This is a genomic window from Acholeplasma equirhinis (assembly GCF_017052655.1).
GTDB lineage: Bacteria > Bacillota_I > Bacilli_A > Acholeplasmatales > Acholeplasmataceae > Acholeplasma > Acholeplasma equirhinis.
The window spans coordinates 1-115343 of the sequence record NZ_JAFIDC010000001.1 but is presented as its reverse complement, the minus strand read 5'-3'; the positions used below and the strand labels follow the sequence as shown (position 1 = coordinate 115343).

Sequence of the window (115343 nt, the reverse complement as noted above, 5' to 3'; positions counted from 1 at the left end):
TCAAAACTTAATCCTAAATCAGATTTATATAAAGCAACTGCAGACTTTATAGCATCAAGATGTGTAGAACCAACATTTAAATTAATATTTAATCCATCTGGGTTATCTCCAATTTGATAACTCGTTTCTACATACTTTTCAATAATCTTTTTACCTATTTTATAAGTGGCACCATTTGCAGTGTCAAAACTGATTGATAGTTTTGTGTTAGGTATCATTAAATCTTCATAAACCTGAAGATATAAAGACTCTACTTCTTTTGTAATATTTATTGAACCGAATTTTTCAGCAATATAAACTTTTCCATCATCGATATAAGATTCTAAATCAATTTCTTCTTGATCTAACATTTTATATCCTGATTTAATGACTTTGATACCATTATCGGTATAAGGATTATGAGATGCTGTAATCATTACACCAATCATATCTTTCATCTTTGAATAATATGCAATCATAGGTGTAGAAACAACATCAGCCATAAAAACATTAACTCCACCAAGTGCAGCACCGTATGCAACACCATGAGCTAACATATTAGATGAAAGTCTTGTATCTTGTCCAATCACAATTGATTCAGGTTTGAATCGTTTTGCAATTGCTTGTCCAAGTTTAAAAGCTAAATTAGAATTTAGTTTTTCAAATGCTTTACCTCTTATACCGTCAGTACCAAAGTATTTCATTTTTCACCTCAAATTACGACTTATTTTTTTTCACAATATTAAAAATCCTTTTAAAACTGAATTTCATAAAATTTCTAAGTTCTTTAGAGAAGAGACTCATTACTAGGAAGACAGTAACTGTGACAAAAACCGAAGTAAACCCTTTTAGAATTAAATCTAGATAAACATTATTATTTGTTGGTAAAGGTAACAATTCAAAAACAAATACTGTAATAATATATATAAATATGACTGCATAATTTGAAACTATGTATTTGAATGGTTTTAAATTAAAACTATGTTTATATAGCACATATGGTTCAACAATATGGCAAATAAATATATTTGTAATTATTGTTGAGACAAGAACACCAATAGGTCCAAATAAAATTACAAGAACTATAGAAAGTATAATATTGATTATACCTTCAATAATTGGTTTAAATCTATCGTAATAAAAATTGCCAGTAGCATCCTTATAAACCAATACAGTTTGTCTTAAAAATTGAACAAAATAATTGATTGAAAAGGCAATAACTATAGTTTTATCCAAAATTAAAGAAGAATCAAAAATTATTGAAATTAAGTTGTCTGCTATTGCTAAAAAACCTAAATAGATTAAAAAACTAACAAAAACATTTAAAATGTAGATCATTTTAAATTGCTCATGTGATATTTTAATGCTTACGTTTATAAATGAATGTCCAATTATTGGTGTTAGTGAAACAAAAATCAATACAAGCAAACTATTTATTCCATTAATAATTGTTTGATAATTTGAAAAATATCCTAATGCTATCACACTTACAAACGCACTAATTACAATGTTATTCAAAGTAACAACTAGAATACCTCCTAGTTTGTGCATAAACATTGATTTAGTATTTCTTATAACTTCATTTTTTATTTCTATATCAAGATTTTTGTTTCCATTTATACTATTACTATAAAATCTCTTGAATATAATATTTGTTATTACCCATTGGAGAATATTAGAAATAACTGCCACTAAAAAGAATAGTTCAAATGATTTAAATAGTGTAAGTAAAATTATTTGTAATAGTGCTTCTAAAATCTGTGCAACTGATCGAATGGTGATAGTAATATATTTATCTTTATGTGCATCTATAAAGGACGTTTTAAATGCATAAAAATAGGTCAATATTGTTGATATAAAATATAAACCAAATGTGGTATATAAATTAAATGTATTAGTTTGATCTTTAGCAAGTGTTGGCAAAAATGGAATAATGATTAAACCTAATACTAAAACAATACCTGATATATAAGTATAAAGTTTTTTAAATAAATAGTATAATGCTGAAATTTGATCTTTATCATTCTGTACAATTGGTTTATATAAACTAAATGCGATTGCTGTTCCTATACCAAGTTCAGCAACTGCTAAGAAGCCTACAATACTCATATATAAAGAAAATAATCCGTTCGCTTCACTTCCAAGAGACATTATCAAAAATCGTCTTGTATATAAACCGACAATGATAAGTATTACCTTGAATATCGTTGATGTAATTATGTTTAATAATGCCCTCTTTTTATCCATGTTCTTTAATTTTACTTACTCCAAACTACTCTATTTATATAATCTGTATAACTTAAAATAATTCTTAAAACTTTCTCAGAAACATTAGGCATTGAATAATCTTCTACATATCTAATTGTTTCTTTATTTTGTGTTTCTAACACTTTTAGTCCTTGCATGATTCTCTCAGTCTTTAAACCTACCATCATAACAGCACCTTCTTCCATTGCTTCTGGACGCTCATGTGCTTGTCTAATATTTAATGCTCTAAATTTAAGAATTGAAGATTCTTCACTAATAGTTCCACTATCACTTAAAACAGCCTTAGATTCGATTTGTAATTTATTGTAATCAACAAATCCAAGTGGTTTTAATGTTTGAACTAACGGATGGAATTTTACATCCTTTGCTTCAATCATCTTTCTTGTTCTTGGATGTGTTGATACAATAATTGGCATTTGATAGGTTTCAGCAATTGCATTTAAAGTTTCTACTAAATCAAAGAAGTTATTTGAATTAATATTCTCTTCTCTATGTGCTGAAACAACAAAATATTGGCCTTGTTTTAAACCAAGTCTTTCAAGTACATTAGATTTTTGGATTTTGTCCATATGTTGATTTAATACTTCAAACATTGGAGATCCTGTTTTAATTACACGATCAGGTGCAATACCTTCTCTTAATAAATATTCTCTTGCAATATCACTATATGGGAGGTTAATATCTGAGATATGGTCAACAATTTTTCTATTTGTTTCTTCAGGTACACGTTGATCAAAACATCTATTACCAGCTTCCATATGGAAAATTGGAGTGTGTCTTCTTTTTGCAGCAATTGCAGCTAAACATGAATTCGTATCACCTAGAACTAAAAATGCATCCGGTTTAACAGAATCTAAAATTGGATCTATTTTGCTTAAAATGTTTCCAATTGTTTCAACTGCACCACCATTCGCAGCATCTAAGAAGTAATCTGGTTTCTTTAAATCTAAATCTTTAAAGAACACTTCATTTAGTTCATAATCATAGTTTTGACCAGTATGAACTAAAACATGTTCGATTGCTTCTGATGATTCAAGTTTTTTTATCACTGCGGAAAGTCGTATAATTTCAGGTCTAGTTCCTACAACAGTCATTACTTTCAGTTTTTTCATATTAAACCTCCACAAAATAAGTATCTGGTTTTTCTGGGTCAAATTTTTCATTTGCCCACATTACTGTAACCATATCAGTGTCACCTAAATTTTCAATATTATGTGTATATCCAGGTGGAATATCTACAACTTGTAATTTTTCACCACTAACAAAATATTCAATCACTTCAGTTTCATCAACTTTTCTAAATCGGATAACCCCTTTTCCACTGACTACTAAAAACTTCTCATTTTTAGTATGATGCCAGTGATTACCTTTAATAATTCCAGGTTTAGAAATGTTTATTGAAACTTGACCTCGGTCTGGAGACTTAATGAATTCAGTAAATGATCCGCGATGGTCAATATTCATTTTTAAATCATAACTAAATTGATCAGTTGGTAAATAGCTTAAATAGTTTGAATATAACTTCTTAATAAATGGATCTTCGGTATTTGGTATTTGTCTATTCATACGTGATTCTTTAAAAGAATACAGTAAATCAACAATCTTTCCGAGTGTTACTTTATGAACTGGTTCAACATAACAATAATCATCTTTTCTATTTTCTTCACCTTTTAAACTTCTAATGAGTTCAGAAACCAAATCATCAATATAAATTAAGTTTAATTCAACATCTCTGTTGTTAACTGTAATTGGTAAATCTCTTGCTATATTATAGGAGAATGTTGCAACTGCACTATTGTAGTTCGGTCTGCACCATTTACCAAATACATTTGCAAAACGATAAACCAATACTTTTGCACCAGTATCTTTTCCATAATTAAAGAGTAACTCTTCACCCATTTTCTTACTTATACCATATGGGTTTTCAAGTGCTGCTTGTATTGATGATGAAAGTACAATTGTGCTTTTATTTTTGAATTTTTTTAACTGTTCTAATAAGGTTGAAGTAAATCCATAGTTACCTTCAACAAATTCTTTTTCCTCTTTTGGACGATTAACACCTGCCAGATGAAAAACAAACTCACATTCTTTTGCATATGTTTCTAGTTCCTCTAGTGTTGAATCCATATCATATTCAAAAATATCTTTGTAACCATGATTTTTTAGTTCAACAATTAAGTTTTTTCCTATGAAACCCTTGGCTCCAGTTACTAAAATTTTCATAAATACCTACTTAAATAAATCTAATTTCTTAAGAAGTTTTTTCATACCCTCTACATCAAGTCTTGCTGTATTGTGTGAATGATATGATTCAACTTGTTGAAGTTTTTTAGAACCTTTGTCAACAAATTTATCGTAATTTAAATTTCTGTTATCAGCAGGAATTCTAAAGAAATCACCTAAATCTTCAGCTTTAACCATTTCTTCTTCTGTAACTAAAACTTCATACAGTTTTTCACCGTGACGAGTTCCAATATAAACTGGTTCTGTTTTTGAACCTTTTAAATCAAGAACTGCTTTAGCTAACACGTCGATTGTTGCTGCTGGTGCTTTTTGAACAAACAGGTCACCTTGGTTCCCATTTTCGTAAGCATATAAAACTAAATCTACTGCATCCTCTAATGTCATCATGAAACGTGTCATTTCAGGATTTGTAATTGTAATTGGTTTATTTGCAGCAATTTGATCTAAGAATAAAGGAATCACAGAACCACGAGAAGCCATAACATTACCATATCGTGTTAAGCATAGTACTGTATCACCATCAGTTAATTGACGAGATCTTGCAATAACATTCTTTTCCATCATTGCTTTACTCATACCCATAGCATTAATTGGATATGCTGCTTTATCGGTTGATAAGAAAATAGCTTTTTTAACTTTGTTCTTCACACAAGCTGTAATTACATTATCTGATCCAATAACATTTGTTTTAACAGCTTCCATCGGATAGAATTCACAAGATGGCACTTGTTTTAATGCTGCTGCATGGAAAACGTAGTCAACACCAATAAAAGCACCTTCAATAGAGTTGTATTCTCTGACATCACCAATATAAAATTTTAATTTATCATTTGTATAGAATTTTCTCATGTCTTCTTGTTTCTTTTCATCACGAGATAAAATTCTAATTTCCTTTACGTCTGTTGATAAAAATCGACTAACTACTGAGTTACCAAAAGATCCGGTACCACCAGTTACTAAAATGATTTTATTTTTAAACATTATTTTGATTCTCCAATCTATTATAGATTTTGTACAAAGCCTCTATCTGATAATTTAAGTCAAATTTTTCATTTGAGACAATATTACTATGATTAATTCGCTTAGTTTCAATTGCTTCATTGTATAGTACTTTACTTATAAGTTTACACCATTCATCAATTGATTGATTTAGTTTCAATGAAAATACGTTTTCATTTATTACAACTTCACTCGTGATATTTGTAGAAATAATACAATCTAATCCATTAATTTGTGCTTCAATTATAGAGATTGGAAATCCTTCAAATTTAGAAGGTAGTATAAATAAATCTGATGCTGATAAATATTCATTAATTTCATTAGTTTCTTTAATTAAGATTATATTATCCATTAATTTGTACTGTTTTATTTTAAATTGTATATCTATGAAATTTTCACCATCACCGATTAATATCATCTTAATCTTTGGATGCTCATCTAATAATTTTTTAAACACTTGAATTAAGAAATTATGATTTTTTTGATCATTATATCGACCAATGTGTATAATTACTTTTTCATTTTCTGAAATACTTAATTTATTGCGGATTTTACTTCTGGATTTTGAATCAAAGATAAATTTTTTTGTGTCAACAGCATTGTATAGAATCTCAAAATTCGTTTTGGTTCCAAACATAAACAACCCTGACTTGATACTACAGCTTATCAACATATCACTATATTTTACAATATATTTTTTATACCATTTGTAAATGAACATATGATATATTTTTGATGCAACACTATTAAATTTACTGTATGTATCTGTATGTGAATGAGAAATAACTTTTGTGTGTTTTGAATTAAAAAGTGTTTTAGCCACAACTCCATTATTTAAGTTGACATGTGAGTGGACAATATCAAATTGGTTATCTCTGAAAAATAAACTTAATTTTTCTCTAATAGATTTTCCTCTGGATTTTATATCTTCTAAAAAATACACTTTAAAATCTGAAAATTCATTATTGATACCTTTATTGAAACTTAAAATTTCAATTTCATGACCTTGTAACAGAAAAAATTTTGCCCAATTTATCACTAATTTTTCTATGCCACCATTTCCGGTTACAGGTATAACATATAAAATTTTCACATTAAGCACCTTCTTTGATAAGTTTTGTATTAATAATAGTATCAACCTTAAGATTTGAATAGCAAATATATAACAATACCCAATAAACAACTTGATTATTTGTCGAAATGGTTGAAGACCACATCAAAACACCCATTAATAAAACAAAAGTTTTATAAGACCTATTTTTTAAAGATTTGACAATTAAGTATATAACTAGAATCAGGTAATAAATTAACCCAATTAAACCAATTTCCCATAAATATTCAATTAATATATTATGTGCTGCAATTTCTAAGTAATATATTGATGAGTATTGACCATAACCAAAGAGTGCGTTAAAAATAGATGTATTTTTAAAGAATTCCTCAATTTGAGTTATCCATATTTCTGTACGCCCAGAACCACCGGTTTCAATAATAAATGATAAGTTAAATCTCAATAGCAAGTTAGAGTCTAATCCTAATGCTATCAAGATTAGAGCAATTGAAATAATTCCAGAAACAATGAAGAATTGTAATATCTTATTTCTTTTGTAATAAATGAAAAATAATGTACCAAATATTAATGCAAGAATTGTAAATAATCCTCCACGAGAACCACTTAAAATGGTATAGTAAATATTTAATAAAATTAGTGCATAAGTAGCAATTTTAAAAAACCAATTTTTCTTTTCAGACGCTATTGAAATCAAGTAAATAACCGGAAGAAAAAAAGTTGCTGCAGTCATATTTGGATCTAATGGAACTTCATTTAAAAATACGTATAATCTCACACCTCCTAAGTAGTATTCAGAACTAAGTATATATAGGAATACCATTATAATGGCTGAAATTACAGAAGCAATAAAATATAAATTTAATTCTTTTTGATTTGGTATAAATGTAAATAAAAGCAATCCTACCAATAGTGACTTTATTTCATCAAAATCAAAAAAAGTTACATCCGCTCCATAATAATATACTCTTGAGAAAATTAGGTAAAGGATAAAAATAAATATCAGAAATCTAAAGATATCTAGTTTGATTAATTTAGTACTTAATTTTTTAAATATTCCGATTAAATAGATCGGTATGACTAAAAATAAACTTAAAAAAATAATACCTCGATCAAAAATTACCAACCTCATGAATGGTGCGATAAATATTAAAATTGTAATCGCTATTGATTCTAGTGATATTTTTAGATTTTTATAATACATTAAGTACTCCATATTCTTTAATTGCATGTAAAGTTTGTTTGAATGATAATCTATTTATAAATTTCTTATTGTATCGAGTTCTCTTTATTTTAAGCATTTTGAATGTTTTAAAAATATTAAATTTTGAAAATCTTAGAATTCTTAATAAAAATAATATGTATGAAATTAATCTAAATGACCAATGAATGAAATATGATTTTATTACAAATGTATTAATATGACCATTCATTTTTGCATCTTTTCTTGAAATTCTTGTATTCATACTAGGATAATGCGTTACTTCATGATTTTCAAAATATCCAATGTAACCATTAAGTTTTAGTATTGTAAAACTCACATATAATTCTTCAGATCCATAAAATAAATTATCAGGATATAAGTAATCTTTCTTGTTGAATTTATTCCTAACAAAATGATTAAATCCTACATAATTTTGAATCTTTTTATACGGTTTATTTTGATTATTTGATAATTTAAATGGGAAAACACCACCAAATCTTTGATCTATAGATATTCCTGTTGCAGCAAAGAGGGATTTATCTTGGTTGAATTTCGATACTATGTCATCTAGAGAATGATTGTCTTTTGTAATTTTTGCATCATCATCTATAAAAAATAGTATTTCTCCTTCTGCTAATTTATATCCAATATTACGTGCATAACTTACACCAGTATTTTGGTCTAATTTATGATATTTAAATGGAATTCTATTTTCTTCACAGTATGATATAAAAGTATTCTCAGTTAAATCAGTTGAACCATTATCTACAAGAACTATTTCGAATAAAACTGAAGTATTTTTTGTTACTGAAATAATTGAAGTCATTAATTCATCAACACGATTACAAGTTATATATACAATTGATAATTTATAACTATATTCATTCATATACATAACCCCTTCACAAAATCAATGAATTTTTCTTCATACTTGCAAATGTCAAATGAGTCTTTTTTTTCAATTAAAATTGACTTCATTTTTTTACTGATCTCGATACCATTAGAATCAATTGTTTCAAATATTTTTATTAATTCCTTTTTTGAATAATTGGGAATTAAGTAACCAATATCATCTTCAAAATAATCCAATAAATCACTTGTATTATTTGTTATAACAGGAATTCCCATGGAAATTGATTCAACAAATTTTGTAGGAAATCCAGCTTTGCTAACTTTATTAACTTCTCTTATAAAAATTGAAAAATCAGAATACTTAAGTTTTACTAAACTTTCACTATGAGATAATCTACCATGAAATGTTACATTGTTTGGAATTGTTGATTTAATATCCTTCTTATTCAACCCAATTACAGACAATTCTAAGTTATTGAAACCTTCTATTGATTCAATAATTAATTTTATTTTATCTTTTCTTCCTGGTGATCCAGCATAAATTAAATGTATTTTGTTATCATTACTTTTTTTAATATGTCTTGATAATTCATTCCATTTTTGATCATTTTTATCTATTAATGGTGGAACTGTTATAATATTGGAAATATTTTTTTTATAGTGTTTCGTTAAATAAGTTGAAATACATATTAAACCATCCATTTTTTTGTTTAAATATCTCATTCTTAAAAATGAATCAAGTTTGACAAATGGATTTAATGGTTGATACCATTCAGTTATGTCTCCGATTAATTTAATATCTTTTTTCTTCGAATATCTTCTGACATTAAACAACCCAAATGATGGGTAATTATATAAAATAATTGCTGTTATATCATTATATTTTTTTACAGTTTCTAATAAATATTTATATTCAAAGTTTTTCCGTATAATGCCTAACTTTCCTTTTGCTTTTGGATATTCCCAAGCCTCGAATCCAAGAATTTCACTAAAAACCAGGTTTTTGTTATCAGTTATTTCATTTTTTGGAGAAACAAATACAACATTGTAACCAATTTTTTTTAAAATTTTCGCATTTGCTATAACTCTATGAGCGGCTGCATTTTTATCTGGCAGCTCAAATCCTCCTGCATAGATTATTGTTCCTCGCATAAATGTCCTTCCTTTTTTCTTATAAATTATTTAAATACCAATCAATCGATTCGGTAATACCTTTTAAAAAGTCATATTGTGGGTCATATTTCAAAAGTTGTTTAGCAGCAGAAATGTCAGCTAAACTATGCCTAATGTCTCCCCTTCTTTCTTGCGTAAAAAAAGGTTCAATTGTTTTATTAAGCTTCTGTGAAATAATATTATACATTTCAATTAAAGTGATTCTTGAGCCAAATGCTATGTTAAAAGCCTTTCCGAATGCATCTTGGTTAGCTAAACATGACTTTAAATTTGCTTCAATTACATTTTCAATATAAGTAAAATCTCTACTTTGTTGCCCGTCACCATAGATTATTGGTTTTTGTCCCTTCATTAATGTTTTAATAAATTTAGGTACCACAGCAGCATATTGTCCATCTGGATTTTGCTTTCTACCAAATACATTAAAATATCTTAGTCCAATTGTTGGTAATTGATATAGTTCCCAATATAATCGAGCATATTCTTCATTAACTCGTTTTGTTAGAGCATAAGGTGATAAGAGTTTTCCCTCTCTTCCTTCATATTTAGGTAAATTAGGTTCATCACCATATACTGAGGAACTTGAAGCATAAACAAATCTTTTAACTTTGTTCACTCTACTTGCTTCCAACATATTAAGTGTACCTTTAATATTAATCTCCTCATATAATTGAGGCATTTCTATACTTCGAGGAACACTTCCCCATGCAGCTTGGTGCAAAACATATGTAGCATCTTTTGTTATTTTTAAACATGTATCATAATTACGAATATCCCCTTTTATAAATTCAAATAAAGGGTTGTTAGCTATTGAGTGCAAATTATGAATATTTCCATTTGAAAGATCATCTAAAACGCGAACTCTATAACCCATATTGACTAATGCTTCACTTAAATTCGAACCAATGAATCCTGCACCACCAGTAATAACAAAAAGTGCATCTTTCTCAAAATTGTATTTTCTTGTTAACATAATATTTCCTTTATAATCTGAAGTAATTAAATCCTGCATCCAAATATGCTTTTTTATCAAGAATTGATTTGACATCGATAATTACTGAATTAATTGGACTTTTTGCAAAGAAATTTGTAAAGTCACTCATCATCAATTCTAAGAATTCCTTGTGTGATACCGCAAGAATAATTACATCCATATTTTTAATCTCTGACATCTCATTAAATTTCAATCCATATTCATGTAATGCTTCTTCTTTATCAGCTTGTGGATCAACAATTAATGGTTTAATATCATACTCTAACAATTCGTTGTAAATATCAATTACTCTAGTATTTCTTGTGTCTGGACAATTTTCTTTGAATGTAAAGCCTAAAATAGCAACTTTTGCACCTTTTATTGCAATGTTTGCTTTTATCATTTGTTTAATAGTATTTTCAACGACATATTTGCCCATATTATCGTTTAGTCTTCTACCTGCAAGTATGATTTCAGGATGATATCCAACTTGTTGTGCTCTGTATGTTAAATAATATGGATCAACACCAATACAATGGCCCCCCACTAAACCAGGGGAAAAGTTCAAGAAATTCCATTTGGTTTTAGCTGCATTTAACACGGCTTTTGTATCGATATTTAACTTATTGAATATAATGGATAATTCATTCATAAAAGCAATATTTATATCTCTTTGTGCATTTTCAATTACTTTTGCTGCTTCAGCAACTTTAATTGATTCAGCACGATAAACACCAGCTTTAACCACTAACTCATAAATTTTAGCAATGATTTCAGTAGATTCTTCATCCATACCAGAAGCTACTTTAACAATCGATTCTAGTGTATGCAATTTGTCTCCTGGATTGATTCGTTCTGGAGAATAACCCACTTTGAAATCAGTTCCAGCTTTTAGTCCAGACATTTGTTCTAAAATTGGAATACAAATTTCTTCAGTAACTCCAGGATAAACAGTAGATTCGAAAACAACGTATGATCCTTTTGTTAAATTTCTACCAACTGTTTTACTTGCTGAAATTACCGGTTTAAGGTCTGGGGTTTTATCATCATTAACTGGGGTAGGAACTGCAACAATATGAAATTTTGCTTTTTTTAAATCTTCTTCATTGGAAGTAAATAAGACAGTACTATTTTTTACTGCTTCGTAGCCAACTTCTTTAGTTGGATCAATACCATTTTTGTACATTTCGATTTTATCTTTGCTTATATCAAAGCCAATAACATCTATTTTCTTTGCAAATGCAATTGCGATTGGTAAACCTACGTATCCTAAACCTACTAATGACAGTTTTTCTTCTTTCTTTACTATTTTTTCGTATAAATTCATTTTAATCTCTCTTCAAATTTTTTTTATGTTTTTTAAATAACTCTCAGTAACTGTATTTCTATCGAATTTTTCTTCTACAATTAATCGACCTTTAATAGCAAAATCCTTCATTTTTTCTGAATCATTTAAAATCATTTTTTCTAATTTATAAATTAGATCATCCCGATTTTTGGGTTGTATTAAATATCCATTTGAACCATCCTCTATAATTTCTCTACATCCAGGGATATCACTTGCAATTAAAGGAATACCGGATGCTGCGCCTTCTAACAATACATTTGATAGTCCCTCATGATATGATGGCAGCACAATTATATCAATCTTTTTATACACTTCATTCATATCCATAACTAACCCATGATAATTAATAAAGTTTTTACTAATTAAATATTCAATTTTATTACTAATATCATCTTCCATCATTCCAAATATATGGAATTTTATGTTATCAAGCTTTTTCATTAAAGTTTCGACTGCATCTAAATACTCATTAATTCCTTTTTCCTTCATTAATCTTCCAACGAATGCAATTTGTCGTTCACCTTTAAAATCTTTTTGAATAAATTGAAACTCTTCTAAATTGACACCAGATCCAGGTAAAAGTATTGCATTATCCTGAATAATTTTATTCTTCTTAAAAAAATCTAGATTTTGCCTATTTTGGAAATATACATACTTTGATTTTTTTAGAGCATATTTATACAAAAATGTACTTATCATTTTGATTGGTCCTGGTTTTGAAAATCCTGAACCCAGACCTGTGATATTTGCAATATATGGAATTTTTAATGATTTTGCAGCAATTCCACCATAAATATTAGGTTTAATCGTATAAGTTAATATAACATCTGGCTTTATATCTTTCATGATTTTTTTATAATGTCTAATTAACTTAAAATCGTTTAGAGGATTTATACCTCTTCTATCGATACTAGTTTCAATGAATTTAGCCCCCATCTCAACAAGTTTATCAATTCTTGTTCCATATGGAGATGAAATATATACCTCATAGTTTTGTTTTAGTAATTCTTCTACCAATTCTTTTCTAGAATTATAAATTGCAATATCGTGATTCACCAATATAAGAACTTTTTTCATGATACCCTCGACATTCTAATGCTTTGTTCAGTCTTAACAACTCTATAGTTGAAATCGTAATTTGAAATTTCGAGATTATAAGTTTTATTACCAAAAACTTTATTAATAAACGGTATGAAGAAACCCTTACATTTGATCAACCAATTAAAAATTCTTGTTTTTCTAAGTTTTTTATTTTCTAATAATCTTGTTGTTTCAAGTATTGCTAATGTCGATAAATACTCGTCATTTTGTGGGTAGAAAATACCATTTAAATCTCGGTAAATTACTTGTTTAATCAATTCAGCTAAGTTATCGATATAAATCATACTTCTTTGATTTTTAATGTTTGGAAATAAAAATGCTTTTAATGCTAACTTTTGAAGTTTAGGAAAATTACCTTTACTACCTGGACCATATACGACAGGGGTACGAATGATGACAACTTTAAAGTTCTCATCTTGCATTTTTTGAATTGAAAGATCTGTTTCTAATTTACTTTGTCCATAAGCATTAATTGGTGCATACTTATTAATATCTACATGTCTAAAATCACCGATTTTATTATCTTTTCCATAAATAATCATGCTACTCATGAAAATAAACTGCTTTACGCCTGATACTTTAGCTTTGTTAGCTGTTTCAATCGCTAAATCACGATTAACTTTAAAATAGAGTGGTTCCATACTCTTTTTAGATGAAACATGTGCAATTCCAGCAACATGATATACAACATCATATCTAGAAAAGCCAAGATTAATCCAATTAGGATCTTTCATATCTAATGTTTTAACCAAATATTTATCCGGTTCTTTTAATAACCATTTTTCAACATTCGTTCCAACATATGAATTTGCACCCGTAATTAATATACGTTTCATACTTACTCTACTTTCTTCTCTTTCTTTTCTCTTTTTACTTTTGTACCAGTACCACCTTCAACGACACCATCTGATTTAAGTACGCTGAAGATTGTTCCAAAAAACACTTTGATATCTAACCATAACCCCATATGAGAAACATAATAACCATCTAGTTTTGCTTTATCTACTATTTCTAATTCATCTCTACCTTTAATTTGAGCGTATCCAGTTAAACCTGGATAAATATCGTTTGCACCATATTTGTCACGTTCTTCAATTAAATCAAATTGATTCCATAATGCAGGTCTTGGTCCAACAATACTCATATCACCTTTTAAGATATTAATAATTTGAGGTAATTCATCTAAACTTGTTTTTCTCATGAATTTACCTAATTTAGTAATCCATTGTTCTGGATTTTCTAACATATGTGTTGGTGTATCCTTCGGTGTATCTATTCTCATTGTTCTAAATTTAAGAATATTAAAATGCTTTTTATTTTTACCAACTCTTTTTTGTTTGAAAAGAATTGGACCTCTTGAATCTAACTTGATTAAGATAATTAAAACTAAAAAAACTGGAGATAAAACAATCAATCCAATCAGTGCTAATAAAGTATCCATTATGCGTTTAAATATCTTAAATATCATATGCTTTAGTCCTTAAAAAAGTGAATAATTTTAGATTGATCATAATTTAATGATTTTAGGTGTTCTAAAATCTTATCGTGGTGTAGATAACTTGAAACCAACACCCCGTCATGTTTAAGTTTTGTTAGTTCTGATGTTGGTAAGATTTCAATACCATACATTTTTGTATTTTGTTTAGATTTGTTGTCGTCAACAATTGCGACAATCTCTAAATTTAATGATTTATCGTAATTTAATGTTTGAAGCAAGATATCTGTAACGTCCCCTGCTCCATAAAGGATAATTTTCTTAAATCCTTCATTAATAACTCTATGAAGGAATTGAGAAACTTCTCCTCTTGCCGATGTATAAACATCTAACGCACTTTTTAAATATCTAATGTTAAGTAATTTAATTCTATCTTTCCCCTGGTTTGTGATGTGGTATTCAACATCTTTACTTGATTTATAGTTTTTACTAATATATCCGTTTTGTTCAGCTTTATCTAAATACTCATTAATCATCGAAAGAGCCACATTTAAATTGCGACTGAGTTCTCTTTGAGTTATATCGGAGTTTTTAGCAATTAAATCAAGTAATTGATATTCTTTTAAAAGGGGTGTTGGTTTTAAGAAATAATGATTGCTGTCCATAGTTACCTCTTTTGTTCGTTTGATTATCGAACAATTCCATTATGACATACCAAACAACATATTACAAGTAATATGGTTTGATATGCAAAATTTCTTATTCCACGGTAACACTTTTAGCTAAGTTTCTAGGTTTATCAATGTCGTATCCACGATCAAGTGCTGCAAAGTATGCAATCATTTGAGTTGGTACAATCATCAAAAGTGGTGCAAGTATTGGATATACGTCATCCAATATGATGTCATCACCTTTTTGTTTGAGTGAGTCCATTGTAATAATAATCGAAACTGCACCACGAGATTTAACTTCATGAAGGTTAGATCGTGTGTTCATATTCATTTCTTCTTCAGAAATAATTGCAACTACAGGAGTACCTTCTTCAATCAGTGCAATCGTACCATGTTTAAGTTCACCTGCTGCAAATCCTTCTGTATGAATATAAGAGATCTCTTTCAGCTTTAATGCACCTTCAAGTGCTAGGGCATAATCCATACCTCTACCAATATAAAATGCATGTTCTTTAATAAATACTTTTTCAACTAATGCTTTAATTGGCGTTGGATCGAATAAGAAATTTTCTATTGCTTGTGCAACCTTAGCAAGTTCCATTTTGATATCAAACAACTTTGCAGATAGTTCGTATGCAATAAGTGCTAAAACTGCCATTTGTGCAATATATGCTTTTGTTGATGCAACTGCAATTTCTGGTCCTGCAAAGATTTCCAATTTGAAATCTGCTTCTCTTGCAAGAGTTGATGTAATGACATTTGTTACAGTTAAAGTTTGATATTTGAATTGTTTTAGTTTTAAAAGACATGCTCTTAAATCAGCTGTCTCACCACTTTGAGAAATCAGAATAAAAAATGGTTTAGATACTAATAATGGCATATGATATGCGAACTCACTTGCAATATGTACCTCAACTGGTTTACCTGCTAATTTCTCAAAGAAATATTTACCAATTAATCCAGCATGCATCGATGTACCTGCTGCAAGTATATAAATTCTTTCAGATTCTTTGATTGTCTTTAACAATCTAGAATCAATATTAGATTTATAACCTGTAAAGTATTCTGAGATAATTCTTCTAATGACACCTGGTTGTTCATTGATTTCTTTTAACATAAAATGATCAAAGTTGCCTTTTTCTGTTTGTGTCACATCAACATTAACCTTTTGCCAATTCAGTTCAAGTGCTTCATGGTCATAATTATAGAGTTTGACTTCATCTTTCTTTGCTACTACAAAAGTTTTATCTTCCATCACATGATAATTCTTTGAAACACCTGCAAGTGCTAAGACATCCGATGTGATTGTTACGCCATCTTCTGATACACCGACCAAAAGTGGTGGTTTATTTTTAGCAGCATAAATTGTATCTGGATCTTGTTGGTCAACAATTAAAAGTGCATACGAACCATGTAATAATTTTAATGTCGTTAGAATTGCATTTTCTACTGTCATATAGGATGCAAATCCTTCAATTAAATGTGCAACAACTTCAGTATCAGTGTCACTCTTAAAACTTGCAAGTTTCAAATATTGATCTTTTAATTGTTGGAAGTTTTCAATGACACCATTATGAACAATAATAAAACGACCACTACTTGATGTATGTGGATGTGCATTCAGTGCAGTAACTTTACCATGAGTTGCCCATCTTGTATGGCCAATTCCAACTCTAGATAAAACTTGTTTTGTTGTTTCCTTCAAAATAGAAACACGTCCGATATCTTTAAAAATATCGAACGTATTTTTTTTATCATTAAAGACCGTTAAACCAGCAGAGTCATAACCACGATACTCAAGTCTTTCAAGACCTGTTACAATGATTTCTCTTGCGTTTGAACGTCCAATATAACCCACTATTCCACACATAATATGGATTCCCCTTTATAGTGTATTTAGTCTATAAACCTAAATACGTATAAATACGTTCCACCTTATCCATGTTTTTATCACTAGAAACAGATTCGATGCGTTTAATCGTATTTTTAGGTTTAAAGAGCTGTTTTAATATTCTGACAAACCAAGCCCAAGGTAATAACCAAGAGTGTTTTTTTAAATATGGATAACCTTCTTTTAAACGGTCTCTACTAGGAAATATTTCACCAAGTAGATATCTGATACGCCCTTTTTTCTGTTTTGTTTTTTGATAAGTGCGTTTTGTTAAATAACGGTCATGTTCAGTGCCATTACCATGAATACCTGCATGAATGATATAGTCAACAACTTCTTGATCAGATTCATTCATATGAATACTATGCATAAATATCTGATTTAAATGGTTAACTTTATCATTAAACTCAATTAAACTCGTTAAACTTAAAAGATTGAATAATTTTTCAGTTTCTAATGTCTGATATTTAGCAAAGACCTCCAAATCGAGAACGCTTCTAATACCAACCCCAGATGTTCTGATATGTCTAACTAAATGGATGAGTAAATGTAGATATTCAAATTCAGGTTCTAACTGTTTTGTAAAAGAATCACCTTGAATGATGAAATCCCATGCTTGTTGCAGTAAGGATTTGAATTCTGGTTCAAGGTAACTTGCAAGGCTTTGATGTAGTTCAATTGAATTTCCATCTAAAGTTTCATAAACATGGTGATGAGATTCTGCAGATTTAAAAATGTACCCTAATCTTTGCATCATATTTTTAGCATCTTCAAAATCTCTTTCCCTAACAAGTAAATCAATATCTCCCATTCCACGCATATAGCTCATTGGATACATGGATTTAAGGTGCGCACCTTTTAAAAAGATATGATCTATTTTTGCTTCATTGAAGGCATGCTTTATTTGGTTAATGATTTCAGTTTGTTGAATATCTTTTGCGATGAAAGATGCATGAATTTCACGCATTCTTTTGTAAAGGTTTTGATCTTTAAAACTCGCCTTATCTACTGAATTAAATACTAACCCAATTAATCCATTTTCAAACAGTAGTTTTAATAAGCCTTTTTCATCTTCTGATTCAAATTTAACTTTATCACCTTTAAAGGCTGCTTCAATTAGTTGGAAGGTAATTTGTTTATTATCCATAGTTCATCCATTCTAGTAAAGTATTTATCTTTATTATACCTAAATTAGGATAACAAATGGATTAAGAAGTTTGTTAATACTTCTTAAGATATTCTTTCAATTCCCAAGGTGAGACATAAATACGATAACTATCCCATTCCTTATTTTTAGCTGTAATCATTTTTTCAGCTAGATGAGAGCCAATGACATCTTTCATAAAGTCTGATGCTTGGAATGCATCAATTGCTTCTTTTAAGTTAGCAGGTAAATTAGAAACGCCAAGTGCACGTCTACCTTCTTCATCTAGTGCAAAAAGGTTCTTTTCTACTGGTTTAACAAATAAACCATTTTTAATACCATCTAAACCTGAAGCAAGAATTGCTGACATTGCAAGATATGGATTTGCAGTTGGGTCAACAGATCTTACTTCAACACGTGTAGATTTACCACGACTTGCAGGAATACGAATCATTGTTGAACGGTTTGCTTCACTCCAAGATACATAGCAAGGTGCTTCATAACCTGGTACTAAACGTTTGTATGAGTTAACAGTTGGATTGGTAATTAAACAAAATTCTCTTGCATGGGTTAAGATACCACCAATGAAATGTGTTGCAACTTCACTTAAACCATTTTTAGCATCTTTATCATAGAATGCATTGTTACCTTCTTTATCAGCAAGTGAGGTATTCGTATGCATACCTGAACCATTAATACCAGTAACTGGTTTAGCCATAAATGTTGCATGGTATCCATGACGACGAGTAACGTTTTTAACAACTAATTTAAATGTTTGAATATTATCACAAGCTTCTAATGCATTATCAAATTGGAAATTTATCTCATGTTGAGAATAAGCAACCTCATGGTGGCTTGCTTCAATAACAAATCCTAATTTTTGAAGTTCAAGTGCAATATCTCGACGGACGTCTTCACTTGCATCAACTGGTGCTAAATCAAAATAGCCACCTTCATCTGTAAAGTTAATTCCAATGGATCCATTTTCATCTAATTTAAATAAGAAGAATTCAGGTTCAACACCAACATTGAATTTAGAGAAACCTAATTTTTCCATTTCTTTTAACTGTTTCTTTAAAATTTGTCTTGGATCTCCAGGGAATGGTGTTTTATCAGGTCTGTAAACATCACAGATTAATCTTGCAACTGAACCTTCCTTAACTGGTTCCCAAGGAAGAATTAACCAAGTGTTTAAATCTGGATATAAATACATATCGGCTTCCTGAATTCTAACAAAGCCTTCGATAGATGAACCATCAAACATCTGCTGGTTATCTAAGACTTTTTCAATCTTTGAAGCAGGAACTTCAACATTCTTTATAATACCTAACATATCTGTAAACATTAAACGGATATATTTGACATTATGCTCTTCAATACTTTTAAAAATATCTTCTTTTGTGTACTTTGCCATATGTTTCCTCCACATTTATGTGCTTGATTTTATAAGAAAATTCATTCCATGTCAAATTATATGAATATTTTTTTCAATTTCTGAAAGTTTTGTCGTATGAACTGAATAAAGAGTGTAATTTAAGTGCTTAAATAGGCTGAAATCTATTCATTTGGTATTTTTTCATTATTTAATAAAAACACCCGCCAGATGGAAGGGGATTACCAACTGGCGGGACCTAATAGAGGGTTACTACACATAAGAGATAAATGCTTAATCAAAAGGTGTCTAATAAAGGTCATAAAGTGACCTTTACTTATGTTATGTAGTTACAAGTAAAACCGTTATGAATTTTTCTTTAAATCTGGCTGTAAATAAAAACAAAATAATTCCTAAATACCCTAAGTTTTCTTTCTATAAAGTTAGTTTAACAGCCTCATGAATATGATTATAGCAATTTTTTTTATTTAATGGAAGCGTTTTATGATAGATTATTAAAAAAATTATTATAATGAAAATTCTTGACATAGTTTGACTATTTTAAACGAACTTAAATTTATTATGTTATGATGAATTTGATGATGACTATTCAGACTTAAAAAGGAAGAACAATTATGTATAAATTAAATATCTATCAATTAGAAACTGAAAAAATGAAGGTTGAACTCACTGATTTAGGTGCATCCATGGTTCAAATCTATTTAAAAAAAGATGGTAAGTTAGTACCAGTTATGTCAAGACCAAGAACAGATGATGATTTCTTGATTAATACCTCTTATGGTAGAACGATTGGACGTACAGCTGGATTCTTACCAAATACTGAAGAAACTAGAAAATACGTTAAGTTTGAAGGAGATTCCATCAAACATGGCGGACCTAAAGGTATTTTATTCCAAATATTTGAAACCAACAAAATAAGTGATACTAAATTAGAATTCACGTATAAATCTTTAGACCTTATAAATGATTACTACGGCAATATGGATATTAAAGTCACATATGAGATTGTGAATGGTGCCACTTTAAAAGTTACTCATGAAGCATCAACAGATAAAGAGACCTTATGTAACTTAACTGTTCATCCATACTTTAATTTAAGTGGAGAAAAAACAATAGAAAATCATAAACTCTATATACATTCAACAAAAACTGCGATTCGTGCAGATGGTTCAAATGTATTCAATAAAATCATTGATGTAAAAGGTACATTCAAAGATTTTACAACACCAAGAAATATTGTTGTTGATGATCAAAATCATTTAGATGATATTTATTATAGTGAAAGTGAAAATGTTGATTTACTTCACCTTTCTGCAAATGATATCACTTTAAAGGTGAGATCTAATTATGAAACAATGGTTGTTTTTACTCAGAATGCACCAAGTAAAACAAACCTTTCAGTTGCTGATAAAGGTGCTAAATTTAGCAGTGTTGCGATTGAATGTCAAAAGAGTCAAAAAGGATTGCCTGTTTTAAAACCAGGAGAACCTTATAATTTTTACACAGATTATATCTTTGAATTTTAAGTAACTCGTTCTCGAGTTACTTTTTTTATGAAGAAAAAGCACACCGCAAGATGTGCCTTCATTTCATATATTAATGACCATTACCATTTATTTGATACGTATCAATAAACTCACTAATTTTCTTTTTAATTTCATTATTGTCTAGACATTCTAAATTTTCAATTAATGCCTCAAAATTATCAATGGATGGTAGTTTATTATCAACTGTTTCAGTAAAGATTTTCTTATTATCAGTTTGAGCTAAATTTTGAGTTTTATCATCTACAAGTAATTCTTCATAAAGTTTCTCACCAGGTCTTAAACCAACAACTTCAATCATAATATCAACATCTGGTTGGAATCCTGCAAGTTTAATCATTTTCTTAGCAAGTTCATAGATCTTAACAGGTTCACCCATATCAAGAACGAAGAGTTCACCACGTTTTGCATAGACACCACATTGTAAGATGAGACTTACCGCTTCTGGGATTGTCATAAAATATCTTGTTATATCTTTATGAGTTACCGTAACTGGACCACCATCTGCAATTTGTTTCTTAAATAATGGTATAACAGAGCCATTTGAACCTAAAACATTACCAAATCTTACAGCAGAGAATACTGTTTTTGAATTTTGTTGTTGATGTTGAATAATAAGTTCAGCAAAACGTTTGGTTGCTCCCATAACGTTAGTTGGTCTAACTGCTTTATCACTAGATACCAAGACAAACTTTTTAACATTGTATTTATCTGAAAGTAATGCAGCATTATACGTGCCAAGTACATTTGTACGAATCGCTTCAACTGCACTATCTTCCATTAAAGGTACATGTTTATAAGCTGCAGCATGGAACACGACTGTTGGTTTGAATTGTTTAAAGATTTCTTCTAAACGTGTCTTGTTGTAGACAGAACCAATTCTTACATCAAGTTCTGGATATTTAATGTTGTGATCTTTTTGACTCTTGCGTAATAACTCCATTTGAATATCGTACGCATTGTTTTCATAGATATCAAAGATGACTAACTTTTTAGGTTGCAGTGCAAATATTTGTCGACATAGTTCACTACCAATCGAGCCACCACCACCAGTAACTAAGACAACTTCATCTTTAATAAATGCTTCAATACCTTCATTATCTAAATGAATGACTTCACGATCTAAAAGGTCTTCAACTTTAATATCAACTAAAGCCGGTTTTTGATTTTCTGCATATTCTTCTAAGATATTTAATCTTTTAACTTTAATATGCATATTAACAAGTTCATTAATAATTTTAGTTTGTTTATCTTTTGGTAATTCTTTAATTGCAAGAATTGCTTCTTCAATGTGATACTTACGAACGACATCTGGAATATCATCTAATGTACCAACAATATCTACACCCATCAACTTCTTACCAATTTTATCTTTGTTGTCATCAACAAATGCTGTAGGAATGTTATTTAAGTCTTTATTCTTATATATTTCTTTAATAACAAGTTCACCAGCTGAACCTGCACCAATAATTAATGTTCTAGAACCAATTGATTTTAACCACTTAAATTGATAAGCAAGTACTCTTCTTAATCTTCTTAAAATTCTAGGGAAAATCATCAATGTGATTTCAATTAATGTAATAAATAGATATGCAGATTCACTCATAAATGATGAATTTGCTAAGAAAATAAATAAAATGATTACCAGGTTTGTAAATATGACAGCACCAACAATTCTAATAATATCTTCAAATCCAGTGTGTCTTGTTAAAATTCGATAAATACCAACTAAAGCATAAATAACAATTTTAGATGGCACAATGAAAGCAAGTGCTAAAAGTAAGCCATCATATGTGAAATTAATACCCATGATGTTAAACATCCACATCGTGAGTAAATAACTTAAGATAATTGAGATTGCATCAAAGAACATATATTTATATATTCCAATGAGTGATTTAAACTTAATAGGTTTCATGCTTCTTTCTCCCCAAACACTTCAACGAAAGCATTATTTTTCTAAAACTTCGAAAACCTCATATTGACAATTGTTTTTTCTTTCTAACTTTTTGCCTTTTTCTGAAAGAAGTTCTTCAAAAGTTAATTCTTTTGCACGGCCAAGCCCTGCATCTTTATTAAAGATAATTAAAATTGTATAGAATATGATTTTAATATCCATCCATAAACTACATTTACGAACATAAAGTAAATCCCAACGTAGACGTTCTTCAGGTGTTGTATCATATCGACCAAAGATATGTGATAGACCTGTGATACCCGGTTTAACATTACTTCTATAAATGAAATCAGGATTTGCTTCTGTTGCCTCATCAACAACACTCTTCATATAAGGACGAGGTCCTACAAGACTCATATCCCCTACAAAGACATTAATTAACTGTGGTAATTCATCTAATCTTGTTGCTCGAATAAACTTACCAAAAGGTGTAATGCGGGAGTCGTTTCTAGTTGCGAGTGTTTGTTCTTGTTCCTTGGTTTGTTTATGTGTCATCGATCTAAATTTTAAAATATAAAACGGTTGATTGTTACGTTTAAAACGTTCTTGTTTGTAAAATACAGGACCACCATCTTGTAGTTTTACAATTAATGCGACCAATATCATAAATGGTGCTGCAACCAATAAACCAATGGTTGAAACAATTAAATCAATTGTTCTTTTAACAAAACGCATTTCAATCGATAAATGCATATTTCGATTATGCAGAATGACCGTATCATCAATTGCTTCATATGTAGAATCAAGTAATAAAATGTCGTATTTTCTTGGGATAACGTAAACTTCTTTATAGTTTTTATATGCTGCATAATCCAAGATTTTTTCTTTAACTTTGATATTTAAATTTTCAGAAATATATACTGAATCAACTTCATCTATGAGTTCATATATTGATTCATCAACATCGTCCAATGTATTTGCATAAAGCAAATATTTAAGAATACGATTCGGTTGTTTAGCCATTAAGAATTTAGATGCTAATAAATCAATCTCTTCTTTAAGACCAATCATTAAAGAATATTGTTTGTCTTTTACAAGTAAGAGTTTATAGAATAAGAACTTATATATAAAGTATAAGAAAATCTCTATTGCAACAACTACAAGTAAATACCAAGGTGATTCAAATATAAAGTTATCAAATCGAATAAAGTTATAAAGTACAAGTGGTACATTCATAAATACAAGTGCAAGCATTGTATTTGCAAGTGCATTCTTAAATGAATTATTGATCAGTGTTGCATTATAGATCTTTAACATCATTAATGTAACAATGACATACATGAGTAAGAATGGCCAATAAATGTTCCAATACATTCCTATAATATGATCCCAACCAAAGTAATATCCATACTCAAAAAAGTGGTGGATTTGAATTGCTGAGAACAAACTAAATATCATGACGAAAATATCCAGGCCATACTCAATAAACCTAACGAATGACCCGTTCCACATTTGTTTAAATCTTTTCAAGATTACTTACCTCTATCTATCAGTAGTAATTATATTATATATGATTATACTCTATTTGGGTTACCTGACAAGTAAAAAGGCTACCTAAAGTTGGTAGCCTTAATTAAGTATTAATTATTTTACTTGTAATAAACGCGTTGAGTCTTTAGAAACTGATAAGACGAATTGTCCTTCTTCAATGCCCCAAGCTTCGATTAAGTCATTTGCAGCATCCATGTTTAATACTGGATATACACCGAAGTTAATTGCAAGACTTCTTGCTTCATCCGCATTTGCAACAATTGCAATTACAGGAACTTTAGTGTGGAACTTAGATAAAGCACGAGCAGCTTCAAGACCGTCTGCTAAAATTGCATCAACTTCATAGTCTAAAACTAATTTAGCAGCTGAATGAGCAAGTGCTTCAACATTTGATTCACCTTTATAGAATGCATCTAAGAATACTTCGTAATCAACAACTTCTTCAGCTTTAGCATCAATTCTAGCCATTGTTGAAACAGCTTCGAATGGATAATCACCAGCAGCTGATTCACCAGATAACATTGTTGCGTGTGTTCCTTCACGTACTGCATTGAATACGTCTGAAACTTCAGCACGAGTAGGTCTTGGATTTTTTTGCATTGATTCTAACATTTGAGTCGCAACGATAACAACTTTACCAGCAGCTAAACATTTGTCGATCATTTCTGTTTGATATAAAGGTACTAATTCGTTAGCAACTTCGATACCTAAGTCACCACGAGCAACCATGATACCATCTACGATGTCGATGATTTCATCTAAGTTGTCAACACCTTCTTGGTTTTCAATCTTAGCGATGATTTGAACACGTTGGCCACCAGCGTTATCTAAAATTTCACGGATTTGTCTAACATCATCAGCACGACGTACGAATGATGCTGCAACAAAGTCATAACCCATCTTAGCAGCGAATTCAATATCTGAACGATCTTTTTCAGAAATGAATGGCATATTTAATACAACGTTTGGAACGTTTACACCACGACGTGATTTAACTGTATGTGTGTTTTTAGCAACAGTTACTAATTCATGAGCTGCTTCATCTTTAGCAACAACTTCTAAAGTTAAGTAACCATCATCAACAGTAACAACTTCGCCAACTTTCATATCATCAAATAAACCCGGATATGAAACTGAGAATTTAGAAGCATTACCTAATACTGGAGTGAAAGTAATTCTAACTTCACTACCTTTAGCGATTTCAACTTTACCATCGAATTCATGTGTTCTGATTTCAGGACCTTTTGTATCTAGCATTGCTGCTACAAAAGTACCTAATTCAGCATTGATTTCTCTTAAAGTTTTTAAACGTCCACCATGTTCTTCATAATCACCATGTGAGAAGTTAAAACGCGCAACATTCATACCAGCTTTAATAAGCTTAGTCATCATTTCTTTATTTTCTGACACTGGACCTAGTGTACAAATAATTTTTGTCTTTTTCATTTATTGAATACCTTTCTATTCCTCTAAATAGTCTTATTTAATTTTTCTTACTAAATCGTACAATTCTGCACGTTCTTTTGGATGATTAATGATTTCTGATAATGGTGACGTAATTAATTCATCATTTCTTACACCAACACAGACACCACTTAATCCTTCCATAACTTTTTCCACTGCATAAGCTCCCATACGTGATGCTAGAATACGATCGGCTGGAACTGGTGAACCACCGCGTTGGATATAACCAAGCACAGTAGCTCTTGATGAGAATCCACTACGAATAGTGATTTCTGCAGCTAATTTGTGTACATCAAATTGTTGTTCTGTTACAACAATAATCGCGTGTCTTCTGCCTTCTTCATGGTGCTTTTTCAGAGTTTTAATAAGTTGTTCTTTGTTGAGTGGGTTTTCTGGTGTGATGATGAACTCGGCACCACCACAGATTCCTGCATAAAGTGCAAGATCCCCTGATGTTCTTCCCATCACCTCAATTATAGAACAACGGCGATGTGAACTGGATGTATCGCGCAATTTGTCGATTGCATCCACAATGGTATTTAATGCGGTATGAAATCCGATTGTATAATCCGTTCCATAAACGTCATTATCAATTGTACCTGGAATTCCAACGGTTTGGAAACCAAGTTCATGTAGTGCAAGTGCACCACGATATGAACCATCTCCACCTATAACAATTAAAGCATCTATCCCACGATTCTTTAAATTATCATAAGCAACCATTTGAACTGGTACTTCTTTAAATTCAGGTACTCTTGAAGTACCCAACATTGTTCCCCCTACTGATAGCATCCCCGAAACATCTTTAGATGTTAATTGAAAGAATCGGTCTTCGAGTAGTCCACGGTATCCATCCCAGATGCCAAAAACTTCATGTCCTTGCTCGATGCCGTTTCTTACTACCGCTCTTATGGCAGCATTCATCCCTGGAGCATCTCCTCCAGAGGTCAATACAGCTATCCTCATTAAACTCGTCACTTCCCTTCACGACTAACATATTATAACATGATTATTTATATAAATAAAATAAAATCAAAATTAAAATACAAGTGTTTGCAAATATGTAATTAGTGTGATAAATTAGTAGGTGCAAATAAGAAAGTTGAGGTACTTTAAAATGGCTAAAGCTAAATTAGTAGGTGCTGCTCTACTTGGTCAATCAGGCGGTCCAACTTCTGTAATCAATGCTTCAGCTGCAGGTGTCTTTTTAGAAGCCCTAAAGCATGAAGAAATCACAGAAATTTATGGAGCGAAACACGGTATTAAAGGGATTTTAGATGAAGATTTCTTTGATATTAGACAAGAAGATCCAGCTGAATTAGAAAGATTAAAATATACACCATCTTCTGCAATCGGTTCTGTACGTTATAAATTAAAAGACGTAAACAAAGATGCAACTGATTACAACAGATTACTTGAAGTTTTCAAGAAATATAACATTCGTTATTTCTTCTATAATGGTGGAAATGACTCAATGGATACATGCTTAAAGATTTCTAAATTCATGAAGAAATCTGGTTGGGAATGTCGTGTTGTTGGGGTTCCAAAAACAATTGACAATGACCTATTCGGTATCCACCACTCTCCAGGATATGGTTCTGCTGCTAAATATGTAGCAACATCAATCATGGAATTATATTTAGACGGTACTGTCTATAACACTCAACAATTCGTTATCGTTGAAGTTATGGGTAGAAATGCTGGTTGGTTAACAGCTGCAGCTCAACTTGCTTCAGTTGGTGGCGTACAACCTGACTTAATCTACTTACCAGAAGTTGCATTTGACATTGACAAGTTCTACGAACAAGTTGGTGCTTTATTAAAAACTGGTAAATCAGTAATGGTTGTTGTTTCAGAAGGTATCAAAACAAAAGAAGGTAAATATATCCCTGAATTAGAAGCTGAAATCAAGAAAGATGCTTTCGGTCATGCTAACTTAGGTGGTACTGCTTCTATCTTAGCTAAACATGTAGGTGAAAAATTCGGCGTTAAAACACGTGCAATCGAATTCTCATTATTACAACGTGCTGCTGCTCACGTAGCTTCACAAACAGACATCGATGAAGCATTCAAAGTCGGTTCTATCGCAGTTAAAAAAGCTGTTGCTGGTACAACTGATAAATTCGTTGGTATCGTTCGTGATGAGACTTCAGCTAAATATAAAGCTAAGTTCCCATTATTACCATTAAAGATTGTTGCGAATACAGAACGTAAAGTTCCACTTGAATGGATCTTACCTGATGGTAAAGGTTTAACTCAAGAATATATTGATTACGCATTACCTTTAATCCAAGGTGAAACTAAACTTCAAAAAGAAAACGGCTTACCAAGATTTGCTCGTTTAAAGAAAGTATTAGTTGCTAAAAAATAACTTTGAAATCAGATGCTAGCAATAGCATCTTTTTTTCACCTCTAGTTCTATTTCTAACCTTTTTTAATAATTGCTAGTATAATAAGTTTTGGATAATACTTTGAATTTCAAAATAAATATTAAAAAGGGGATCAAAATCTTGAATCAATATCTTTCAATGCTATATAGTGAACTTGAACAAAAATATCCAACACAACCTGAGTTCCTACAAGCAGTTTTAGAATTTTTAAACTCGATTTCTGATTATATCAATCAAAATCCAAATATTGTCGAAACAGATGTTGTTAGACGTATGTTAGAACCAGATACTTCTGCTTCATTTAAAGTTGTATGGGAAGATGATTTAGGTAATCTTCAAGTCAATCGTGGATATAAAGTACAATTTAATCAAGCACTGGGTCCTTATAAAGGAGGACTCAGATTTAATCCCAATGTAAATGAATCCATCTTTAAATTTCTAGCTTTTGAACAAACATTAAAAAATGCTTTAACCGGTATTCCGATGGGTGGTTCAAAAGGTGGTTCTGACTTTAACCCGAAGGGTAAGAGCGAAAGAGAAATCAAAAGATTCTGTGAAGCATTTATGATTGAACTGATGAAATATTCAGGACCAGATTTTGATGTACCTGCTGCTGACAGTGGTGTTGGTATAAAAGAAATCGGTTATATGTTCGGTATATACAAAAGAATTACGAATAGACATAATGGAGTCTTGACTTCTAAAGGGGTTAACTACGGCGGTAGTTATGTTAGACCTGAAGCAACTGGATTTGGCCTTATCTACATGACATTACACCTTTTAAAGAAGTTTTATCACACAGATCTTACAGGTAAAACAATCTTAATTTCAGGTTGTGGTAATGTTTCAGTACCTGCAGCTGAAAAAGCAACTTCACTTGGTGCAAAAGTTGTTGGTATGAGTAATATTGATGGTGTGATTCATGATGAGAATGGTTTAGATATTGAACTTGTAAAAAGAATTCGAGATGAGAAACTACCATTATCTTATTACTTAGAAAAATATCCTGATACAAACTACTTTATCAATTCAAAAGATTTGTGGAAGTTAAAAGCAGATATTGCACTACCATGTGCAACTCAAAATGAACTGGATTTAGAAGCTGCTAAAACTTTAAATAAAAATGGTGTATTAGCTGTCCTTGAAGGTGCAAATATGCCAACAACATTAGATGCAACCAACTTCTTCATTGAAAATAAAGTGCTCTTTGTACCAGGTAAAGCAGCAAATGCAGGTGGTGTTTCAGTATCCGGTCTTGAGATGACCCAAAATGCAACCCATACCCAATGGCCATTTGAAGTTGTTGATCAAAGATTAAAAGAAATCATGAAATCCATCTTTGATGGTATTTATGAAACTGCTGAAGCATTTGGAAATCCTTATGATTTAGTTAAAGGTGCAAACATTAAAGCATTTGAAAAATTATACTTAGCAATGCTTGAACAAGGATATTAATAGGAGATCAATTCTCCTATTTTTTTCACTTAATCATAAAAAGTATAGTTTTATTTACAAATTTATAAAATTTACTTGAATATAGTATATAATATTGATAGAATAATATAACAAATTTGTTATAATGTGTAGGTGATCATATGGTCGTTGGATACTTTCCTACAGAACAAGATTCCGATATTCAAAATTTATGGGAGTACTTATCTGGTAGTGGTAATCAGAAATTATATAACAAAGTTAATATATTTATAGATAAACTAAAAGAACACGGTTTACTTATGAATCAGGAATTTAAGTCGGAATCTTTTAAAAAACTAGATGAAGATTTGTATGAGTTAAGACCTGATAGTATTAGAATAACATTTACTGTTGATAAATATGGTCGTGCGTGGATACTCACTTGGTTTAAGAAAACATCGACAAAAACACCTCCATCGGAAATAGATAGAGCTAATGGTGTTAAAAATAGAGTAATTAGTTTAGTAAAGGAAGGAAAACTATGAAAAAGGATTACAAGATTGAAAATGTTATCAAACAAATTGAAGACAAAAATGAAACTCTTCAAATATGGAGAAAACAATATGAGTCTCAAAAGAAAATCATTGATAAGATTATCTCTGTAAGAAAATCCAAAGGTATTACACAAAAACAACTTGCAGAAATGACAGGATTAAAACAATCTGCAATTGCAAGAATTGAAAGTTTTTCTAACAGCCCACAACTTGATACATTAGTAAAGATTTCTTTTGCTTTAGATTTAAAAATAGAATTACTTGATCATACTCAAGAAATTTATAACGTGTTAAAATTTGACAATTTAAAAATCGATATCGAAGATCATTTCATCGAATATATTAGAAATATATTCATTAATAAATTATCAAATGAAATTAAACATACAAAGAATATTGAAATCTCTACAAAGGAGGTAAACAATGAAAATACGTACCACACTGATTCAAGCAGACAAACTTATCTTGCATGATAATCATATCTCAGGTGAAAACTTCAATTTTCAACCTATTTATGAAAAAGAAATTTATAAAGAATCAGATAATGCATATTTATTGAAAGTCAATGTTCGAATTGAAAGTACTAGAGAAAATCCATTTCCGATTAATGTGGATGTTTCCTTTAATGCAAAATTTGAATTTGAAGAGGTTGAGGATCAATCTCTAATTGCAAACTATTTAAACATTGGTGCTATTCAAATGATGTTTCCTTACATTAGATCTGCAATTACAAATTTAACTACTGCTGCTTTATTACCACCGCTTATCCTCCCTGTTGTCGATGTAAGAACTTTCATAGATGCTACAAAGACAAAATAAATCATCAAGATGATCAAACTAGGACCTCATGGTCCTTTTTTATTTATCTTTGTGTTACACTATATAAAAAGGGAGTTTCACGACAAGAGGTTTAATTTGAAGACAAAAATTGAAGCATTTTTAGGCGGGCACATTTATCCATTTTTAGTTGGATTAATTTCATTTACGATATGGTCATATCGTTTTTATATTCCTGAAACTGAATTAATACCTGTAACTTTATATAGTTTGTTATGCCTAATAGCAATTCCTTTTTTTATTGTTTTGTTTTTCTTTAAGAATACAGTTTATTCAATCCCAATACTATTTGGTGCATTATTTTCAATTGGTGTAACTCAAATTGATATAGATTCAATCCATGAAGGTTCATTAGTATTTCTCAGTTTATTGATCATTGTTGCTGGAATGATTACACATTTCATTAAATATAAAGTTCAAGTTAAACTAAAATCACTAGGTATCTCTATGATTTTAGTTGCAGCTTATTTCATCATTCCACAGTTCTATACACCAGTAAATGAAGTATCTTTATTACTTTCTTCACTTGGTTTAATGTATGGACTATTATACTTCTTCTATGCAAATACGGTTGGTAAAAATGAGACGAAGTATTTAATGCGAATTCTTAGTATGATGGGACTCTTATTAAGTTTTCAACTTGTTGCAGGATGGATAAACGGATTCACATATTACGAAGGTAATGATATCATTACTGATTTTATTTATATTTTCCCTGATAATTTTGATCCGGGTTGGGGAAATATTAATGATTTAACGATTTTAATGGTACTTGCCACTTCAGTTGTCATGTACTACCTTCATAAATATCCTAAAAACATTTTTCCTTGGCTATATTTAGGATGGAGTGCATTTTGGATCTTTGTAACAGGTGCTAGAGGGTCGGTTGTTACAATTTCCCTACTTTCAATTATTATTGCCTTATACACTGTTTTCAAACATGATAAACGTCAACTTAAAAATCTATCAATCGCAATCATTCTAGTCTTAATATTAATTTGGTTACTTGCACCAGTTGTTAAAGATGTTTGGAATGCATTCTTTAATTCACTTGATTTTGATAATCCAGATACGATGTTAACAGGAAGAATAACACTTTGGATAGATCATGAAAATTCAGCTTGGAATGAATTCTTACGATACCCATTTTTTGGTCGTGGTTGGCTTACAACAGAATTTTGGTTAATACCTACTGATAATCGTATTACGATGTATCATTCTACTTTCTTCCATGTACTCGCAACTGGTGGTATCTTTGGAATCTTAGTTTTAATTTATCATTTCTTTGAAATCGGTAAATTATTTAAAAAGAATTTTAAAAATATTGCAGTCTCTGCATTCTTCATTTCTTATCTATTAACTCAATTACATGGTTTAATTGATAATACACAATATATGTTTATGTATTCAATTATTACTTACTCTGTATTTGCAGTATTCAGTAATATTGAAGTTGAAACCAATAATTTAGTTGAGGCGTAATATGAAATTAAAATTAGAACAATTTCTACAAAGTAAATATTATTTAATTTCGGTATCTATATTTACCTTCTTATTTTGGTTCATTAATATAGATTCAATTGGTCCAAAGCCATATTTTGATGTACTAGAATTAATTGGAATTAGTATCTTTGTCTTAGTTATGGCAATGATCCTTATTTTATTTAAAGAAACCATATATACATTCCCATTACTTCCGCATGCAGTCATTATGTTATCTAACCAAGATATGGGTATGGAAAATTTAAATGAAATGTGGATCTTATATGTAGTAATTGCAATTCTCATTGGTGCCTTTATTTATCACTTCATTAAATTTAAGATTGAATTTAATTTTGGAAAATTAGGATTAGGTTTATCTATTCTTGCTGGTGCTTATCTTTTATCTATTATTGGATACTTAATGGATTCTAAACCATTTGATATGTCCATATTAATGATCTCTTCAATGGGTTTAATCTACTTAGCACTTTATCTATTCTACCGAATAACAAATGAAAAACCTTTCTTAGAATATATATTTAGAACAATGCTTTATTTATCCATTGTTGTTATCCTTCAAACATTTACAATGATGATCTTTTATTATATAGATCATCTCGATTATGGTTCTTTTATTGATATCTTGAAACTGGCAATTGATGAACGTTGGGGTTATGAAGTCGATGGCTTCTATGTCAGATTAAATGTTGGTTGGGGTGTAGGTAACAACATTGGTGGTGTACTTGCAATGTTACTGCCAATTAATATGTATTTCTTATTTAAAGATAAAAAAGTACTACATAAAGTATTACAATTTGGATTAATGTTGGTATCACTTGTTACTATCGTTTTAACCACATCTCGTGGTGCTTATTTAGGTGTTTTAGCGTTTGGACTCATCTTCTTATATGCAATCTTTAAATACGTTAAAATCGACTATAGGAAGTATAAAAAACAATTAATCATCGGTGGTTCAATACTTCTTTTAATCGCAATCCCACTCTTTATCTATATGTTAGATTTCTTCATTGGGTTTATGCAAACCAATTCATTCTTAAATGGACGTGAAGAAGATTGGACGGATGCGATTAAATATTTCTTAGAATCCCCGATCTTTGGTAAGAGCTGGTATAGTGATGTTTGGGAAAACAATAGTTTTAGAAGTTACCACAATACAATCTTACATACACTAGCAACAATGGGATTAGTTGGACTGCTAGCATTAATTTATCACCATTTTGAACTTGTTAAGTTATTTATTAAAAAATGGGGCTTTAAAACATTAGTTGTTGCTGGTGTTTTAATTGTTACACATGTACATGGTTTAGTGGATAATACATATTATGCACCGCTTCATATGTTTACACTCATTGTTTTATATGTCGGATTAGAACTAGAACCTAAAGAAACTTTAGACTTAGAAACAAAAGAGCAATCTTAAATGATTGCTCTTCTTTTTTAAATGTACTTTCTTAAAGTTTCAACTGTGTAATCAAAGTCAAGTTCAAATTCTAATACTTCAACCTCAAAATATCTCAGTCTTATGACCATCAGTTTTTCTACAATCTCACCATAGCTTTGCATCAGTCCTAATGCATACAAATTAAGTTGTAGTTTGACATACTTTGTATGTAGTTCACTGGTTCTTTTAAAGTCAATTAATGCAGGAATTCCTCCAATATCACCCAGTAAGTCAAATCGACCTGCACAAACAACTTTTCCGTCTAATTCAATCAGAACCATGCGTTCAGAAAGTTTCTGATTGATTTGGTATTTCTTTTTCATTTGAATATAGTTTTGAAGTTCGATACTACCTTTTTGAATAATTCCATTTTGTTCATAGTTTTCAATGATTTTATGTAAATTGACACCTTTTTGTGCAGCCATGTTTAAAACTTGTTTATCAATACCTTGATACATTGAAGGATTATCTAGTTTACATATTTGACTGACAGATGGTACTTCTTTGCCATCTACATAGTAGATATGATTAATTTCATCAAACTCTACTTGATGTCCATTGATTATTTCCATTGAAACTCCTTATTGATGATTAAAAGGTAACCATCGCTTTTTAAAACTTGTTTACCTTTTTTAGTTTTATAAAGTTGTATATTCTAAATCAAAAGCTTCTGCAACTTGTTTATAAGTAATCTTACCTTGATAGATATTTAAACCTGCTTTAAGTGCTTCCGATTCTTTGATTGCTTTTTCTGCACCTTTATTTGCAAGCTCTAATCCAAATTTAAGCGTTGCATGATTAAGTGCTATGGTTGATGTTTTTGGAACGATACCCGGCATATTGGCAACACAGTAATGAATAATACCATCCACAACAAAAACAGGTTCTGCATGTGTTGTTGGTTTAGAAACTTCTGTTGATCCACCTTGGTCAATAGCAACATCAACAATCACAGCACCTTTTTTCATTTGTTTATAATAACTTCTTTTAATAAGCTTAGGTGCTTTTGCACCAGGAAGTAAGACACCTGATACAACAATATCCGCATCTTTTAAAGATTCAATTAGATTTTCTTCATTAGATTTAAATGTTTTAATGTTCGGATATTGTGACTTAAGTTTTGTTAAAGTATCTTCATTGATATCAAGTAAAGTCACATCAGCACCAAGACCATAGGCATTAGATAACGCTGCGCGACCGACAACACCACCACCAATAATTGTCACTTTAGCAGGGTTAACGCCAGTAACACCACTGATCAGTAAGCCATTTCCACCATTATTCTTATATAAGAATCTAGCACCTTCTAAAATAGAAAGTTTACCTGCAACTTCACTCATCGGTTTTAGACAAGGTAATCCTGTTTCATCTTTAATGGTTTCATATGCGAATGCTGATACACCAGATTTTATAAGTGCTAAAACTAATGGTTTAACTGCTGCTAAATGTAAATATGTATAAAGAATTAAACCTTTTCTAAAGTATTTATATTCTACTTTAATCGGTTCTTTTACCTTAACGATCATCTCTGATTGTTTCCAAACATCTGCTGCTGTTTCTACTAACTTAGCACCCTGTTTTTTATAATCACTATCTTTAAAACCTGAACCAAGCCCTGCACCTTTTTCTATTAAAACTGTGTGACCCGCTTTAACATATGCTGAAACTGAATCTGGTGTTAAACCGACCCTATTTTCATTTGACTTGATCTCTTTTACACATCCTATGATCATTAACTTATCCCCGTAATTCTTTAGTATCCACTTTTTAGTTTAACAAAAAATAATTTTGATGTGTGGATTATTACAATAAAAAAAGATAGACCTTAAGTCTATCTCATTCTGCTTTTTTAAGTTGTTCAAGTCTGACATATTGTTTAGCAATTAAGCTTTTATCATAATCATATAGGAAGTATGGATCTCTTAATAACTTTCTTCCAAAATAAATCATATCAATATCATGTTCTTCTGCAAGTCCATTTGAAAACACTAGACTTTCAAGTTGACCACCAGCAATGACAGGTAGATTAGTTTCTTCTTTAATGATTCTTGCATAATCTAATTGATATCCTGGAAAGTCATTAACTTTAGCAGGGATATTACCACCAGATGAAACATTCACTAAATCTAGGTCATCTTTAAAGTTATTGATTAAAGATGCCCAATCATATGGTGTTAGGCCTTCTTCACTATATTCATATGCAGATATTCTAATTTGTAAGATCTTTTCTTTTGGCCAGTATTTTTTTACTTCTGCAATGATTTCTGTTAGAAAATTAAAGCCATCGCTGTATTGATTCGTTAATTTATTTGTTAAAGGTGATAAAAATTGATTAATAAGATAACCATGTGCACCATGAATTTCTAAAGCATCAAATCCTGCAAGATTCGCACGATTAGCAGCCATACCAAAAGCATTAATGATTTTTTTAGTTTCTGCTTCTGTTAAAATAACCGGTTCATCGTAAGTATCTAGAAACTTTTCATCAGTTGTTGATACGATTCTTTCATTGACTCTAGCTTTTCTACCGGCATGATTGATTTGAATACCAATTTTAGCACCATAGGGTTTTACTTCATCAACAATACGTTTTAATGCAGGTATTTGATCATCACTCCAAATGCCTAAATCATTCATTGATATACGTCCATTTGGTAAGACTGCAGTTGATTCTACAATAATATAACCAACACCACCAATTGCACGATTAACATAGTGTGCAAAATGAAATGGTGTTGCAATACCATCTTCTTTTTCAACACTATACATACACATTGGAGGCATAACCACTCTATTTTTAAATGTGTAGTTTTTAATTGTCATCGGTTGTAGTAATTTCATGATGAACCTCCTTATAAATTCATTATACTATGATAAGAAAATACACACCTATTATATGGTGTGTATTTACTTTAGTATGTATTAAATTAATTTCTTTCTTAATTCCGTAGAAATAAATTCAATTGTTAAAACCATAACCATAACAGCAATAACAATCACTGAAATACCTTCCCAGTTTCTTTCACTTGATGCATAAGATATTGGTGCACCAAGTCCACCTGCGAAGACAAACCCTAAGATAAAGCTTGAACGAATATTAATATCAAAACGATATAGAATAATTGAAAAGAAATCAGGCATGACATTTGGTAAAACTGCATATCTTAACTTTTGGAAAGTTGATGCACCAACAGCATCTAATGCTTCAATTGGACCACGGTCCATATTTTCAATTGCTTCACTATAAAGTTTACCAAGCATACCTATTGAGTGCACACCAATTGTTACTGCACCTGCAAAAGGTCCAGGACCTACAAGTCCAATTAAAATGATTGCTAAAACAATCTCTGGGAATGTACGAATTAAAATCAGACCAAAATCACTGATTTTAGATGTCACATTACCAGTAATATTCTTACTTGCAAGGACACCAATAGGAATGGCAAGTATCGCACCAATCACGGTTCCTACAAAAGCAATCGCTAAAGTCTCTATTGAAAAGAAAACAACACTTTGTGAGAATTTAAAGACTTCTAAACCAAACATCCAATCCCAGTCAGGATTTAAAAATCTTGAAACGGTTGTTGGAAAAGCTGTAATGAAATTCCCAACAGCAAACCAGTTAATCGATGAATCAGATATTGAATAAACTAAGAATAAACCAAGTATTAAAGTAATAATCCAATTGAAGATCCATGTCTTTGGCTTTTGTTTTAATGTTTCCTTTAAGGTTAAGTTTATATCGGTCATTGTAACTTCCTCCTAATCGCATTAGAAGAATAGTTAAGGATTAAAACAACAACCGTAATTAAAATAATGATTAAACCTGCTCTATCACGGTTATACCATACCAGTGGACCTAAGTTTTCTTTTAGAATTAAACCAATACCACCAGCACCAACATATGCAAGAATAATTGATGCTCTAATATTAATTTCAAAGACATAAATGAAATATGAAATAAATACTGGTTTAACTTGTGGTACAACCGATGTATGAATCTTTTGAAGTGTTCTAGCACCGGTTGCATCCAGTGCTTCAAGTGGTGTCATATCAATTGTTTCTAAAGATTCATAAAGCATTTTAGAAAGAATACCAAATGAGAATATAGATACAGCAATGGTACCTGCTGTATTACCGAAACCAATGAATGCTGCCACAAGTACCGCAATGATTGCAATCGGCATTGTTCTAACTAAACTTAAAAAGAATTTAGTGACTTCATTCACCCATCTTATCTTAATAAGATTATTTGCACATATCAGTGCAAATGGAATAGCAAACACAGCACCAATGAATGTACCTGCAAAAGAAGTTCTAACTGTTTCCATAAAAGGTTCCCATATTTCAAATACATACATGAAATAGTCTCCCCAATTTCTACCATTTTGTGGTGTAAAGAGTTGAGTCATCATGCGAACAAATCCATCAACATTCAGATGTGTAATTGAAATCGGTGTCCAAGTTAACGCATAGATAAAAAGACCTAAAACGACTAAAGCGTAGATCCATACATAGTTAAATGGTTTCTTAACAACTTTACCGTTTGATAGGACAAATTTTGTCATGATAAAACCACCTCAGCGGCATCTAAGACTTCATCCTTGGTGAGTTTTCTACCATATACCTGTTCTAACACTTGTTCTGTGACTTCTTCTGATTTACCATCAAAGACAATTCTACCTTCTTTAATACCAATCACTCTTGTTGCATATTTTAAAGCTAGGTCAACATGGTGCATATTGGTAATAATGGTAATGCCAAATTCTTTATTAATTCTTAAGAAGTCATCCATCACAGAAAGGGTTGTAATAGGGTCTAGTGATGCTACAGGTTCATCTGCTAAGATGAGCTTAGGTTCTTGAGCAAGTGCACGTGCAAGTGCAACTCTTTGCATTTGTCCACCAGAAAGGCGATCTGCTCTTTCAAACGCTTTATCAAGAATCCCCATTTTATCTAGTGCTTCTAATGCTAATAATTGATCTTTTTTAGGAAAGAGTCCAAACATTGTTTTAAAGGTAGAGTGATAAGCCACTCTACCTGATAAAACATTCTTAAATACACTCATTCGCTTTACTAAGTTAAACGATTGGAAAATCATCCCAATATTACGTCTAAAATAACGTAATTCTTTACCTTGAATGGTGGAGACGTCTACGTTATCGACGTAGAGCGTCCCACCAGTAATTGGATGTATTTTATTAATCGTTCTTAATAAAGTAGATTTTCCTGCACCAGATAGACCAATGATTGCCACGAATTCACCTTCATGGATCTCAAGGTTAATATCCTTTAAAGCTTGAAAACCATTAGGGTAAGTTTTTTCTACGTTGACAAATTTGATCATTTCTAGTTACCTCCGAAAATTTTAATTTATTTAATTAGCTTAAATTGTCGCGTTTAAAGATATAAACTTCTCTTTCACCTGCATAATCTTCATCTTTAGATTTTAGGTAACCAGTATGAGAATAAACAGATAGAATTGATAAGCCTTGTTCAGTTCCAATAATGTCTAAGAATGCTTCTTGAATCGCAGTCTTTAATTCAGCTTTAAGATTTGAAACAACTGAGATTGTATCGTTATATACACCTGGAGTTAAAGCAATAACTTTTGTTTCTGCAAAGATATCAGGATATTCAGCAACGACATTTGATCTTGCATCCATGAATGTGAATGCAGCGTCAACGTCTTTATTGAATACTGCGATTGCAGCACTTGGGTGACCATTAATTGTTTGGTATTTAACTTCACCCTTAGTTGAATCAGGATCACCTGAAACAAACTTCATACCATTTTGGTGTAATAAAACTGCAGGATATACGAAACCTGAACCTGAAGATGTCGCTTGTGTACCAACTGTTTTACCTTTTAAATCTTCTAATGTATTAATACCACTGTCTTTTCTAACGATTAAGATTGAGTGATAGAATGTTATATCACGATCAGATAATTGACCAGTGTAGTTTTCAGCTGCCATATTTTCTAAGAGTTGTTGTTGAGATACTAAATTACCATTTGCATCAAATTGTGCTGCAAATCCTTTACGAACTGAAGTTAAGACAACTTCAACTTTACCAGGATACTCAACAGATACACCAGCGTATTGTTGGCCGGTTAAGAAACCTACATGAATTGTTCCTGCAAGCATACCTTCTACGACTGCATCGTAGTCAGTACCAAGAATAACCTTAAAGCTTTTACCAGGAACACGTTCTTCTAGTAATTCTTCAAGTTCTGTTGCACGTGTGATAACTGCTGATGCTGAGTTTGATGGTACGAAAGCAACTACGATTTCATCTGGATCGACAGATGCTTCGCCACATGCAACAAGCAATACTGTAGCAAGTACAGCCACTAACAATAAAACGATTTTCTTCATTTTTCTCTCCTCTAAAGGTTTTTTTGTATCAAAAAATAAAGAAACCACGAGATTGCTCGTGGTTTAAAGTCAAAATACATTCATCTGAAAAAATTGGATATAAACGAATGTAGTCTAGGTATTACGGCACCCAGGTAGAGACTTAACCACCGAACATCTGGTTGATTATACATTACATTTGATACTACCCTTATTATAGATATGCAAACAATAGATATCAAGCAATATTATTTAAGAAAATGCTTTCATGAATTTTCTTGAATTTTACAATTTTTGCAGATACCATAGAAGTTTAAATCATGTCTTGCGACTACGAAGCCATATTTGGCTTCTATATCATGGATCATTTCATCAATATGACAGTCCATTTCAAACTTTTCCTTACATACTTCACAAATCATAAAATGATGATGTTCATGTTCGTTTATGAAGTAGTATGCGGTATTGTTTAAATAGTTTTTTGAAACAATACCTTGTTGATAAAACTTATCAAGTGCACGATAAACAGTTGATAGATTTAAATCACTACCAACTAGTGCTAGAATTTCTTCTGCACTTTTTGGTGCATCGACACTTTTTAAAATATTATAGATAAGTTCTCTTTTTTGGGTGAGCTTAGTCATAAATATGCCCCCTTGTTAATTTTTTAATTAAACTAATGATCATAAATAATATGACATATGAAATCACAATCATACTACCTGCAGGTACATTTAAGATATGTGCAAAAGTGATTCCAAATAAGACAACGACAACTGAAATTAAAATACCTAATAAAATTAAACTCTTAAAGTTCTTAGCTAAGATATTCGATGTAACAACTGGGAAGATTAATAAACTTGAAATCAGTAAGACACCAATACTTCTTACACCAACTACAACAAAGAGTGAGGTTAGCACTGCAAATGCATAAGAGAGTAAATTAGCTTTAATACCAGTTAATCTTGCAAAACCAAAGTCATAAGTTAAAGATACCATCTTACGGTAGAACACTAAAATAAAGATACCTACGAGTAAGAAGACTGTAAGTGATAAATAAACATCACTTGTAGTACGTAACCAAAGGTTACCAGAAATTAAACTTTCTAAATCAATATTTGAATTTGAATATCTAATCACAATTAAACCAATCGCAAACCCGAAACTTGAAACCATACCAAGTGCTGCATCACCTTGAATTTTAGTTTTGGTTGAAATCCACTTAACTAAGATACTCGCAACTGCTGCAATAGGTATTGCAAGATAATATGGATCTTCAAAAAAGAATAATCCTATTGCTAGTGCAGTAAATGATACATGTGACAGGCCATCTGCAATTAAACTTTGTTCATTTAATACAATAAATGGTGAAAGCATACTTGCAGTCAGTCCTAATAAGATACAGATGATTATACCGTTTTTAAGTACATCGAGTAACATTAAGAAATTATCCATGGTGATGTCCCTCATGTTCAAATTCATGGAAGTTTTCATAACTTCCATAGTATTTGATCTCTCTATCAATATACATGACTAAACTATCTTTTAAGATGACATCTGTTAAGTCATGCGTAATATGAATAATTGTTAACTGCTCTTCTTTTCTAATTTCTTTTAAGATGTCATAAAACTTCTCTCTAAAATTAGGATCAAGTGCAGATGCAGGTTCATCTAGAATTAATAAATCTGGCTTAGCAACTAAAGCTCTAATAAAGTGTACTCTTTGAAGCTCACCACCGGATAAGTGATTCATCTTTTTATGAATCAAATCTTTATCAAGATTCATTCTTTCTAACCAGTTTTTCATTAAGTCTTCATCTGCTTTAGAAATAATGAGTTTTTGACTCTCAAATCCGGTATATAAAAACTCTTTAACGGATAATGGAAAATGTCTTTTAATATCTTGTCTTTGTGGTACATAACCAATTCTTTGACATGCCATATGTTTTTTTCCATTATCAACTTTAATTTCATCGATTAAAGATTTAATTAAAGTTGTTTTACCTGCACCATTAGGTCCAACAATATTTAGAAAATCATTTCTTTTAACTGTAAATGAAATATCTTTTATGACTTCATGTGTGCCATAAAGAATAGATACATTTTCATATGTAATCACTGGATCATTCATATCGATAGACCTCTTTTATATTTTCTATATTTCTTTTCAGTAAATCTAAATATGTGATACCTTGATTAAAATCTTCAAGTGTGAGTTTATGGTAACCATGTAATTCTAAAAACTCAATATCTGATATTTCTTGTTTAATAAAGTTTAGATAGCTTTGATCAACAAATTCTTCCGTAAAAACAATTTTAATATTGTTTTCTTTAAGTTTTGAAATAAATAAAATGACATCTTCACTGGTTGGATCACTATGTGGATTCGTTTTATTTTCAAGTGGATTGATTTCTATTTCAAAATATTCTGAAAAGCCTTGAAGTGCATTATGACCAACAAAATAAATTGTAGGTTCTAAAAGATTAGAAAGATATGTTTTAAAGTTGTTGCTAACTTCTTCTAATTCACTTGTATATCCTAAACTATTTGTAAGAAATGATGATTCAAACTCTAAAAATATTTCACTTAATGCTTCATTTAAATGTTTGATGACTTCTACATAAAGCATTGGATTCGTCCAGAAGTGTTCACCTTCGTGATGGTCATGTGTGTCATCATCATGATGATCATGTTCTGTATCAACCATTTCACTTAAATTAAAATAAACTGCCTCGCTGTTTAAATAGGTTTGAATTGTCTCTTCATTACCTAGCCATGTTTCATATTCAAAACCTAATAAGACAAAGACGTTTGTTTGTTTAATTGTTAAAAGTTCTTTGGATGTTGGTTCATATTCGTGATAGTCTTGGTTTACATTTGTTAAGATACCTACCTTCAAACTATCACCAACAATTGAACGCACAGCATCATAGGTTATGAAATTCGTTGTTAGAATATCGTATCTTTCTACTTCACTACATGCGGTAAAAATAAAGATTGATAGTAAAATAAAAATAGATGATATAATTTTTTTCATAAGTAAAACCTCATTTGCGAATCATTTGCAAATAGATTATAGCATTAAAAGTAAGTTTTGCAAATCGTTTGCAAAAATTTTAGGGGGCTAAAAATGAAATATTACACATTCTACAAACATTTAGACTGGACCTTCATCTTAAAAGCAACAGACGAAGGTTTATCTTCTCTTCATTTATATGAAAATGATGATCTATCAAAGCTAGAACATAATGAAGAAAAGATGAAACCTTATGTTACTTATCTTGATAGTTTCTTTAAAGGTGAAATCACGAATGATATCCCACTGGATATTAAAGGTACTAAATTCCAAATGGCAGTTTGGTGTGCTTTAATGGATATACTTCCTGGTGAAACTGCAAGTTATCAAGATATTGCAGAAAGTATCAATAATCCTAAAGCAGTTCAAGCTGTTGGAAATGCAGTTGGCAGTAATCCTGTCATGTTATTTATTCCATGTCATAGAATCATTAAGAAAGATGGTTCTATTGGTGGATTCTCATCTGATCCTAAATTAAAAGCATATCTATTAAACTATGAAAGAGAGCAAGACAAACATGCACATAGATAAGTTCTATAGTTTTTATAAAGAAGCAATTAAAGATACTAGATACGTACTACAAAGTGAAGCAGATTTTGTACGTATGGTATCTAATCAAAAATATTTAATTGAAACAGAGAATGATTCAATTAAAGGTTTATTAATTTATAGTGATGATAATGAAAAAGGTATTTATATACAAATGATCTTAGGAAAGATTGAATACCAAAAGACATTATTAAAAAAACTGATTGAAAATACCAGTCAAACAATTTGGGTACACTTCTTCCATAAGTTTGGTGTACCTTGGTATGTAGATGATAAACATATTCATCCGAATTATCAAGGTGAACTGATAGGTTCACCACTACATAAAGCTTATTTAGATTTTGGATTCTCAGAACATTCGATTGAAGATACATACTTTATCAATCTTTATCAATTCGAATTAAAGTCTTCTCTCAAATCAAACCTAGATGCAATTAAATCAAGTGGATATGAAGTCACTATCTATGATGATAAAAAACATTATGGATTAAAAGAATTTGCAGAAGGTTTAGGGTCTCGTGGCTTTAGTGAAGCGATTTTAAACAATATAAAAAGAGAAACACCTTATCCAATTGTTACGGCACTTTACCAAGGAAAAGCAATTGGTTTTGCAGGACCAATGCATTTAGCAAGTGATAAGCGTGGTATCTTTTATGGTATTGAATTAAACCAAGAACATAGAGGGTTGGGATTAGGAAAAGCCTTATTCCAAATCCTATGTGATAGTTTAAAAAATATGGGTGCAGAATATATGACACTCTTTACAGGAAGAACAAATCCTGCAAGAAACATATATATGGATGCAGGATTTAAAATCATGCATTCATTCTCTACATTGAAACTTGTGAGGTAATTAATTAGATGTTTGATAAACTCAGTAATAAGAACCTACACCACGTTATTAATTACTAAGCTTTTATCATGTATTTTTTCTGTTTATAATTTGCTGAGTGTAGTTTGAACATTTTTCCATCTGTACCATTATATAATCCCGGATTTGAGTTATACTTTATTAATTCATAGATTGGAATTGCACTGGTAACAAAATAATTTTTACCACCTTTAAACTCAGTTAAAACGTTCATATTTGAAGATTTAGGTAAGATGATACTTGAATTTCCCCATGAAGCAGAATTAGATGTAATTACTATACATGATAAATCACGACTTAAAGATTGGATAATGTTATCAAAGTAACGAGTATCATGATTTAACATTGGTATAACAATTAAATCAGCTAAATTTTTAAACAATGATCTCATCCAAATATCAGTCACTTCAAAACAAACATAATCAGCAAACCATACTGACTTATTTTTAACTATAAAGTTAGTTGTTTTACTAGGATCTTTACAGATAATACCTTGAGACTTACACCACTCTTTTTCACGATAAGCATATGTGTTTTTTTGTCTTGCGGTAACAAATAAATTTCTATGTTTTTTACCATCTACATATGAATATGTTGAAATCAAAATGTTGAAGTATTGATTTGAAACTATAGTTGGTTGAAGTCCAAATGTAACATTGATTTGCAATAATCTAGATAATTGAATCAAAATATTTATCCAATTTCGATATACATACAATTCTGGAAATACAATAAGTTTTGCATCGTCATGTTTTGCCATAATAAACCACTCAATAAATTTAACAGTCTCATCAAAAGTAGGTTTAAAATCAAAATTTTTTAATATCTCTGATTCTTCATATGGAATTTTTATATGTGGTTGACCAACTACAAAATTTTGATTTTTTTCACTTACATTAGTTTTAATCTGAGTATACTGATAACCATTACTTTCACTTGTCTCTATAAGGATTTGTTCATCATCATATTTTTTATTTACTTTTTTGTAATCATTGATTGTATCTTTCAAAGGCTTTAATCTTCCAGTGAAGATATTAACTAATTGATCATAGAGCATAAGATCACTTAAATGGACAAAACTTAAATTATTTTTATAATAATCCGTTAGATTTTTATTCAAATCAAATTCGTTTAGATTATCAAAATTTTTAATTAAATCTTCAATGAGATTTTTTCGTCTAAATAATTTGCATTTAATTAAATTTTCCCTTACTTTACTTATAGTTGTGTTTCCATTTATTTTGAATTCTGAATATGCAATCGAAATTAATTTGATTTCTTGGTAGGACTTTGAAAGTTTCGACTTAACAAGACGAATTTTCTTGGTTCTTACATTTACAAGTGATAATGCATATCTTGATTTGATCAGTTGATCAATTAAATTACTTATTTCATTAAATTTTTCATTGTCCCCATAGATATGAAGCCATTGAAAAATCTCCTTCCATAAAGTACTTTTCGTTATACTTGTATCCATCAAATATGATTTTATCTTTAAATAGATTTGATTAATTGTAATGTTATCATAGACAACATCATTAAAGATATAATTCATATAAATCAAACTTGTTGATAAGGGTAAGTTTTTTAAATGAATCTCCTTTATTTTTGAGTATTCAGAATAATCATTTGATAATCTTTTTTTCTCAAATCTTATATACATTCTAAAGGATTGATCTTCTTCAGAGTCTTGTCCATAATAGCCATTGTTGTTTTTTTCTTCCAAAAACAACTTAAATTTTTTCATCTCAATTGCATAGTTACTTTGGTCATATATGAAAGATTTAGTTTTTTCTGTGTTTAATTCAATTATCATATTGTTTTCAGCGATAAATGATTTAACGGCCCTCATGTACTCACTTTCATTTACATTTCCATCAAAAATAACCATCACATCATCAACATACCTTCCGTAGAATAATACATTTGGTTGAGCTTTAATATGACGATCAAATGAATCTAAATATAGATTTGATAATATTTTTGATGATGATAACCCAATTGGTAGAATTTGATCACTGTGCACTATGTTATTGGTTATTAAATCTACTGATTTAGTATACGTGGTATACAACTTATTGAGAAAAGTTGTTATTGCTTTTATTTTTGAATCACTTTTTTTTATTATTTCATTTAAACAGTCAAACGGATTAATCACATTATAAAAATATCTCTTAAAATCAGCAGTTATTAACGTTATTTGGCTTTTCTTAGTTAATGAATCTTTAATTTCATTAACTGTATTATCTACCCATAGATTATATCCATTTGAATAAGGTTCAAACAAATAATTACTTTCCCAATCTATTTCTTTTGTTTTCTTAGATTTAAATAACCTATTCACATCTATTCTATTCGCATAGGTTAAGGATTTGTTTGAATGAAATGGTAATTTTTTTGAAATTAATATCGTCCAAATGGTATCTAATATATGAATTTCAATAGGAGCATTAATCATGTAATTTAGTTCTAAATTATTTTTTTCATCAATCTTTTTATAAAACGGGAAAAAGTTGATTCGATCCATTAAATACGTTTGATAATTGTCATCTTGCAAATCATTTTCATAAAATTTGGAAAGTTTTTCTAATTTACTGTTTAGATTTTTACTTTCAAATTCTATTAACTGTTTTTTATACAAGGTCAAGTTGTTATCATAGTAAACTCTAAATTTAAATTTATTGTATGCACTCATTACAATATTATTGATATTATTTTTCATCTTAAATCCCCTTTATATATTTAGGTGAAAATTCATTAATTAACATTATATGATTTACTTCATTCTTTTTTTATTCTTATTAAAAACATCTTCATTGAAAAATATGAAGATGCTTTTCCTTTAAATTATGCATATAACGAGTTGTCTTTTGATATCTTATTCATTCTAATGAATTATTTATTAAGTTTGTTATTCTTCTACAAATTGTTTATTAATGATTGGTAAAGCTACTGAACCATTTATTGTTAATAAGACTGTTAAAACAACTGTTCCACCTACTGTTAATGCATTATAGAATGAATAAAGAATTGGGATTAACATAAATAGAATAAATGCGTATGATATACCATATACTAACTGTCTTGCTAGTTTATTTGGAATATAGTTTGTAAATATTGCAACTAATCCAAACAGTGCAGTAAAAGCGAATAAGAATGATGCACCTTCTAGTGTAAATGTTGTCACTAATGTTAATAAGACATTAAACATAACACCAATATATAAAGCATCATCATTTGATGATTTAAATTTCTTAATCATAATGACTGCAAGTCCTATCATCAATAGTGCTGTTGGTATTTCAGTTAATGATACTCTAGTGTAAGTCACACTAAATGGCACTTTACCAAGGAATGCAACAACATATCCATAAATTAGACCAACGACAACCATCAATAAGAATAACAATAACCCTTTAAATAAGGTCTTTGTAAAGGTTGTTTTGGTTAATGTTTGATTTTTAACCTTTAAGAAGGTTACAAATCCAAATAATACAAGTAATAGGAACGCAAGAATGATTGCGAAAACTTGCGAGTAATTAATCATAATACCAGCAAAGATTGTAAAGAACACTTGATTGGAATCTGCAGTAAAGTAATTATCTTCTATATATTTACTATCACTGATGAATTCTCTAATAACTGGTTCGATTTGAGAACCCATATGTTGAATACTTGAGATATTTATAAATTCATATCGATCAAAAGGTGTATGGTAATTATCAAGTCCAGCAAGTACAGCAAAGTTTAAACCTGGTTTACCAGTTTCCATGAGTGGTGTAAAGTCTGTGAAGTTAGGCATTAACTCGTAGACTGCTGTTGCCATTGAATAGGTAACTGGATAATTTGCTTTACGGTATAAATCAATAACTTTTGCATTATTTGCAGATGTTTCAAACATATAAGCCGGTCCATGACTACCACGAGACTCTAAATTAATAATGAATTTAACATTATCCATTAATGTTTGTTCTGCTGCAGCCATGATTGCACCATAGAGTCCAACCTCTTCTGCATCCGTAAATAAGAAGTAAATAGAGTTCTTTGGATTGCTATCTTTTAAAAGATATGCAAGTTCTAACATGGTACCAACACCATAACCATCATCCATTGCACCGTATGAACGACCTTGTTCACCAGTTCTTCCAACATGACCTCTTGAGTCATAGTGAGATACTAACATAATACCTTCTGGGTTTTCACCTGGTAAAACACCTAGGACGTTTTCAACTGGATATAAAACTTCATCTGGATCAAATGATGGATAACTAGCTTCTAGCTCTGTTTTAACTTGATCGACTGTATAATTAAACTCAGTCACTCTAAAAGGACCTAAATAGTCACTTAAAGTTGAGATTAAATATTGTCTTACATCTTCGTGTGCATCACGATCATAGTAAGAATGTGGTTCTCTTGAAATTACTTCAATATGTTCTTGGGCACGTACAGCACTAAATTGAGTCGTGTCATTTTTAGCTGATGCACCTGGTGTGTATAAAACAAATAAAGACAATAATAAAGTAACCGCTAAAAAGATAATCGGTAACTTTTTAGTATTAAAAAATGCTAAGGTTTTCATAAAACCCTCCTTATACCCTGTACTACTTATTGTAGTACAAAATACTTTGAAGGTCAAAGGAATAACCTTAGCAGTTAATTGATAATTATTATTGATATGGATCCATCATTGGAACATTTGATTCTTTTTCTTTAAGTTCAATGACAGCTGCATCTGATGTGATTAATAAAGAAGCAATACTTGATGCATTTAGAATTGCGTTTCTTGTAACTCTTGTTGGGTCGATGATACCTTTTTCAATTAAGTTTACCCATGTACCTTCTTTTGCATCAAATCCAAAGTTCTTAGGTTGACGTTTTTGTTCTTCTACGATAGATTGTCCATCAAATCCAGCATTTTCAGCAATTTGATAGATAGGTACAAGTAAACTATCTAGAACTGCCTTCATACCTTTATAAACATCTTGATTATCATGTTTTAAAGTATCTTTTAGTTCTTCATGTACTTCAACTAGAATTGCACCACCACCGACAACAATACCTTCTGCAATCGCAGCTTTAGTTGCATTCAGTGCATCTTCAATTCTGAGTTTCTTTTCTTTTAATTCTGATTCAGTTGCAGCACCAACTTTGATGATTGCTACCCCACCAGTTAATTTAGCTAAACGTTCTTGAATTTGTTTCTTATCATATTCTGAAGTTGAATTTTCTATTTGATTCATTAATTCATCAATACGTTGATCAATTGCTGATTTAGAGCCTTTTCCACCGACAAGTGTTGTTGTATCCTTTTTAATGATTGCCTTACTTACTGAACCAAGGTCAGTTAATTTAGCATCTTTTAATTTCATTGAAAGGTCTTTTGTATAGAAAGTTGCATTGGTAACAATCGCTATATCACTTAACATTTCTTTTTGTTTGTCACCAAAGCCTGGAGCTTTGGTTGCAACTACATTAAATGTACCTCTTAATTTATTTAAGATTAATGTAGATAAGACTTCATTTTCATAGTCCTCAGCTATCATTAAGAGAGGTCTATTTGTCTTAATAACTTCTTCTAAAACTGGTAAGATTTCTTGTATTGTTGAAATCTTTTGGTCTGTCACTAAGATATATGGATCTTCAAACTCAACAGTCATAGTTTCTCTGTTTGAAACAAAGTATGGAGAAGCATAACCTTTATCATATTGAAGTCCTTCAACAACTTCAAGCTCTGTTTCAAAGCCTTTAGATTCATCAACGGTAATAATACCGTTTTTTGTTACCTTATCCATTGCATCTGCAATGATTGAACCAATTTCTCTATCATTTGCAGAAACTGATGCAACATTTTCTATATCTGCTTTTGTTTCAATATGTCTTGTTTTTTCTAGGATTTTTTTAGCAACTTCTTTACCAGCAGATAGAATACCTTCTCTAACAAGTACTGGGTTTGCACCATTATCAACTGCTCTAAATCCTTTTTGGATCATAGATTGTGCAAGGACAGTTGCAGTTGTTGTACCGTCACCTGCTTCATCGTTTGTTTTGTTTGCTACTTCATAAACTAGTTTTGCTCCCATATTTTCATATGGGTCTTTAAGTTCAATTTCTTTTGCTATAGATACACCATCGTTTGTAATGAGTGGTGAACCATATGATTTTTCTAAAATGACATTACGACCTTTAGGTCCTAATGTGATTTTTACTGTGTCAGCAAGCTTGTTGACACCAGTTAAAATTTTGTCTTTTGCAAATGAGCCATATCTAATTTCTTTTGCCATAAATATCACTCCTTTGTTAATATTTAATTTTATTCGTAGATGGCTAGTATGTGCTCTTGTTTGATGAGTAAGTATTCCTTACCATCAACTTTAGTCTTTGTACCTGAATAGGTTTGATATATGACTTTATCATTTGTCTTTAAATTATCCACTTTAGGACCAACAGCAACCACTACACCAAATGATTGGTTGTTCTTCTCTTCAGTGGATAAAATAATACCAGATTTGGTTTTTTCTTCTTCTTTTTCAAATGATAAAACCACATAGTCATTTAATGGTTTCAGCATTCTTTACACCTCCATTTCTGGCACTCTCTCACTTTGAGTGCTATTTCAATTATTATTATAATCAAGTTAGTTTTCTTGTCAACACCTTGCACAAAAAAATTTTACAAAATAAAAACCGAAGCAATCATTATGTTCCGGTTAAATCAATTTTATGCGAAAACTTGTTCTAGGAATTGCACTGTTAATTCTAAGTTTTGGAAAGCTTCAACTTCATTTTCAATAAAGTCAAATTGATATTCATGTACATAGTCCTTATCATAAATCATTGATGGGAAGTATGTTGTTACATCAACACCTAATTGATTTTGAAGTTTACTTGCAAGACTTATACCATCTTCCATAAATGAAACAGTATTCGCATCAGTAATATAAGATGCTGGGAAATCTGCAGTTACTAAGTTCACGATATTTGTGTAATCAATATATGGTGAATTTTTCCAATCTTTATACCCTAGATAGGACCAACCTACTTGATCAATGAAGAAATCTAGTATACCTGCAAGTGGATTTGATTCATTCTCACTACGTAAACGTCTTGTAATCATTTGATCAAATGCTTCTAAATCATATGGTCCACAATAAAGTAATAAACCAGCTAAATTTAAACGTTCATTTTTAGGAATGCCTAAGTTTTCTGATACAACTGGATTCGTTTGAATGAGTGCGTAGTTTGCAGCGATGTGTGCACCAGCTGAATCGCCTCCGATGACGATTTTAGAGTCATCTATATTTGTGTTTTTACCAATGACATCAAAGATGTGTTCTATCATTTCATTGACTTGAATTAAGGCACTTGGATAATTGTTTTCAGGTGATACTTCATAGTTCATTAAGACAACTGTATAACCTTCTGCTGCAAGTAATGCACCAAAGACTCTGATCGAATCTTTAGACCCTGACACAAATGCACCACCATGAACCCAAAGTACAATTGGATAAGTTCCTTCGGCTTTTGGTCTAATGATATCATATTGATTTTCGCCATATTTAGAAGGATAAGTAAGATCCAAATCAAATGCTAAATTCTCTTCAACATCATAGTATGCTTGTGGGTATCCTTCAGGTACATCTTTCCAAACTTGTCTTAATAAGAAAGATAAACCATTAGGTGTTGTAAAGATTGTTGCAAGTACTGCAACAACAAGACTAAAGAGAACGAATGTAATGCCAATGAAACTAATTAATACAAGTTTAATTGTTTTCATTTGAAGTTACCTCCTTCTTTCTATTGAGATACTCTAAAGTGATAAATGAAACTGCAATTAATACGCCTAAAAGTAATCTTAACCACCATAATCCACTAAACATAAATGTACTGACATTTATTAATGTAATACATAATAAACTTAATATAAATGCTAAATGATTGATCCATGGTTTGATTGCTTTTGGATTAATCTTTTCTATGTCTTTGTAGAATATAGGCATAAATGAAACAGCTGATGCTAACCATAAGGTTATTAGTAAGTTTGTGTTTTTAGCTTGATGCATAAAGAATGAGGCATAGATAGATGAGATTAAAAGTGTGACTGCTATCACAATAAAGACTAATTTCAAACTGTTAAAGAATTCAAATTCGCATCCATGTTTCAATAGTTTTCTCTGAGACACCGTATTTCTTACTGAGTTCACGATAACTTATCCCTTCTTGCTTCTCTTTTATGATTTTAAGCTTATAGTCTAAATCATATTTCTTAAATGTTTGACCTTTCTTTGCCATAAAAAAACACCTCCATAATTTGATTATAGAAGTGTTTGTTTAAGTTTTTTATTTTATTGATTTGAATACCCTTTTTTTATTGTCTACTAAATAGGGTTCACTTCATGAGTTCTAGTCTTTGAATTCTTATTTTGGAAGATATCTTGATACAATCTCTAATATTTCAGAGCCATATTTGTTCACTTGTATTGAGTTTAGTTTGCATTCAAAAATTAACTGTTGTGTAGTTCTCGGTAATGAACTTGAAACCTTATCAATTTGAGCATTTGTTAGGATGAAATATGCTGGTAATTCTTTGTTTCCTTCAATCCATTTACGTTTTCTATACTCTTTTAAAAGATCAGTTAACTCAGGTTTGTCAACCTCTTCAATTTCTTCTAAAGTTAATAATCTTGCGCAATTTTCATCAGACTTAGGCTCAAAATATTTGTTTAGTATTTCATAACCATATTTGGAATCTGCTCTATACTTCAATGTAACAAAAGGTAACACATGTTTATAATAATTCGTATCATTTTTAGTGAAATTAGAGTATGCAAAAGCAGGATTTTGTTGTTTAAATTTAATATACGTAGGCACAATAATATCATTAAAAATAAAATCAAACAATGGATAACTACTTGATCTACGTACAAATGAATTATAATCTTTTAGAAGTTTAATTTGCCCAATGTCGTTTTGAGATACAAATGGCATGAAATCATTTGTTCTCATAGGAAATAAAGTATCTTCCTTGTTAATTTGATATCTCAATTGATCATTGTAATACATTTTCGTTAAGAACCCTAAAACACCTAACATCCAAAAAAAACCATTTTTAGCCATACCTATCATTTCTGGTGGATTGTCATAATTTTTAGCAACTGCATTTTTCCATCTATGATACTCAACTTTTAAATATTGGAATGATTTTAAAAGATCGGAACTATATTTATTCTTATAAATTTTTTTATAGTAAGGTTCATGTGACAACATTTTATTCTTACTGTTTCTTGCTAACCCAGGATGTTGATATACAAAGGAAAAGATCATTTGTCCTAATTCATCATTGGTTGCATTTTGCCACGGTTCCTTATAAATTGATTTGTTTATCTTCTCACCACGTTTAATTTGAAGATATATCCCAATATCACTCATTTGTCTCTTTAATTTGTGTTGATCAATTCTATTCGCAATTAAATCCTTAGTTTTAATTGGTTTCTGTGTATTACTTGTTTCAGCAATTTTAGTTAAAAACATTAAATTGTCATCGTAATTTTGATATTTAGGTTTAATAATTTTGCACAATAATGGAAAATCTTCTTCAAATTGTGTATTTCCAATTAAATTAGTTGTTTGTCCACCATTTACAATTGAGAAGTTAATCAAATGAATAATATTCCGTTCAATCCAATAATCTTCACAAGTTATTGTTATACCATTATTAAAATACCAAAATTTATCCGGTTCTTCTTGAATGGTATATTTGATATTTTCATCTATCTTTGCAGATTTTACATAATATCTTAGATTACTTGCAAACAAACCATGATTGGCTGATTTTTGAAATACATTTTTTAATGATTTAGCTGATATACTTGTTACTAACGATTTTTCTTCACCATGAATTAATGATGTATCACTCATTAATTCAAGTTGTCCATCTTTTACATATAGTGTAGGTGCATCTATCTCATAAATAAACTCTTCAACATCTTCACCAAAAATGATATTATAACTTATCGTACTTAACTGACTCTTATAATTAGTTATGACATCTTTTAATTCACTTTTAAATTTGAAATCTAAAAATGCATCAGATAACAAAACTACTCTTAATTCATCATGATTAATTGCATTTAAAGTCAAAAGTCTTTCTCTAACTAATCTTGTATCATTATTGCTTAATGTTAATGCACTGATAATCAATTTATCAATTTTATCTAATTTCGAAATTATTTTGCTTGGTTCTAGATCTTCTTTTTCAATCGTTGCATAAACATCAAAAGTTTGTTCGTCAATTTCACTTGGTAAAATTGCTTGAATGTATGCATTATGAATCATAATCTCTTCTAATTCATCAATTTTTACCTGATCTGCATTAAAAATCTGATAATATAAAAACAATCTTGGTAATAAATCCTTCAATGGTGAATGATAACTGATAACTGTATAATCATTTTCAAAATATAAGTCCACCAACTCTTCATAGTACTTACTAAACATAATTATCCCTCTTTTTGTCTTATTAAGTCTATTAGATCATAATATTGAAAATAGAGCAAGTATTTAGTACGGTATATTTCTTGTTATTTTTATTTCAAAAAAAGTGCATGTCATCAACATGCACTCAAATAATTATTCTTTATGTTTAATTGGGAAAATACCCGATACTGGTAAAGTGAACATAAATCCTGCACCATTCTTGTGTGCTTCACCAATTAATGCTCTAATTTCTTCAACAACGACTTTTACTTTTTCTTCTTCTGGAATTACAGTAAAGATTGTTTTTGAACTACCTTGTGTAATTGAAGATTTTGCAAATGGTCCGCCAAGTAATGCACCAAATAAACCTTCGTTCTTCATAATTGCTTGAGCCATACCTTCTGAATCAAGGATTGTTGCACCACGAAGTTTTAATTCAACAAACTTTTCTAGAACTTTATCTAGATAAGATAAATCATTTAATACTAAGAATAATACTTGCATAATTTTATTCTCCTTCGATGCCTTCTAGGCCTGAGATTTCTTCTAAACGATCTAAACCATTAATTTCTCCAGCTTTTTCAATAGCAAACTTAGCAAATAATGGTCCTAATGTTTCATAAACTAAAATAGATAACATAATGATTGTTGAAATTTCTTTATACATATGAGGCATTTGTGTAAATACAATTGCGAGTAACCCAATTGAAACGCCACCTTGTGGTAATAAAGCAATACCTAAGTATTTCTTAACGGTTGGTTCTGCATTCACCATATTTGCTCCAACTGCAATTCCACTCCATTTACCAAATCCACGTGCAAGAATGAATGCACCAGCAAGTAATAGGATTAATGGGTCTGAACCTAGGATTGCAAGATCTAATGATGCACCCGCTAATGTAAAGAAGATAACATAGAATGGTGTAGCAAAGTCATTGATTGCACCAAATGTCTTTTCTGGTTTCTTAGCAAGGTTCGCAATTGTCGTACCAATCATAATATTTGCTAAAAGTGGTGAGAATGAGATACCCCATTCTTCTGTTATACCATTTAATAGAGTTAGTCCACCAACAGATAAGAACACTGCAACTAATGCAATTACTTGTAGATCATCTCTTAACTTATCAAATTTATTGACAATAATTGATAATACCCAACCTGCGATTAAACCAATGATAATTGAACCAAAAACTTCAATAAATGGTTTAGCAATTGATAACCAAACAGGTGGAATTTCACCAAGTGGTACTAAACTTTGAGCAATTGAGATAAAGAATCCAAATACGACAATACCATAGATATCATCAAGTGCTGTAATAGGGAGTACTGCTTTTGTAACTGGTCCATATGCTCTATATTGACGCATAACCATTAGTGTTGCAGCAGGTGCTGTTGCAGCTGCCATTGCACTTAAGATTAATCCAAATGCAATATTTTGATTAGTAAATGGATTATATCCATCTGGCATAATGTATTCTGGTTTTGGTAAGAAAAATAATACAGTTAAGACAACAAGTACTGCACCGATAACTTCGGTTGTTGTCATAACAAGTACTGCTTTACCAACTTTTTTGATTGCTTTAATAGAGAACTCAGCTCCAATTGAGAAAGCAATGAATGCTAAAGCAATTTGTGAAATAAAGTTTAAACCTTCATTTTCTTCAATCGTAATAATTCCTTTAAATCCTGGAAAGATTAATCCTAATGAAGGACCTAATAATAAGCCTAAAACTAAATAACCAGAAACATTAGGTAATTTAAGTTTTCTGGCTATAATTGCACCAATAAAACCGACAGCTAATACGATGCCGATTTTAAAGATTAAAAGATAAATTTGATCCATTCGTATCACCTCTTAGAAATATGTGTATTTTTATCCCTTAATGACTCCTATGAGGTTAGCTGACGGATTCAGAGCATTAAAGTGCCCTTACATATATTTCTATACGATTCACCCCAAAAAATTGGTTCCCCCACTCGAATGGATTCGGAGTACGACATATCTAGTATATATGAATATATATAAAAGTCAATTATGCGTGATGGATTTATATCAAGTTTAGAATCTGAAATTAAAGCATAAATCTATTTATGTTAATTTTTTTATTTTATCAACTAATTTAATAAATTTATCAATCTGCTCAACAGTTAGAAAAAGACTATCCTCTGAATTACTTATTCCAGCAATATCATTGAAATTTCCAAAAATCTTTTTAGCTAAATCAGCTTTAATAGCTTCTTTATCTTTTGCATTTTTAATAAAACTATCTATCGAATATAAATCAAGATGTGTAAGTCTTGTCCTTAATTCAAGTTAAAAGTTTTTATGTGCTAACCTTGCGCAATAAGCAGATGCTGAACCTAATGTTAATGTAATAAAAATACGAAGAATTAATTGTATCCAATCATTAGGAATGCCAATTAAATCATTATTAAAAATACTTAAAACACCAATGGTTGCTGTTGAAAGAATAAATACTATTGATAAAATCTGCCATATCCATTTACCTACCTGATATTTATCTGCTGTTTGTTTATACACTCCAGCTTGTGCACTTCCATTTATTAGACCAACTATTTCTTCAACCTTATTCTTATATTCATCTAGTTCTATCGAAATAGTTTTTATCAAACTTTCTTTCTCTGTTCTAAAATCTGTTTTGATATTATCTATTTGTAATAATGTATCATTAATAATTTTTTTATAATCTTTACTTTTTACCGAAATATCATTATCAATCTTTGAAATTCCATTTTTCCTTTTTTCTTCTAAAGATTCAATTGTAGTCTTTAGTTTATCTTCAAATTCATTGGCTAATGATGATATTTTGTCTATTTGTGTAATATTTTTGTTTAGTTTATCTTCAAGATATTTAAGTTGCTGATCACTAGATTTTTGTAATACTCTACTATTGGCAGGTCTTCCTAAAATCAAAATTTTTACCAGTTGAGTTTGCATCTCTCTATAATATCCAAAAAGTTGATCAAAATTTGAAATTGCTGTATGCACTGAAGATTTTTCTAAAAATGGGTTAATACTACCGCTCAAGTGCTTATATGTATTATCAAAAATTGTATCAATCGTTTTTCCTATCAAATCAATTCCAAAATTATTTGGTACTGAACTTAATCCATTTACTATACTGTCAGTTAAATTTAAACCAACTATTATTTCGTCTTTTTTTGTGTGATCAATCAATTCACTAAATTATTTCTTTTATTTTTGCTTGTATATCATCCTTTAGTTTACTAATTTTATCTGTGTTCATTTTTTCCCTCTTATTCTAATTTAGTATTTCCAATAAAACATCTTTAATATAAAGATATCTTCGAGAATAATCATTTTTAATTCTAATAATTTGAATATTATTATCCTTACATATATCTTCTTTCAACTTATCCCTACGTTTTACATCTATATTTGACTGATGTTCATCTCCATCTAATTCGATTACAAGTACTGGTATTTCAGATTTATTAAATATTTTAAAAATCACTAAATCAAACTCTGCTTTTAAACCATAATCATATTTAACAGGATTGGTAAATTTGTCGAGGATGGTTGCAACTCTTACTTTTTGTCTAACTATATATTTGGATCCTAGACTCATAATATGATTAATGGTTTCAAAAAATTCTTCTTCTTTTTTTGTATTATAGTTTTTAAAGTTTGCTCCATTAATAAACTGTGTTGTTTCTGATTCAGATAGTTTAACTTCTTTACCTTGCTTCTTAACATATTGTATTAATTCATATAAGTCATTAGAAATTGTAGAACGTTTTTGAATCTCATAAAAATCAGACACTAATATTAGCTTTTTCTTTGCTCTTGTAGTAGCAACATTTAATAACTCTTGATTATTCTTTACCCAGTCAAATGTTTTTTCATTTGTATTTTTGGTGACTGCAGTAGAAATATATATGACATCCTTTTCATCACCTTGGAATGTATGAATCGTACCTGAATGAACATCGCTAAGACCTTGGTCCTTTAAATATGCCTCTAAAAATTCTGCTTGATGCCTAAATGGTGTGATGATACCAATATTCTCATCCTTTGACTTCTTAATGTGATTGATAATTGCTTCAATCTCTTTCATCGAGACATTCTTTACTTTAGATTTATCATCACTCGTATCAACTGATATATATTCTAATGCATCTGGTAATTGATTATTTTCAGGAGTTTCAATTTTCAGTTGTCCTCTATAATATTTCCTATTACTAAATTCAATGATATCCTTTCTAGATCGATAATGATAACTTAATAAAATAAACTTAGATATTGTATCTTGCTTTTGCATGGTGAGTAAAATTGAATTTTCTAAATAATCGTATGCAGATGAGATTCCAAATTTATTGACTAAAACTCTATTTGTTTCTGGTGCTATTGTAACTACTGGTTTTAATTGATTTTGATCACCAACAAGCATTAGTCTTTGACCTCTAGAAATCGAAAATAAGGAAGGACCAATTGCACATTGCCCAGCTTCGTCTAGAATGACCAAATCAAAAGAAGGTGTTTGTTCACCTAATCTATGTGCAGATTGATTTGTAGTAAGTATGATAGGACAAATTCTTAATAAGTTCTTAAAGTTCTCTTGTTCAAGTAAATAACTATTAAATTCATTAATTCTACTTTCATCATCCGCTTCACTTTTAATGATATTTAATAATTGCTCATTCTTCGGTTCAAAGATTCTCTTTAAATATTTAATTGATGTAAAGAATAACCATGTATAGAAAGCATTATCTGCTTTTGTAATATAGTTTTTTACATCACTATCTTGTATGACCTTAAGCTTGCTCAACTGTGCTTCTTTTTCACTCAAAATTGATTGAATAGCTATACTTCTCATTGAATCTTTTAATCCTTTATACATGGATTTTAATGTGTCTATTTCTTCAATGAGTTCTAATCTTTCTTCGTAGATATCAATTAAACTATTCAATTCCTTCATATTGTCTTTTTTATTTTTGGCATGAATGTTTAATTTTTCTTCATCAATTTTATATTTTTCAATAAATGGTAGAAGTTCTCTTAAATGGTTCAAACTCTTCAAAACAGCTTCCCTGTTTCCTAAACGTAAAAAAGGTAGAGGTAGTTTTGTTTTTTTGTAAGAACTTTCTAAGCTTTGAAGTTTATCATAAATATCATTAATCGGTTTATTGTTGTTAGAGGCAATTAAAGCTTTTTGCCCATTAAAAAATGCCGATATTAATGTATTAATAATAGTTGCTGTTTTACCTGTACCAGGAGGTCCTTGTACATATGTTATTGGCTGTACTAAGGCATTATATATTACTCTTAACTGATCAATATTTGATCGATCATCTATTAAGACAACATCAAAATTCCTTTTTCTGCTTAACTTAGATTTATCCATATTGCCAAAGAACGCTTCTAGAGGTATTGTTAAAGCATCTTTTGATTTTGCAAGCTTTATTTGCGTTAATTCTCTTTCAATATGTGCATAGTGTGATCTTTTAAGTTCAAATATATATGGTCTTGTATCTAATGACTCAGTGGGTGATAGTTCTTCTTGTAAAAGATCTTTAGCTTCACCTGGGTTATCGATGAACATTTTGGTAAAATCATCTGTTTCAATATCTAAATAGTGTTTAAGATTATGCGGTGAATCTTCTACTTCACTTGCAAAATCATAATTGAATAGTGTCTCTGGGTTTAATATGAGTGATTTTTCTTTTGGATCAAATTGAAGTTCTTTATATGCAACAACAAATAACCCTTTTTTTGTTTTAATAGATAAAAGGTTTAATGCTAAAGTCACTATTTCATATTTTTTTTGACTATCCTTCTTAGCTAGTGTTTCCAAATTACTAACTAATTGGCTGATCTGTTCTAAATTTAATACGTATTTACTAAATGTTGGAATTTCTTCAAGTTTTGATTGGTCTATACCTTTAACCAGTGTCACTTCTTCTTGATATGCAATATTTTCAAGTTTCATACATTCATAGATATAGTCTAATATTTGATTATTGTATGAATCATAACCAAGCCACTCTAATTGATTAATATTTTTGTGGATTTTCTCTATAAGTTCTTCTGGTTGCTGATACGTTGTATTATCAATGACATGTGCACTTACGATTCTATCCATTAAAACACTAATCGATATAATTCCATTAGTATCATTATTTATTTTAGCAACATTAAAAGCATCAACAATAAAAGACTTACTTTTTATGTTGATGTCCTTAATCGCTATCCAATATTTAGTAATCTCATCATTAGAATTGCTATATTCAATAGCTAACCATTTAGCTGACTTGATTGCTTGTGCGATTGATTTTTCTATCATTAAGTACTTATCCCGTTGAATTTGTATTGTACTTCTATTATATTATATAATAAAGAAAAAAATCCAATCTCATTTAGACTGGATTTTTTTGTAATATTCTTCTGACAAAAACCAAATGCCTTTACTTGATTCACTAGTGGATTTTAATATTCCCTTGTGTCTAAGTTGTGTTGCTGCCCATCTTATATCATATTGCCAAGTATACAGTAAATCACCAGAATTTTCTAGCTGATTTTTATACTTGTTCCATATATATTTACAAATTTCAACGATTGTAGCTTTTCCACCATGAAAAATTATAGCTTCAATCAATAAGCTTTGTAGTTCAATTTTACTTATCATATAAATCCCCTTTTAAATTTAAATGAATTTATGCTCCTCATCTTTAATGCTACTATATACTAATATACTTTTGCTCAAGTATAATTTATCAATTTCAACCATTTGTTCAAAAACTGCTTCTAATACATTTACTACAATACTATTCCCTGCAAGTTTATATAGTACATCTCTTGAAAAAAACTTGGAATTTTTTCGTGTATAAAAATTGTTTTCTAATAAAATTTCATAGTCTTTTTCATCAAACCCCATCAATATAAAACATTCTCTTGGTGTTAAAAATCTATATTTTGATTTTCCATTCTTTGGATCAAAATATAAGTTACCTGAATTTGGATGTCTATCTTGTTTGGTAGTTATGGTTTGGACTCTGTTATTTACTTCATCATTTTCATTAACAATTTTGCTATTCAATTCCCAAATTTTTAAACGTGAGTTTGTTGCATTTGGCTGCGCTTCTAATGCTTCTTGTAAATAAACTGAATTTGAATAATCTCTTCTTAAAAATACATCCAATTTTTGTTTAACTAAATTCAATGTTTTGAGGTATTCCCTATTTTCTAAATCATGTTGAATCCAATAATTATTAATCGCATCTTTAAGTGAATTATCATCACCTACATATACACTCAACATAATTAATCTTTTTCTATATTGAGGAATTGTAAAATCTTCCGAATTAAGACGATATACTTTATTTATATATCCTAATTTTTCTAATTTTTCTTTCCATTGTTGAAAATTGCCTTCGTGGCGTTTAGCTTCTAATGCAGTGACGTTTTCAAGTAAAAGATATCTCGGTAAAGGCTGGTTATTTAAAACCTTCTCTTCTAATATTCTCTCAACTTCCCATAATAAACCGCTTCGCGTATTTTTATCCCTATCAATTCCATTTTTATATCCATGGAAAGATCCCACGTTTGATAAATCTTGACAAGGGAATGAATAAGTCAAAAGATGCGTCTCGTTTGGAATATCGTGACCTTTAGTTTCGGTGATATCAACTAAATTATTGTTGGCAATAATAGCATGATAAATGTTTTTTAAAAGATCCTCATTATAAAATTTCAGAGAAGATGGATTAATTCTTATTTTGCCATCCGCACTTAAAGGAAATTTATTTAATTTTTCAAGCACTTGATTTTTATCTAATACTTGAATATCAGTTGGTAAGGAACTTCCATTATGAATAAAATGGTATGCTAAAATAGCATGGATATTCCATTCACATGTCTTTAAAATGTTAACTTCGATATTCATCCTATTTGCAATTCTACTCAAGGCTTTGGCTTGTGATCCAATACCCGTAAATAATTCAACTACATTCATATTTGTCCCTCATCCGATTGCTTATTTAAATCATACCAGAATTCAATTCAAATTGCAAAGTTTAAATTATATTTAAACTAATACACCAGAATCTTCAAGTTTTTTTCGAACATTCCAAGCAATTTTGTATTGAGATTCAGATGGAATTCTCTTTGGAGAATCTTTTCCTAATTCACTAATCGTATTCCTCAAAATATCTGCTTCATTAGATGTAATAATTCCTCTAATTAAACCTTCTTGGGCTAATCTTTCCCAGTATTTTCCATTTTCGGTTCTTGCTAAATTATAGATTTCTACTTCAAGAGAAATTTTTTCATCTAATTTAACTGATTTTTTAGCTATGTCAATCTCACTTTGCTGTAAATCAATACTAATCAAATCATTTAAGAACGGTTTAGATAATTCATATGGTATTTTTTTAAATTCTTCCCAAGATTGTTCTTTTTTGGCTTTTTCAGTCGGAATAACTCCTTGAGAATTATTGATAAATCTATCCGCAGATTGTGCGATTTTATCTACATCAAATTTAAAAGAATCATATATTCTCTGTTCTCTCCATATACGATTGAAATCAATTGTATATCCTTTCGGAATTAAATACATAAGTTTTGAAATTGTATATGGGACGATATTTAGTTTTACCCCACCTTTTTGATACCATTCAGAGTGTGCTACTAAATAATCAACATATTTATATAAAAGTGCAAATGCAACTGCATCTTTGAAATATTTTTCATTGAATATAGTTCTATCCTTTACCCACTGCGTATCAATACGTTTTGCAAATTCGGTCATATTATGAGCTTTACCTTTACTTACCCAATCTGGACGTAAATAAATACCGGCCATCAAGTACTTAGCTAAATCTTCTTTACTTAATACTTGATTTTTTGGATATTTCTTTTCAAACTGCTTAACTTTTGATGTAGAGTCTAGTTTAAATTTAAGTTGCTGATACTTACCTCGAGATCGTTCATAGTACCAATATGTCCCATGAAATTCACCCGGCATAGGAGGTGCAAGTACTTCTCTTGATAGTTTTTCAATTGTACGATGGAATGGATGATTTGAGAATAAGTCTGCTTCAGTAACTTTATTTTGACTATTTGCAAATCTAGAAATATTTTGAATCATGTCATCATAATTATTAGATTTAATGACTGTAATTTTCATTGGTACATAAATATCTTCTAAAGTAGCTTTATCCACCTTCCACGAAGAAGTTAACGATGCAGTTGTTTGACCACCATTAATAATTTGAAGATCTATAATTTTTTTAATAAATCTTTTATCACTAGAAAACTCAATTTCTTTGGCAGTACAAGCGATACCATTGTTATATGTAAAAAATTTGCTTGGTTCTTCTTTAATAGTTTTTCTAATACCCTTATTTACTTTTCCTTTATAACTTAAAAAAGCTCGGACATTGCCTTCTAGAAGTTTTGATCCATGTTCCCAATATATATCACTTAAAACTTTGCCTGGTATGATTGACAAATATGCTTCATAATCCTCACTTTTATTAAATTCTGCCTTTAAATATGCTAGCCCATCTCCATTTAAGTTTTCAAAATCTATCTCGATAGGTTCTTTATCACGACCGGAATTTATGACAGCATAGATTCTTTCGATATCCCAAACATTAAGTTCTACTCTTTTACCAACAAAATCATCAAGTTTAGTAGTTTTCACCATTTTACTTAGTTTCTTATTGGTTATAATAAAAAGTTTAATTTTCTCAATGCGTTCATCTTTGTTAGAATCAATAAAATCTTTAGTAAGTTTGTCTTGTAGATCTCTTGCTAATAAATATTCAGGTTGCGATGGGTCTATAAATTTATAAATTGAACCCTTATATACTTCTTCTAAAAAATTTAACATCCTTGATGACATTTGAATTATATCTGAATTTGTCAATGTTTCAGGTGAGTCGACATCTTGAAAATCATTTATCAATAAAACTAATGATTTATCTGTTTCATCAAAAGCAAACATATCAAATTTCATTATTCTATTGTTTGTTCCAGGTTTAAAAAATTCAAATATTGTTGGATTAAATATGTACTCCATATTTTGTAATTGATCTGACATTTTTTCTAGAAAGACACTTTTTGGTAAATCATTTTGAATATGTGCGTCATTTCTTACTTCTTCCATAAAATCAGTAATAAATTGTTCTAATGTCATAATTCTTCCACCTTGAACTTTTCTAACATATTAATAATTAATTCATATTTTATATCCGCAATTGCATTTGGTAAATCTTGTCTATTTAGTCTTGGAAATTTATGATTAATTCGAAAATATCCTTTTCTATTATTCACAAAAACAAATTGATCATAATATGATTCTCTAAAAAAATTAGCGCTAGCTAATTTCATTATGAAGTTAAGTCTATCATTATCTAAAGTAATCATTTTAAAGATTTCATTTACAACGGTGTTTAGAGTTAATCCCTTTGCTTCTGCACTCATCTTTTCTAAATGATATAAAATCATGTAACCTTCATTTTCACTATCTAACTGCTCTAGTGAGGATATCGTAACTGTGTCATGATTAGCCACTTTTACTTCATACCAAAAATCTTCAAAGGAAAAATCTTTTTTTAATGGTTCTGGTCCTGTCCATCCTTCAATAGCAGATGAAATTCCATATTTTCTTGCCAATACTTCTTTTAAGAAAATTAATTCACCTAATAATCCTTTAATTTCATTTTCGGATAAATATTTTCTATTAAAGCTACCAAAAGTTCTCCACCTGTCATATCTATTAACAATAAAGGTATAGCCATCATTTGGTGAAACTAGACGGCTACTATCAATTAAATCATTACAAAAAATATAAAACAAATCTTCATAATCATCATCTACCAGTGAAAAGCTTAAGATTAAATCATCGTTTAACATGAAATGACTAACTTCTATAGTTCGCGTACTCTTAAGCTTAGTTTTATTATATTTGCCTTTTAATCTGATGGTTTTTTGTCCGTTTTCGTTTAAACCAATCAATAATTCAAGAGGATGAAATTCATCAACTCTTAAATAATGAGCATTTAAACTAAATTGATTAAATTTTGATTTAGAGTCATAACTATTCATCCTCTTCACTTCCTATACTCATAGTATTTATCCAATTCGTGTTTGTATTTACATAAAATGCAATTGATTTTAATCCTGTTAGTTCATCATTTGCTGGAAAACCAAGGCCGAGACCAATTGGAATTAAATGTTGTAAGCTTAATTGATCAACATATTCATCAACATATTTTTTTTCATATTCATCAAATGAATTATCATCCTCTTTAACTTTTCTAAGTTGTATAGGATAAATAATTAGCAATGGATTTCTTCCTTTAATCATGAAAGTTGAGTTATACGCTCTTGTTAAATCACCCAATGACGCAATTTGAATAGAATTTAAGCCTATTTTTGTATCACTTTTTCCACCAAGTCTTCTTCTTTGACGTCCAATACTTATACAATCATCATTTAAGAACCCAAAACTTCTAGTTATTGGTCTGATTTCCAATTCTTCTAATTTAAATGATTCACCTTCACCCATGATTACAGCTACATCAAATTTATTCATTTTGTATTGCTGAATAAAACCTATTAGTTGATGTTTAGCAAAATAATTGTATACATTAGCCTCATGAACCTCAAATTCATTTAAAAAACTAATTACTTCTTCAGAGTTGATATCTTTTGCAATAATACCATTTGTTTCAACTGAAAAGTTTTTTATTTTACTCACGAATTCTTTGGTAGTACTCATGTTATTTCTTATAGTTTTTTCATTCGAACTCAAGAATGGAGTTTCTAATACTCTTCCAAATAAATCATATGTGTGAATAACCTTCTTAGTGGTTTTCATTTTCTTACGATCAGTAATTCCTAGTTCTTCGCTCTCATTTCTTACCCTAATACCAAATTCTTTAGGAGATAGTTCACTCTTAATCATTTTCTTTAAATCGTCTTTTAAACCTAAAATAGATTCAGTAATTTCTTTAAAATATTGGTTGGTTGATGGTAGCATCCAAATTCTACATATATCTTCATAGTCTTTTGGTTTATCCCTATAACCAAACCATCTACCCATTTGTAATAACACATCAAAAGTAGCAGTATTTCTATATAAATAACTTACTGTTAATCCTTCAAGAGTTAATCCACGCGATAATGCCAAACCTCCAATAACAATACATCTTAAACCGGATTCTTTATATTTTTGATAATCTAATGCTTCTTTGTTTTTTTCATTTGGAACTCTAAATATTTTTATGTTTTTAATAGAATCATAAAGAACTGAGTAAATTGTTTCCCAGTCATAAATTTCAACATAATGTTTTTTATATGTCTCATACAGTATTCTTATATTTTCATTTTTAATGTAATCATCAAAATCTAATTTTGAACTGTATCTTACATCATAAATGATTTTCTCTAACTTTTTTGAAACGATTTCTTCAATTTTATTTTGAACCTTAATAAATCTAGAAACATTGATTAACATTGATCTATGTGAGTTTTTAAAAGATTGCTCTCTTAAATCTCTAATTGCATTTGCTAGTAAGAAGGTATTAATTGCTTCAGTCAATGAACCAAACAATTCATGTCCGTCCCAATCTTTTTTATGATTCAATGGAAAATAGTCACTACTGTCTTTTATTAATTGAACATTTCGATTCGATTTGATAAATAATTTTTCAGATCCAAAATAATTAGATGGTGGATCTAATACGTAAATAAAATCATTTGGAAACAAGTCCTCACCTAACATCTCATCAACACTATCCGGATCAATAAAAATGTTAGCAAAAGGTGTAGCTGTAAATCCTACATAATTTCTTTTAGTGAATAAATCCAAAATTTCTCTAATTTCTTTATTGATACGTGTTGGATCATATCCTGGATCGTTGGTATTCACTGATGCATTATCAGCCTCATCATCAATAATTAACAATGACGAATTAATATATTTATTTGGTGGTTGGATATTTATATTTCTAAGTGAGTCTTTAATTTTAGATAATACATTTGCATTCTTTTTAGTAACAAATATATGTGGTGTGTTCGATTTTGGATTAATACGCATGGTAGTATTTTCACCACGAGTACCTGTAAAATCATTCTTTCTTGAGGTTATAGAATGAGGTATTTCAGTATTTTCATCGTGTTCTAATCCGACTCCAACCCAGCTTTTATTATAAACATCATACCCAATAAAACCTTCTTCTACTCTAATTTGAGTTTGTTCACGAAGTGATTCGGTTACACCAGAGAGCAAAATAATAACTTTATATCCTGCATCAACTGCTTTAGAAATTAAACCAATATAATTTGATGTTTTACCTGATTGTACATCCCCCATAACAAGTCCACGTCGTTTGAACTGTTCAGACGATGAAGGATCTCCTAATAAATTAACCATTTTATCCAAATTAAATTCTAATTTATCTAAAACTGCTGTACTCCATTTTTGTTTATATAAATAATTTCTATATCTATTCCAATAAAAATGTTTGATATTAGATTTTTCTTTTGTATACCAGTCCCTTTCATGCTCGTAATCATTTAATAAAACATATCCATCTGGTAGAAAAATCAAAAATTCTGAATCTATTTTCTTTTTTAGCTCTTTAATTTCATTTTCCGTTAATGATTCATAGGGGTTAATACGCTGATATTTGCTTAACAAATCATAAAAAACTTCATCATTATAACTTGTATATTTACCTTTCAAAAAGTCGAGATCATAAAATGATCTAAATAATTGAACTATTGAGTTTAAAGTTTTATCATCCATTAAATTTCTCCAATAACTTGCCTTTAATATTTGAACTTGCGAATGGTTCATATGAACAAATTTCATCAATTACTTGATGAATGGAATCTTTTGTTGTCCCCTTTAATTCTAATGCCCATTGATATGCTTGAGATATTATTAGATCCAGATCATTATCATTAGCTTGATTAATCTCTTTTTTATTTGCGACAGAATTATAAATGTCATTATAAGGAATTGATAATTCAATAATAGAAAAAATTTTATCTAACTCTTGAATGAATCGTTCATCCATTCTATCTATGTATTTTTTTAAAATAGGGGAATTTCGATCTATTTCATAGAATGCTTGATCATCTCTTAAATTTGCACGTTTATTCCAAACAGACCCTTTTTTTGTTTCAACTGTTCCTTTATATTCATAAATTCGTTTTGATTTTTCAATTGCTTCACTTATTTCTTTTTTTAGAGAATTTAATAGCTTACCAGGAATAACTGCTTGTTGTTTTTTAATATCAATCGACCATATATCATCTAAGGTATTAGGAATATCGACTCTAATTCGAGCATTCCGTGATAACTCTGCTTTAGGCTTGATTCTAAACCAAGTTCCATGTATCATTAATCTTCTGTTTCTATAAATATAAAATCCTTGACTATCAATTTCGTCTTTACCACCAAGTTTTTCATAATCTTTCTCCATAAGATACTTATGATACGGTAAGACGAATGCTTGCATCTTAACAATTTCTTTCTCTCCAGAAGATGTTGCAGTTTGAATTAAAACTTCATCCTTCATTATTGTTTTAGGGTGTGATTTTAAGAATGGATCAACAGGCGTAATCGATCGCTTGTTAATACTTATTTCAAGATTCTCCTCTAAATATCTGTGAAAAACAAGTGACAAATGCTTATCTAAAGATGCAATCTTTTTGGTAAATACATCATGTATATCTTGCTCAAAAATAGTAATATCTTTTTCAAGTGTGTCAAAATTATCCCAGTAGACATATGTAAATGAGACTAAATCTAAATACTTTGACAAATTTGGAAGCCTTAAAATTTCATCGATTTCTAATTCTTGTAAATCCCATTTTTTACTTTTGATAATAACATCTAAGTCCCATGTATATCCGTTAATACCGTCATTAGATTTGGAGACTACTGTCATTTTTTTACATTGAGATAATGAAGCTGTTTTTAATCCCAAACCAAAACGACCTAAATCATCAGGTTTTCGTTCTTGTTCCTTAATACTACCAAATCTCATTGCTTCAATAAGTTCTGCCTTATTCATTCCATTACCATCATCAATAATGGTAAGATATAATTTTTCATTCTTATTGACAGGATAAAACAAATCTACTTTTTTGGCATTTGCCGAAATTGAATTATCTATGATATCTGCTATAGCAGTTTCAAAATCATACCCTATATGTCGCATTGAACTTATAAGAGTAGCTGCATTAGGTAAATTCTCGATATATTTTGCCATTATAATTCCCCTAAAATAAAAGCGTTTTCTACGTATTATTGTATCATTTATATTATATAAATGAAAACTTTTAAATTTTTATTTATAAATTGTATATGAAATTTATGTTTTCTAATGAAAAAGAGCATTGCTGCTCTTTACTTAGTTAATTTTTTGATTTTCATCATCATGATTAGGTATTGTATCATTGATAAGGAGAAGTCTATCAACCGCTTCTTCATCGTAGATTTCTTCGAATATAACTTTTAAAATGTTAAGGAATTTCCATCTATCCTTGAAAGCAGAAATTGCTAATAAAAATGTAATGCCATTCAACATGATTTCGCTATTCTCCTTAATTGTATCCAACTCACAAGCATAAATTTTATCGTTGAAAAGATACAATCCGTACCAAATATCCGAATCCATTTTTTGCACTAATATCATCCACGTATCATCTACTCTAACAACAAGAGTCTCAACTTTAAAATTAAAAATAGTCGTATCCCCCTTTTAATTTCTTCTTTTATAATTTGTTTCCAGCACTAATCGATGTTCAATTAAATCCATGATTTTCTTTTGGTCCATCTTCCTTTTAATGTGTAGGTATGGATCTTTATTATTTTCTTCAACTTGTTTATAGTATTGTTCTTCAGTAACTAATTCTGCACTGATGACAACATCTGGGTGATCTTTTTTAACTCTTGGAAATACTCTAGCAATATCGGATGCTTGTTTTCTATCATGTGCCATCACTGGAAAGGTAATTGGCATATATTTATCTCTACCAACATGACCGCACTTTACTGTCACTAAATAGTAATTTATTCCATGTTTATCTCTTACGACTTTCTTATGTTCTAAGAACTCTTCTTCGTCATAGTAGATTTGAGCTTTACAAGTTATTGGTTGTTTTATTTGTATTGGTGAGATAATGACTTGATCTTCTTTCCAACCATCAAATGCATTCGGATCAATCGAAACGACCTCATCTGGAATTCTCAGTTCTTTAATTGATGTACAATTCTTAAATGCATGCTTTTGTATAGTAATCAGTTGGTTAGGAAGTTTTATTTTCTCTAATTCTGTACATCCTTCAAAACAACCAACTGGTATGACAGTAATGTTACTTCCTGCTTCAATATATACCTTCTTAAGTTTTGTTTGATTAAAAAATGCACCGTGATCAAGTTTTTTAACCTTAGAATGGATATTTACACTCTTAAGGTTTCTTTGTTTTGACATGTACTCGTCAGTAATATGATACATGTCTTTTGGTATGTTAAGATTGAATACTTTCCCCATGGTATCCCTCCCTAAATTTTTGTTATCTCGAATTTGTAGAATGCGAAATTGCGCTTAAGATTATGATGCAGAATTATTTTATGAATGTCTAACTCTTCGAAATCAATCTTCCCCTTTAATGCATCTAAATCTTGTTTAGTGAACTTGTTTTTTTTATTAAGATTTTTTAATACTTCAGTTTCTAATTCTTGATTCATAGTTAAGGATCTAATATCTTCTAAATTGATCCATTCATTCTTGTATTTTGAAATCATGACGACTCCGGCATCTTCAAGTATAGTTTGTTCTTTTAATTCTTCAAGTTTTAATAAGTTTTTGTATACGGTCATTTCATTGTATGCTTTAACCTCAACATACACTAACCTATTTTGATAAGTTTGAATTAAGAAATCTGGTGTGTAAATTCTACCGTTTGAAGTATATGCTATTGTTCTAGGCTGCTCTTTAATACGAATTGCATATTGAATCTTAGAAATTTCTTGAATGAATTCTTTTTCAAGTTCAGACTCTGTAAAAATCGTCTCAACGCCTAAAAGTGTATTGCAATCGATGAACTGCTTGTTGGATGTCACAGTTGATGATTCTAAACCTCTCATTGGAAGTCCTTTGAAGAGAGTTTCATCAATTTGATCATATGGTTTAGTGTTGATACCTAGTAATTGATCAAAACAAATTAATCCATCAATATGGTCAGGATGCGTTCGTCTATAATAAAGCCTACCATTTGATTCATTTTTAAGTATAATTATCTTTTTTTGATAAAATAGTCTATTCAGTAAATCTTCTAGTTCATAAGCTGTGATTGATGGTGCTTGGTTAAATGCTCTAGATTGCAAGAAAAGGTCTGCCCTCTCACCTCGTCCACCTCTAAGTACAGTTCTAATTGACTTAAAATATGCCTTCTCACCTAAACGTTCAAAATCATCTAATAATTTCAAAAGATTAACTTCTAATCTTGAATCATCAATCACCATTATTCACCTCTTTATTGAGTCGTGAAATGTAATTTAAGAGACGTTGACTATTAGGTTCCAATTTATCTAGTTGATTAAATAGTTTTAAAAGATACTCATTTGAATTGTTTATTAAGAATTCATTTGCTATTATGTGTTTTTCAAGATCAAAGATTTGCTTATTATCTAAATTAAGTTTTACTCTTTTCCATCTTCTACTCGAATCAAATTGGTTTTTTAAACTAATTCGATATCCATAAGTGCTTTTTGTTATTTGAAAATAATATTTCAATTCATCTTTAATTTTTTTAAACTGATCCTCTGATTGAACTTTATCATCCAAATCATCTATGATCAATTGTTTAATACTATTTACAAACTCTATTTTCAGATAATCATCAAATGAGTCACAACCATATAGAACAATAATTTTATCTTTGATGATTTTTGGAAGTTCCATTGTCGATCTATTATAGTAATTATGTAGAGTTTGTCTCGAGATGTTCAGTCGATTTGCAAGTTGTATTGTGGAGATTTTATAAGTCTTGTTTATGTATCTCAGAATATTTCCGAATTCATAATCATCTTCATCATACGGATCATCTTTGAAGGTTCTAAACAAATACTCTCTTTCATACGCTTCTTTGAAACAATCTATATACACGTTATCCCCTCCGTTTATATTATGTCTAAATTATATCAAACCATGTTTTAAAATGTCGTGTTTTTAGACAAAAACGGTCGTTTTCCGTGTAATACGCGCGCGTGCGTAAAAATTCATTTATACCACAAAAAAAGGAAGCAATTGCTTCCCTCTTTTAAGATTTTACTTCTACTTCTTCAAGTGGTATTTTTGAATCATTATCAAGTTTAACTGGTGCTACTTCTTGGTGCTCAATTGCAGCTTCAGTGAATGCTAATTCATTTTGTTTAGTTTCACCAAGTGGATTAGTTAGTGGTGCTGATGCAACTTGTTCTTTAAGTCTTTCTTCTCTATGATATGAACGAGATAGATAAAGTGATAACTTAGCACAAGCTGGTCCAATGAGTTCATAAAGAACTGAAGATGCAAGAATGATTGTTTCAAGTGCTTGACCTTGTTCTCCTCCAAGGACACGTGCACCAAGTGCAGCAAGCCCAATTGCTACCCCTGCTTGTGGAATTAATCCTAAGCCTAAATAGTTTTTAACTTCTTTAGACTTACCAGCAATTGCAGCTCCAGTATAAGCTCCAAAGTATTTACCTATAATTCTAACAATAAAGTATACAATACCAATAACAATTAATGGAACAGTACCTGCAAATGTTGATGTATTTACTAAAGCACTTAAATTAAAGTTTACACCAGATCTTACAAAGAATAGTAAGAGAATTGGTGGTGCAAAGTAATTCATTGTTTTAAAGAGTTTATCATCATCTGTAACATTAATATATACAGTACCCATTGCCATACAACCTAAAAGTGGTGAAATATCAAAGATTGCTGCAATACCACAGAATAGGAAGATAAATGCAAGTGTAATAATTAATTTATTATCTTTACTTCTTTTTGATGTTAATAAGAATTTGAGGATATATCCAAATAATCCACCAACAACGACCATTGCAAGATTTTGTAGGATTGGTAACCCAATTTCAACAATTGAGATAGCCCCTCCACTTTGGCTTGCTACTGCGATTGAGATTGCAATTGAATACGCAACAAGTCCAACAACATCATCCAGTGCAACAACTTGAATTAAAGTATCAACGAAGTCTCCTTTAGCACCAGTTTGACGAATTGTCATAACTGTTGATGCAGGTGCTGTTGCAGCTGCAAGTGCTGCAAGTACGATTGAGAATGCTAAATTCATTTTTAAGAAAAAGAATGTTACAACAAAGATTAAGATACTTGCGAGTAATGACTCAAATAAAGTAATAATCACAACTTTCATTCCATTCTTTTTCAAGACTGCGAATTTGAAGAATTCACCCGTTGAGAATGCAATGAATGCAAGCGCAATATCTGCAAGGAAGTCCATTCCAGTAACAACTTCTCTTGGAATCAGGTTTAAGACATAAGGTCCAATTAAAATCCCAGTGACGATATATGCAGTGACATTTGGAAGTCTAAGTTTCTTAGTGACTCTAGTCATTAAGAAACCTAAGAATAACATAAGACCGATAGATATAATTGTAATGGCGACTGAAGATTCAACGCCTAGTAATTCGTAGATGTTCATAAGTGCTTACCCTCTCTTAGCAATTTAATATAAGTTTAAAGACTTCCATGTCTTCTAAGTTTGTTCTGTTTAAATCAAAGAATCTTGCAGCATACATGATTTCAAATAGATTAACTAATTGTTCATCATTAATTTCAACTGCATTTAAATATTTCAAAATGATTTCTCTTAATCTGTGTTCATAAAGTAAATTATCTGGTAACTTCTTCATAAACTTATAAAGTTCAATAAATTTAACTTCTGTTGTAACTTCATTTTTCTTTTCAAATAAACTTAAGAATCCATGATGATTTTTAGTTTTATACGTAACTTCCATACTGCCATGTAAGTAAATATATGTAGATAAAGTTTTTAATAACTCTGAATCATTCTTCTTTTCATCAATCTCGATTCTTAAATCATCCCCGTTAATATTTAAAGTCATTTCAAAAAGTTCATAAAACAAATGATCTTTTTTCCCATTTTCTATTTGTTTTGCACTATTCTTTAATAAAAAAAGGAATTCTGGATATGCAGTTAAATTAAATTCATGTTGACTTTCTATTATGATCTTTCTCATAATGGTTACCTCCCACTTTAGATAAGGTAATTTCATTAAAATGTGGGGTTAAAACCTTAATCTAGGTGCCTTCTAAAATATTTTTTACCTTTATCATGACAACATTATAAACCCGTTGTATAATAAAGTAAAATAATGTTTTATTTGCTATATATAAGTTTTTCTTATAGTAGAAAGGAACTCCTATGGATATTAAATTAAAAACTTTAATTGCTGTATGTGAAGAGGGTAGTTTTACAAAAGCCTCAGATATTTTAGCTTTAACCCAACCTGCCGTTAGCCAACAAATTAAATCGCTCGAACAAGACTTTAGAATTACAATTTTTGATAAAAGAAAAAAGAAGTTGGAGTTAACACCAGAAGGTGAACTCCTACTTCGTTATGCTAAAAGAATTGATCAATTGACGTTAAATCTACAATCAACATTTGATGGGATGAAGAAGAATGTCAATTTCCAACAAACTTTAACCGTTGGTGTGACACACACATTAGAATCCAATATTATTGCGAAAGCTATTGCACAATATACAGCCGAAAATAATGCATTCCATGTCAGATTGATATCTGACTCAGTTAAAAACCTGTATCAAAAGATGAAAACTTATGAGGTCGATTTAATTATTATTACCGGTAATATTAACGATAAGAACTTTGATTTCATTACTTTAGATAATGATTCATTAGCTGTTGCTGTTGCTAATGATAATCCATTATCTAAAGAAGAAAGTGTATCACTTCAAAAACTATCCAAAGAAAAACTTATCTTAAGATCTAAGACATCTGATACAAGATTATTATTTGAATCTCATTTAAAAACTAAATTTATGGAAATCAGTGATTTCAACGTTATCCTGGAACTTGATAACGTTGAAGTTATTAAAGACTTAGTAAGAGATAATTTTGGCACTTCTATTCTTGCAAGAAAATCATGTATTCGTGAAATAAAGAAAAACAGATTTAAACTGATCAATATCGATGGAATAGATATGACAAGACAAATCAATATCTACTTCCACAAAGACTTCTCTTATATTAATGAATTAAAAAGAATGATTACAATCTATAATCAATTGATTACACAATAAGTATTAAACCAAATTTGATTTAATTTACTATTTTCTACCAAATTAGGTTTACTCAATTAAAAACAAAAAATCCCCATTTAAAGTGGGGATTTATCTTTAATCATAATTTACTAATGAATCATATTCTTCAATACTTGTTACTCCATCAATAACTAATTGTTTAAAGTTATCTTTTAAGAATGTAACTTTAGAGTTAATAACATTTTCTCTAATGTCTTCTGTATTAACATCCTGGTTTTCAATTAATTTCTTTAATTTGTTATCAAAATTAATAACTTCAAAGACAGCTTTACGACCTCTATAACCCGTATTGAAACATTCACTACATCCAATAGGTTTATAAATATAAGTATATTTACTTACGCCAAGACGTTCTGCTTCTCCTGCAGTAACCTTAACCTTTTCTTTACAATGTGGACAAAGTTTTCTTGCAAGGCGTTGAGCAATCGCTCCACTGATTGCGTCTGCTAGTAAATATCTTGGAACACCCATATCCATTAAACGTGTGATGGCACCAACTGCATCGTTTGTATGTAGTGTTGAAAAGACTAAGTGTCCTGTGATTGCTGCACGAATAGCCATTTGTGCAGTTTCTTCATCACGAATCTCCCCGATCATGATAATGTTAGGGTCTTGACGTAATATCGCTCGTAAGGCACTAGAAAACGTTAAATTAGCCTTTGGATTAATTTGGATTTGGTTAATGCCTTTTAATTGGTTTTCAACAGGATCTTCAACTGTTGTAATGTTGACATCTTCTCTATTTAATTCTTTTAAGAATGAATAGAGTGTTGTTGTTTTACCAGAACCTGTTGGTCCTGTAACTAAAACAATGCCGTATGGTTTTTCAATCATGCGTTTAACTGATTCAAATTGGTCTTTAAAGAAGCCTAAGGATTCAAGTGATAAACTATTCATCTCCATGTTATAAACACGGATAACAATCTTTTCTCCATGAATGGTTGGAATTGTTGAAATACGGAAATCAAAATCTTTCTCATTAATAGTTAATTGAAGTTTACCATCTTGTGGAATGCGTCGTTCTGCAATATTTAGGTTTGCAATAATTTTAAATCTTGCAAGCAGTTGTTGAAAGATTGGTTTAGGTAGTTTCGTATTTTCAACCAAGTGACCATCGATTCTAAATCTGACAGTGACATACTCTTCAAATGGTTCAATATGGATATCTGAAACATTAGATGCAACAGCTTCTCTTAATAGAGAATCTGCAAGTTTTACCGCAGGTGAGTTTGCAAGAATGATTTCATCAATTTCATCATCCTTAACTTCTTTTGAAACTTCACTACCTAACACTTCTTTTTTACGTTGTTTATTTTCAATGTACTCAAAGAGTGTTGTTAAGTTTGTTGGTGTGACTAGTACAATCTCTAGAGGTAAATTGTAATAAGCTTTTAATTGGTTTGTTTTTACTAGATTATGCGGTTCTGAAAGAGCAGTTGATAATTTACCGTCTTTATTCTTAAACGGTAAAATATTTAATTCTTTTAAGAAATAAAGTGGTGCAGCAGAGATTACTGCATCTTCAATAGATAAAGAGCCAACCTCACTTAAGGGTAGTTGATAAAAGACACTTAATAGTTCATACATTTCATCTTCTCTATAAACCTTTTGGTTTATGAGATATTGATAAAGGTATGCAACTTTAGCATTTGCTTCAGCTAGTAAATTTTTAAGTTTTACTTGATCAGCTTTTGGATTCTTTTCGATTAAGAATTGATAAAATACTTCATTTATATACATATAGTCACCACCTTAAATACTACTCATCATTGAAATCATTGGTAAGAAGATCGATAGAATAACAAATCCAACTAAACCACCAGCAAATACAACCATCGTTGGTTCTAACAGTTGAGTTGCCTTACTGATTGTTGTTTCTAGTACTTCATCATAATAAAGAGATGTAATATCTAGAACTTCATCTAAGTTACCTGTTGATTCACCAACGTTAATCATTTCAATTAACATTGGTGGGAAAAATGATATATGTTCAATTGAACGGTGAATCTTTTTACCACGTTTAATTTCATCAATAACATATTGGAATTTGGCTTCAAAGACAACATTATCCATTAATTTACCAATAATACCAATTGAATCCATGACGTTTAATCCACTGGAAACTAACACAGATAAACCCTTAGAAAAACGAGTTGTTATTAAATAGAAATTTACCTTCTTTATAACTGGTATATTTAACTTTAGCCAGTCTTTGACGTATTTACCAGATTTAGTTTTAAACCATATGAAGATCAATGCTATTAGGATAATAAATCCACCTAATAAATAAACCCAGTTTCTTGTTAAGAAATGAGATAAGTCCAGAACAAATCGTGTGATTGCAGGGAGTTCCGCATTCATTTGCGTAAGTGTTGTTTCAAATGATGGAACGATAAATGTAATTAAGAATATAAATACTGCAATTATGGCAACAAATAAGAAAGCTGGATAGACAATTGCAGTGGATGCTTTTCTTTTTAACTTAGCATCTCTTTCATAAAAGTCAGCTGCTTTAATTAATACTTTAGGTAATTGACCTGAAACCTCACCAATATAAATCATATTTCTAAAGTAGGCTGGGAAAACTTTTGGAAACTTAGCAAGTGCTTCACTAAACAGTGAGCCTTTATATAGTTCTTCTTCAACTTTAATTAAAATGTTTTTTAATGCACCAGATTTTGTTTGATTGTTAATTGTCTTAACTGCATCTTCAACAGAAATACCTGCAGAAACCATAATAGATAATTGACGAATGAATAAAACAACTTCATTTTTAGAAGGAGTTGAACTCACTTGTAAGAACATATTTGGTCCTTTATTCACTTTCAATTTAAAGTCAACTAAATGTAGATTTTGTTTCTTGAGTTTAACCTTTAAGTCATTCTCATCGAAAGCATCCGTTTCACCTTTAAATTGCTTACCTGAGAGATCCTGTGCTTTATAAGTGTAATACGGCATAGAGCACACCTCCTAATAAATCCATATAGAAATTAATAAGTGTTTCACCAAAGAACATATAAATGATTGCAGCATATACTAAATATGGACCAAATGCAATTTCACTATCTCTTTGTTTTACTTTAACTGCAATTAAAGTTACTTCTATAATTGATGCAATAATGCATCCAATTAAGAATGTAAAGATAACACCTTGCCAACCAATGAGCATTCCAAGTGCAGCTAAGAGTTTTAAATCACCAAAACCCATCGCTTCTCTTTTATAAATCTGTTGTCCAATCCATCTCACTATAAATATGATTAAAGCACCAATTAAAAACCCTAGTCCATTTATCCATAGAATGTTTAAATCTGTAAATGCTTGATGAATTGTATATATTAGACCTAATACTAAAATGGAAAGATTTAATCTATCTGGAATATATTTATGTTCATAATCAATTCTTATAATTGGAATCATTACAGTAATTGTTAAAACATAAATAAAGAATTCTATTTGGAATCCAAATATTAAATGAGTAAATAAATATAACACTCCAGTCAAAAGTTCTGTTATCGGATAAAGAATTGAAATCTTTTCACCACAACCAGAACATTTACCTCTTAAAAATATATAACTAAAAACTGGTACGAGTTCATACCATTTAAGTTCTTTATGGCAATGTGTACATTGAGATCTACCTGTTGAAATTTTAATACCTCTAGGTATACGGTAGATAAATGCATTTAGGAAACTGCCAATTAAGATGCCAAGGATAAATATTAAAACTCCCATGGTGTCATAATCCATTCTTCGACTACACCTGTAGTCGAAACTTTGACTTCAATTTTAAATCCTTCAAATACGATTTCATATAAATAACCATCATTGATTTCAATATTGATATTTTGATCAAGTGCTTCTACATAATAAGTAACTTGTACATCTGGAATTAAGATATCCTGGTAAAGTTCAACGTATACTTCTTGAGCATAGGTTTGAAGTTTAAGCTTATTTTCAATTTCTTGATTTCTGGTTTCATAGAAAGCATATTTAGACATAATAATTGAAAACACAACAATAACTAATAAAGAAACAACAAGCATCGTAACAGCTGTGATACCAAGAATCATACCTTTGTTAGATGGGGTTTTCATGATACCACCCACTTTCCAAGGTTAATTATTGATTTATATGTATATACTTTCGTATGAAGATCATGAATTTCCAATTCATAAATGTCATTTAAAAACTCTAATGTATAAGTTACTGTAAAATATGCATCTTTTTCATCTACAACTAGAATAAAATTTTCGTTAAAGTAAATTGTGTTTTCACCAATATCAAAATAAGTTGGATCAGCTAAATATAACGCATGTATATTTTCAATTAGACGATGAGTTTTCCAAGCATCTTCTTTTTTTAACTGATAATTGCTGACTAAAGACAGCAGAATTAAAATACTCAAAAAGATTGTTGAGATAATAGCTACTGAAACCACAACTTCGAGTATAGTAAAACCTCTTTTAGTCATAACCTAAAATCCTTTTACTTTGGTATAACTTTGAATCATTTGTCTTCTTAAGGTTTCGTGTGAAACTTTCTCAAAGTTAAGGTTATTTAAGAATTCGTGTTTATCAATTAATGATTGATCATCACTTAAAAGCATAAATTTAAAGTTCAAAGATTCTTCTTTTAAAAGTTTAAAATATGCATAAAGTGTATCAAGGTTTCTCATAAAACTGATTTCATCAAATCTATCAAATGGCAACATTTGATATTCACCTTTATGGTACATATGTAAATTGAATTTTCCTAATTCATCATTTAGTAAGACAATGTTTGATTCACTTCCAAATAGATTGAAATGAATATCTTTAACTAAATAAATTTTCACTTTACCAAGTTTTAATTCTTTAGAGATACTTTGTATGAAGTGAACATGGTCTTTTGAAATTAGGTCAGCATAAATAGTTAAATACTTTTTAGCATTTACTTTAGTTGTTAAATTAACGATGTAGTTTGAATAATTCGCATACATAAGTTTTAACTCTTTATAAGTTAAAGTATTGGCTTTAAACTGAGACATTCTTGGCAGATTAAAGGTATGATTTAATGCGAGACTTGAATCTAAAAATACATGAATATCTGAATTAAATTCTTTTATCTCTTTAATTTCTTCTTTTAGCTTCTCTTTCAAAGTTGCATAATCAAAAAATTCACTGACTCTTAAATCAGATTCATTAGAAATTAAATATTGAATTTTATCTTTTGTCATGTATAGTATGATTTGTTTTTTCAAGTTAATCCCTACTTTTTTAAACTTTATAGTAATGCAATGTCATGTAATCTGATTCACTTATCCATAGTAAGACTGTAATAAGTGATTCATCTTTACTAAATTCAATATTTTGAATGTACTTCGTTTCTAGAATAAATATTGAATTCCTGATCAATTTTAAATTAGCTTGATCAAAAGAAATGTTGATTGTACCATCAATAACAAGTGATTCGTCAATAACTTCAACACTTGTCGCTTGATCAATATAATTTTCAATGTATTTATCAATTAAATACAATTCATCAAAAGTTGCTTCTTGAATTTGATGATTAAGTAGAATTGAAGATGTATATGTTGTTATGCTGAAAACTGTTAACAAGACAATACTTGTAACAGCAATTGAAACTACAAGTTCAATTAAAGTAAAAGCTTTTTTCATATCCACCTATATAATAAATAAAATTCTTTAATTTTATTTTACTTTAAAATACATAAAATGAGTTAAAAAAGAGGGGGTATTCAAGAGAATCCACCCTCTTTTAACTCTTTTTTAATTAAGTTTATGCAGCAAAATCAACGACGATACTAGAATCTAATGAAAGCACATCCCCATATGAATAAACTACGTCTAAACCAGGAATAATACTTAATGCATAATTTGATAAGTCAACTTGTGCAAGAATTAAATCTAATAATGCATTCATTGTTGCTAATTGGTCAGCTTCAATAGCAATATCTCCGACTTCACTACTGAATACTAATGTTAAAACATTGTTTACTAATTTTAATTCAACATTTAATTCAGCATCAACTGCATCAGCTGCATCTAATCCAGAAATTGCTGATGCTCTTAACACTGATTCGACTTGTGCAAGTTCTTGCTCAGCTTTTGATCTGTTAGCATTGTCTACAAAGACATTATAACCAACAATTGATACTGTTGATAGAATTGCAATGATTGCAATTACTACGATGAGTTCTACTAAAGTGAACCCTTTTTTTAGTGCTTTTGTCATATTGTTCTCCTTTTAAATTTTATGATAATGCTGTATTAGGGTTGTATGTTTGAATTTGTAATGAAACAACATTATTGTTTGCATCTAATTGAAGAACAGTAATAGTTGCACTGTCACCAATACCTGCATTGTATTGTTCTGCAGTTTCTCTCACATAATAGTATGCAGCATTATTTTCTAATGATGGATCTTGAGTAATGCGAAGTTTCTTTAAAACAGAAACAACATCAGAATTTACTGCGAATGTTGATGAGTCAACGATATCGCGCATAATTCTAGTATAGCCACCAAACTTTAATGAATATTGAATAGTAACTAATGTCTTAACTGAACCATTAACTTTCTTAAATGAGATGTTATCACCAAATTCTAATGCTGGTAATTCTGATTGAGTTAATGTTAATGATAATTTAGATTTATTTTCTGCAGATAAGCTAGTTTCAACACCATCATTCACTAATACAACGTGTTCACCGTTACTATTACCATGATAGAAACGTCTATTAGAACTGTCTGTATGCATAACTACTTGTGAGTTAGCATCAACATAAGTCTTAGTTGATTGATCAAGTTTTAATAATGCTTGTCCATGACCTACAAATAAACCAACATTTTCAGCACTTGAAGTTAATGTTACTGCCATCTTAGAGTTAGTTACATTGATAATTGTTCTTGTAGAATCTGTTGCAGATTGGATGTAACCGAACATTAATGAGTTGATTGTACCTAAAAGTACAGCTTTACCAGTAATTTCAACATTAACAACATTAATAATACCTTTAGTTAATGCATAACCGTTTGCATCAGAACGAGGACCATAAGCTAATAAACCTGTTGCGAATGTGTTGATTAAGTTAACATTTAAAATTTTCACATCTTTAAATGTAACAGCCTTACCTTCTTCGTGACTTAAATCAAGATAGTTAACGATACCTCTGAAATCTTCTGGTAAATTTAACATGCTGTGATTGTCACCATCAAATTCAAAGCCTTGTGCTACCATTTGAATTCTGTTGATTGATTTACCATTAAAGTCGATATCTGCAGTTAATCTGATTGATGCAGGTTTTAATGGATCAACAGCTTTATTACTTTCATCAACAATCCATTTATAGTTTGCAGCTGATGCAACAAGGAATGTATCACCATCTTTAGCAGGTTCAACTGCTAATTCACCATCCCAAGCAGCTGGGTTAACCACTGTATATTCGATTTCAACTTTGAACCCCTTATATTCAACTTTGAAAGTAAATGTACCAACTGCAGCTGTATTTAGGAAATATGTATTACCTACTTTAGTTGCATTTGTTACAGAGATTTCTGAATTATTAAGTGAAATTGGTGTACCACCAATACCATTAATAAACGCAGTAATTGTAAAGTCATCTAATCTTACTTCTTGATTTAAAGTATACTCAGCTTGGAGTGTTCCATTTAAACTAATTGAATCTACATTTTCTAATGTGTCACCACAAGCAGCAAGAACGAACATTGATACTAGGGTTAACATAAGTAACATTATTTTTTTCATTTTCTTTTCTCCTTTTATCTTTATTCAACTTCCGGAACTTACTGGAAGAATTACTTTTATTGTTATTTGACCGACGATTGTATCGCGGCTAAAAGCACGTACTGTATAGAATGTTTCACCATTCACTGTGTATGCTTTAACATGCATACCATAAATATCACTTCTTGGTAAATTTGTTAAATCTAGGTCTAAACTACCTTCCTCATCAAATGAAAGTGTTTTTGTCTCTGGATCATAAGAGCCTTCTGCAAAACCAACGTTTAATAATGGAATTGGATTAACGGGTATATTTTGCTTTTGCATTTCACTCATTATGAATGTATCTTCTGCATAAAGTAACCCTTTATGAATCTTCATGCTAAGTTTTGAGCCAAAGAAACTAAATGAATTTTCTTCAACAGATTTAACTGTTTTAGGTAACTTAACACTTAACTGTGAGATAGGCAAGTTTACATTTTTAATTGTAGGGACATGCATTTGATATCTCGCAAATATGATTCTTTGATATTGAATCGATGTTGTTGCATTCCATTTTTCATTTGATACATAAATATTATATGCAGGACCAAATTCATAAATGAAACTTTCAACTCTACCTGGTGTAACATCAGTATAGTCTTTATATGTATCAAGTATTTGATTCCAAGTTAACACTAAATCATCCGCGTTACCTAAATCTCTAATTCTTGAAATCATATCTGCAACATGATGACCATATTCTGTTAATAAGTGAATCCCCTTACCGTAGAATTCTTCTGGTGTATCAATATCAGCGTAATTATTTGGATATTTACTTCTTACTTCGTCATATTTCAATAATTCAATTTTCTTTGTAGATGAAATATAGAAATATGCGTACCCCTTTGATCTTGGTGTGAAATCAAATCTACCACCACCATTAGATGAATTAATGAAGTACTTAATGTCATCTGAATCAAACGCCTCTGAACTCACTGTAGTGAATGCAGATAATGCTGTATTCATTGAAGCTAACTCTTGTTCGTCTGCACTCAAGTTTGCTTGATCAATGAATGTGTTGTAGCCAACAACTGCGACTGTTGAGAGTACTGCAACAATTGCAATGACTACAATCAGTTCGACTAACGTGAAAGCCTTTTTTAGTGACTTTTTCATTTCCGGTCATCCTTTCTAACTGTTGTACCGTTTTTTATTCATTTATTCATGAGTCGCTTTTAACGCCCCAAATTGCAAAACCCACTTAAACCGTTTAAGTAATCCATAACTTTTAATGCACTTCAATCAGGAATATCAGCAAATTTCACATATTTGAAAAAAAGAGTATAAAAAATATCGAGTACCATTCGACTTTAATACCGTTTTTAAATGTTTAATTAGGGACTTTTATCATTCGATCGTCCACCTGACTTTTTCTCCCCGCAGTCATGTCTTACTCATCGGTAAATTAATATTTTTTTTCATTTCCTGAAAATGTATGCACTTTCATTGTATAAATTTTGGCATAATATGTCAATGCGTTAGACTCATTTTGTCATAAGTTTAAGGTAGGAAATCGTTTTTTGATGGATTTTTAAATTAACTAAAATAAAAAGGTCTCTACGAGACCTATTTAACAAAGTTTCATAATATTAGTCAACAACTAATTCAAGTTTGAATAAAACGACTTGAATGACGATGATTAAGGTTATCACTACACCAATCCAGGTAATGTAGCTCAAACCTAATGCTAAAGGTAACATGGATGTTGCAAGTTCGAATACTGAAACTATTCTAATAGAGGATAATATACCTTGTTTTTGAGTGAAAAACCATATGATCGTAAGTAATAAAACAATCCCTGCTAAGCATACAGTTAGAAAAGGTCCAAAATGTCCGTAACCAAAAGGTAGAAGATCATAGTAATTTGTATAATGTATGATAGTTTCTACAGGTTCTGGTGCAAATCTCATTGCAACACTATTAGGTAAAGCTGCCATTAATAATACTGCAATCTGTGGAATGAATAAATATAGATACTTTTTCTTCATATCGATTCTCCTTATCCCCGAAAACTTTTTTTATTAATTCCATTTTAGCAAATTAAAGTAAAAAGGTCACGATAAGTTATCATACTCATTGTGACCTTTGTGAATTTATATTAATAATCATTTACCATGACTTGGTAATAAGACACATAAATAGAATATTTTCTTTTCCATGTCAGGTGTGATTGTTAAGACACCACCAAGTTTTTGTGTAACTTCTTCAACATTTTCTAAACCAATGCCGTGTTCATCACCATTGGTTTTAGTTGAATTGTATTTACCATCTTTATAGTTAATATTACCATCAAACGCATTTTCAACATGAATGGATGTCCATGTATCTTGATTGTTTACTCTAATTAAAATGTATCTTTCTTCTTCTTTTAACTTAAGGTTTGCTTCATAAGCATTAAATGTAATGTTATGGAAGAGTGTTATCTTTTCGATTAAGGTTAAATTCGTTCTTCTAGGTTCTTGACCTTCAAAGAATAACTTAATATTGGCATCTTTACACTTTCTTGCTAATTCTTGCATCATTGAATCAAAGATCACGTTATTCGTGAAATGCTTACGATTCCAGAATTGAACAATCTCGTGGTTTTCCATTTCATTAATCAAGTCTTGAGCTTCAGTATTTAAATTATCATTAATTAAATTTCTAAGTAAATCTATATTTGCTTGATAATCGTGTTTGAACTGACGATATTTTTCATACTGCTTTTCAGTGTTTTGATAATGCAGTAACTGCATTTCAAAATGTTGACGTAAGATTTCATTTCTTGATTCAGCTTTAACACGTTCATGATTCTTTAGTGAATAATAGATAACCACATAAATGATTGTTATTAACATGAGTGATGTCAACATTGTTGAGTAAATATAAGATCTATTAGAAACTAAGAACGTTAAATCTGAGTTTAGAGATAAACTGCTTATAATTGTTAATTGAATTGCGATAAAGAAATTAAGAATACTACCAATTTTTAAAGCTTGTTTAGATTTAATAAAAACTCTTAGTTTTGTTCCAGGGAAGATTAATTTTCTTAACAACATAAAAAGTAAGAGTGCAATTGGGAATGTAATTAAAGTAATGGTGTTATAAACTGAAGCTTCTGTGTATGCATGGAAACTTCCATGCAGGAACATAATTGAATATACTGCATTTAGTATATTTCGAATACAACTTGCATTAATTACAGCAAGTGTTGCAGAATAGAAACTTTGTCCTGGTCCAAAACTTGTTGTTAATCTGATAGCTAAATATAAGATAATCGTTACCAATGGAAATAACATATAGGCATAGGTTTTATCAACATAGATATAGGTAGCAATTAAAGCAACTAATGCAACACCAATGATCCACCAAGTATGCCCTTGTCTTGGTGATACTTTTTTAAAGTATGATAGGAACATTGCATTATATATAGTTAGCACAATTAAGGATAAGATACTCATACCATTTCCACCTTTTGTTCAAAGAAATTCACTTTATTTATAAATCGCATAAAATGATTTTCAAAAGATTCCATATATGTTTTTCCTAATGGAATCATTGAACCATCCTTTAAAATGATTTCATTTTTATAAACTTTAGTAATGTAATTTAGGTTAACGATATAAGATCTGTGGACTTGGAAAAATTCTATTTGATTAAGCTTAGATAAAACATCTTGTAAGTTTGAATAAAATTTTTCAACTTTATTATCAAAATGTATTGTAATAACTTTATTCCAAACTTCAAAATATTGAATTTTGTTTAATGAGACAACATGTCTGTTGCCTTTAAACTCAAAGAAAAATAATTTATTCTTATCTTCTTCTATATGTTTAATAGTTTGATCTAAAATCTTTGTAAATTTTTCTAACGTACAACGGCTTTTAACGATATAATTATCCGCTTTAACATCAAATGCTTCATAGACATAATCCTCGGTTGATGTGAAGAAAATAATCTTTGAAATAGAACCTAATTCTCTTAATTTACGAGCAATATCTACTCCATTACGATTAATGAGTTGGATATCCATAAAAATGATTTCATACATCGATGGTGTTTCAGAAACATTAAATAATAATGCATCCCCTGAATTGAATGTTGAAACCTTATACTTATATCCTAGTGCCAATGTCGCTTGATCTAATAGATCAATACATTTTTTGATATCCTCTTGTTGATCTTCACATATTGCAAAATTCAAAAACATTTCATTGGAACTAAATTTTTGCCCCTGATTATAATCCATGGTACTAACCTCCAAAAATTTAGATTGTTTTTTTATGTTTTGAAACATTGATGCATGGTATTGTTTTTCGCAACGCCGATTATATCAAGAAAATATATGAGAAAAAATCAATTAGCACCACCACATTAAATTATGTAAAACCTCTGAAAATATCCACATATTTTCAATTTTTCGTGTGAAAATACACAATATTTTCGACAATTTATATTGGTAAATTGAATCTTTTGTCAGTTTGTTGTGTATTTAATAACCTCAATTAAGTGTGTTTTAAATTTAAATTGTGGTTGTATTTGATTTTCTACTATACTGTCTCTAACATAAGCAAATAATTTTAAAATTGTAACCCTACACAATCAAATTATTTGCATGAAAAATATATAATAACATGCGTTGAATATCAAAGTAATACCTTGAAAGGCTATTTTAAACCCCTGAAAGTAAGCTCAAAACCAAAATTTTAATCATTAAAGGATAAATTACGACAATTAAGGGATTTTACTAAACTTCTTTTATTTTTCCATGTTAATTTGAAACCAAGATGAAGTTGAATATACTATAAAACTTTCATTTTCTCCTCTTTTTAAGTTAGGTATAGAGCTTATCTAACCTTTTTTATATATAAAACAAAAAGCAGACTGATGGCAATCTCAGGTCTGCTTTCTGTTTTGGGGGAGATTAGATAATTCTTCTAAACTTACTTAATCATTTTTGGCGGGAATGATTAATTATGCCTTGTCCATATCATAATTTAAATATAAATAGATATCAACTTTATCAAAATGAGTTACATAATATCTAAATTAAAATGCAAATTGAGGGGTTTAAACTTGCAATTCAAGGAATTTTTAACCTTTTAGTTTGTTTATATTGTTATATTACATTTAGAGGAGGTAGCTATATGAGAAAATTTCTAATCTTTGCAGTATATAATTTATTACTCATTACACTTGGTGTTGCAACACTGTATGCTGCATCTACCTATATTGAAAAAGAAATGAATAGTTTAGACCAATCTTCACTTTTAAAATCATCTCCTTTTGAAGATGTCATCATATATCATGTTAAATATACTTTTAATACAGAAACATTATCTTTTGAAGTTAAATCTTTAGAAAATAATAGTGTACTTAATCTAACACTTTCTGATAGCATATATGGTTATCCTGTCACGGCGATTAAAGATAAAGCATTCTATAAATCAAATATTGAATACATTACACTTGGTAAACATATTAAATATATTGGAAATAATGCTTTCGAATCATCCATTAATTTAAAAGAACTTATTGGATTTGAACAGATTCAATCAATTGGTAAATGGGCTTTTAAAGATTGTATCAATCTTGAAATGGATATCACATTTAAATCAATTCAATATATCGGATTAAGAGCTTTCTTTAATGTCAATAAAATTAAAAGCGTATCCATTGATTTAAATGATGATTCTCTTTATCAAACACTTGTTATTGATAAGGATGCCTTTTCTTTACCTAATGCCTTATCATTAAACACCACTCCATAAACATTTGTCGATTTATTAATAACCAACCCTACACAAAAAAGAGACTTGAACCTTAATTTCAAGTCTCTTTTTGCTATTTGAGTATATGTTTAATAAATCTTTCTTTTTTGTCACTCGAAGGTAAATATTTTGCAGGTACATCAAAATGTTTACTCTTTTTTAAAACAGGTTTAAAGTGGGTAAATGTATCAAAAGAGTGTTTACCATGATATTTACCCATTCCAGAATGACCAACACCACCAAAGCCTAAATGATGATTACTAAAGTGCATTAATGTATCATTGATTGTCATACCACCTGTAGATATATTATTAATGACGTAGTCTTCTATCTTTTTACTTTCTGTAAATAAGTAGGTTGCTAGTGGTTTTTCTTGTATATAGTCTTTAATCTCTTCAATTTGATTAATAGTGATGATTGGAAGTATTGGACCAAAGATTTCTTCAACCATAATTTTTGAATTGATCTTTGGTTCAACAATGGTTGGTGCAATCTTAAATTCATTTGATGTACCACCATATAGTATTGTTGTTTCTTTCACTAAGGAAAGTAATCTTTGATGATGACGATTATTTATAATTTTAGGATAATCATTTGATTCTAATGGATTTGATCCATAGTATTTAGTAACTGCTTCTTTGTAATATTCAATAAATGAAGGTTTATCTTTTTCACGGATTAAAACATAGTCTGGTGCAATACATGTTTGACCTGCATTGATAAGTTTTCCAAATGCAATCTTATAAGCTGCATGTTTGATATCTTTTGTATCCATAACAATTGCAGGTGACTTTCCACCAAGTTCTAATGTTACTGGTGTTAAATTATTACTTGCAGCTCTCATAATGATTTTTCCAACATTGGTAGATCCTGTGAAGAAGATATAATCAAATCTTTGATTAAGTAATTCTTGGGTGACTTCAACACCACCAGTTACTACCTCAACCAGATCTTCACTAAAGACTTCTTTTATTAACTTTACAATTAACTTTTCTGTGTTAACTGCGAGTTCACTTGGCTTTAAAACGGCCTTATTACCTGCAGATATTGCTCCCACTAATGGGTTAAAGATCAGTTGGAATGGATAGTTCCACGGGCCAATAATTAACACTTTTCCAAACGGTTCTGGTACTAAAAAAGACTTAGCAGGGAAAACTGCTAAAGTGTTTTTAACACGTTTTGGTTTCATCCATTTCTTTAGATGTTTCATATGATAAGTAATTTCACTTAAAACTAATCCAATCTCAGTAATGTAACTTTCTTGACTTGATTTACCTAAATCAAGATAAAGTGCTTCTTTAATATCTAGTTCATATTTTAAAATGACTTCTTTTAATCTTTTTAGATAACTGATACGTTCTTGATATGTCATAAGCTACCTCCATGATTTAATTCTAACATTAAATTTTTTATTTGAATTTTATATAACCAAAAAGGTACACCGTTTTAAGATGTACCTTTGGTGGGTTTAGTTCTTATTATGCATAAACACGCACATAATCTACCTCTAGCATTGCTGGGAAGAATTCTGCCCCAGGTATCACATGGTTGTCAAAATGACCACCAACTGCTAGATTAAGGAGGATGTAGAAATCGTGATTAAAAGGTTGTGGTGCATTATGCCATGAACCTTGTCTTGTATGGTAAATGAAACCATCTACTGAAAATTCTAATTTATTGTTTACCCATTCAACTGCATACACATGGAATTGATTGATTTTTCCACCATTTGGAATGGTTGCTTCACCTGCTTGATATTGATGTCCACCACCATTGTGGAAGTGGATTGCAGATGATGCCTTATTATCAATACGACCTCTGAGTTCTACGATATCTATTTCACCATTATACGGCCAGCCATTGCCATATGTGTTGTTTGAAGGTAGTAGCCAGAATGCTGGCCAGAACCCTTGTCCAATTGGTGCTTTCATTCTTACTTCAAAGCGTCCAAATGTTTGATCAAACTTACCTTGGGTAAGAATCTTACCTGAAGAATAGAACAGTGTAGAATTGGTTAAATTATCATATGTTGATTCCATCTTTGCATGAATCTTTAAGGATCCATTTGAAACTTCAACATTTTCTTGTTTGTAATATTGTTTTTCTGAGTTACCCCAAAATGGAATACCATATTGTGCACCTGTTCCAGTATGATAAATCCATTTAGACTGGTCTAGTGAATCACCATCAAACTCATCTTGGAATGTTATGGTTCTTCCATTTAATAATGGATAATTACCAAAAGTGTATTTTGCATAGAGTGTGGTATTAGATGTTACAACGTCTGTTGCAAAGTTCCAAGCTTGTGTGAGTTCATAATCTTTATACCAACCTTGGAAAGTATCTTGATCACGTGTAGGCTGTGCTGGTGCACTCATTGTTTGATTTTCACCAACTGTTTTACTGGTTACGTTTGTACCACCATTTGAGTTAAATGTTACAGTATACGTTTTACCTGTAACAACACCTTCCCATTTTGCAGTTAAGGTGATGTTTGTTGTAATTGGTGTATTAAAATCAAACTCTGTGCCATCTTTTTCCCAGTAAATAAATGTATAACCATTTCTTGTTGGATTAGATGGTTTGGTTGCAAACCCGCCTGCATCAATAAATTGAGAGGCAATTAAGTTTCCACCCATTGAATCGAATGTTACAGTATAGGTTTCAATTTGACTGCCTTCTTGTCCTTTAACTGTGAGTTGTGTCACTTTATCTTTAGAGACACCATTAATTGTAACAACAAGAGCAATCATCACGTTTGTATCAACAGCTGGTCTAGTAACTAAACCATTTGTTTGAACTATTTGTGGATGACTTGAAACCCAACTGATTGAATCAAATTGAACATTAATAGTGACATTTGTAGGTAGTGTTAAATTACCGGTGACAGAAGTTTCTGAGTCACCACCTTGAAATCCTACTTGTAAATGTTCAAATATTTTTTGATAATCATCTTTCACTACGGAAGATGTACCTTTACATCCTGCTAAGATTAACATCAAAAATAAAGTTGTTAGGAATAAATAGATCTTCTGTATAGCCAAAGAGATTCTCCTTTATAGATGACCAGCACCATTGCTAGTGCTGGTCCTTTATTTAAATTTATACGAGTGCCCAGCTTGGAACGCTACCATCTACTCTAATGAGGTATGGTCGTGTTGCATCAACTGTAGACCATTTAATACCGAATGAAATTGTAGAAAGCTGTGCTTTTTTAACAACTTCAGCGTTAACGAATGTTTTAACTAAATAAGGCGTATCTGCATCTTTTTCTTGACCAGTTAATGGTGGAATTTCAGTACCTAGTGTTTCTTCTACTGCAAGTAAGTTAGATGCTTGAGCAAATGAGTATCCAAAGAATACATGACCACCTGTAACAACAGCATCAACGAAGACGTTACTTACAGATGTTGTACCACCACCAAGCATACCTGCGATACCACCTGCAGGAACTGCCATATTTTCAACTGAACCCCAAGATTTAAGTGAAATGACTGTACCTTGGAAGTACACGTTAGAAATAGAACCACCTTCAACTAAACCAGCAACACCACCTGAGAAGCCATCACCAACGATGGTTGCATTAATGATATTAAGGTTTCTTACTTTACCTGTTAAGTTAGGGAAGAGTGAAGTACCAAAGGATAATCCATTTTCGATTAATCCTGGATGCTCGCTACCTGTAATCTTAAAGTTCATTAAAGCGTAGCCATTACCATCAAATTCACCTTTGAATATACCACCTGGGTTCTTCTCACCTGTCCAGTCTACTGAACCCCAAGCACCGAGTGGTTTAGCCTCAGCTCCTTGGAAGTCAATATCTGCAGTTAAGATGTATTTCTTACTAAAGTCCTCAATTGCCATGAATTCTTCTACTGTACCAATACCAATGTAACCTGCAGGGATTTGTCCACCTGCGATACTCCATTTAGCATATAGTGTTGTATTTTGATTCACAACATCAGTTCCGAAATTCCATGGAATTTCTAAGTTTGTATCTTTGTACCAACCAGCAAATGAGAATCCTGATTTAGTCGGATTTGCAGGTGGTGTAATCTTACCACCAGCAGCAACAGATTGGTTAGCAACAGCTGAACCACCATCAGAGTTAAAACTTACTGTGAAGTTGTTTCCAGAAAGCCATTTTGCATACAATGTAGTATTTTGATTAACTACATCTAATTCAAAATTCCAAGGAATCTCAAGGTTTGTATCTTTATACCATCCTGCAAATGTAAATCCTGATTTAGTCGGATTTGCAGGTGGTGTAATCTTACCACCAGCAGCAATGGATTGATCAGCAACTACTGAACCACCATTGGAATCGAAACTTACTTTGAGGTCGTTATTTCCACCATCACTATTTGTACCAATAACATTTAACATAAATGGCTTATCTTTCATTGTGCCATCAATTGTAACTTGTAAAACCATAATAACAACTGTCGTAGTTGCTGGTCTTGTTACATTACCAAATGTATCAATAATTGAAGGGTTACCAGAAACCCAAGTTAATTGAGCTCCTGAAACACTTGATGTAATCGGTAATGTAATATTTTTTGTAACAGAAACTGATGAATCACCTTCTGCATACATAATACTTACTGAATTAAATACTTGATCATGAAGATTTTCTTCTTCACAAGCAATCATTACAATGCCAGCAAATAGGATTGTTAATATTGTTAATAATTTTTTCATCGTCTCTCCTTATTATGCTTTAAGTGTGTAAATTAAAGCTGGTGAATATGTATATCCGTTTGCTATACCTTGAGCACTTGGACGTATTTGAATATGAATAATGTTACCTGCCTGTAATAGACCTGCAAATCCACCTGCTGTAATATTCCAGTTAGCTGGAATTGTTGGATAGTCTTGTTCACCTAAGAGTGTTACACCATCTAGAGCATAAACTCTAATTCTAATACCTTCAGCATTGCCATCTTGAGTTAACTTACCTGCAAATGGTGCATGGTATACAAAGTTTCTAAACATACCACCACCGTGTGTATTGACTAGACCGCCACCTTCACCAGCAAGATCACTTGCTTCAAATCCAATAAGCGGTGTAACTTGTGATGTACCAATGTATTCAAATGCAGCACTTACTGCAGAATCAAGATAGAATACACCATCTGCTTTAGCAACAACTGTCACTTCAAATGTACCATTTAAGTTAAGTGGTGCTAAATCAAAACTGTTAGTTGCAGTTGCATAAGATTGACCTGCAACAAATACAACATAGCCTGTTGCATGTTCAACAGCATCCCACATAAAGACATCATCAATAATCGCAAGATTTGTTGGAGTTTCTAAAGGTTGAATTGAATTATCTACAACTGTAAATTCGATTGTAGCGCTATTTTCAACATATCCTTGCACTGGAATAACTAATATTTTGATTGTGTAAACACCTGGTTCTAAGTCAAGAGTTGAAAGATCAAATGGTGATGTTACATCATCTTCAATCATTTCTTCTCCAACCCATAATTCATATTGTGCAGCATTTGTTACTGCAGCCCATGAAAGCATTGAACCATTGAGTGTAAGTTCAGGTTTACCAACTGCTTTAGGGAATACTTCAAATGTAACTGGGTTTGGATAATACAGTGAATCAGCATGTGTTGTATGATTACCAACTGCTTTATATGTCATTGTATACATACCTGCTGGTAAATCTAAATGTCCATATGTATATGCAATACCTTGGTTAAATGTAACTGCAAATAATTCACGATATTCTTGATTAGTTTCTGTGTTTGTAATTAGGATTTCAATAAATCCTGAGAAACCAATGCCACCACCTTGATCATAAGGTCCAATACCAAAGTGGAAAATATTTGGTGTATGTCCAATACCATTGACTGGTGTTGGAAGTTTAGGAAGTTCATCTGGGTTTACTTCCCATTTAGCATATAATGTCATATTTGATGTGACATCATCTTCAAAATCCCATTCAGTTGTAAATTCAGCATCAATAAACCATCCTAAGAATGTATGTGCTTCTTTTACTGGTGTAGCTGGTTCTAAAACTGGCCAGCCTTCTACTACATCAACAACGACATTATAGTTACCACCATTTGAATTGAATGTAATAGCAAAAATTTGTGCATTAGGATCTGTTAATTGCCATTTAGCATATAATGTAATATTTTCAGTAATTAATTCTTCTTCGAAGACAAATATTACATCAGTATCTAAATCAATAAACCATCCTACAAATGTATAACCATTTCTTGTTGGTGCTTCTGGTTCTTCTGCATATTTGTTTTCTAAGACAGATTGGTTAGCAACAGCTGAACCACCATTTGCATTAAATGTTACAGTAAATGTTTCAGGCAGTTTTTCCCATTTAGCATAAAGCGTTGTTGCAGCTGAAATAGTGTCTGTATCAAAGTTCCATGGTGTTTCTAAAGTGCTATCTTTAAACCAACCAACAAACTCAAATCCAGTCTTAGTTGGATCTTGTGGTTTATTAACTTTACCATTTTGGTTTACAGATTGGTTAGCAACAGCTGAACCACCATCTGTATTAAACGTTACTGTAAATACAGGAACAATTTCATTCCATTTTGCATAAAGAGTGATATCTGAATTCACTGGTGTTGAACCAAAGTTGAATTGTGTTGTTAAAGCACTATCTGAATACCAACCACCAAAAGTGTAACCACTTCTTGTTGGTGCTGAAGGTTGAGTTGCAAATTCACCTTCTTTAATAGATTGTGCAGTCACATTTGATCCACCATTTGATTGGAATGTAACTGTATAGAAAACATCTTCTTCTTCATTACCTTGTGGTAATGGAATTACTGTTAAATAGAAAATCTTTTCTTCTGATTCACCATTAAATGTAGCAGTTACAATAAGCATAACTGAAACATTAGAACCACCAACAGGTCTTGTAACAACACCTGAGTTAGAAATAACTGCAGGTTCACTTGATGTCCAACTTAATGTAACACCTTCAAAGTTACTAACTGTTGGTAATGTAACATTTTGAGTTACTGATAACGAACTATCACCTTGTGCATAACTGATAGATACACTATCGATCGCAAGTTTAAGAACATTGTCTTCTACTTCATCACAGGCAATAAGCGTTAAAGATGTTAAAACTGTGAAAATAAATAATAATATTTTTTTCATACCTTCATCCTTGTCCCTTAAAGTATATGACGCCTTACCTGCGGGGGAGCAGGTAAAGCGTCGTTTGATTTAAATCTATTGAATCGTTTTTTATGATTAACCTTTATTGTATGTAAAGTTAAATGACAATGGTGCTGAATCTGCATGTGTTGTTCCATTACCAACCAGAATGATATCTAGTGTATAACTTTGACCATGTACTAATACAGATCCATAAAAATCCGAGTTGGAACCAGGAGTATGGAATGAATAACCATTACCAGCAACAGTAGTATTCAATATTGTCGATCCTTGTCGAACTATAAATCTAAATTGTCCTGTAAATCCAGGTTGGGTAAAGACTGCATGACCCATATGAGCAACGAAATTATAATATCCATTATTGTAACCACCAATATTACCATTTTGGTCACCAAGAGTCATGGCAGTTAATTGCGGAAGAGCACTTGCAACAATGTATTCTTTAGCATTACTAAAATCAGAGGTAATATAATTAACAACATCACCTTTTGCTTTAACTTTAATCGTATAACTTCCATTAGGTAAGTAGATGGAAGTTAAATCAAATGAAGTTTCAGATGTTTCATGCTCTGTATCATTAATAAATACAATATAACCTAATGCATTTGGCACTGCACCCCAAGAAACAACATCACCCGATAAATCAATGACTGGTGCGTCTAAAGGTTGTGCTTCATCACTTGGTTTAATATAAGTCTTATCAACTGAACTATCAGCAAATCCTGGACCTGCAACAGCTTTTAATGTGATGTTATGAGTTTGACCAGCTTCAAGTTCAACTTCCATATTTAAATCATAAGGTGAAGTTACATTTTCATAAGTTTCACCATTAATTGTAATGTCATAACTTACTGCATTTGCAACCGCAGACCAAGTAATAAATCCTGTTTCATGATTTACTGTTGCATTAGGTGTTGCTAGTGGAGTTGGTGCATATGTAAACTCTGCACTACCTGGGAACCAATCTGAATCTTGGTGTGTGATACCATTACCCACTGCTTTATATGTTGTGACATATGTTCCATAAGGTAAATTACCTGGAACCCATGATGCAAAGCTTACACCAATACCAGCATTTGCAGCATGACTAAACTCATAATAATATACATCATTAGTTGTTTTATTTGTAAATCTTAATACAAACTTGCCACCAAATCCAACTGCAGGACTACCAGCTTGGTCATATGGCCCTAATGCTGCATGAAATTCAACTATACTTGGACCAAAACCATGAATTGGTGTTGGTAATTTAGGTAGTTCAACCGGTGGTTGTTCTTCTTCAATGAAACTATAAACAGTTACGATTTCATCTTCAAATTTAACAACTGCGTATGCTCTAACAAATTCAAAGTCATTAGCATCTGCAATCGTTCTTAAGAATTCTAATGTTGTAGGTTGTAATGCGTTTGATTTGATTACTGTAACATCTGCTGCACCATATGTAGGCATAGAAACTGTGTTACTTCCTAAGATACCAGCTTCAATTAATGTTGCACCTTCAGGTAAGTAAACTTGACCTAAATAAGATGCATGGCCTGATCTTAGTTCTAATTCGTGTAATGTTACAACTGGTTCTAAATCAGCAGCATCAGTTGACATTTCAAATTCACGATCCATTAATGCTGTGAATTTGAATACAGGATCAAATGAAACAACTTGTCCATTTTCTAACCATGCTACGAATTCAGGGTCATCTGTTGAAATTGTTACGATTTCATTATATTGAGGCGTTGCATTTGAAACAGTTGCGCCTTCAGGTACTGAAACATTAAATTCAGCAGCTTGGTCTACAACATATGCAAGTCTAAATACAGATGCTTCTGTAATAGCTGCAGGTGTTTGACTACCTTTAAGTGAAACCCATGCAGGATCTGCAACTACAAAGTTAGGTTTAGAAAAACCTGCAGTTGAAGGTGCAGTTGACTCTGCATCTTTTCCAACGAACTCTGCTTTAGCTACATGACCGTTTGAATCAATGAACACTACATAAAATTCAGTTTCATCTGATGGATGGAACACTGCAGTTAATTGCATATCATCTGTTGCTAAGAATGTTGTTGCTTGAGGTAAATCTGTTCTAACAACACCATTCACAATCCAGAAGTCAAATTCATAGTCTCCTTCTGCTGCAAAATCATCAATTGTGATTTCATCTCCATACTTAAGACCTAATTCATTAAGTTCAAGAGTATTTTCACTATCAAATACAGCAGTCAAAGTTACATCAACTGAATCTGATGTACTTGGTTCTGCTGCAAAAACACTTGGTGTAAATAACATGATGCCCATAAATACTAATACTAGGGTAAATAAAGAGCTCATTAATTTTTTCATTAGATTAGCCCCACATTTCTTCCCATAGTGAAACACCGTCTGCACTAGCAGCGATTGATTGTTCTACACTCATTTCAACAATTTCAATCTCCGGTGAGGTGTATTGTTGCTTTGTATTCTCCATATTCTTATCCCTATCCTTTCATATGGAATTTTATTTATTTTTTGTCTATCGTATAGATAGATCCCCCAACCTATCTGACCTAAAAAGTACATGACTTTTCATGGTCCCTCGAAAAATGTATATCTGCATTTTCTTTTCTTTCTATATTTATTAGGAAATCGGTTTCCTTAAATCTATAAAAAGAATGTCTCCCACAAAGAAAACGCTTACTTATATAAAGTATATCATATTACTTTTGAATTTCAAAGTGTTTTATTAACATTATTTTGAAATCATTTATAAACACTTTGGAAAGCACTAATCATTAGTGCTTCCCATCATGTGTTTTTATGATATTTTTAATTAAAGTTTTATGATGTGGGTAATTTAAATAGAATTTGAACCTTTTTTGTCTTTTATAGACTGCCAAATCTCATGTGGAAATTTGATCTTAAACTTACGGACAATGATATCCAGTAAGAATAATATTAAAGCTGTAATCATGAATGGTAGGGTTGGATCTTCTAGTTTTGTTTGAGTTTGTGATTCAAGACTAAACATATTGTCTGCATTAAATAGAATTTGTCCTCTACCGTTTCTTGCAATTTCACCCATCTTATCAAACATTTCAATATCATCATAGAATCCATTAAATTCATTTGAGTATGAGAATGCTGTATATGTTGTTACTGTTGAAATCACTTGACCTGCATTATTTTGCTTAGTAAGTGTCACCTCATAGATACCTGGAACTTCTGTTTTAAATAATCCACCATAGAGTGCATTGGATTGTTTAGAAAGTTCAAAAGAAGTTTCTACACCTTGAGGATTATTAATTGAAACATATATTCTAACATCTGGTTCACTTGTCACATTAACGACTCTCATTTGAGATTGGAAATTTTGACGCGTAAATTGTACTGTCATATCAAAATCATTCATTGGAATATCTGGCATTAAATGATCAATTGTATTTCTTATGAAGATATTACCTCTAACATCTGTAAAGAAGTTTGTTGACCAATCACCATTTAAATCACTCATGAAACTACCAACACGACCATTACCATATGTCCATTCAGCATAGATTGGGTCAGAATCTTTGTTTAAGACTTGGATTGCACCATCTTTAAGTCTGGTACCATAGTAACCTCCAAGTTCAGGTAAGTTTACTAAATCACCAAGTGCAGCTGTTCTTACATCAATAGTTGGAATAAATGGATCATCATTTAAATAGCCTGATGATACAGATAAAGCTTCTTGTTGCATAATTGCTGGTAAATCAGCTTCATTACCAACATCATAGAATGCACCACGACCTTCAACGACTCTTACCATGTTTTGAACAACATCTCTTGAAATACCATTTCCATAACCAATAGCAATCGAAGAAAGTGAGATTGGTCCAAGTTGTGCAATAACTGCCATATACCCTGTATCCTGTGGTTCACCATCAGTTAAGAAGATGATGTGTTTGTTAAAGTTGGCGTTACCTGGGAAGTTATCTAATTGGTTTTTAGCATATTGAATACCTTCTGCATAACGTGTACCTAAACTCGATTGAATATTATTAATTGCTTGGAATATTTGAGCTTTTTGTGCAACTGGTGTTGGACCTATCATGACGGTTGCAATGGTGTTAAACATAATGACACCAACCATATCTTGATCTGTTAATGCGTTTACTACTTCCATTGCACCTTGTTTAGCAAGGTTTAATTTTTGAGAACCACCATTTGTCATTGATGTCGATGCATCAATGATTAACATAATCGCAAGTGGTTTTGCATTTGTATTTGCATAAACAGGAAGTAGACTTTCATAAACTGAATCTTTCATATCATCTTCTTGATATGCTTTTGAACCACCTGTTGTTAAAAGCCCACCACCAATGACTTCAACATAGTTTTTAAGTGCTAAGTCAAAGTTTTCAGGCATATCTGCATTTGAAACGTTCATTAAAATAATTTGGTCATACATATTGATGAAACTATAGTTGCCTGGAGTGATGTCATTAATCATCATCACTTCAACTTCATAATCATTTTCTAATAATTGATTTAAGTTGATTGCCTCAACACCTGTACCATCAATAATCAGTACTTTATTTGAACTACCTTCAATATAAACATAATTGTAATATGTATTATTTTCTAAGATACCATCCTCATCAGTTTCAACGACAACTTTAATTTCATGAAGTCTTGCAACTGAGAATGCGTAGTCAAAGATAAATGTATCCGTACCACCAGAAAGTGATACTGGATTACCACCTACTTCTCCGATAGGTAAGCCATTATCGTATAATTTAATAACTGCTGGTTTACTTGATGCAGACTGTACTGTAACAGTGATTGAAATGTCTGCTCCAATTGAAACAAAGTCAGGTACTTTAACTTCATTGATTTGAACTTCTTCATCACTCATTGGTGAACCAAAGTAAACAACATCAATTCTTGTACCGGTATTTCCGATACCAGAACTTGCAATTAAAGCTCTACCATCTGTTTCTCTACCATCACTCATTAAAATGATTCTGCCACTTGATGGATTTTCTAAAGACTGATGTGCATAACTTAATGCTTGTGCAATATCTGTCCCTGTAACATTTGGTTTTTGATTCGAATTAATATAGGTATCATATACACTAAATTTATTGTTTGAGATTGGTGCTTTATAGATATTACCATTAGCAAACTCCATAATACCAACACGATACCCATCAGGCATTTCTTCAATGATATCTTGAATGAAATTATTCATTCTACCAATTGAAGATTCATTACTCTTAGAAGAATCTACTAAAATGATGACATCATTCTTAATTTCAACATTTTCAATTTCATAAGTCATACCTGATAATGTAAAGATTGCAAGTGATAAAACAATCGTATGTAAAACCATTGAAATGATTCTATTTCTTGTTCTTCTGTGTTGTTTTGGTAACCTAAAGTATGGCCACAACATCAATAAAAGTGCTGGAATAAACAGTAGTAAATACAGTGGTTCTTTAAATAGAATGTTAATATTGCTCACGATATTGCACCACCCATTCTACTAAAATAAATCCAATTAAGATCATTGCTAAATAAGGAATAAAATCCATTAAGTCTACAGTTTGATAATTTAATGGATCTCCAACCGGTACAAGTGGTTTTATGATTGTTGTACCTTGAAGATTAAATCTACTTTCATCTTTTGGTACTCTAACAAAGAATTTTTCAGAAAGTACTGTACCATTTTCTAAGGTTTGTGTGACTGTATATAAACCTGGTTTTGATAACTTATATGAAACCTTTGCATCATCAAAGGTTTCAATACCATCAGGTGTTGAAACAATTAATGTTTGAGCTGAAGGTTTCGCAGTTATTTCTATAGTTTCTTCTGCATTATATAAATAACGATCAAATGTTGGTATTAATGAATATGTTGCTAGGTTGTTAATTAAAAGTGGGAAATTGACTTGAACAGGTAAATTAGAATATGCTAAGTCAAATGCGAAAATTGTCATCTTAACACCATTTTGATTTTTAGTTAATAAGACAGGATCATTTCCGATATTTAAGATTCTTTCAAATAAAGGATAGGTTTGAATTTTAACGTATTTAGAAACAGTTATCGTATTTGCTTGAATGGATTTCATAAACGTACGATATATTGCACTCGATGCGTTTTGAGGTGTAACGTTAAAGTTACCTGAGACTTCATTGCTTAGTGTAATACCTGTTCCTGTTGGAATCAGTTTAGGGTTAAAGAACCAAATGGCACCATCAATTGGTAAGACATTTGGAACATATCCTGAATAGACATATAAATCGAAACCTTCTGTTTTATAATCTGCTTCATTTACTGGTTGTGTGATTTTAAATCTAGAATTTACAGCAGTTAATGCTTGTTTAACAAAATAAAGTGTTGATTCAAATTCATCTTCATTATCTGAAATCAGTTGAATCTTAAATTCATCTTTGAGTCCATCATATATACCTAAATGATTATCGTATGTAAAACTATCTTCTATATCAAGTAAGACTTCTGCATCAATATATGAAAGTACAGTTACAGCATCCCATTTAATCAATTTAACTTCGTCTTTAGAAAAGTTAACAAGTGTTGCTCCACGATGCAGTCCATCTACTTTTAATTGGACAGCAAAGCTTCTTGCTTCACCATAATTACCAATTTCTGCTTCAAAATAGTATCTACCATTGGTTCCACGGATTGCTTTAAAGTCTAGAACTGCAGCATTCCATTCAGATTGACTCATATTTCTAACAATTATGCCCTCATGTGTTTGATAATCCATTGAAGTGAAATAATAAATTTCAGCTGTTGGATTCTCATCTAAAACAGTTTCTGCTAAATCAAGTGCTTGTTCAATATTAGAAATTGAATAACTTGGTTCTAATGATGTTAAGTTACCTTTAATGAATTCTTCATTATCAGAACGTCTGACTACAAATGATGCTGTTGAACCTGAAACAATCACAGTGAAGCGATCTTTAGGTGTTGTTTCTTCAATTAATATATTAATTTCTTTAATTGCACGATTAAATCTGGTTTCACCATTTACCTCTGCCATCATCGATGCAGAAGCATCTAGTATAACAACCTTTTCACCACTTTCTGATGCGAAAGTAATATTTGGATTTGCCATAATGATTGTCATAATGGTGATAATTAATACCTGCAAGATAAAAATCAGTGAACTTTTAAGCCACTCTAAAGGTATTCTTTGTTTTTTATATTTTAATGACAGTTTCCAAATAAATGTAGAGGATAAGGTTTTATCTTGATATTTAGGCTTTAAGATGTAAATAATGATTAATGCAATAATACCAAGTAAACCTAATAAACCGAGTGGTGTAAGTAGAATCATGTGACTGTACCTACCTGTGCCAGTTTATTAAAGATTAATTGCTCAATCTTTTCATCACTAGAAATAGAAATAAAATTCACACCTCTAGCCATACAAAAATTCTTCATATCTTCTTTGAAATCTTTTAATGCTTCATTATATGCTTTAATATCTGCTTTAGTGATTTTCATCTTCATATTCTTATCATCAATTGGTGAAGATGATTCTGAGTCAACCAAACGAATGCGTCCAGTATAAAGCGGTTTTAACTCATCTGGTGCAAGCACTTGAATTAACATCACTTGGCGTTTCTTGTATAAAAGATAATCAACTGCTTTTTTCCAGTTAGAATCTGTTAAAAAGTCAGAAATGATTACTGTTAAACCATCGTTTGTTCCAACATCATTTTGTCCGGTAATGGCTTTATCAAGGTCTGCTTCACCTTTAAACTCTGTTTCTTCTAAAAGAGAAATCGTTCTAAAGAAATTATCCTTACCAATGATGGTACCACTTAAATCAAATGCACTATCACCTTGAATTAAGCGATATGAAAGACGGTCCATGTTATGGACGGCAAGATATCCAATAGATGCTGCTGTCTTTAATGCAAATTCACTTTTCTTAGAATCTGCTTTTTCCATAGAAGCTGAGCAATCTAGATAAACTTGGATGAACATTTGTCTTTCATCAACAAACAACTTAATGAAATGCTTTTCGAATCTACTATATAAATTCCAGTCAATATGACGGATATCGTCTCCTAGTGTATATTCTCTAAAATCTGCAAATTCAACTGTAGAACCATATGCACTGGTACGGTGATTACCACCAAAATATCCTCTCATGAATGAATTCATATGGAAACTTAAAGTTTCAAGTTTGCTGATAAATTCATCATTTAAGATTTTTCTCATTATTTACTCTTACGCTTAAATAAGCCGCCTTTTTTGTTAGTGTCTTCTTCTGTGTAGTCAGGAGTTTGATCAACAATTCTTTCTTTTGGTGTTTCACCACTTAATTCTTTAATAATATCTTCAATAATATGGTCACTTGAAATATGTTCAGTGATTGCTTCAAAGTTAGGTTTAATTCTGTGACGAAGAACAGGTTTTGCTAGTGCATTAATATCACTATATGCAACATTAAAACGACCGTGCATTAAAGCACGAACTTTAGCTGCTGAAATTAATGCTTGGGCAGCACGTGGTGATGCACCATACCTAACATATCTTCTTGAAGTTTTTGTTGCGACTTCACTTTCAGGATGTGTTGCTAAAGTTAACTTCATTGCATAATTTAGGACATCATCAGCAACTGGGATTTCTTTTGCAGTTTGACGCATTCTTAAAAGTTCTTCTGCATTACATGCAACATCTGCTGTTTCTGCCATTGTGACTTGTGTAATATTTACAATGTTTTTAAGTTCATCTAAGTTTGGATATGTCACAATCAGTTTAAACATAAATCGGTCCATTTGAGCTTCAGGTAATGGATAAGTACCATCTTGTTCAATCGGGTTTTGAGTTGCAAGTACAAAGAATGGTTCATCAAGTTTTCTTGAGACACCCATAACAGTTACTGTATGTTCTTGCATCGCTTCAAGTAATGCGGATTGAGTCTTTGGTGTTGCACGGTTAATTTCATCTGCTAGGATGATATTTGAAAAGATTGGACCTTTTTGGAATTCAAATTTAGAATTACCTTTATCATCTTTAACAATAATGTTTGTACCAGTAACGTCAGCAGGCATTAAGTCAGGTGTAAACTGAATTCTTGAAAACGGTAAGTTAAAGACTCTACCTAATGTTCTAACTAAACGTGTTTTACCAACACCAGGAACCCCTTCTAAAAGGACATTACCTCCAGTGATCATAGCAACTACTACGCCTTCAACAACTTCCTCTTGACCAATCACGTCACGACTGATTTGTTTAAAAATATTTTTAATTTGTGATTCGAAATGTTTAATGTTTTCTTCGTTAATCATGTATTCTTATCTCCCGTATGTATTATGATGCATTTTCGATTTCTCTATCAATGTTATCTATGTATGTATTAATCAGTTGACGTTCACTTTCAGTTAAATTCGGGTCACTTAATCTATCAATAAGTTCTTGTTTTAATTGAAGGAGTTCGCTAACGTAATCTGTTTGACCATCAATGACTTTTGGATTTTCACCATCTTGTGGACTACCTGGTCCACCTTCTTCAGGATCCGTTTCACCTTCTTTTGGATCTTCTGGGTCCTCAGGGTCTTCAGGTTCTTCTTCATTAGGTTCTTGTCCAGTTAATTCACCGATTGCATCTTCAATAGCATCTTCGATATCTTGTTCTAAGTCCCCTTCATCATCTTGTGGTTCAGGGTTTAAGATATCTTTAATTTGATCAATGATTTCTTGGAGTTCTTGTTCAAGTTGTTCTTGTGCTTGATCTTCTGGAATATCACCTTCTTCAATAATTTGAGCCATCTTACGAAGTAAGTCAGCCAAAGCTTGAAGTTGTTCTCTTAATGGATCATTATCTTCATTTGAATCTTCTAGTGCTTGTTCAATATCATCAGCAGTTTGAAGGAGTAATTCTATTTTTTCTGGTCCTGTTGTCATATCAATGAAGTCTTGAACAAATTCTTCTATAAACTGATCAAGTAAATCATTATCACGTGTTGCAACAGCATCACCTAAAGTTTCTGTTGTTTCATGTTTTTGAAGTTCTTCTGCGATTGTGTTAATTGCCATACGACGCAGAAGATCTGCTAAATCTTGTAACGTTTTTCTTAATGCTGGATTATACTCATTTGAGTTCTTCATTGCTGCTTCAATATCATCTGCGGTTTGAAGTAAAGTTTCTGTTCTTTCTGGACTGACTGGCATTGCTTCAAAATCAGCAACAAAGTTATCAATGAATAATTTTAAAATCAGTGCATTATTTTCTAAAACAGCATCACCTAAGCTATCAGTTGTTTCAAATGCTTTTAATTCATCACCAATATATCGAATCTCTTCTCTGATTCTTCTTAAGATTTCATCTCTTGTATCTTCGATTTTCGCAATCTTAACAATGAGACTATCTTCTGGTTTTAAACTTTCTTCTAAATTATCAATTAATATATGTAAGTCATCTTTTAAAGATTGTGAGACATTTGCAGAATCAACAATTTGTCTTAAAGCTTCAATAAGTTCTTTAATAATTCTTTCTTCATCTGTTACAGACTCAGGTAGGAAAATTGCTGTATAAGAAGTATTTTTAGTTGCAGGTTCTAACTCTGGTTCCCATTTATAAAATACATAGCCTTCTTTAATTGGTGTTTCTTTTTCAGGCATTGTATTTTCTAGAACTTCAGTTTTAGATTTTTGTCCATCTATGACCCATTCAATTGTGTAGTACTTTGGTGCTACCTCAATTGCTAGTGCGATTGACATTGAAGAAACTGCGATAAACCCTAAGACAACAACACCAATGTATTTTGCCAGATTTACAAACTTGAATTTTTTCGGAGGAATACTAGCGACTTTCACTTTTGTATCTTCACGTTGAAGTTCAGCAATAAAGGAAGTATCCTCTTTAAGTTCAAGCATGGTAATCATGCGTTCTTCTAGTCCTAATTTGTCCAGACGCTGTGCAGTCTTTTTAATATCAGGGTAGAATACAAATTTGTATAACACAAAAGTTGAACCTAACCCTAATATAAGTCCTAGAATAATCGAAACTAATATGCCCTCATATCTCACAAAATAAAATATTGTGAGTAATAAAAATGAACATAAACTACCAATTCCAAGTCCTAAAAGACCGGACTTGATCCAGGATTCAATCACTAACTTTCGATGGAATTTTTGTAAGTCTGGTGCTACTTTCATACAGAGCACCTCCTAAATTTAATTTTTATTTTTATATTATTTCCAGTTATCATCTAACCAGTCAATACGATTTACTAACCAATTTCTTAATGCACGTGTTGCATATGCCCAGTTTTCTTCACCTTGAACTTGGTTTGGACTGTAAGTATAATTTGGACTCCAATATCTAAAGTTTCTACCAAAAGCAAATCTATTCTCAGTAATAAACGTTTCAGAAAGATTTGTTTGAACTTGAGTTTTTATTAAAGCTGAAACTTGTTGCCATCTTGCGTAAACTAAATTTCTAAAACCTTGAGTTTGCATTAAGTTTATAAAAATGTAGTTTGCAGTAAACTCTGAAACGTTACGGATCGTATCTGCAACATAGATACCAGAAGGTGATGCATCCCCACGAGATGCACCAGCTGTTGCATCAAAGTCCCAAGGTGGTCCAGCATAAATTTTAGTGTCTCCTGGTTTCTTATACATAAAGAATGAAGAGAATCCTAAATCGGTATTTTTAAAGAGTTCATTTAATATATACATATCAACAAATGAATCAATATCTACCTTACTTTGGAACGTATTAAAATCTTTATTTAAGGCAGGTGTTAATGCATCGTCAATTGCTGATTTAATATAATTAACTTGAGCACGGTATTGTTGTTCTGTAATACCTTCATCAAGATAATCTTCAGGGTCTGGACTCTTCATTGTAAATGGGTATCTAAAGCCATCCACAGTGAAATAATCAATGCCAGAACGTCCAGTTGCATAACTATCGTATTCAACTAAATATCCAGTATCTAAAACACCAAATTGTGAATCAACATTCACACGATCAGAATCTACTCTGACATGCTCTGCTAATGTATAGACACCGTGGTAATTACCATTGACATAAATCTCTACCCATCTAGTTGATGATGTATATTCAATACCATATAAAATATATTTACCAATATCAAATGCTGTTTTCGTTTTAGCAAGTGAAACATCATTAAAGTTTGCTGATGCTAAGATGACCCAGTGTTTAGATTTAGGTTCTCCAAATAAAGATTGTTTATCAAAGAACTTAATTCTATAACCTTTTTTAGGTCCTGAATCAACCCAAGAGCCATTACCTCTACCTTTAAACTCAGCTGATACTGCAGTTAAAAGGAATTCATCTTCGGTATTGGAGATTGTAATTGAACTATCCACATAATCTTCTCTTGTTACATCATTAATATTCTTATTGTTTTTTAAGTTAATGAATACTTTTGGTAAGGTTGATGCTACATTATAAGGATTAGATTCATCTAACCATGTTGCAGTTAAAGTAATTGTTTGGAAAGGCATTTTATCAAAGATGTAAGGTACACCATTATATGACCAACCTGTAAATATAAATCCATTTCTTTGTGGTTGAACATTAGGTGCTTTCATGGTTGCATTTGGAAGTAAAACAAGTGGTTCCACTTCTGTTTCTGAATCACCTGTATTAAAGATGACTGCATAACCTTCTTGCCATTTAACAGTTAAGGTGATATCCATTTGTGGCATCTTTGTAAAAGGGTTTGGAATGCCTTCATATAACCACTCAATAAACTGATATCCATATTGACCTACAACTTTATTTGGTACAGTTGGTAAGACAATGTCTTCACCTTCAAATAAGTAAATCGGATCAAAATCCTCACCGTTTTGACCTGTTTCTAGCATGATCATATATTGACCACTCCAAACAGCTTCTAAAATAATCGTAGTTTCAGGAAAGATGTTTGATTCAAAAGGTATACCATTTAAAATCCAGTGTGAAAAACGGAAACCTTCTCGATCCGGTACGTTAGGTAGTGTCAAAGGACTGCCTGTTTTACCTGTAATCGTTTCAATATTTACCTCATCTGTACCTGTATCAAAAATAATTGATACATAGTTTTCTTCAATTGGATCTGGGTCTGGTGTGTTTGCAATACATGATGCTAAAAATAATATCACTGCAAGAACAATAAGTCCCTTTATACCTTTTGTTAATTTCATTCATAATCCTCGTTATTTCTTAATCAATGTTGGGATTTCACCATCAACGATATTCCAAATACTAGTATCCCAATCTGCATATGTTGATGCTGCTTTAATTTCTGATTCAGTTTTAGTGATTGCACCTTTCGTACTTACTGAATTTTGTGCATTATAGTTAAATACATTTGTAACTGTACCTGTTTGAACAAATCCAGCATGTGTACGAATATTATCGTTCTTCTCATTTCTTGAAATGATAATAACAAATGATGCAGATCCAAATAATCCAATCGCAGCTGTTTCATCACTACTAACTGGATGTGTAATATCAATATATAGGTTTCTAATGATACCACTTTGTTCTGTACGGATTGCAATTAAACCTCTTTGCATACCGGTAATTTTACCGATTACTGCAAGGTTTTCAATAGTTCCTGTTACAACCCCAAAGACACCTGGTGCAGTAAAGTTTTTAATTGCATAACCATTTCCGTTAAAGTGTCCACTAAATGTACCTGCTGCCATGATTTGTGAAGCAAACGTTTGTCCACCTAAATCAATATCCGCAAGTAAAGTAATGGTTGCAGAACCATTTGCAGGATTACTAAAGACTGCTAAAAATTCTTCTTTTGTTGAAATATTCTTTATACCTTTAGTTGGACTTTCAACAACAACAATTGCTGAAATCTTAGCTTCAGGATCACGTTTAGAAGTCGCAGTTACAGAAACAGATACTTCATCATCTGTGAATGTATATCCTTCAACTCTTGAAATCGTACCATCTGGAGCAACTGTGATGATCCCAACAGGATTGACTGTCCAAATGATTTCTGCTGCTTCACCTTGTTGTTCAGGCGTTAACGTTGCAGTAAGTTTAGCTGTTTGTTGATCTTTTAACATTGTCATAAAGACAACATCTAAATCAATTTCTAAGTCAATATCTTTAACAGTTACTGTTCTTGTTAAAGGTTCAAAACCATCAATTGTAAAGGTAACTGTTGTTGATTTACCAACACCAGTTTCTAGTGCGGTAATTGTAACTTTAGCACCTTCTTGAGTAATACTTGCAACAGTATCATCTTCAATTGTCCAAGTACCTAGTTCAGCATTAACACCACCTAAACCACGTGCTGTTAATGTTGCTTCATTATTTGAATCGAGTTGTAATAAGACATCTCCTGGTTCAATAATTTCAATGCCAGGTTCAGCAACAATGACTGTAACATAACCAGTCTTTGTTCCTGCTTTAACGGTAATAATTGTTGTCCCTTCAGAAATACCTGTCACAACTCCAGATGCACTTACAATCGCAATCAATTCATTATTAGATGTATAAGTAATATTATTAGTATGCGCATCTACACTGATAGATTCGGTTTGACCAACTTGCATACTTATCGTCTTGGTAATAATTTCTAAATACTCACCTTGAGAAACTGAAACAATACAGGTAGCAGTTTTAATACCGACTGTAACTGTAATCGTTGCAGTACCAGCCTTTAACCCCTTAACACGTGCTGCAAGTGGGTTTGTATCCGGTGTAACAGTTGCCACTTCTTCATTAGATGAACTCCAAACAGGTGTTCCTGTGATGCCATCTAGTATAGCAACTAACATACTTGTTGATGATGCATTCGCAATAATTGAAATTTCATTGTAATTTAAACTTACTGAACCTTCCTCTATTGGATCACCACCATTAGGTGTTTCTTCACACGCAATAACAAAAAAACTCATTATTGTGAATAATGAAAGTAATAATACCTTTTTAATGTACTTCATAATTCCTCCCCAAGAAACATGAATCATTTCTTCTGTTGCATAATTTTTTGATGTTTAGGAAACCGATTTCTTTTTAATAATTTTAATAAGTCAAACGAATGCTTGACTCTCCCTTAGATGACAATAATATATTGTCAATGTGAAAACGCTTTACTAACTTTAGATATAAAATAACATATAATCTCATGATTGTCAATTTATTCATAAAATTGATTGCATAAATATGCATATAAGGTGCAAAAAAAGGTATATAACTTGCCCAAAGTCATATACCTTCTTCTTTTGATTAATTATTTTAATTTTTTAAAGATCCATTGCCATGACGATTTCATCATCAACAATTTCACCGGTTTCTAAGAAACCAAATGATTGATAGTATCGTAATGTATCTAAATTATCCTTTACAACGGATAATGCCATTTTAGTAAACAGATTAGATTCTCTAACTAGTTTAATAGCTTCTTTTAATGCTGCTGTTCCAAATCCCTTCTTTTGATGATTCTCACCAATCATGAAACGCCATAAAGATGCAGTTTTAGATTCTACATCCCATTCAAGCATTAAGAAACCAACAACTACGTCATCATTAACAATAGCAAACGGTCTAGCTTTATCATAATATAACCAAGCTTGAGCTAAAGACATGATGTTTTCAGCAACAAAAGATTCTTGTTCCTTTTTAACTTTTAAATCAATCACTTTAAAGAATGTTTTTTCTGTAATTTGTTCTAGTCTTATCATAATGTCACCTCAAACTTTCTTTAAATTTATTATACTTTAAAAGTTGAATTTCAAGGAGTACTTATAAGATAACAATCATTTTTAAAGAGTTATTTTGCATTGATTTATATATAGTCTATGGCATCATATGCATGTATCATATTATCTAGCTTACTCTTTAATTGTACCGAGTTCTAAACTACAAAAATCATGTTCCCCAGGATGACACCAATGAGGTATTTCTAAATCTAAATTCAGTGTTTTATCAATAGGAATTATCAATTTATCAATAACTCCATCACCATACCATGTTTCAATTACGGCTTCATGAATATACCAATCACCAAAAATACTGTCGCAACTTGAACATCCAAATGACATATAAGATTCATTTATTGTTCTACTAAATCTAACTTTAATTTTCGCCATGTTTAGTTTTTTATTTTTTTCAGCATAGTTAAGTACTTTATCTTTGATTTGTGGATTAAATATTAGTTTTTCTGAATCCCACATTTGTATATCACCATCAAAAAGTTCAGCGTGACAAGGTGAAATCAGGTTCGAAATATAATATATATGATTCTTTAAATTACATTTCCAACAATCACAGTCAATGATTCTTACTTCAACTTCATGTGGACTTAAAATTTTTCTAAATTGGATTTTGTTATTAAGGAAATCACTTAAAAAAACCTTTAATGTTAGTTCTTTTCTACCCTTTAACGATACTGTTATTTTGTCATTAATATTTTTGAACTTAAATAAAGGAAGATCCTTTAGTTCATCTGTTTGATTTGGTTCTTTTTCAAATAACCAACAACCAATAACACCGTCTCTCAAATATTTTTCTTGTCTTTGTATAGTTTTATTTAGTGATTGTATACTTGTTTGAATTTCAAATGCGTATATTTGATTGTTTGCTTTAACCAATACATCAGCACGCCAATCTTTGCCTTTAAATTCTTCTTTAACCTCATAACCTAAATCTCTACAAATTTGAGCAACTTCATACTTAACTTTGTCATGAATATTCGGATTAGAAAATAACTCCAAAGCAATTTCCCCTTTATAATTAAATGTAATCTTAGAAAAAACAATTTACTAATGCATATTATTCCTTTTTATTATTCAAATTCACTATCATTAACTTTATAATTTTGAGCGGTAAAATTCTAAAAATTACTGATTTTCAAGTTTTTTAATTAATTCGCGTGCCATACTCTTTATTTCATTTCCACTTAGATTTCCAGAATTTTTATGCTTATCTAGCTGATTCATTTTAAGTACTTCTTTTAACCACTTTTCATGGTACTGCGTTGATCTTTCATAATTGGATTTTCTTGAATTGATTGAATTATCTGTAAGATTTTTAGACCAATTAAAGTGTTCCGCATCAATTTCAAGATAGTATTTGTATGATACTAACCACCAAGCTGCAATCTTACTCAGGATTTCTCCACCTTCAAAATTAAAATCGTGTCTTTTAGCCATTAATATTATTCCTCTTTATTGTTTATTTTACTTACTTTAGTTTAAAAACATCATCTCTTATTAAACATTATATTCTATTCACTGTTTTAATATGTGTATATCACATTTAATGAGTTTAAGAATTTACTCTAATTTCTTACTCTCATTAGCGACCTCTAGAACGTCTATATTTTATTAATTTCACTCGAACTGATAGAACATTAAGTGTATGAATTATATATTTAATTATTGGAAATTTGTTCAATCACAACACATTCAAGCATGACCTACAGCATTCTTCATAAAATTTATTATTCTTATACTTATTTTTCTCCGTATATTAAAGAAAAATAAAAATCCGCGTCTTCAAGGCGCGGTTTTTCTCACACGCCTACAAGGCTTTATTACTGGCGACCCCCATTTGAGGGTCTTTTTATTTGCCCAATTGCCTCTGACACTCTTACTTACCCGTAAA

At 30.7% G+C, this 115343-nt stretch carries 97 protein-coding genes and 2 riboswitches (1 of these 99 running past the window's edge); of the genes, 12 read left to right on the top strand and 85 right to left on the bottom strand.

Annotation, left to right across the window (positions count from 1 at the left end):
• The 18 genes from JV173_RS00485 to glnA form a co-directional block, all read right to left on the bottom strand.
• Positions 1–683, bottom strand: partial view of a phosphohexomutase domain-containing protein gene (locus JV173_RS00485; protein ID WP_205734329.1) — the 5' portion only. It extends 625 nt beyond the left edge of the window; 683 of the gene's 1308 nt are visible here — the first part of the coding sequence; its start codon is at positions 681–683; its stop codon lies beyond the left edge, outside the window.
• Between the two features lie 13 nt (positions 684–696).
• Complete coding sequence (locus tag JV173_RS00480) at positions 697–2088, bottom strand: lipopolysaccharide biosynthesis protein (RefSeq protein WP_205734328.1); 1392 nt, start codon at positions 2086–2088, stop codon at positions 697–699.
• Between the two features lie 149 nt (positions 2089–2237).
• Entirely contained in the window at positions 2238–3359 is a 1122-nt protein-coding gene (wecB, locus tag JV173_RS00475) for a non-hydrolyzing UDP-N-acetylglucosamine 2-epimerase (protein ID WP_205734327.1), read from the bottom strand.
• 1 nt (position 3360) lies between these two features.
• A complete protein-coding gene (locus JV173_RS00470) occupies positions 3361–4470 on the bottom strand; it encodes a capsular polysaccharide biosynthesis protein CapF (RefSeq protein ID WP_205734326.1) in 1110 nt (369 codons plus the stop codon).
• A 6-nt stretch (positions 4471–4476) separates the two neighbouring features.
• Entirely contained in the window at positions 4477–5472 is a 996-nt protein-coding gene (locus JV173_RS00465) for a polysaccharide biosynthesis protein (RefSeq protein ID WP_205734325.1), read from the bottom strand.
• Positions 5465–6583, bottom strand: a complete 1119-nt coding sequence (locus tag JV173_RS00460; RefSeq protein ID WP_205734324.1) for a glycosyltransferase — start codon at positions 6581–6583, stop codon at positions 5465–5467. Before JV173_RS00460 ends, JV173_RS00465 begins: the two co-directional genes overlap by 8 nt.
• 1 nt (position 6584) lies before the next feature.
• Positions 6585–7763 carry an O-antigen ligase family protein gene (locus JV173_RS00455; RefSeq protein WP_205734323.1) on the bottom strand — a complete coding sequence of 393 codons (1179 nt, stop codon included), beginning with the start codon at positions 7761–7763 and terminating at the stop codon, positions 6585–6587.
• Positions 7753–8652, bottom strand: a complete 900-nt coding sequence (locus JV173_RS00450; protein WP_205734322.1) for a glycosyltransferase family 2 protein — start codon at positions 8650–8652, stop codon at positions 7753–7755. The genes JV173_RS00455 and JV173_RS00450 overlap by 11 nt, the downstream gene beginning before the upstream one ends.
• On the bottom strand, positions 8649–9767 hold the full coding sequence (locus JV173_RS00445; protein ID WP_205734321.1) for a glycosyltransferase: 1119 nt from the start codon (positions 9765–9767) through the stop codon (positions 8649–8651). The genes JV173_RS00450 and JV173_RS00445 overlap by 4 nt, the downstream gene beginning before the upstream one ends.
• A gap of 19 nt (positions 9768–9786) precedes the next feature.
• Positions 9787–10761: an SDR family oxidoreductase gene (locus JV173_RS00440; RefSeq protein ID WP_205735424.1), complete on the bottom strand. Its 975-nt coding sequence runs from the start codon at positions 10759–10761 to the stop codon at positions 9787–9789.
• A 10-nt stretch (positions 10762–10771) separates the two neighbouring features.
• Positions 10772–12088, bottom strand: a complete 1317-nt coding sequence (locus tag JV173_RS00435) for a nucleotide sugar dehydrogenase (RefSeq protein WP_205734320.1) — start codon at positions 12086–12088, stop codon at positions 10772–10774.
• Positions 12089–12100: 12 nt separating this feature from the next.
• On the bottom strand, positions 12101–13186 hold the full coding sequence (locus tag JV173_RS00430; RefSeq protein ID WP_205734319.1) for a glycosyltransferase family 4 protein: 1086 nt from the start codon (positions 13184–13186) through the stop codon (positions 12101–12103).
• Positions 13183–14046 (bottom strand): NAD-dependent epimerase/dehydratase family protein, encoded by an 864-nt coding sequence (locus tag JV173_RS00425; protein WP_205734318.1) that lies wholly within the window; start codon positions 14044–14046, stop codon positions 13183–13185. Before JV173_RS00425 ends, JV173_RS00430 begins: the two co-directional genes overlap by 4 nt.
• A 2-nt stretch (positions 14047–14048) precedes the next feature.
• Positions 14049–14675: a sugar transferase gene (locus tag JV173_RS00420; RefSeq protein WP_372433657.1), complete on the bottom strand. Its 627-nt coding sequence runs from the start codon at positions 14673–14675 to the stop codon at positions 14049–14051.
• A gap of 8 nt (positions 14676–14683) precedes the next feature.
• On the bottom strand, positions 14684–15310 hold the full coding sequence (locus JV173_RS00415; RefSeq protein WP_205734316.1) for a winged helix-turn-helix domain-containing protein: 627 nt from the start codon (positions 15308–15310) through the stop codon (positions 14684–14686).
• Between the two features lie 94 nt (positions 15311–15404).
• Positions 15405–17186 (bottom strand): glutamine--fructose-6-phosphate transaminase (isomerizing), encoded by a 1782-nt coding sequence (gene glmS / locus JV173_RS00410; RefSeq protein ID WP_205734315.1) that lies wholly within the window; start codon positions 17184–17186, stop codon positions 15405–15407.
• A 31-nt stretch (positions 17187–17217) separates the two neighbouring features.
• Positions 17218–18354, bottom strand: coding sequence for a nucleotidyltransferase domain-containing protein (locus JV173_RS00405; RefSeq protein ID WP_205734314.1), 1137 nt, complete (start codon positions 18352–18354; stop codon positions 17218–17220).
• A 73-nt stretch (positions 18355–18427) separates the two neighbouring features.
• Positions 18428–19765: a type I glutamate--ammonia ligase gene (gene glnA / locus JV173_RS00400; RefSeq protein WP_205734313.1), complete on the bottom strand. Its 1338-nt coding sequence runs from the start codon at positions 19763–19765 to the stop codon at positions 18428–18430.
• A gap of 593 nt (positions 19766–20358) precedes the next feature.
• On the opposite strand from glnA, the gene JV173_RS00395 reads away from it, so the two are divergent.
• Complete coding sequence (locus tag JV173_RS00395) at positions 20359–21270, top strand: aldose epimerase family protein (RefSeq protein WP_205734312.1); 912 nt, start codon at positions 20359–20361, stop codon at positions 21268–21270.
• A gap of 70 nt (positions 21271–21340) precedes the next feature.
• Here JV173_RS00395 and JV173_RS00390 read toward each other — a convergent pair whose 3' ends face one another.
• The 4 genes from JV173_RS00390 to pfkA form a co-directional block, all read right to left on the bottom strand.
• Entirely contained in the window at positions 21341–23206 is a 1866-nt protein-coding gene (locus JV173_RS00390) for a polysaccharide biosynthesis protein (protein ID WP_205734311.1), read from the bottom strand.
• Between the two features lie 33 nt (positions 23207–23239).
• Positions 23240–24697, bottom strand: a complete 1458-nt coding sequence (locus JV173_RS00385; RefSeq protein ID WP_276208430.1) for a sugar transferase — start codon at positions 24695–24697, stop codon at positions 23240–23242.
• Positions 24698–24829: 132 nt separating this feature from the next.
• Entirely contained in the window at positions 24830–26182 is a 1353-nt protein-coding gene (pyk, locus tag JV173_RS00380; RefSeq protein ID WP_205734309.1) for a pyruvate kinase, read from the bottom strand.
• Positions 26183–26215: 33 nt separating this feature from the next.
• A complete protein-coding gene (pfkA, locus tag JV173_RS00375; RefSeq protein WP_205734308.1) occupies positions 26216–27166 on the bottom strand; it encodes a 6-phosphofructokinase in 951 nt (316 codons plus the stop codon).
• Between the two features lie 151 nt (positions 27167–27317).
• Between pfkA and JV173_RS00370 the strand changes: the two genes are divergently transcribed.
• The 7 genes from JV173_RS00370 to JV173_RS00340 all read left to right on the top strand — a co-directional run bounded on the left by JV173_RS00370 (position 27318) and on the right by JV173_RS00340 (position 34317).
• A complete protein-coding gene (locus JV173_RS00370) occupies positions 27318–28571 on the top strand; it encodes a 6-phosphofructokinase (protein ID WP_205734307.1) in 1254 nt (417 codons plus the stop codon).
• 139 nt (positions 28572–28710) lie between these two features.
• The gene (gene gdhA / locus JV173_RS00365; protein ID WP_240452989.1) at positions 28711–30045 is read left to right on the top strand and encodes an NADP-specific glutamate dehydrogenase; all 1335 of its coding nucleotides are present in this window, start codon (positions 28711–28713) and stop codon (positions 30043–30045) included.
• Positions 30046–30185: 140 nt separating this feature from the next.
• A complete protein-coding gene (locus tag JV173_RS00360) occupies positions 30186–30548 on the top strand; it encodes a type II toxin-antitoxin system RelE/ParE family toxin (RefSeq protein WP_205734306.1) in 363 nt (120 codons plus the stop codon).
• Positions 30545–31030, top strand: a complete 486-nt coding sequence (locus tag JV173_RS00355) for a helix-turn-helix domain-containing protein (RefSeq protein WP_205734305.1) — start codon at positions 30545–30547, stop codon at positions 31028–31030. Before JV173_RS00360 ends, JV173_RS00355 begins: the two co-directional genes overlap by 4 nt.
• Positions 30981–31376 (top strand): protein-export chaperone SecB, encoded by a 396-nt coding sequence (locus tag JV173_RS00350; RefSeq protein ID WP_205734304.1) that lies wholly within the window; start codon positions 30981–30983, stop codon positions 31374–31376. The genes JV173_RS00355 and JV173_RS00350 overlap by 50 nt, the downstream gene beginning before the upstream one ends.
• 96 nt (positions 31377–31472) lie before the next feature.
• Positions 31473–32876: an O-antigen ligase family protein gene (locus JV173_RS00345; protein WP_205734303.1), complete on the top strand. Its 1404-nt coding sequence runs from the start codon at positions 31473–31475 to the stop codon at positions 32874–32876.
• A gap of 1 nt (position 32877) precedes the next feature.
• Complete coding sequence (locus tag JV173_RS00340; RefSeq protein WP_205734302.1) at positions 32878–34317, top strand: O-antigen ligase family protein; 1440 nt, start codon at positions 32878–32880, stop codon at positions 34315–34317.
• Positions 34318–34334: 17 nt separating this feature from the next.
• Here JV173_RS00340 and JV173_RS00335 read toward each other — a convergent pair whose 3' ends face one another.
• From JV173_RS00335 to JV173_RS00285, 11 genes are all read right to left on the bottom strand, one after another.
• Positions 34335–34910 (bottom strand): PD-(D/E)XK nuclease family protein, encoded by a 576-nt coding sequence (locus JV173_RS00335; protein WP_205734301.1) that lies wholly within the window; start codon positions 34908–34910, stop codon positions 34335–34337.
• Positions 34911–34976: 66 nt separating this feature from the next.
• A complete protein-coding gene (gene ald / locus JV173_RS00330; RefSeq protein WP_205734300.1) occupies positions 34977–36071 on the bottom strand; it encodes an alanine dehydrogenase in 1095 nt (364 codons plus the stop codon).
• A gap of 103 nt (positions 36072–36174) precedes the next feature.
• Positions 36175–37179, bottom strand: a complete 1005-nt coding sequence (locus JV173_RS00325) for an oxidoreductase (protein WP_205734299.1) — start codon at positions 37177–37179, stop codon at positions 36175–36177.
• 81 nt (positions 37180–37260) lie between these two features.
• The gene (gene phnE, locus JV173_RS00320; protein WP_205734298.1) at positions 37261–38088 is read right to left on the bottom strand and encodes a phosphonate ABC transporter, permease protein PhnE; all 828 of its coding nucleotides are present in this window, start codon (positions 38086–38088) and stop codon (positions 37261–37263) included.
• The gene (gene phnE, locus JV173_RS00315; RefSeq protein WP_205734297.1) at positions 38085–38906 is read right to left on the bottom strand and encodes a phosphonate ABC transporter, permease protein PhnE; all 822 of its coding nucleotides are present in this window, start codon (positions 38904–38906) and stop codon (positions 38085–38087) included. Before phnE (JV173_RS00315) ends, phnE (JV173_RS00320) begins: the two co-directional genes overlap by 4 nt.
• Entirely contained in the window at positions 38903–39685 is a 783-nt protein-coding gene (gene phnC / locus JV173_RS00310; protein ID WP_205734296.1) for a phosphonate ABC transporter ATP-binding protein, read from the bottom strand. Before phnC ends, phnE (JV173_RS00315) begins: the two co-directional genes overlap by 4 nt.
• A gap of 34 nt (positions 39686–39719) precedes the next feature.
• Complete coding sequence (phnD, locus tag JV173_RS00305; RefSeq protein ID WP_205734295.1) at positions 39720–40718, bottom strand: phosphate/phosphite/phosphonate ABC transporter substrate-binding protein; 999 nt, start codon at positions 40716–40718, stop codon at positions 39720–39722.
• Between the two features lie 90 nt (positions 40719–40808).
• Positions 40809–40911, bottom strand: a riboswitch (purine riboswitch).
• Between the two features lie 52 nt (positions 40912–40963).
• On the bottom strand, positions 40964–41341 hold the full coding sequence (locus JV173_RS00300) for a Fur family transcriptional regulator (RefSeq protein WP_205734294.1): 378 nt from the start codon (positions 41339–41341) through the stop codon (positions 40964–40966).
• Positions 41334–42152 carry a metal ABC transporter permease gene (locus JV173_RS00295; RefSeq protein ID WP_205734293.1) on the bottom strand — a complete coding sequence of 273 codons (819 nt, stop codon included), beginning with the start codon at positions 42150–42152 and terminating at the stop codon, positions 41334–41336. Before JV173_RS00295 ends, JV173_RS00300 begins: the two co-directional genes overlap by 8 nt.
• Complete coding sequence (locus tag JV173_RS00290; RefSeq protein ID WP_205734292.1) at positions 42145–42828, bottom strand: metal ABC transporter ATP-binding protein; 684 nt, start codon at positions 42826–42828, stop codon at positions 42145–42147. The genes JV173_RS00295 and JV173_RS00290 overlap by 8 nt, the downstream gene beginning before the upstream one ends.
• The gene (locus JV173_RS00285) at positions 42821–43735 is read right to left on the bottom strand and encodes a metal ABC transporter substrate-binding protein (RefSeq protein WP_205734291.1); all 915 of its coding nucleotides are present in this window, start codon (positions 43733–43735) and stop codon (positions 42821–42823) included. The genes JV173_RS00290 and JV173_RS00285 overlap by 8 nt, the downstream gene beginning before the upstream one ends.
• 93 nt (positions 43736–43828) lie before the next feature.
• Between JV173_RS00285 and JV173_RS00280 the strand changes: the two genes are divergently transcribed.
• Positions 43829–44305 (top strand): methylated-DNA--[protein]-cysteine S-methyltransferase, encoded by a 477-nt coding sequence (locus tag JV173_RS00280; RefSeq protein WP_205734290.1) that lies wholly within the window; start codon positions 43829–43831, stop codon positions 44303–44305.
• Complete coding sequence (locus tag JV173_RS00275) at positions 44292–45176, top strand: GNAT family N-acetyltransferase (protein ID WP_205734289.1); 885 nt, start codon at positions 44292–44294, stop codon at positions 45174–45176. The genes JV173_RS00280 and JV173_RS00275 overlap by 14 nt, the downstream gene beginning before the upstream one ends.
• A gap of 55 nt (positions 45177–45231) precedes the next feature.
• On the opposite strand, the gene JV173_RS00270 is transcribed toward JV173_RS00275, so the two are convergent.
• The 24 genes from JV173_RS00270 to JV173_RS00155 form a co-directional block, all read right to left on the bottom strand.
• Positions 45232–47916 carry a reverse transcriptase domain-containing protein gene (locus JV173_RS00270; RefSeq protein WP_205734288.1) on the bottom strand — a complete coding sequence of 895 codons (2685 nt, stop codon included), beginning with the start codon at positions 47914–47916 and terminating at the stop codon, positions 45232–45234.
• Between the two features lie 189 nt (positions 47917–48105).
• Positions 48106–49773 carry a M28 family peptidase gene (locus tag JV173_RS00265; protein WP_205734287.1) on the bottom strand — a complete coding sequence of 556 codons (1668 nt, stop codon included), beginning with the start codon at positions 49771–49773 and terminating at the stop codon, positions 48106–48108.
• An 88-nt stretch (positions 49774–49861) separates the two neighbouring features.
• Complete coding sequence (gene groL, locus JV173_RS00260) at positions 49862–51475, bottom strand: chaperonin GroEL (RefSeq protein WP_205734286.1); 1614 nt, start codon at positions 51473–51475, stop codon at positions 49862–49864.
• Between the two features lie 29 nt (positions 51476–51504).
• Positions 51505–51762, bottom strand: coding sequence for a co-chaperone GroES (locus JV173_RS00255; protein ID WP_205734285.1), 258 nt, complete (start codon positions 51760–51762; stop codon positions 51505–51507).
• 149 nt (positions 51763–51911) lie between these two features.
• A complete protein-coding gene (locus tag JV173_RS00250) occupies positions 51912–52967 on the bottom strand; it encodes an alpha/beta hydrolase (RefSeq protein WP_205734284.1) in 1056 nt (351 codons plus the stop codon).
• A complete protein-coding gene (locus JV173_RS00245; protein ID WP_205734283.1) occupies positions 52954–53355 on the bottom strand; it encodes a hypothetical protein in 402 nt (133 codons plus the stop codon). Before JV173_RS00245 ends, JV173_RS00250 begins: the two co-directional genes overlap by 14 nt.
• Entirely contained in the window at positions 53333–53482 is a 150-nt protein-coding gene (locus tag JV173_RS00240) for a helix-turn-helix domain-containing protein (RefSeq protein WP_205734282.1), read from the bottom strand. The genes JV173_RS00245 and JV173_RS00240 overlap by 23 nt, the downstream gene beginning before the upstream one ends.
• A 126-nt stretch (positions 53483–53608) precedes the next feature.
• Positions 53609–55687: an AIPR family protein gene (locus JV173_RS00235; protein ID WP_205734281.1), complete on the bottom strand. Its 2079-nt coding sequence runs from the start codon at positions 55685–55687 to the stop codon at positions 53609–53611.
• Positions 55688–55819: 132 nt separating this feature from the next.
• Entirely contained in the window at positions 55820–56170 is a 351-nt protein-coding gene (locus tag JV173_RS00230; RefSeq protein ID WP_205734280.1) for a hypothetical protein, read from the bottom strand.
• A 4-nt stretch (positions 56171–56174) separates the two neighbouring features.
• A complete protein-coding gene (locus tag JV173_RS00225) occupies positions 56175–57509 on the bottom strand; it encodes a cation:proton antiporter (RefSeq protein ID WP_205734279.1) in 1335 nt (444 codons plus the stop codon).
• Between the two features lie 29 nt (positions 57510–57538).
• Positions 57539–57669: riboswitch (cyclic di-AMP (ydaO/yuaA leader) on the bottom strand.
• A 311-nt stretch (positions 57670–57980) separates the two neighbouring features.
• Positions 57981–58865 carry an MbeB family mobilization protein gene (locus JV173_RS00220; protein ID WP_205734278.1) on the bottom strand — a complete coding sequence of 295 codons (885 nt, stop codon included), beginning with the start codon at positions 58863–58865 and terminating at the stop codon, positions 57981–57983.
• A gap of 85 nt (positions 58866–58950) precedes the next feature.
• Positions 58951–61992: an AAA domain-containing protein gene (locus JV173_RS00215; protein WP_205734277.1), complete on the bottom strand. Its 3042-nt coding sequence runs from the start codon at positions 61990–61992 to the stop codon at positions 58951–58953.
• Between the two features lie 69 nt (positions 61993–62061).
• Entirely contained in the window at positions 62062–62334 is a 273-nt protein-coding gene (locus tag JV173_RS00210) for a hypothetical protein (protein ID WP_205734276.1), read from the bottom strand.
• Between the two features lie 18 nt (positions 62335–62352).
• Positions 62353–63660 carry a DNA (cytosine-5-)-methyltransferase gene (gene dcm / locus JV173_RS00205; protein WP_205734275.1) on the bottom strand — a complete coding sequence of 436 codons (1308 nt, stop codon included), beginning with the start codon at positions 63658–63660 and terminating at the stop codon, positions 62353–62355.
• Positions 63661–63732: 72 nt separating this feature from the next.
• Entirely contained in the window at positions 63733–65847 is a 2115-nt protein-coding gene (locus JV173_RS00200) for an AIPR family protein (RefSeq protein WP_205734274.1), read from the bottom strand.
• On the bottom strand, positions 65844–66758 hold the full coding sequence (locus tag JV173_RS00195; protein WP_205734273.1) for a PD-(D/E)XK motif protein: 915 nt from the start codon (positions 66756–66758) through the stop codon (positions 65844–65846). Before JV173_RS00195 ends, JV173_RS00200 begins: the two co-directional genes overlap by 4 nt.
• Positions 66751–69465 carry a Z1 domain-containing protein gene (locus JV173_RS00190; RefSeq protein WP_205734272.1) on the bottom strand — a complete coding sequence of 905 codons (2715 nt, stop codon included), beginning with the start codon at positions 69463–69465 and terminating at the stop codon, positions 66751–66753. The genes JV173_RS00195 and JV173_RS00190 overlap by 8 nt, the downstream gene beginning before the upstream one ends.
• Positions 69458–70939: an ATP-binding protein gene (locus tag JV173_RS00185; RefSeq protein ID WP_205734271.1), complete on the bottom strand. Its 1482-nt coding sequence runs from the start codon at positions 70937–70939 to the stop codon at positions 69458–69460. Before JV173_RS00185 ends, JV173_RS00190 begins: the two co-directional genes overlap by 8 nt.
• Positions 70940–71080: 141 nt before the next feature.
• On the bottom strand, positions 71081–71365 hold the full coding sequence (locus JV173_RS00180; protein WP_205734270.1) for a hypothetical protein: 285 nt from the start codon (positions 71363–71365) through the stop codon (positions 71081–71083).
• A gap of 66 nt (positions 71366–71431) precedes the next feature.
• Positions 71432–72223: a leucine-rich repeat domain-containing protein gene (locus JV173_RS00175; RefSeq protein ID WP_205734269.1), complete on the bottom strand. Its 792-nt coding sequence runs from the start codon at positions 72221–72223 to the stop codon at positions 71432–71434.
• Between the two features lie 11 nt (positions 72224–72234).
• Positions 72235–73197 carry a TnsA endonuclease N-terminal domain-containing protein gene (locus JV173_RS00170; protein WP_205734268.1) on the bottom strand — a complete coding sequence of 321 codons (963 nt, stop codon included), beginning with the start codon at positions 73195–73197 and terminating at the stop codon, positions 72235–72237.
• A complete protein-coding gene (locus JV173_RS00165) occupies positions 73187–73636 on the bottom strand; it encodes a hypothetical protein (RefSeq protein WP_205734267.1) in 450 nt (149 codons plus the stop codon). Before JV173_RS00165 ends, JV173_RS00170 begins: the two co-directional genes overlap by 11 nt.
• 358 nt (positions 73637–73994) lie before the next feature.
• Complete coding sequence (locus JV173_RS00160; protein WP_205734266.1) at positions 73995–75398, bottom strand: cation:proton antiporter; 1404 nt, start codon at positions 75396–75398, stop codon at positions 73995–73997.
• A 16-nt stretch (positions 75399–75414) separates the two neighbouring features.
• Complete coding sequence (locus tag JV173_RS00155) at positions 75415–75957, bottom strand: hypothetical protein (protein WP_205734265.1); 543 nt, start codon at positions 75955–75957, stop codon at positions 75415–75417.
• A gap of 185 nt (positions 75958–76142) precedes the next feature.
• On the opposite strand from JV173_RS00155, the gene JV173_RS00150 reads away from it, so the two are divergent.
• Entirely contained in the window at positions 76143–77042 is a 900-nt protein-coding gene (locus JV173_RS00150) for a LysR substrate-binding domain-containing protein (RefSeq protein ID WP_205734264.1), read from the top strand.
• Positions 77043–77138: 96 nt separating this feature from the next.
• Here JV173_RS00150 and JV173_RS00145 read toward each other — a convergent pair whose 3' ends face one another.
• From JV173_RS00145 to JV173_RS00085, 13 genes are all read right to left on the bottom strand, one after another.
• Positions 77139–78803: a GspE/PulE family protein gene (locus JV173_RS00145; protein ID WP_205734263.1), complete on the bottom strand. Its 1665-nt coding sequence runs from the start codon at positions 78801–78803 to the stop codon at positions 77139–77141.
• Between the two features lie 12 nt (positions 78804–78815).
• The gene (locus JV173_RS00140) at positions 78816–80021 is read right to left on the bottom strand and encodes a type II secretion system F family protein (RefSeq protein WP_205734262.1); all 1206 of its coding nucleotides are present in this window, start codon (positions 80019–80021) and stop codon (positions 78816–78818) included.
• Positions 80002–80811 carry a prepilin peptidase gene (locus tag JV173_RS00135; RefSeq protein ID WP_205734261.1) on the bottom strand — a complete coding sequence of 270 codons (810 nt, stop codon included), beginning with the start codon at positions 80809–80811 and terminating at the stop codon, positions 80002–80004. The genes JV173_RS00140 and JV173_RS00135 overlap by 20 nt, the downstream gene beginning before the upstream one ends.
• Positions 80784–81158 carry a hypothetical protein gene (locus JV173_RS00130; protein WP_205734260.1) on the bottom strand — a complete coding sequence of 125 codons (375 nt, stop codon included), beginning with the start codon at positions 81156–81158 and terminating at the stop codon, positions 80784–80786. Before JV173_RS00130 ends, JV173_RS00135 begins: the two co-directional genes overlap by 28 nt.
• The gene (locus tag JV173_RS00125) at positions 81155–81535 is read right to left on the bottom strand and encodes a type II secretion system protein (protein ID WP_205734259.1); all 381 of its coding nucleotides are present in this window, start codon (positions 81533–81535) and stop codon (positions 81155–81157) included. The genes JV173_RS00130 and JV173_RS00125 overlap by 4 nt, the downstream gene beginning before the upstream one ends.
• A gap of 3 nt (positions 81536–81538) precedes the next feature.
• Positions 81539–82279, bottom strand: coding sequence for a hypothetical protein (locus tag JV173_RS00120; RefSeq protein ID WP_205734258.1), 741 nt, complete (start codon positions 82277–82279; stop codon positions 81539–81541).
• A gap of 40 nt (positions 82280–82319) precedes the next feature.
• Positions 82320–82721: a type II secretion system protein gene (locus JV173_RS00115; RefSeq protein ID WP_205734257.1), complete on the bottom strand. Its 402-nt coding sequence runs from the start codon at positions 82719–82721 to the stop codon at positions 82320–82322.
• Positions 82722–82842: 121 nt separating this feature from the next.
• Positions 82843–83298 carry a prepilin-type N-terminal cleavage/methylation domain-containing protein gene (locus JV173_RS00110; protein WP_205734256.1) on the bottom strand — a complete coding sequence of 152 codons (456 nt, stop codon included), beginning with the start codon at positions 83296–83298 and terminating at the stop codon, positions 82843–82845.
• A 19-nt stretch (positions 83299–83317) separates the two neighbouring features.
• Positions 83318–84829, bottom strand: coding sequence for a hypothetical protein (locus tag JV173_RS00105; RefSeq protein WP_205734255.1), 1512 nt, complete (start codon positions 84827–84829; stop codon positions 83318–83320).
• 24 nt (positions 84830–84853) lie between these two features.
• Complete coding sequence (locus JV173_RS00100; protein ID WP_205734254.1) at positions 84854–85963, bottom strand: type II secretion system protein; 1110 nt, start codon at positions 85961–85963, stop codon at positions 84854–84856.
• A 473-nt stretch (positions 85964–86436) separates the two neighbouring features.
• Positions 86437–86835, bottom strand: coding sequence for a hypothetical protein (locus tag JV173_RS00095; RefSeq protein WP_205734253.1), 399 nt, complete (start codon positions 86833–86835; stop codon positions 86437–86439).
• Between the two features lie 117 nt (positions 86836–86952).
• On the bottom strand, positions 86953–88287 hold the full coding sequence (locus JV173_RS00090; protein WP_205734252.1) for a GHKL domain-containing protein: 1335 nt from the start codon (positions 88285–88287) through the stop codon (positions 86953–86955).
• Positions 88284–89075 carry a LytR/AlgR family response regulator transcription factor gene (locus JV173_RS00085; protein ID WP_205734251.1) on the bottom strand — a complete coding sequence of 264 codons (792 nt, stop codon included), beginning with the start codon at positions 89073–89075 and terminating at the stop codon, positions 88284–88286. The genes JV173_RS00090 and JV173_RS00085 overlap by 4 nt, the downstream gene beginning before the upstream one ends.
• An 898-nt stretch (positions 89076–89973) precedes the next feature.
• Between JV173_RS00085 and JV173_RS00080 the strand changes: the two genes are divergently transcribed.
• On the top strand, positions 89974–90597 hold the full coding sequence (locus JV173_RS00080; RefSeq protein WP_205734250.1) for a leucine-rich repeat domain-containing protein: 624 nt from the start codon (positions 89974–89976) through the stop codon (positions 90595–90597).
• A 73-nt stretch (positions 90598–90670) separates the two neighbouring features.
• Here the strand turns inward: JV173_RS00080 and JV173_RS00075 are convergent, their stop codons facing one another.
• The 15 genes from JV173_RS00075 to JV173_RS00005 all read right to left on the bottom strand — a co-directional run bounded on the left by JV173_RS00075 (position 90671) and on the right by JV173_RS00005 (position 114889).
• Positions 90671–91969, bottom strand: a complete 1299-nt coding sequence (locus JV173_RS00075; protein WP_205734249.1) for an aldehyde dehydrogenase family protein — start codon at positions 91967–91969, stop codon at positions 90671–90673.
• 106 nt (positions 91970–92075) lie between these two features.
• Positions 92076–93641 (bottom strand): InlB B-repeat-containing protein, encoded by a 1566-nt coding sequence (locus JV173_RS00070; RefSeq protein ID WP_205734248.1) that lies wholly within the window; start codon positions 93639–93641, stop codon positions 92076–92078.
• Between the two features lie 58 nt (positions 93642–93699).
• Positions 93700–95298, bottom strand: a complete 1599-nt coding sequence (locus JV173_RS00065) for an InlB B-repeat-containing protein (RefSeq protein ID WP_205734247.1) — start codon at positions 95296–95298, stop codon at positions 93700–93702.
• Positions 95299–95310: 12 nt separating this feature from the next.
• Positions 95311–97743 (bottom strand): InlB B-repeat-containing protein, encoded by a 2433-nt coding sequence (locus JV173_RS00060; protein WP_205734246.1) that lies wholly within the window; start codon positions 97741–97743, stop codon positions 95311–95313.
• A 96-nt stretch (positions 97744–97839) separates the two neighbouring features.
• Entirely contained in the window at positions 97840–100098 is a 2259-nt protein-coding gene (locus JV173_RS00055) for a hypothetical protein (protein ID WP_205734245.1), read from the bottom strand.
• Between the two features lie 490 nt (positions 100099–100588).
• Positions 100589–103237 (bottom strand): VWA domain-containing protein, encoded by a 2649-nt coding sequence (locus tag JV173_RS00050; protein ID WP_205734244.1) that lies wholly within the window; start codon positions 103235–103237, stop codon positions 100589–100591.
• Positions 103224–105077, bottom strand: coding sequence for a vWA domain-containing protein (locus tag JV173_RS00045; RefSeq protein WP_205734243.1), 1854 nt, complete (start codon positions 105075–105077; stop codon positions 103224–103226). Before JV173_RS00045 ends, JV173_RS00050 begins: the two co-directional genes overlap by 14 nt.
• Entirely contained in the window at positions 105074–105970 is an 897-nt protein-coding gene (locus JV173_RS00040) for a DUF58 domain-containing protein (protein ID WP_205734242.1), read from the bottom strand. Before JV173_RS00040 ends, JV173_RS00045 begins: the two co-directional genes overlap by 4 nt.
• Positions 105970–107043, bottom strand: a complete 1074-nt coding sequence (locus JV173_RS00035; RefSeq protein WP_205734241.1) for an AAA family ATPase — start codon at positions 107041–107043, stop codon at positions 105970–105972. Before JV173_RS00035 ends, JV173_RS00040 begins: the two co-directional genes overlap by 1 nt.
• Positions 107044–107065: 22 nt before the next feature.
• The gene (locus tag JV173_RS00030) at positions 107066–108913 is read right to left on the bottom strand and encodes a hypothetical protein (RefSeq protein ID WP_205734240.1); all 1848 of its coding nucleotides are present in this window, start codon (positions 108911–108913) and stop codon (positions 107066–107068) included.
• Between the two features lie 36 nt (positions 108914–108949).
• Complete coding sequence (locus JV173_RS00025; protein ID WP_205734239.1) at positions 108950–110914, bottom strand: CotH kinase family protein; 1965 nt, start codon at positions 110912–110914, stop codon at positions 108950–108952.
• A 12-nt stretch (positions 110915–110926) separates the two neighbouring features.
• Positions 110927–112678 (bottom strand): Ig-like domain-containing protein, encoded by a 1752-nt coding sequence (locus JV173_RS00020; protein ID WP_205734238.1) that lies wholly within the window; start codon positions 112676–112678, stop codon positions 110927–110929.
• 303 nt (positions 112679–112981) lie between these two features.
• Positions 112982–113419 carry a GNAT family N-acetyltransferase gene (locus tag JV173_RS00015; RefSeq protein ID WP_205734237.1) on the bottom strand — a complete coding sequence of 146 codons (438 nt, stop codon included), beginning with the start codon at positions 113417–113419 and terminating at the stop codon, positions 112982–112984.
• A 150-nt stretch (positions 113420–113569) separates the two neighbouring features.
• A complete protein-coding gene (locus JV173_RS00010) occupies positions 113570–114451 on the bottom strand; it encodes a competence protein CoiA family protein (protein WP_205734236.1) in 882 nt (293 codons plus the stop codon).
• 126 nt (positions 114452–114577) lie between these two features.
• Positions 114578–114889, bottom strand: coding sequence for a hypothetical protein (locus JV173_RS00005; RefSeq protein ID WP_205734235.1), 312 nt, complete (start codon positions 114887–114889; stop codon positions 114578–114580).
• Positions 114890–115343: the final 454 nt, after the last annotated feature.

What these genes read in the sequence shown, in the direction of transcription:
- JV173_RS00480 (WP_205734328.1), bottom strand. Translation starts at nt 2,088, where the DNA reads ATGAGTATTGTAGGCTTCTTAGCAGTTGCTGAACTTGGTATAGGAACA.
- wecB (WP_205734327.1), bottom strand. Translation starts at nt 3,359, where the DNA reads ATGAAAAAACTGAAAGTAATGACTGTTGTAGGAACTAGACCTGAAATT.
- JV173_RS00470 (WP_205734326.1), bottom strand. Translation starts at nt 4,470, where the DNA reads ATGAAAATTTTAGTAACTGGAGCCAAGGGTTTCATAGGAAAAAACTTA.
- JV173_RS00465 (WP_205734325.1), bottom strand. Translation starts at nt 5,472, where the DNA reads ATGTTTAAAAATAAAATCATTTTAGTAACTGGTGGTACCGGATCTTTT.
- JV173_RS00455 (WP_205734323.1), bottom strand. Translation starts at nt 7,763, where the DNA reads ATGTATTATAAAAATCTAAAAATATCACTAGAATCAATAGCGATTACA.
- JV173_RS00450 (WP_205734322.1), bottom strand. Translation starts at nt 8,652, where the DNA reads ATGAATGAATATAGTTATAAATTATCAATTGTATATATAACTTGTAAT.
- JV173_RS00445 (WP_205734321.1), bottom strand. Translation starts at nt 9,767, where the DNA reads ATGCGAGGAACAATAATCTATGCAGGAGGATTTGAGCTGCCAGATAAA.
- JV173_RS00440 (WP_205735424.1), bottom strand. Translation starts at nt 10,761, where the DNA reads ATGTTAACAAGAAAATACAATTTTGAGAAAGATGCACTTTTTGTTATT.
- JV173_RS00435 (WP_205734320.1), bottom strand. Translation starts at nt 12,088, where the DNA reads ATGAATTTATACGAAAAAATAGTAAAGAAAGAAGAAAAACTGTCATTA.
- JV173_RS00430 (WP_205734319.1), bottom strand. Translation starts at nt 13,186, where the DNA reads ATGAAAAAAGTTCTTATATTGGTGAATCACGATATTGCAATTTATAAT.
- JV173_RS00425 (WP_205734318.1), bottom strand. Translation starts at nt 14,046, where the DNA reads ATGAAACGTATATTAATTACGGGTGCAAATTCATATGTTGGAACGAAT.
- JV173_RS00415 (WP_205734316.1), bottom strand. Translation starts at nt 15,310, where the DNA reads ATGGACAGCAATCATTATTTCTTAAAACCAACACCCCTTTTAAAAGAA.
- glmS (WP_205734315.1), bottom strand. Translation starts at nt 17,186, where the DNA reads ATGTGTGGAATAGTGGGTTATATTGGACGTTCAAACGCAAGAGAAATC.
- JV173_RS00405 (WP_205734314.1), bottom strand. Translation starts at nt 18,354, where the DNA reads ATGGATAATAAACAAATTACCTTCCAACTAATTGAAGCAGCCTTTAAA.
- glnA (WP_205734313.1), bottom strand. Translation starts at nt 19,765, where the DNA reads ATGGCAAAGTACACAAAAGAAGATATTTTTAAAAGTATTGAAGAGCAT.
- JV173_RS00395 (WP_205734312.1), top strand. Translation starts at nt 20,359, where the DNA reads ATGTATAAATTAAATATCTATCAATTAGAAACTGAAAAAATGAAGGTT.
- JV173_RS00390 (WP_205734311.1), bottom strand. Translation starts at nt 23,206, where the DNA reads ATGAAACCTATTAAGTTTAAATCACTCATTGGAATATATAAATATATG.
- JV173_RS00385 (WP_276208430.1), bottom strand. Translation starts at nt 24,697, where the DNA reads ATGTGGAACGGGTCATTCGTTAGGTTTATTGAGTATGGCCTGGATATT.
- pyk (WP_205734309.1), bottom strand. Translation starts at nt 26,182, where the DNA reads ATGAAAAAGACAAAAATTATTTGTACACTAGGTCCAGTGTCAGAAAAT.
- pfkA (WP_205734308.1), bottom strand. Translation starts at nt 27,166, where the DNA reads ATGAGGATAGCTGTATTGACCTCTGGAGGAGATGCTCCAGGGATGAAT.
- JV173_RS00370 (WP_205734307.1), top strand. Translation starts at nt 27,318, where the DNA reads ATGGCTAAAGCTAAATTAGTAGGTGCTGCTCTACTTGGTCAATCAGGC.
- JV173_RS00360 (WP_205734306.1), top strand. Translation starts at nt 30,186, where the DNA reads ATGGTCGTTGGATACTTTCCTACAGAACAAGATTCCGATATTCAAAAT.
- JV173_RS00355 (WP_205734305.1), top strand. Translation starts at nt 30,545, where the DNA reads ATGAAAAAGGATTACAAGATTGAAAATGTTATCAAACAAATTGAAGAC.
- JV173_RS00350 (WP_205734304.1), top strand. Translation starts at nt 30,981, where the DNA reads ATGAAAATACGTACCACACTGATTCAAGCAGACAAACTTATCTTGCAT.
- JV173_RS00340 (WP_205734302.1), top strand. Translation starts at nt 32,878, where the DNA reads ATGAAATTAAAATTAGAACAATTTCTACAAAGTAAATATTATTTAATT.
- JV173_RS00335 (WP_205734301.1), bottom strand. Translation starts at nt 34,910, where the DNA reads ATGGAAATAATCAATGGACATCAAGTAGAGTTTGATGAAATTAATCAT.
- ald (WP_205734300.1), bottom strand. Translation starts at nt 36,071, where the DNA reads ATGATCATAGGATGTGTAAAAGAGATCAAGTCAAATGAAAATAGGGTC.
- JV173_RS00325 (WP_205734299.1), bottom strand. Translation starts at nt 37,179, where the DNA reads ATGAAATTACTACAACCGATGACAATTAAAAACTACACATTTAAAAAT.
- phnE (WP_205734298.1), bottom strand. Translation starts at nt 38,088, where the DNA reads ATGACCGATATAAACTTAACCTTAAAGGAAACATTAAAACAAAAGCCA.
- phnE (WP_205734297.1), bottom strand. Translation starts at nt 38,906, where the DNA reads ATGACAAAATTTGTCCTATCAAACGGTAAAGTTGTTAAGAAACCATTT.
- phnC (WP_205734296.1), bottom strand. Translation starts at nt 39,685, where the DNA reads ATGATCAAATTTGTCAACGTAGAAAAAACTTACCCTAATGGTTTTCAA.
- phnD (WP_205734295.1), bottom strand. Translation starts at nt 40,718, where the DNA reads ATGAAGAAAATCGTTTTATTGTTAGTGGCTGTACTTGCTACAGTATTG.
- JV173_RS00300 (WP_205734294.1), bottom strand. Translation starts at nt 41,341, where the DNA reads ATGACTAAGCTCACCCAAAAAAGAGAACTTATCTATAATATTTTAAAA.
- JV173_RS00295 (WP_205734293.1), bottom strand. Translation starts at nt 42,152, where the DNA reads ATGGATAATTTCTTAATGTTACTCGATGTACTTAAAAACGGTATAATC.
- JV173_RS00290 (WP_205734292.1), bottom strand. Translation starts at nt 42,828, where the DNA reads ATGAATGATCCAGTGATTACATATGAAAATGTATCTATTCTTTATGGC.
- JV173_RS00285 (WP_205734291.1), bottom strand. Translation starts at nt 43,735, where the DNA reads ATGAAAAAAATTATATCATCTATTTTTATTTTACTATCAATCTTTATT.
- JV173_RS00280 (WP_205734290.1), top strand. Translation starts at nt 43,829, where the DNA reads ATGAAATATTACACATTCTACAAACATTTAGACTGGACCTTCATCTTA.
- JV173_RS00275 (WP_205734289.1), top strand. Translation starts at nt 44,292, where the DNA reads ATGCACATAGATAAGTTCTATAGTTTTTATAAAGAAGCAATTAAAGAT.
- JV173_RS00270 (WP_205734288.1), bottom strand. Translation starts at nt 47,916, where the DNA reads ATGAAAAATAATATCAATAATATTGTAATGAGTGCATACAATAAATTT.
- JV173_RS00265 (WP_205734287.1), bottom strand. Translation starts at nt 49,773, where the DNA reads ATGAAAACCTTAGCATTTTTTAATACTAAAAAGTTACCGATTATCTTT.
- groL (WP_205734286.1), bottom strand. Translation starts at nt 51,475, where the DNA reads ATGGCAAAAGAAATTAGATATGGCTCATTTGCAAAAGACAAAATTTTA.
- JV173_RS00255 (WP_205734285.1), bottom strand. Translation starts at nt 51,762, where the DNA reads ATGCTGAAACCATTAAATGACTATGTGGTTTTATCATTTGAAAAAGAA.
- JV173_RS00250 (WP_205734284.1), bottom strand. Translation starts at nt 52,967, where the DNA reads ATGAAAACAATTAAACTTGTATTAATTAGTTTCATTGGCATTACATTC.
- JV173_RS00240 (WP_205734282.1), bottom strand. Translation starts at nt 53,482, where the DNA reads ATGGCAAAGAAAGGTCAAACATTTAAGAAATATGATTTAGACTATAAG.
- JV173_RS00235 (WP_205734281.1), bottom strand. Translation starts at nt 55,687, where the DNA reads ATGTTTAGTAAGTACTATGAAGAGTTGGTGGACTTATATTTTGAAAAT.
- JV173_RS00230 (WP_205734280.1), bottom strand. Translation starts at nt 56,170, where the DNA reads ATGCAAGTATTATTCTTAGTATTAAATGATTTATCTTATCTAGATAAA.
- JV173_RS00225 (WP_205734279.1), bottom strand. Translation starts at nt 57,509, where the DNA reads ATGGATCAAATTTATCTTTTAATCTTTAAAATCGGCATCGTATTAGCT.
- JV173_RS00215 (WP_205734277.1), bottom strand. Translation starts at nt 61,992, where the DNA reads ATGATAGAAAAATCAATCGCACAAGCAATCAAGTCAGCTAAATGGTTA.
- JV173_RS00210 (WP_205734276.1), bottom strand. Translation starts at nt 62,334, where the DNA reads ATGATAAGTAAAATTGAACTACAAAGCTTATTGATTGAAGCTATAATT.
- dcm (WP_205734275.1), bottom strand. Translation starts at nt 63,660, where the DNA reads ATGAATGTAGTTGAATTATTTACGGGTATTGGATCACAAGCCAAAGCC.
- JV173_RS00200 (WP_205734274.1), bottom strand. Translation starts at nt 65,847, where the DNA reads ATGACATTAGAACAATTTATTACTGATTTTATGGAAGAAGTAAGAAAT.
- JV173_RS00195 (WP_205734273.1), bottom strand. Translation starts at nt 66,758, where the DNA reads ATGAATAGTTATGACTCTAAATCAAAATTTAATCAATTTAGTTTAAAT.
- JV173_RS00190 (WP_205734272.1), bottom strand. Translation starts at nt 69,465, where the DNA reads ATGGATGATAAAACTTTAAACTCAATAGTTCAATTATTTAGATCATTT.
- JV173_RS00185 (WP_205734271.1), bottom strand. Translation starts at nt 70,939, where the DNA reads ATGGCAAAATATATCGAGAATTTACCTAATGCAGCTACTCTTATAAGT.
- JV173_RS00180 (WP_205734270.1), bottom strand. Translation starts at nt 71,365, where the DNA reads ATGATATTAGTGCAAAAAATGGATTCGGATATTTGGTACGGATTGTAT.
- JV173_RS00175 (WP_205734269.1), bottom strand. Translation starts at nt 72,223, where the DNA reads ATGGGGAAAGTATTCAATCTTAACATACCAAAAGACATGTATCATATT.
- JV173_RS00170 (WP_205734268.1), bottom strand. Translation starts at nt 73,197, where the DNA reads ATGGTGATTGATGATTCAAGATTAGAAGTTAATCTTTTGAAATTATTA.
- JV173_RS00165 (WP_205734267.1), bottom strand. Translation starts at nt 73,636, where the DNA reads ATGGAACTTCCAAAAATCATCAAAGATAAAATTATTGTTCTATATGGT.
- JV173_RS00160 (WP_205734266.1), bottom strand. Translation starts at nt 75,398, where the DNA reads ATGAACATCTACGAATTACTAGGCGTTGAATCTTCAGTCGCCATTACA.
- JV173_RS00155 (WP_205734265.1), bottom strand. Translation starts at nt 75,957, where the DNA reads ATGAGAAAGATCATAATAGAAAGTCAACATGAATTTAATTTAACTGCA.
- JV173_RS00150 (WP_205734264.1), top strand. Translation starts at nt 76,143, where the DNA reads ATGGATATTAAATTAAAAACTTTAATTGCTGTATGTGAAGAGGGTAGT.
- JV173_RS00145 (WP_205734263.1), bottom strand. Translation starts at nt 78,803, where the DNA reads ATGTATATAAATGAAGTATTTTATCAATTCTTAATCGAAAAGAATCCA.
- JV173_RS00140 (WP_205734262.1), bottom strand. Translation starts at nt 80,021, where the DNA reads ATGCCGTATTACACTTATAAAGCACAGGATCTCTCAGGTAAGCAATTT.
- JV173_RS00135 (WP_205734261.1), bottom strand. Translation starts at nt 80,811, where the DNA reads ATGGATTATGACACCATGGGAGTTTTAATATTTATCCTTGGCATCTTA.
- JV173_RS00130 (WP_205734260.1), bottom strand. Translation starts at nt 81,158, where the DNA reads ATGAAAACCCCATCTAACAAAGGTATGATTCTTGGTATCACAGCTGTT.
- JV173_RS00125 (WP_205734259.1), bottom strand. Translation starts at nt 81,535, where the DNA reads ATGACTAAAAGAGGTTTTACTATACTCGAAGTTGTGGTTTCAGTAGCT.
- JV173_RS00120 (WP_205734258.1), bottom strand. Translation starts at nt 82,279, where the DNA reads ATGACAAAAGATAAAATTCAATATTTAATTTCTAATGAATCTGATTTA.
- JV173_RS00115 (WP_205734257.1), bottom strand. Translation starts at nt 82,721, where the DNA reads ATGAAAAAAGCTTTTACTTTAATTGAACTTGTAGTTTCAATTGCTGTT.
- JV173_RS00110 (WP_205734256.1), bottom strand. Translation starts at nt 83,298, where the DNA reads ATGACAAAAGCACTAAAAAAAGGGTTCACTTTAGTAGAACTCATCGTA.
- JV173_RS00105 (WP_205734255.1), bottom strand. Translation starts at nt 84,829, where the DNA reads ATGAAAAAAATAATGTTACTTATGTTAACCCTAGTATCAATGTTCGTT.
- JV173_RS00100 (WP_205734254.1), bottom strand. Translation starts at nt 85,963, where the DNA reads ATGAAAAAGTCACTAAAAAAGGCTTTCACGTTAGTCGAACTGATTGTA.
- JV173_RS00095 (WP_205734253.1), bottom strand. Translation starts at nt 86,835, where the DNA reads ATGAAGAAAAAGTATCTATATTTATTCATTCCACAGATTGCAGTATTA.
- JV173_RS00090 (WP_205734252.1), bottom strand. Translation starts at nt 88,287, where the DNA reads ATGAGTATCTTATCCTTAATTGTGCTAACTATATATAATGCAATGTTC.
- JV173_RS00085 (WP_205734251.1), bottom strand. Translation starts at nt 89,075, where the DNA reads ATGGATTATAATCAGGGGCAAAAATTTAGTTCCAATGAAATGTTTTTG.
- JV173_RS00080 (WP_205734250.1), top strand. Translation starts at nt 89,974, where the DNA reads ATGAGAAAATTTCTAATCTTTGCAGTATATAATTTATTACTCATTACA.
- JV173_RS00075 (WP_205734249.1), bottom strand. Translation starts at nt 91,969, where the DNA reads ATGACATATCAAGAACGTATCAGTTATCTAAAAAGATTAAAAGAAGTC.
- JV173_RS00065 (WP_205734247.1), bottom strand. Translation starts at nt 95,298, where the DNA reads ATGAAAAAATTATTAACAATATTAACAATCCTATTTGCTGGCATTGTA.
- JV173_RS00060 (WP_205734246.1), bottom strand. Translation starts at nt 97,743, where the DNA reads ATGAAAAAAATATTATTATTTATTTTCACAGTTTTAACATCTTTAACG.
- JV173_RS00055 (WP_205734245.1), bottom strand. Translation starts at nt 100,098, where the DNA reads ATGAAAAAATTAATGAGCTCTTTATTTACCCTAGTATTAGTATTTATG.
- JV173_RS00045 (WP_205734243.1), bottom strand. Translation starts at nt 105,077, where the DNA reads ATGATTCTACTTACACCACTCGGTTTATTAGGTTTACTTGGTATTATT.
- JV173_RS00040 (WP_205734242.1), bottom strand. Translation starts at nt 105,970, where the DNA reads ATGAGAAAAATCTTAAATGATGAATTTATCAGCAAACTTGAAACTTTA.
- JV173_RS00035 (WP_205734241.1), bottom strand. Translation starts at nt 107,043, where the DNA reads ATGATTAACGAAGAAAACATTAAACATTTCGAATCACAAATTAAAAAT.
- JV173_RS00030 (WP_205734240.1), bottom strand. Translation starts at nt 108,913, where the DNA reads ATGAAAGTAGCACCAGACTTACAAAAATTCCATCGAAAGTTAGTGATT.
- JV173_RS00025 (WP_205734239.1), bottom strand. Translation starts at nt 110,914, where the DNA reads ATGAAATTAACAAAAGGTATAAAGGGACTTATTGTTCTTGCAGTGATA.
- JV173_RS00020 (WP_205734238.1), bottom strand. Translation starts at nt 112,678, where the DNA reads ATGAAGTACATTAAAAAGGTATTATTACTTTCATTATTCACAATAATG.
- JV173_RS00015 (WP_205734237.1), bottom strand. Translation starts at nt 113,419, where the DNA reads ATGATAAGACTAGAACAAATTACAGAAAAAACATTCTTTAAAGTGATT.
- JV173_RS00005 (WP_205734235.1), bottom strand. Translation starts at nt 114,889, where the DNA reads ATGGCTAAAAGACACGATTTTAATTTTGAAGGTGGAGAAATCCTGAGT.